Origin of the sequence: Paraburkholderia sp. SIMBA_027 (assembly GCF_046535315.1) — a bacterium.
In the GTDB taxonomy this organism is placed as follows: domain Bacteria; phylum Pseudomonadota; class Gammaproteobacteria; order Burkholderiales; family Burkholderiaceae; genus Paraburkholderia; species Paraburkholderia tropica.
The window spans coordinates 1-115,343 of the sequence record NZ_JAWRWY010000011.1; the positions used below are offsets into that span (position 1 = coordinate 1).

97 protein-coding genes and 2 pseudogenes (1 of these 99 running past the window's edge) are annotated in these 115,343 nt (G+C 64.9%); 50 read left to right on the forward strand and 49 right to left on the reverse strand.

Annotated features, from left to right (window positions below):
- From SB764_RS21005 to SB764_RS21015, 3 genes and pseudogenes are all read right to left on the reverse strand, one after another.
- Positions 1-976, reverse strand: a pseudogene (locus SB764_RS21005) (hypothetical protein); the annotation flags it as partial.
- 186 nt (positions 977-1,162) lie between these two features.
- Positions 1,163-1,360 carry a MerR family DNA-binding transcriptional regulator gene (locus tag SB764_RS21010; RefSeq protein ID WP_321868563.1) on the reverse strand — a complete coding sequence of 66 codons (198 nt, stop codon included), beginning with the start codon at positions 1,358-1,360 and terminating at the stop codon, positions 1,163-1,165.
- Between the two features lie 108 nt (positions 1,361-1,468).
- The gene (locus SB764_RS21015) at positions 1,469-2,356 is read right to left on the reverse strand and encodes a LysR family transcriptional regulator (RefSeq protein ID WP_183040496.1); all 888 of its coding nucleotides are present in this window, start codon (positions 2,354-2,356) and stop codon (positions 1,469-1,471) included.
- Positions 2,357-2,464: 108 nt separating this feature from the next.
- On the opposite strand from SB764_RS21015, the gene SB764_RS21020 reads away from it, so the two are divergent.
- The 3 genes and pseudogenes from SB764_RS21020 (at position 2,465) to SB764_RS21030 (ending at position 4,914) form a co-directional block, all read left to right on the forward strand.
- The gene (locus tag SB764_RS21020; protein ID WP_065059013.1) at positions 2,465-3,064 is read left to right on the forward strand and encodes a short chain dehydrogenase; all 600 of its coding nucleotides are present in this window, start codon (positions 2,465-2,467) and stop codon (positions 3,062-3,064) included.
- A 133-nt stretch (positions 3,065-3,197) separates the two neighbouring features.
- A pseudogene (locus SB764_RS21025) lies at positions 3,198-3,944 on the forward strand (tetratricopeptide repeat protein); the annotation flags it as partial.
- 694 nt (positions 3,945-4,638) lie between these two features.
- Positions 4,639-4,914 carry a glycosyltransferase family 9 protein gene (locus tag SB764_RS21030; protein WP_410864744.1) on the forward strand — a complete coding sequence of 92 codons (276 nt, stop codon included), beginning with the start codon at positions 4,639-4,641 and terminating at the stop codon, positions 4,912-4,914.
- 37 nt (positions 4,915-4,951) lie between these two features.
- Here the strand turns inward: SB764_RS21030 and SB764_RS21035 are convergent, their stop codons facing one another.
- Positions 4,952-6,472, reverse strand: coding sequence for a SulP family inorganic anion transporter (locus SB764_RS21035; RefSeq protein WP_410864746.1), 1,521 nt, complete (start codon positions 6,470-6,472; stop codon positions 4,952-4,954).
- Positions 6,473-6,854: 382 nt separating this feature from the next.
- Between SB764_RS21035 and SB764_RS21040 the strand changes: the two genes are divergently transcribed.
- Together SB764_RS21040 and SB764_RS21045 are read left to right on the forward strand one after the other, a co-directional pair.
- Positions 6,855-7,292 (forward strand): carboxymuconolactone decarboxylase family protein, encoded by a 438-nt coding sequence (locus SB764_RS21040; protein ID WP_065059139.1) that lies wholly within the window; start codon positions 6,855-6,857, stop codon positions 7,290-7,292.
- 10 nt (positions 7,293-7,302) lie between these two features.
- Positions 7,303-7,725, forward strand: a complete 423-nt coding sequence (locus SB764_RS21045; RefSeq protein WP_410864748.1) for a cupin domain-containing protein — start codon at positions 7,303-7,305, stop codon at positions 7,723-7,725.
- Between the two features lie 29 nt (positions 7,726-7,754).
- On the opposite strand, the gene SB764_RS21050 is transcribed toward SB764_RS21045, so the two are convergent.
- Together SB764_RS21050 and sfnG are read right to left on the reverse strand one after the other, a co-directional pair.
- Positions 7,755-9,689, reverse strand: coding sequence for a hypothetical protein (locus SB764_RS21050; RefSeq protein WP_065059008.1), 1,935 nt, complete (start codon positions 9,687-9,689; stop codon positions 7,755-7,757).
- Between the two features lie 719 nt (positions 9,690-10,408).
- The gene (gene sfnG, locus SB764_RS21055; RefSeq protein WP_410864750.1) at positions 10,409-11,512 is read right to left on the reverse strand and encodes a dimethylsulfone monooxygenase SfnG; all 1,104 of its coding nucleotides are present in this window, start codon (positions 11,510-11,512) and stop codon (positions 10,409-10,411) included.
- Positions 11,513-12,355: 843 nt separating this feature from the next.
- Here sfnG and SB764_RS21060 point away from each other — a divergent pair.
- Positions 12,356-13,498, forward strand: coding sequence for a porin (locus tag SB764_RS21060; protein ID WP_065059006.1), 1,143 nt, complete (start codon positions 12,356-12,358; stop codon positions 13,496-13,498).
- A 232-nt stretch (positions 13,499-13,730) separates the two neighbouring features.
- On the opposite strand, the gene SB764_RS21065 is transcribed toward SB764_RS21060, so the two are convergent.
- Entirely contained in the window at positions 13,731-14,348 is a 618-nt protein-coding gene (locus SB764_RS21065) for a histidine phosphatase family protein (RefSeq protein WP_124262742.1), read from the reverse strand.
- 190 nt (positions 14,349-14,538) lie between these two features.
- Between SB764_RS21065 and SB764_RS21070 the strand changes: the two genes are divergently transcribed.
- Positions 14,539-14,910 carry a hypothetical protein gene (locus tag SB764_RS21070; protein ID WP_124262741.1) on the forward strand — a complete coding sequence of 124 codons (372 nt, stop codon included), beginning with the start codon at positions 14,539-14,541 and terminating at the stop codon, positions 14,908-14,910.
- Between the two features lie 391 nt (positions 14,911-15,301).
- On the opposite strand, the gene SB764_RS21075 is transcribed toward SB764_RS21070, so the two are convergent.
- Positions 15,302-16,216, reverse strand: coding sequence for an AraC family transcriptional regulator (locus SB764_RS21075; protein ID WP_343665784.1), 915 nt, complete (start codon positions 16,214-16,216; stop codon positions 15,302-15,304).
- 101 nt (positions 16,217-16,317) lie between these two features.
- Here SB764_RS21075 and SB764_RS21080 point away from each other — a divergent pair, with 101 nt between their 5' ends.
- Positions 16,318-17,070 (forward strand): SDR family oxidoreductase, encoded by a 753-nt coding sequence (locus tag SB764_RS21080; RefSeq protein WP_110326402.1) that lies wholly within the window; start codon positions 16,318-16,320, stop codon positions 17,068-17,070.
- Positions 17,071-17,077: 7 nt separating this feature from the next.
- Here SB764_RS21080 and SB764_RS21085 read toward each other — a convergent pair whose 3' ends face one another.
- The 4 genes from SB764_RS21085 to SB764_RS21100 all read right to left on the reverse strand — a co-directional run bounded on the left by SB764_RS21085 (position 17,078) and on the right by SB764_RS21100 (position 20,694).
- Positions 17,078-17,515, reverse strand: a complete 438-nt coding sequence (locus tag SB764_RS21085; RefSeq protein ID WP_065059001.1) for a MarR family winged helix-turn-helix transcriptional regulator — start codon at positions 17,513-17,515, stop codon at positions 17,078-17,080.
- Positions 17,516-17,532: 17 nt separating this feature from the next.
- Positions 17,533-19,431, reverse strand: coding sequence for an FAD-binding monooxygenase (locus SB764_RS21090; RefSeq protein WP_410864753.1), 1,899 nt, complete (start codon positions 19,429-19,431; stop codon positions 17,533-17,535).
- Positions 19,432-19,698: 267 nt separating this feature from the next.
- Positions 19,699-20,316: a glutathione S-transferase family protein gene (locus tag SB764_RS21095; protein WP_065058999.1), complete on the reverse strand. Its 618-nt coding sequence runs from the start codon at positions 20,314-20,316 to the stop codon at positions 19,699-19,701.
- A gap of 12 nt (positions 20,317-20,328) precedes the next feature.
- Entirely contained in the window at positions 20,329-20,694 is a 366-nt protein-coding gene (locus SB764_RS21100; protein ID WP_410864755.1) for a hypothetical protein, read from the reverse strand.
- Between the two features lie 83 nt (positions 20,695-20,777).
- On the opposite strand from SB764_RS21100, the gene SB764_RS21105 reads away from it, so the two are divergent.
- Both SB764_RS21105 and SB764_RS21110 read left to right on the forward strand, forming a co-directional pair.
- Positions 20,778-21,224 (forward strand): MarR family winged helix-turn-helix transcriptional regulator, encoded by a 447-nt coding sequence (locus SB764_RS21105; RefSeq protein ID WP_074985141.1) that lies wholly within the window; start codon positions 20,778-20,780, stop codon positions 21,222-21,224.
- A gap of 37 nt (positions 21,225-21,261) precedes the next feature.
- Entirely contained in the window at positions 21,262-21,462 is a 201-nt protein-coding gene (locus tag SB764_RS21110; RefSeq protein WP_110326612.1) for a hypothetical protein, read from the forward strand.
- Between the two features lie 242 nt (positions 21,463-21,704).
- Here SB764_RS21110 and SB764_RS21115 read toward each other — a convergent pair whose 3' ends face one another.
- Positions 21,705-21,914, reverse strand: coding sequence for a hypothetical protein (locus tag SB764_RS21115; protein ID WP_183040505.1), 210 nt, complete (start codon positions 21,912-21,914; stop codon positions 21,705-21,707).
- Positions 21,915-22,530: 616 nt separating this feature from the next.
- Complete coding sequence (locus SB764_RS21120) at positions 22,531-23,244, reverse strand: FadR/GntR family transcriptional regulator (RefSeq protein ID WP_065058995.1); 714 nt, start codon at positions 23,242-23,244, stop codon at positions 22,531-22,533.
- Between the two features lie 191 nt (positions 23,245-23,435).
- Between SB764_RS21120 and SB764_RS21125 the strand changes: the two genes are divergently transcribed.
- The 3 genes from SB764_RS21125 (at position 23,436) to SB764_RS21135 (ending at position 26,372) form a co-directional block, all read left to right on the forward strand.
- On the forward strand, positions 23,436-24,962 hold the full coding sequence (locus SB764_RS21125) for a UxaA family hydrolase (RefSeq protein ID WP_074986495.1): 1,527 nt from the start codon (positions 23,436-23,438) through the stop codon (positions 24,960-24,962).
- Between the two features lie 66 nt (positions 24,963-25,028).
- A complete protein-coding gene (locus SB764_RS21130) occupies positions 25,029-26,108 on the forward strand; it encodes a 2-keto-3-deoxygluconate permease (protein ID WP_410864758.1) in 1,080 nt (359 codons plus the stop codon).
- Positions 26,109-26,243: 135 nt separating this feature from the next.
- Positions 26,244-26,372 carry a hypothetical protein gene (locus SB764_RS21135; protein WP_258365468.1) on the forward strand — a complete coding sequence of 43 codons (129 nt, stop codon included), beginning with the start codon at positions 26,244-26,246 and terminating at the stop codon, positions 26,370-26,372.
- A 152-nt stretch (positions 26,373-26,524) separates the two neighbouring features.
- Here SB764_RS21135 and SB764_RS21140 read toward each other — a convergent pair whose 3' ends face one another.
- Together SB764_RS21140 and shc are read right to left on the reverse strand one after the other, a co-directional pair.
- The gene (locus SB764_RS21140) at positions 26,525-27,478 is read right to left on the reverse strand and encodes a chemotaxis protein CheV (RefSeq protein ID WP_065058993.1); all 954 of its coding nucleotides are present in this window, start codon (positions 27,476-27,478) and stop codon (positions 26,525-26,527) included.
- Between the two features lie 244 nt (positions 27,479-27,722).
- Complete coding sequence (gene shc, locus SB764_RS21145; RefSeq protein WP_321870368.1) at positions 27,723-29,747, reverse strand: squalene--hopene cyclase; 2,025 nt, start codon at positions 29,745-29,747, stop codon at positions 27,723-27,725.
- Between the two features lie 64 nt (positions 29,748-29,811).
- Here shc and SB764_RS21150 point away from each other — a divergent pair, with 64 nt between their 5' ends.
- Positions 29,812-30,591, forward strand: coding sequence for a TetR/AcrR family transcriptional regulator (locus SB764_RS21150; RefSeq protein WP_183716438.1), 780 nt, complete (start codon positions 29,812-29,814; stop codon positions 30,589-30,591).
- On the opposite strand, the gene SB764_RS21155 is transcribed toward SB764_RS21150, so the two are convergent.
- The gene (locus SB764_RS21155; protein ID WP_124261638.1) at positions 30,581-31,630 is read right to left on the reverse strand and encodes a LacI family DNA-binding transcriptional regulator; all 1,050 of its coding nucleotides are present in this window, start codon (positions 31,628-31,630) and stop codon (positions 30,581-30,583) included. The genes SB764_RS21150 and SB764_RS21155 overlap by 11 nt on opposite strands.
- Positions 31,631-31,821: 191 nt before the next feature.
- Here SB764_RS21155 and SB764_RS21160 point away from each other — a divergent pair, with 191 nt between their 5' ends.
- The 5 genes from SB764_RS21160 to SB764_RS21180 all read left to right on the forward strand — a co-directional run bounded on the left by SB764_RS21160 (position 31,822) and on the right by SB764_RS21180 (position 38,340).
- Entirely contained in the window at positions 31,822-32,979 is a 1,158-nt protein-coding gene (locus tag SB764_RS21160) for a sn-glycerol-3-phosphate ABC transporter ATP-binding protein UgpC (protein WP_343666418.1), read from the forward strand.
- 83 nt (positions 32,980-33,062) lie between these two features.
- A complete protein-coding gene (locus SB764_RS21165; RefSeq protein WP_410864761.1) occupies positions 33,063-35,060 on the forward strand; it encodes a beta-galactosidase in 1,998 nt (665 codons plus the stop codon).
- A gap of 82 nt (positions 35,061-35,142) precedes the next feature.
- Complete coding sequence (locus SB764_RS21170) at positions 35,143-36,396, forward strand: ABC transporter substrate-binding protein (RefSeq protein WP_110326434.1); 1,254 nt, start codon at positions 35,143-35,145, stop codon at positions 36,394-36,396.
- A 93-nt stretch (positions 36,397-36,489) separates the two neighbouring features.
- The gene (locus SB764_RS21175) at positions 36,490-37,464 is read left to right on the forward strand and encodes a carbohydrate ABC transporter permease (RefSeq protein ID WP_410864763.1); all 975 of its coding nucleotides are present in this window, start codon (positions 36,490-36,492) and stop codon (positions 37,462-37,464) included.
- Between the two features lie 24 nt (positions 37,465-37,488).
- Positions 37,489-38,340: a carbohydrate ABC transporter permease gene (locus SB764_RS21180; protein WP_065057895.1), complete on the forward strand. Its 852-nt coding sequence runs from the start codon at positions 37,489-37,491 to the stop codon at positions 38,338-38,340.
- A gap of 60 nt (positions 38,341-38,400) precedes the next feature.
- On the opposite strand, the gene SB764_RS21185 is transcribed toward SB764_RS21180, so the two are convergent.
- Both SB764_RS21185 and SB764_RS21190 read right to left on the reverse strand, forming a co-directional pair.
- The gene (locus SB764_RS21185) at positions 38,401-38,778 is read right to left on the reverse strand and encodes a type II toxin-antitoxin system VapC family toxin (RefSeq protein WP_321891125.1); all 378 of its coding nucleotides are present in this window, start codon (positions 38,776-38,778) and stop codon (positions 38,401-38,403) included.
- Positions 38,778-39,014, reverse strand: coding sequence for a type II toxin-antitoxin system Phd/YefM family antitoxin (locus SB764_RS21190; RefSeq protein ID WP_065057893.1), 237 nt, complete (start codon positions 39,012-39,014; stop codon positions 38,778-38,780). The genes SB764_RS21185 and SB764_RS21190 overlap by 1 nt, the downstream gene beginning before the upstream one ends.
- Positions 39,015-39,282: 268 nt before the next feature.
- On the opposite strand from SB764_RS21190, the gene SB764_RS21195 reads away from it, so the two are divergent.
- From SB764_RS21195 to SB764_RS21215, 5 genes are all read left to right on the forward strand, one after another.
- Positions 39,283-40,164 (forward strand): DUF3348 domain-containing protein, encoded by an 882-nt coding sequence (locus tag SB764_RS21195; protein ID WP_065057892.1) that lies wholly within the window; start codon positions 39,283-39,285, stop codon positions 40,162-40,164.
- 10 nt (positions 40,165-40,174) lie between these two features.
- Positions 40,175-43,333 (forward strand): DUF802 domain-containing protein, encoded by a 3,159-nt coding sequence (locus SB764_RS21200; protein WP_410864766.1) that lies wholly within the window; start codon positions 40,175-40,177, stop codon positions 43,331-43,333.
- Entirely contained in the window at positions 43,330-43,983 is a 654-nt protein-coding gene (locus SB764_RS21205; protein WP_183040511.1) for an OmpA family protein, read from the forward strand. Before SB764_RS21200 ends, SB764_RS21205 begins: the two co-directional genes overlap by 4 nt.
- Positions 43,976-44,605, forward strand: a complete 630-nt coding sequence (locus tag SB764_RS21210; protein WP_410864768.1) for a DUF2894 domain-containing protein — start codon at positions 43,976-43,978, stop codon at positions 44,603-44,605. The genes SB764_RS21205 and SB764_RS21210 overlap by 8 nt, the downstream gene beginning before the upstream one ends.
- A gap of 197 nt (positions 44,606-44,802) precedes the next feature.
- Positions 44,803-45,972: a linear amide C-N hydrolase gene (locus SB764_RS21215; RefSeq protein ID WP_080180341.1), complete on the forward strand. Its 1,170-nt coding sequence runs from the start codon at positions 44,803-44,805 to the stop codon at positions 45,970-45,972.
- Positions 45,973-46,035: 63 nt separating this feature from the next.
- On the opposite strand, the gene SB764_RS21220 is transcribed toward SB764_RS21215, so the two are convergent.
- From SB764_RS21220 to galU, 4 genes are all read right to left on the reverse strand, one after another.
- Positions 46,036-47,013, reverse strand: coding sequence for an AraC family transcriptional regulator (locus SB764_RS21220; protein WP_410864770.1), 978 nt, complete (start codon positions 47,011-47,013; stop codon positions 46,036-46,038).
- A 77-nt stretch (positions 47,014-47,090) separates the two neighbouring features.
- A complete protein-coding gene (locus SB764_RS21225; RefSeq protein ID WP_410864772.1) occupies positions 47,091-48,164 on the reverse strand; it encodes a porin in 1,074 nt (357 codons plus the stop codon).
- 661 nt (positions 48,165-48,825) lie between these two features.
- Positions 48,826-49,974, reverse strand: a complete 1,149-nt coding sequence (locus SB764_RS21230; RefSeq protein ID WP_410864774.1) for a hypothetical protein — start codon at positions 49,972-49,974, stop codon at positions 48,826-48,828.
- A gap of 8 nt (positions 49,975-49,982) precedes the next feature.
- Positions 49,983-50,867 carry a UTP--glucose-1-phosphate uridylyltransferase GalU gene (gene galU / locus SB764_RS21235; RefSeq protein ID WP_065057886.1) on the reverse strand — a complete coding sequence of 295 codons (885 nt, stop codon included), beginning with the start codon at positions 50,865-50,867 and terminating at the stop codon, positions 49,983-49,985.
- A gap of 354 nt (positions 50,868-51,221) precedes the next feature.
- On the opposite strand from galU, the gene SB764_RS21240 reads away from it, so the two are divergent.
- Positions 51,222-52,592 carry a UDP-glucose dehydrogenase family protein gene (locus SB764_RS21240; protein ID WP_065057885.1) on the forward strand — a complete coding sequence of 457 codons (1,371 nt, stop codon included), beginning with the start codon at positions 51,222-51,224 and terminating at the stop codon, positions 52,590-52,592.
- Between the two features lie 149 nt (positions 52,593-52,741).
- Here the strand turns inward: SB764_RS21240 and SB764_RS21245 are convergent, their stop codons facing one another.
- The 8 genes from SB764_RS21245 to rfbB all read right to left on the reverse strand — a co-directional run bounded on the left by SB764_RS21245 (position 52,742) and on the right by rfbB (position 60,935).
- Complete coding sequence (locus tag SB764_RS21245) at positions 52,742-53,308, reverse strand: hypothetical protein (protein WP_410864776.1); 567 nt, start codon at positions 53,306-53,308, stop codon at positions 52,742-52,744.
- Positions 53,305-54,270: a helix-turn-helix domain-containing protein gene (locus SB764_RS21250; RefSeq protein ID WP_321870352.1), complete on the reverse strand. Its 966-nt coding sequence runs from the start codon at positions 54,268-54,270 to the stop codon at positions 53,305-53,307. Before SB764_RS21250 ends, SB764_RS21245 begins: the two co-directional genes overlap by 4 nt.
- 51 nt (positions 54,271-54,321) lie before the next feature.
- The gene (locus SB764_RS21255; protein ID WP_074986519.1) at positions 54,322-56,580 is read right to left on the reverse strand and encodes a polysaccharide biosynthesis tyrosine autokinase; all 2,259 of its coding nucleotides are present in this window, start codon (positions 56,578-56,580) and stop codon (positions 54,322-54,324) included.
- A 14-nt stretch (positions 56,581-56,594) separates the two neighbouring features.
- Positions 56,595-57,059 (reverse strand): hypothetical protein, encoded by a 465-nt coding sequence (locus SB764_RS21260; RefSeq protein WP_065057881.1) that lies wholly within the window; start codon positions 57,057-57,059, stop codon positions 56,595-56,597.
- Positions 57,056-58,231, reverse strand: coding sequence for a polysaccharide biosynthesis/export family protein (locus SB764_RS21265; protein WP_410864779.1), 1,176 nt, complete (start codon positions 58,229-58,231; stop codon positions 57,056-57,058). Before SB764_RS21265 ends, SB764_RS21260 begins: the two co-directional genes overlap by 4 nt.
- Before the next feature lie 206 nt (positions 58,232-58,437).
- Positions 58,438-58,986: a dTDP-4-dehydrorhamnose 3,5-epimerase gene (gene rfbC, locus SB764_RS21270; RefSeq protein ID WP_322006958.1), complete on the reverse strand. Its 549-nt coding sequence runs from the start codon at positions 58,984-58,986 to the stop codon at positions 58,438-58,440.
- Entirely contained in the window at positions 58,983-59,870 is an 888-nt protein-coding gene (gene rfbA / locus SB764_RS21275; protein WP_065057879.1) for a glucose-1-phosphate thymidylyltransferase RfbA, read from the reverse strand. The genes rfbC and rfbA overlap by 4 nt, the downstream gene beginning before the upstream one ends.
- Positions 59,871-59,873: 3 nt before the next feature.
- Entirely contained in the window at positions 59,874-60,935 is a 1,062-nt protein-coding gene (rfbB, locus tag SB764_RS21280; RefSeq protein WP_410864781.1) for a dTDP-glucose 4,6-dehydratase, read from the reverse strand.
- A gap of 385 nt (positions 60,936-61,320) precedes the next feature.
- Here rfbB and SB764_RS21285 point away from each other — a divergent pair, with 385 nt between their 5' ends.
- The 3 genes from SB764_RS21285 (at position 61,321) to SB764_RS21295 (ending at position 66,373) form a co-directional block, all read left to right on the forward strand.
- Entirely contained in the window at positions 61,321-62,577 is a 1,257-nt protein-coding gene (locus SB764_RS21285) for a DUF1972 domain-containing protein (protein WP_074986523.1), read from the forward strand.
- A gap of 159 nt (positions 62,578-62,736) precedes the next feature.
- Positions 62,737-64,953 carry a hypothetical protein gene (locus tag SB764_RS21290; RefSeq protein ID WP_410864783.1) on the forward strand — a complete coding sequence of 739 codons (2,217 nt, stop codon included), beginning with the start codon at positions 62,737-62,739 and terminating at the stop codon, positions 64,951-64,953.
- Positions 64,954-64,999: 46 nt separating this feature from the next.
- Positions 65,000-66,373, forward strand: coding sequence for an O-antigen ligase family protein (locus tag SB764_RS21295; RefSeq protein WP_074986526.1), 1,374 nt, complete (start codon positions 65,000-65,002; stop codon positions 66,371-66,373).
- Positions 66,374-66,464: 91 nt separating this feature from the next.
- On the opposite strand, the gene SB764_RS21300 is transcribed toward SB764_RS21295, so the two are convergent.
- The 7 genes from SB764_RS21300 to SB764_RS21330 form a co-directional block, all read right to left on the reverse strand.
- Positions 66,465-67,943, reverse strand: coding sequence for a lipopolysaccharide biosynthesis protein (locus tag SB764_RS21300; protein WP_410864785.1), 1,479 nt, complete (start codon positions 67,941-67,943; stop codon positions 66,465-66,467).
- Positions 67,940-69,049, reverse strand: a complete 1,110-nt coding sequence (locus SB764_RS21305; RefSeq protein ID WP_260183656.1) for a glycosyltransferase family 4 protein — start codon at positions 69,047-69,049, stop codon at positions 67,940-67,942. Before SB764_RS21305 ends, SB764_RS21300 begins: the two co-directional genes overlap by 4 nt.
- 10 nt (positions 69,050-69,059) lie before the next feature.
- Positions 69,060-70,214 (reverse strand): glycosyltransferase, encoded by a 1,155-nt coding sequence (locus SB764_RS21310; RefSeq protein ID WP_146229941.1) that lies wholly within the window; start codon positions 70,212-70,214, stop codon positions 69,060-69,062.
- Positions 70,211-71,041 (reverse strand): glycosyltransferase family 2 protein, encoded by an 831-nt coding sequence (locus tag SB764_RS21315; protein WP_410864787.1) that lies wholly within the window; start codon positions 71,039-71,041, stop codon positions 70,211-70,213. The genes SB764_RS21310 and SB764_RS21315 overlap by 4 nt, the downstream gene beginning before the upstream one ends.
- The gene (locus SB764_RS21320; protein WP_410864789.1) at positions 71,028-71,735 is read right to left on the reverse strand and encodes an acyltransferase; all 708 of its coding nucleotides are present in this window, start codon (positions 71,733-71,735) and stop codon (positions 71,028-71,030) included. Before SB764_RS21320 ends, SB764_RS21315 begins: the two co-directional genes overlap by 14 nt.
- 76 nt (positions 71,736-71,811) lie before the next feature.
- Positions 71,812-72,753, reverse strand: a complete 942-nt coding sequence (rfbD, locus tag SB764_RS21325) for a dTDP-4-dehydrorhamnose reductase (protein WP_183716467.1) — start codon at positions 72,751-72,753, stop codon at positions 71,812-71,814.
- 46 nt (positions 72,754-72,799) lie between these two features.
- On the reverse strand, positions 72,800-74,170 hold the full coding sequence (locus SB764_RS21330) for an undecaprenyl-phosphate glucose phosphotransferase (protein WP_124261622.1): 1,371 nt from the start codon (positions 74,168-74,170) through the stop codon (positions 72,800-72,802).
- An 85-nt stretch (positions 74,171-74,255) separates the two neighbouring features.
- Between SB764_RS21330 and SB764_RS21335 the strand changes: the two genes are divergently transcribed.
- Positions 74,256-74,609 (forward strand): hypothetical protein, encoded by a 354-nt coding sequence (locus SB764_RS21335; RefSeq protein ID WP_124263295.1) that lies wholly within the window; start codon positions 74,256-74,258, stop codon positions 74,607-74,609.
- A 181-nt stretch (positions 74,610-74,790) separates the two neighbouring features.
- On the opposite strand, the gene SB764_RS21340 is transcribed toward SB764_RS21335, so the two are convergent.
- Entirely contained in the window at positions 74,791-75,189 is a 399-nt protein-coding gene (locus SB764_RS21340; protein WP_065057868.1) for a response regulator, read from the reverse strand.
- Positions 75,190-75,826: 637 nt separating this feature from the next.
- Here SB764_RS21340 and SB764_RS21345 point away from each other — a divergent pair.
- Positions 75,827-76,804, forward strand: coding sequence for a helix-turn-helix domain-containing protein (locus SB764_RS21345; RefSeq protein WP_082991680.1), 978 nt, complete (start codon positions 75,827-75,829; stop codon positions 76,802-76,804).
- A gap of 138 nt (positions 76,805-76,942) precedes the next feature.
- Here SB764_RS21345 and SB764_RS21350 read toward each other — a convergent pair whose 3' ends face one another.
- Both SB764_RS21350 and SB764_RS21355 read right to left on the reverse strand, forming a co-directional pair.
- Complete coding sequence (locus SB764_RS21350; protein WP_231957419.1) at positions 76,943-77,770, reverse strand: helix-turn-helix domain-containing protein; 828 nt, start codon at positions 77,768-77,770, stop codon at positions 76,943-76,945.
- Positions 77,771-78,427: 657 nt separating this feature from the next.
- Positions 78,428-79,420 carry a helix-turn-helix domain-containing protein gene (locus tag SB764_RS21355; protein ID WP_065057865.1) on the reverse strand — a complete coding sequence of 331 codons (993 nt, stop codon included), beginning with the start codon at positions 79,418-79,420 and terminating at the stop codon, positions 78,428-78,430.
- Positions 79,421-79,688: 268 nt separating this feature from the next.
- Between SB764_RS21355 and SB764_RS21360 the strand changes: the two genes are divergently transcribed.
- The 4 genes from SB764_RS21360 to SB764_RS21375 all read left to right on the forward strand — a co-directional run bounded on the left by SB764_RS21360 (position 79,689) and on the right by SB764_RS21375 (position 83,134).
- On the forward strand, positions 79,689-80,696 hold the full coding sequence (locus tag SB764_RS21360) for a GlxA family transcriptional regulator (RefSeq protein ID WP_321891142.1): 1,008 nt from the start codon (positions 79,689-79,691) through the stop codon (positions 80,694-80,696).
- A 49-nt stretch (positions 80,697-80,745) separates the two neighbouring features.
- Entirely contained in the window at positions 80,746-81,267 is a 522-nt protein-coding gene (locus tag SB764_RS21365) for a hypothetical protein (protein WP_321901011.1), read from the forward strand.
- A 220-nt stretch (positions 81,268-81,487) separates the two neighbouring features.
- Positions 81,488-81,988, forward strand: a complete 501-nt coding sequence (locus SB764_RS21370) for a hypothetical protein (RefSeq protein ID WP_321942031.1) — start codon at positions 81,488-81,490, stop codon at positions 81,986-81,988.
- Between the two features lie 138 nt (positions 81,989-82,126).
- Entirely contained in the window at positions 82,127-83,134 is a 1,008-nt protein-coding gene (locus SB764_RS21375; protein WP_110326481.1) for a helix-turn-helix domain-containing protein, read from the forward strand.
- Positions 83,135-83,161: 27 nt separating this feature from the next.
- On the opposite strand, the gene SB764_RS21380 is transcribed toward SB764_RS21375, so the two are convergent.
- Positions 83,162-83,893, reverse strand: a complete 732-nt coding sequence (locus SB764_RS21380) for a GntR family transcriptional regulator (RefSeq protein WP_080180332.1) — start codon at positions 83,891-83,893, stop codon at positions 83,162-83,164.
- A gap of 235 nt (positions 83,894-84,128) precedes the next feature.
- Here SB764_RS21380 and SB764_RS21385 point away from each other — a divergent pair, with 235 nt between their 5' ends.
- From SB764_RS21385 to SB764_RS21395, 3 genes are read left to right on the forward strand one after another with little or no spacing between them, the layout of a single operon-like run.
- Entirely contained in the window at positions 84,129-85,490 is a 1,362-nt protein-coding gene (locus tag SB764_RS21385) for an MFS transporter (protein WP_410864793.1), read from the forward strand.
- Between the two features lie 30 nt (positions 85,491-85,520).
- Entirely contained in the window at positions 85,521-87,101 is a 1,581-nt protein-coding gene (locus SB764_RS21390) for a UxaA family hydrolase (RefSeq protein ID WP_373681582.1), read from the forward strand.
- Positions 87,102-87,144: 43 nt separating this feature from the next.
- Complete coding sequence (locus SB764_RS21395) at positions 87,145-88,074, forward strand: dihydrodipicolinate synthase family protein (RefSeq protein ID WP_410864795.1); 930 nt, start codon at positions 87,145-87,147, stop codon at positions 88,072-88,074.
- A gap of 113 nt (positions 88,075-88,187) precedes the next feature.
- Here the strand turns inward: SB764_RS21395 and SB764_RS21400 are convergent, their stop codons facing one another.
- The 6 genes from SB764_RS21400 to SB764_RS21425 form a co-directional block, all read right to left on the reverse strand.
- Complete coding sequence (locus SB764_RS21400) at positions 88,188-89,216, reverse strand: ABC transporter substrate-binding protein (RefSeq protein ID WP_321905241.1); 1,029 nt, start codon at positions 89,214-89,216, stop codon at positions 88,188-88,190.
- 54 nt (positions 89,217-89,270) lie between these two features.
- On the reverse strand, positions 89,271-90,173 hold the full coding sequence (locus SB764_RS21405) for an SMP-30/gluconolactonase/LRE family protein (RefSeq protein ID WP_065057857.1): 903 nt from the start codon (positions 90,171-90,173) through the stop codon (positions 89,271-89,273).
- 124 nt (positions 90,174-90,297) lie between these two features.
- Positions 90,298-91,308, reverse strand: coding sequence for an ABC transporter permease (locus SB764_RS21410; RefSeq protein ID WP_410864798.1), 1,011 nt, complete (start codon positions 91,306-91,308; stop codon positions 90,298-90,300).
- Entirely contained in the window at positions 91,305-92,243 is a 939-nt protein-coding gene (locus SB764_RS21415) for an ABC transporter permease (RefSeq protein WP_065057855.1), read from the reverse strand. Before SB764_RS21415 ends, SB764_RS21410 begins: the two co-directional genes overlap by 4 nt.
- Positions 92,240-93,766: a sugar ABC transporter ATP-binding protein gene (locus SB764_RS21420; protein ID WP_234774861.1), complete on the reverse strand. Its 1,527-nt coding sequence runs from the start codon at positions 93,764-93,766 to the stop codon at positions 92,240-92,242. Before SB764_RS21420 ends, SB764_RS21415 begins: the two co-directional genes overlap by 4 nt.
- Before the next feature lie 444 nt (positions 93,767-94,210).
- Complete coding sequence (locus SB764_RS21425; RefSeq protein ID WP_065057854.1) at positions 94,211-95,173, reverse strand: 2-hydroxyacid dehydrogenase; 963 nt, start codon at positions 95,171-95,173, stop codon at positions 94,211-94,213.
- A gap of 325 nt (positions 95,174-95,498) precedes the next feature.
- On the opposite strand from SB764_RS21425, the gene SB764_RS21430 reads away from it, so the two are divergent.
- The 4 genes from SB764_RS21430 (at position 95,499) to SB764_RS21445 (ending at position 99,517) form a co-directional block, all read left to right on the forward strand.
- On the forward strand, positions 95,499-96,281 hold the full coding sequence (locus SB764_RS21430) for an SDR family oxidoreductase (protein ID WP_124261614.1): 783 nt from the start codon (positions 95,499-95,501) through the stop codon (positions 96,279-96,281).
- Positions 96,282-96,350: 69 nt separating this feature from the next.
- Positions 96,351-97,673, forward strand: coding sequence for an MFS transporter (locus SB764_RS21435; RefSeq protein ID WP_074986552.1), 1,323 nt, complete (start codon positions 96,351-96,353; stop codon positions 97,671-97,673).
- Positions 97,674-97,718: 45 nt separating this feature from the next.
- On the forward strand, positions 97,719-98,129 hold the full coding sequence (locus SB764_RS21440; RefSeq protein ID WP_065057915.1) for a VOC family protein: 411 nt from the start codon (positions 97,719-97,721) through the stop codon (positions 98,127-98,129).
- Positions 98,130-98,233: 104 nt separating this feature from the next.
- Entirely contained in the window at positions 98,234-99,517 is a 1,284-nt protein-coding gene (locus SB764_RS21445; protein ID WP_065057914.1) for a citrate synthase, read from the forward strand.
- A 45-nt stretch (positions 99,518-99,562) separates the two neighbouring features.
- Here SB764_RS21445 and metE read toward each other — a convergent pair whose 3' ends face one another.
- Positions 99,563-101,857 carry a 5-methyltetrahydropteroyltriglutamate--homocysteine S-methyltransferase gene (metE, locus tag SB764_RS21450; RefSeq protein ID WP_074986554.1) on the reverse strand — a complete coding sequence of 765 codons (2,295 nt, stop codon included), beginning with the start codon at positions 101,855-101,857 and terminating at the stop codon, positions 99,563-99,565.
- 153 nt (positions 101,858-102,010) lie between these two features.
- Here metE and SB764_RS21455 point away from each other — a divergent pair, with 153 nt between their 5' ends.
- The 9 genes from SB764_RS21455 to SB764_RS21495 all read left to right on the forward strand — a co-directional run.
- The gene (locus tag SB764_RS21455; RefSeq protein WP_065057851.1) at positions 102,011-102,919 is read left to right on the forward strand and encodes a LysR family transcriptional regulator; all 909 of its coding nucleotides are present in this window, start codon (positions 102,011-102,013) and stop codon (positions 102,917-102,919) included.
- Between the two features lie 414 nt (positions 102,920-103,333).
- Positions 103,334-104,740: a class I SAM-dependent methyltransferase gene (locus SB764_RS21460; protein WP_065057850.1), complete on the forward strand. Its 1,407-nt coding sequence runs from the start codon at positions 103,334-103,336 to the stop codon at positions 104,738-104,740.
- 1 nt (position 104,741) lies between these two features.
- On the forward strand, positions 104,742-106,079 hold the full coding sequence (locus SB764_RS21465; protein WP_065057849.1) for a sensor histidine kinase: 1,338 nt from the start codon (positions 104,742-104,744) through the stop codon (positions 106,077-106,079).
- Between the two features lie 7 nt (positions 106,080-106,086).
- Positions 106,087-106,491, forward strand: a complete 405-nt coding sequence (locus tag SB764_RS21470) for a response regulator (protein WP_065057848.1) — start codon at positions 106,087-106,089, stop codon at positions 106,489-106,491.
- A 25-nt stretch (positions 106,492-106,516) separates the two neighbouring features.
- Entirely contained in the window at positions 106,517-107,578 is a 1,062-nt protein-coding gene (locus SB764_RS21475; RefSeq protein WP_410864802.1) for a response regulator, read from the forward strand.
- Positions 107,579-108,073: 495 nt separating this feature from the next.
- Positions 108,074-111,334, forward strand: a complete 3,261-nt coding sequence (locus SB764_RS21480) for an autotransporter domain-containing protein (RefSeq protein WP_082991676.1) — start codon at positions 108,074-108,076, stop codon at positions 111,332-111,334.
- Between the two features lie 126 nt (positions 111,335-111,460).
- Positions 111,461-113,584 (forward strand): sulfotransferase, encoded by a 2,124-nt coding sequence (locus SB764_RS21485; protein WP_410864804.1) that lies wholly within the window; start codon positions 111,461-111,463, stop codon positions 113,582-113,584.
- Positions 113,581-114,774, forward strand: a complete 1,194-nt coding sequence (locus SB764_RS21490; RefSeq protein ID WP_065057846.1) for a glycosyltransferase family 9 protein — start codon at positions 113,581-113,583, stop codon at positions 114,772-114,774. Before SB764_RS21485 ends, SB764_RS21490 begins: the two co-directional genes overlap by 4 nt.
- A protein-coding gene (locus tag SB764_RS21495) for an alpha/beta hydrolase (RefSeq protein WP_410864806.1) crosses the window boundary here: on the forward strand, positions 114,771-115,343 show its 5' portion. The gene runs 324 nt beyond the window's last position; 573 of the gene's 897 nt are visible here — the first part of the coding sequence; it begins with the start codon at positions 114,771-114,773; its stop codon lies off the right edge, out of view. Before SB764_RS21490 ends, SB764_RS21495 begins: the two co-directional genes overlap by 4 nt.

Here is a 115,343-nt window from a genome sequence, read left to right on the forward strand (position 1 = left end):
AATCCCCCCCCCGAATCGGAGCAGAAACTCTTGGGAAAGCTACCGTCACGCCACGAGGGGGATACTTCAACAGCCTGTTAGACAGTGAAATCGTTCGCGGCCCCGTTTTTCCGTCAAGGAACAAGCGCCCCCGTTTCTGATCGAAGTCGGAAATATTCGCGTTCGCAATCTCTCCAGGACGCGCACCAATCAACAGCAATGCAGTTGCTAGGGCGCGCAAATCGGCTTGCATGGCCCCCAACAATACGGCGCGTTGGTCGGCATTAAGATACCCCTCACGGCGGGCGTCCACGCCCTTATAGTATTTGATCGACTTCCATCCTTTGTCAGTCGATACGAGGTTCAGAATATCCTTCGCGTAGTTGCAGGCCGCTTTCAGTGTGCTCAGATTCCTGTTGATCGAATCCTTGGCGCGTTTATATGCCTCGATATCGTCGGGATCGTCATTATCGAGTTGTGCGTCACGCCAGCGCTCCACGTCCAGCGGCTGGAGTTTGGCGAACAGGATCGAACCAATGGGATTCCGGTATATGAAGGCATCGATGCGCTTCCTCCTACCGTTCGGCATCTTTGCCCCCCGTTCAATGGTGCAAGTCTCCGGGTAAAGATATCTTACAAAACGGTTGTGTGCATCGCTGGCGCATTTAGCGCCTTTCTCTTTCATGCGATTGGATACGTACAGCTTGCAGACATCGGCAACCGTCAAATCTGTATTTTTAACACCCGCAGACAATTCCCGGTTCCACGCGTGAGCAGCCGCAACGACTTCGTCATAGTCAAGCGTCGAATCGTCGCCAATCGGATGATAGTCGTATCGCTTGGCGTCATTCGCACGACGCGCGGACCAAGCCCCGCCAACATCGGCAAACTTTTTGTATCCCACAAACAGACCACTCGCGAGGCGCTCCCAGTAGGGTTCTTTGCGGGGGGCGAGCTTGCCCCGCGCAGTCTTGGATTTAAGGTTGACAGCAGGCATAGCGCCCCCGTTCGTGACAGTGGCCACAAGTATAAACGCGGGTCCGGAAAAAGTCCGGAAAGCCGTTTCCGCAATCGAGAGCTATGCCAAACCCATGAAAAATTGAAAAGGTCTGAAAAATTCTTTAAATTCAGCACGTTGCGTTACCGCATGCAATGCTGTTGTGATACTTGAATGTCCGGGAAGTCATAACGAAATGCCCTGAATCGGCATGCCGGTGGTCTTCAGACGGCCCAGAAAAGCGAGCCAGTCGAGAATCGAGCGGTCGTACGCGCGCTGCCCGGAACCGTCGCGCAACGCGAACGGAATCAGGCCGATGCGCTCGTAGTAGCGGATCGTATGCACCGACAAGCCCGTCAGGCCGGCCACATCGCCAATTTTCATGTGCTTCCCCTCAACGACAACCACGATGGTGAGACTTCGAGCGCGCTCCAGGTCAAGCGCGATTTTGCGCCCACGCCGGAGCGTTCCGTTCGAACCGGTTCGAGCGGCTCAGCCTAGCTGCGCCGCTGCGTGCTCCGCCAGGAAATCGACGAAACTGCGGATCTTCGGCAGCGGCTGCCGGTCCTGCCGATACAGCGCGTACACCGGCCGTCCCTCGGGCGCGAACGCGTCGAGCACGCTGACGAGACGGCCCGACGCCAGATCGTCGGCGACGAGAATGGCCGGTTGCAGCAGCAGCCCCGCGCCGTGCAGCGCCGCCTGGCGCAGGCCGTGGCCGTCGTTGCAGACGAAGTCCGTCTGCTCGGGCCAGCGGTTGTCGCCGAGCAGCCGCCAGCCGTTGCGGCGATCCCAGACCGCGTGGCTCAGACAGCGATGATCGGCGAGGTCGGCGAGCGTGCGCGGCGTGCCGTGCCGCGCCAGATACGCGGGCGCGGCGCAGATCGTCATGCGGTACTGGCCGAGCGGGCGGGCGATCAGATCGAGGTCCGGATCGAGCGCGCCGATGCGCACCGCGACGTCGAAGCCTTCATCGACGAGATCGACCACGCCGTTGCTCAGATCGAGGTCGATACGCACCTGAGGATGCGCGTTCTGATAGGCCGCCGCCAGCGGCGCGACCACGCACGCGCCCAGCGTGGTCGCCGCGCTGATGCGCAGCGTGCCGCGCGGCTCGGCGCGCAGGCGCTCCACCGACGCCTCCGCCAGCGCCAGTTGCTCCAGCACCTTGCGGCTTTCCTCGTAGAAGCGGCGGCCCGCGTCGGTGAGGCTTTGCGCGCGTGTGTTGCGCTGGAGCAGCTGCGCGCCCAGATGCGTTTCCAGTTGCCGCACGTGCTTGCCCACCATCACCGGGCTCAGGTCCAGCGCGCGCGCCGCCGCACTGAAACTGCCGCTGTCCACGGCGCTCACGAACACTTCGATACTGCGCAGCCGGTCCATGATTACTAACTCCTGGTTTCAGGTGAACGAAATTATCGTCCATTTATTCTTTACGGTGTCAGGCGGATAGTGTGGGCATCCCGTTATCTTTTCGATGGAGCGATGCACATGAAAATCCTTCTGGTCGGCGCGAGCGGCGCCGTGGGCCGCGCGATCGCGCAGACGCTCGGCGAAACGCACACGATCGTGCCCGTGGGCCGCACGAGCGGCGCCTACCGCGCCGATCTCACCGACGACGCCAGCGTCACCGCGCTATTCCGCGAAGTCGGGACGGTGGATGCGATCGTCTCGGCGACCGGTCACGTCCATTTCGGGCCGCTTGCGCAGATGAACGCGGCGCAGTTCGACATCGGCTTGCAGGACAAACTGCTCGGCCAGGTGCGGCTCGCGCTGATCGGCCAGCACTATCTGAGCGACGGCGGCTCGATCACGCTGACGAGCGGCATCGTCGCCGAAGAACCCATCGCCCAGGGCGCGAACGCGACCGCCGTGAACTGCGCGATCGAAGGCTTCGTGCGCGCCGCCGCCACGGAATTGCGCGGCAACCGGCGCATCAACGCGGTGAGCCCGACCGTGCTGACCGAGTCGCTGGAACGCTTCGCGGGCTTCTTCCCCGGCTTCGAAAGCGTGCCTGCGCAGCGCGCGGCGCTTGCGTACCAGCGCAGCGTGGAAGGCGTGCAGACGGGGCGGGTTTATCGCGTCTGGTGAAGGTCCGGCGCGGGCGCGGTGAGCGCGTGCCGCCGCCTTCTCATCGGCTATCGGAAAATTCGGATTTAGCCGATGGATAGTGAGATGGCGCGCGCCTACGCTGGGACAGATCCAACGTCCGCCCCGCCCCGCCATGAATACGCCCACGATCGATCCCCTCACCTCTGTCGCGCTTTATGGCGCAGGCCGCCACGCCGAGGCGCTCGCGCTGCTCGAAGCCCTGCTCGAACACGATCCGGCCAATCGCGCGGCGCTGCATCTCGCGGCGCGCTGCCTGCACGCGCTCGAACGCGCCGACGCAGAGCATCCCGCCGGTTCCGCTGATATCGCAGACACCGCTCACGCACCGCCCGACGCCTCGCCCGCGCTTGCCACCGCGCTCCTCGCGCTCGGCAACCGCTTTTACGCGCGCAAGCAGGCCGCGCAGGCCGAACACGCCTGGCGCGCGGCGCTCGCCATCGAGCCGGACTGGCCTTCGGCGCTCGGCAATCTCGGGCTCGCCTTGCGCGACCAGGACCGCGCAGCCGAAGCCGAAACCGTGCTGCGCCAGGCGCTCGCCATCGCCCCCGATCACGCAGGAGCCCGAAGCAATCTCGCGCTGCTGCTCTGGCACACGCAGCGTCTGGACGCGGCGCACGCCGAATATCGGCACATACTCGAACGCGAGCCCGACAATCTGCACGCCAACAACAATCTCGGCTTGCTGCTGCTCGACCTGAACCGCCAGCCCGAGGCCGAGGCGGCGTTCCGGCGCGCGCTCGCGGCCGACCCGAGCGTGCCCGAGGCGCACAACAATCTCGGCAACGCGCTCAACCAGCAGGCGCGCACCGATGAAGCGATCGCCGCCTATCGCCAGGCGCTCGCGCTGCGGCCCGACTACACCGTCGTCAAGGGCAATCTGGCGATGCTGCTGCTGCGCAACGGCCGCTATGCCGAAGGCTGGCCGCTCTACGAGGCGCGTCACGACGAAACCGTCGGCGAGCACGCGGTGAAACTGCCGCCGGTGCCGTGGCCGCGCTGGTGCGGCGAACCGCTCGACGGCAAGTCGATCATCGTCTGGCCCGAGCAAGGCTATGGCGACGACCTGCAATTCTGCCGCTACGTCACGCTGCTGAAAGCCCGCGGCGCGGCGCGCGTGAGCGTCGCGTGCGGCCCCGCGCTCGGGCGGCTGTTCAAAAGCCTCGAACATGTGGACGCCGTCTACGTGCTCGACGGTCAGGGCACGATCCCGCGCCACGACTACTGGTGTTTCATGATGAGCCTGCCGCTGCGCTTCGGCACCACGGTCGAGACGATTCCGGCGCCCATGCCCTATCTGCGCGCGGACGCCGCGCTCGCGCAAAGCTGGCGCGAGCGGCTGCCGGCGCGCGGGTTCAAGGTTGGCGTCGTCTGGGCGGGCGCGCCGCGTCCGCAGGATCCGCGCGCGAACGCAATCGACCAGCGCCGCTCCACGCACGCACGCGACTGGCTGCCGATCCTGCGCGTGCCCGGCGTGCGCTTCGTGAGCCTGCAAAAAGGGGAAGCGACGCAGCCGCAGATCCACGCTGCCGGCGGAACTGCGTCCGCTCGATCCGATGGACGCGGCGCAGGATTTCGCCGATACGGCCGCCATCGTCGATGCACTCGATCTCGTGATTACCGTCGATACGTCGATGGCGCACCTCGCGGGCGCGCTCGGCAAGCCGGTGTGGATTCTGTCGCGCTACGACGCGTGCTGGCGCTGGCTGCGCGAGCGCGACGATTCGCCGTGGTATCCGCGCGCGCGGCTGTTCCAGCAGCGCGCGCCAGGCGATTGGGATGAGGTGATCGAGCGCGTGGCGCGCGCGCTCGATGCGTTAGCGAAAGCTTAAGCGCCGCGAGATCGACGCGCGCCGCTCATTGCATCAATCAGGACGCGCGTTCCGCCGCCAGCCGCACGTCCGCATCGGCGCGCGCGAGCAGACCGCTGCAACGCGGCGAGAGATGGGCGAACGTCAGGTGCTTGCCCGCACGCTCGTAGCGCGCCTGCACCGCTTCGAGCGCGGCGATGGCCGAGTGATCGGCCACCTGCAGATGCGCGCAGTCGAGGCGCACCTGCGCCGGATCGCGCGCCGGATCGAACAGCGTCTGAAACTGCGCCGCCGAGGCGAAGAACAGCGTGCCGCGCAGCGTATAGACGCGCTCGCCCGACGGCTCGTCGCGCATCTCGCAGCGGAATTCGCGCGCGTGCTGCCACGCGAAATTCAGTGAAGCGATCACGATCCCGCACATCACGGCGGTCGCCAGATCGGTGCAGACGGTGATGACCGTCACCGCGACGATCACCACGGCGTCGTTGCGCGGCACCTTGTGCAGCACGCGCAGCGAGCCCCACGCGAACGTCTGTCCCGCCACGATGAACATCACGCCCACCAGCGCGGCGAGCGGAATGCGCTCGATCAGCGGCGACAGGAACAGGATGAAAAGCAGGATCATCACGCCGCTCGTCACGCCGGACAGACGGCGGCGACCGCCCGAGCCGAGGTTGATGACGGTCTGGCCGATCATCGCGCAGCCGCCCATCGCGCCGAACAGGCCCGACACCACGTTGGCCGCGCCGAGCGCCACGCATTCGCGGTTGGGCTGGCCGCGCGAGGCGGTCACGTCGTCGGTGAGATTGAGCGTGAGCAGCGTTTCGAGCAGGCCGACGAGCGACATCAGCACCGCATAGGGCAACACGATGCGCAGCGTCTCCAGATTCAGCGGCACGCCCGGAATCGCGAACACGGGCAGGCCGCCCGCGATGTGCGCCATGTCGCCGAGCGTGCGCGCGGGCAGATGCAGCAACGCCGCCGCCGCGCCCACGCCGACGATCGCCACCAGCGCGGGCGGCACGGCCTTCGTCAGACGCGGCATCACGAAAACGATCGCCATCGTCAGCGCGACGAGACCGCACATCAGCCAGAGCGCCTGGCCGTGCATCCATTCCATGCCGTGCGCGCCCGGCATCTTGAAGTGCTCGAACTGCGCACGCGCGATGATGATCGCGAGGCCGTTCACGAAGCCGAGCATGACCGGGTGCGGCACCATGCGGATGAGCTTGCCGAGCTTGAGCGCGCCGAACAGCATCATCAGCAGGCCGCCGAGCACGACGGTCGCGAACAGATACTGCGGGCCGTGCTGCACCACCAGCGCGACGATCACCACGGCCATCGAGCCCGCCGCGCCGCTGATCATGCCGGGGCGGCCGCCGAACAGCGCCGTGATCGTGCAGATGAAGAACGCGCCGTAGAGCCCCATCAGCGGATTCAGGTGCGCGACGAGCGCGAACGCGATGCACTCGGGCACCAGCGCGAACGAAGACGTGATGCCGGCGAGCAATTCGCTGCGCAGCGCGGAGAACGAAAACGGCGCCGTGGAACGGCTCGGAGTGGAACGGGCGGATTCCATGGTGCGGGCGGTAGACCGGAAAAAGACGGGGAAACGGGCTGAAAGCGCGCTGCAAAACAACGCGACGAGGCGCGCCCGGTCCGGATGCACCTGCACGGTGCGTCGGCGGGCCTGCGTACGAGGCCCGATAGGGCGCATCACCGTAAAACATGTAGGCGCACGCGCCGGAGTCCGGACGAGCGGCAGCGCGCATGTTAACAGAATCGGCGTTGACGCGCAGGCGACGATGGCCTCGTCGAGCGCACGGGAAGCATTAAAGGAGGCGGAAAAGTGGCTACCTGAAATAGCCGAAAACTGGCTATTTTGAATAGCCGCTATCGCGACTACGATGACGTTCATCGCGCCACCCTTCCCCGGCGCGGCCCACTTCGAAGGAACGATCATGCAACAGCGTCTCGACTTCTACCGCGCCAATCCGAACGCCATCAAGGCCCTGCTCGGACTCGAAGAACGCGTCGAAAAGAGCGGCATCGACAAGCCGCTCGCCGAACTCGTGCGCCTGCGCGCCTCGCAGATCAACGGTTGCGCCTACTGCGTCGACATGCACGTGAGCGACGCGCGCAAGGGCGGCGAAACCGAACGACGTCTGGCCACCGTCGTGGTGTGGCGCGAGACGCCCTTCTTCACGGAACGCGAGCGCGCCGCGCTCGAATGGACCGAGGCGCTCACGCTGGTCTCGCACGAGCACGTGCCCGACGCGGTCTGGGAAGCCGTCAAGCCGCATTTCAGCGACGCCGAAATCGTCGACCTGACCCTGCTGATCAACGCGATCAATAGCTGGAATCGCCTGGCAATCGCGTTCCGCAAAATGCCCGCCTGAGAGGCGCGCCATGAAGACGATTCTGCAAACCGCGCTGGCGTCGCTTGCGTCGCTGATGATCGCGCTCGCGTCGATGAACACCGCGCAGGCGCACGACGCCGCAAGCGAAACCATCGCCCCGGTCATGAAGCAGACGATTCCGGAAGCGCCCGGCAAGAACGTGCTGATCGCCACCGTGACGTTCGCGCCGGGGCAGGCGTCCGAGCCGCACATGCACAAGGGATCGGTGTTCGCCTACGTCACGCAGGGCCATATCGAATCGCAGATCGAAGGCTCGCCCGCGCTGACCTATGGCCCCGGCGAGGCGTGGTACGAGCCGCCCGGCTCGCGTCACCTCCTCGCGCGCAACGTCAGCGCGACGGAGCCGGCGCAGATCCTCGTGTTCGCCGTCGCCGGCGAGCACGATGCGATCAAGCAGCCGATTCCGCACTAAGCCCAGGCGCGAAGTTCGCGCGCAGTGCCTCAGTTCGGCACGTAACCCGTCGGCAGCGTCGTGTTGGCCTTGGCCACCGTCGCATTGTTCGACACCACGTAGACCGGCGACTCCGTGAGGTTCAGCGTGACCGAGCCGTTGCTGTAGGCCACCGTCGACGGATTGCCCATCATGTCGAGCACCGTGACCGTGCCGTTCGTACCCGGCGCGTCCACCGCGAGGCTGTACACCGTGCTGTACGTCGAGCTATAGCCCGCGCTGGCGTTCCACACGGTGTTGTTGTGGGTCCAGAGCGCCGTGATCACCGAGCCGTTGTTCAACTGCTGGAACGCGTAGGCGTAGACGCCGGACGGCACGCCGTTGACGGGACCGAGCGTGTTGGTGCCGTCGATGATGCGCGTCATCGCCGCCACGGCCATCGCCGCCGGTTTCGGGCTGATGTTGGTTGCGCCGTACTGGCCCTGCGCATCGGCGAGATCGAAGAACGTGCCGTAGCCCACGAGGCCCGGGAAGTCCGCACCGTAGAACACCCACGTCTGGTCCGCGCCTTCGCCGAGCGCGATCAGGTGTGCGCGCGCGGCCACCGCGCCCTGCGCGTACAGCACGTTGGCCGTCGGGTAGTTCGCGCCGTACGACGAGCCGTTGTCGTAGCTGATGCCCACTTCGGTCTGGAACAGCTTCATGCCGGGCTTGTAGTCGGCGGCCATTTCACTGCGCAGCGTGCGCATCTGGCCGATCAGCGACCCCGACGCCGTCGACGGATCGGTCGCCAGCCGCTCAGGCGGATACGACGGCGACGTGCCGTTGATGTCGTAATAGCCGTGCGTGGTCACGCCATCGAGATACTGAGCGAAGCCGAGCGACGCGAGCGTGCGCAACTGCTCGGCAGTGCCCGAAGGCGCGGTATCGGCCGGGCCCATCAGCACGGCGTGCGGATCGGTCGAATGCAGCCCTTGATAGACGGTCTGATAAAGCTGCACGAATTGAGCGTTCGTGCCCGCCCACTGCGCGTCCGGCTCCCACGTGAGCTGATAGTAGTTGGCCGACTGATTCTTGAAATACGTAGTCCGAATTAAATTCGATTCGGTGCCCACGCGGCTCATGTAATCCTGATAGTACGAGAGATCGGTGGGCGGCAGTGTCTCGTCCTCGAAGGCATTCGTCGGGCTGGCCCACGCGGGAATGCCGTCGAGACGGATCAGTCGCATCACGTTGCCCGAGGTGAAGAACGGATCGAGATTATTGGCGTTCGGATTGAAGGTGTTGGGGCCGTTCGGCTCCATGTTGTAGAGCTCGCGATGATCGAGCTGCCACGAAATGCCGAGCGCCGAGAGCACCGCGGCGTTGCCGTCCTCGCCTTGCATGCCGAAGCGGTGCAGGTCCTGATGCGCATACGTCACCGCGGGAATCACGCTACCCAGAGCGGGCAGCACGCCGAAGGTCGCGTTGCCCGCGGGCCGCGTGCCGGCCGAGGGAATCTGGCCGCCCGCGCTGGCGAGCGAGGCGGAGATCGCGAAGTAACCCGCGAGCGTCGACGAGCAGTTCACCGTCGTGGTCACCGCGCCCGCCGTGACCGGCGTGGTGCCGCTCGCGGCCACGTTGCCGAATTGATCGGCGATCGACCAGTTCAGCGTGTCGGGCGACGCGGCGTTGGTCACGATCGTCACCGGAAAGCTCGCGCCCGAGGCGAAGATGCGGCCGCTTTGCGCGCTCGGCGTGTCGGCGGACACGAGCGTGCCGCTGGCCGTCGCGCTCGAGGCCGAAGGCGCGCCGCAGGTCATCGCGCCCTTCGCCACGACGGGCGAATCGGTGCCGCCGCTGGCGTTGACGGCGTTCGAGCCCGCGTTTTGCGCGCCGCCGGACGCGTTGGCGTTCGTGGTGTCCGAACCGGTCCCCCCGGACCCGCCTCCCCCGCAAGCCGCCAGTAGCAGCGATGAGGAGAGCAAAATAAGAATGGGCTTCATCGTTTGTAATAGGCAAAGCGACGCCCAGCCGGCAGCGGCGCTCGCGCGCCCGGCTGCAGGCCGAAGGTCTGGTATGAGAGGTCGGCGGACGCCGCGCATCGGTCGAATGCGCACTTCGTCCGTCAAAACGAGGGCGCGGCTGGCGCACCCGGTCGAACCGGCGTATCTGTCCTTTTCGCCTGGGCGCGGGCGCGCCGGGAGCGCGCCGTTGCGGCGATTGCGTCGTCGGGACTTGCGGCCTTGCGCGGGTTCCCAAGGGAATTTGGGGGACATGCGCCTTCGGTGAGCCGAAGCGGCAAATTCACTGCTTAAAATCAGATCATTCGCGGCGGCAGATCTTACCTGGCATTTCTCCTGATATATACCAATTCGACGTAAGAAAGTGTTACATAAGGCAATACAAAACCGAATTGCCGATAATTAAATTCGTTACCGTCGAAATCGCGTCCATATCGGGAAATTTTTGCTTCGGTGCGCGCACGCTGTCGTGCGATGACCGCGAATGAGGACCACTTGAGGCCTATAACGGCGGACTTGAGAGGAACTGAAGACGTGCGCGAAATTATGTCCGGTGGATACCGGCCCTGTTTTAATTCTAATTTTTATTGCAATGACGGGCCGGGTTCGCTTTTCGACGCAATATGATTACATTTTCATCGGATGAATAAAACATCCGATGAAAATGTAATTGAAATCATGACATCGTGAATACCCGCTGATTACGCCGGCTGGGATTCGCGCGCGCGTTCCAGTTCGCGCACGAGCGGCAGCACCTTCGCGCCGAAGTACTCCACTTCTTCGATGTAGTGCAGAAAACCCGCGAGCACGAGGTCGACGCCAATCGCCTTGAGCGCGACGATGCGCTCCGCAATCTGGCGCGGCGTGCCGATCAGATTGGTGCGGAAGCCATCGTTGTACTGCACGAGGTCCTCGAAGGTCGATTTCGCCCAGTTGCCCTCGCCTTCGGGCGACGCCTTGCCCGCCTCTTTCACCGCGCTGCCGAAGGCCTCCACGGCCTCCACGTGGGCATGGCGCACGATGTCGTCGAGCACCGCGCGGGCTTCCTCTTCCGTGTCGCGCGCGATCACGAACGCATTCACGCCAATCTTCACGCTGTGCTGGTTCTTCTGCGCTTTCGCGCGAATGTCGTCGATCTGCGCCTTGAGATTCTCCACCGTGTTGCCGTTCGTGAAGTACCAGTCGGAGACGCTCGCCGCGTTGTCGCGCGCTGCGCGCGAACTGCCGCCCTGAAACACCTCCGGATGCGGCTTCTGCACCGGCTTCGGACTCAACGTGTAGTTGTTGAAGCGATAGAAGTCGCCCTTGAACGTGAAGTTGTCCTGCGTCCAGATGCCCTTCACCGCCTGAATGAATTCGTTCGAGCGCCGGTAGCGTTCGTCGTGCTCGAGCCACGCCTCGCCAATCGACGTGAATTCATCCTTGAACCAGCCGCTCACGATGTTGATGGCGATGCGCCCGTTCGAAATATGGTCGATGGTCGCGATCTGTTTGGCGACCACGGCCGGATGCCACGGACCGGGCAGGATCGCGGCGATCACCTTGAGCTTCGTGGTGGCATGCAGCAAGGCCTGACTGAACGACACCGATTCGTGCTGATACTGCGCGCCGTAACCGGCCGTGAAGCGGATCTGGCTGAGCGCGTAGTCGAAACCGGCTTTTTCGGCGGTCTGCGCGAGCTTCTGGTTGTATTCGAGGCTCCAGTCGGTGCGTTGCTCGATCTTGCTCACGACGAGACCGCCGCTCACGTTCGGCACCCAGTAGGCGAATTTGATGGCGTCGTCGGCGGGAGTGCGCTGGCTCATAGTCGGCTTCCTGAAAGATGAGTGGAGTGAGCGGTCCCTCATCTTTGAGGATTTGCGCACGCGGCTGAACGATTTTCTCGTGCTATGAAAAGTCGCCTGACTGCTATGCGCGAACGGCATTGCGAAGCGATTGCGCCGGTTCGATCGTCGTAGCGGACAGCGCTTCAATCTGCCAGCGGCTTTTCCACCGTTATCGTGACAGCCATTTGGAACCGCTGTAACGGACACGATCATTCCCTCTAATCCGGCAATATCGTCTTTAAACTGTGGCGTAATGACGCACTATTCGCCTGACTGGTAACGCACGACGAACCGCCATACAGAGATCGCGAAAATTCCGCAATGCGGCGTCATCGCCCTGAATCGCTGCAATTTGAATGGAGCGACGCGGGTCTCTGACGATTTCCGCACAATGCATTCCCCATACGGATCGCCATGGCTCAAACGCCCGTCATTGAACTCATTAGCGCGCCAGCTTTAGCGCCGTGATCCGTTCCCGGCCTTGAACCGCGCCTTTCCCGACGACAGGTTTGTCCTTTCGTATCGTTTTATCCGGAAAACCGGGATGACGCGCGATGACGTCGAATTCCCTCGAAGCATGCCAATAATGCGACCTGCAGCGCATAAAGACTATCGAGATCGCAACATGAGGGGGACATTTCATTCTGTAAAAGATTATTTGCGTTATCTCAAATCATGACGGTAAAGGCGCGATCTGTTGGATGAGTGCAACGGCATTGGAGTGCGACAGCGATATATTTCGTCCGTCCCAACCCGGCAGATTTACACCGCTCATATTCAGCTTGTCTATGAGTAATTGCCTCAGAAACAGGAACGTGCAGAATGAACGTGAAATTCAATAAGAAATTGGTCGTGGCAGCGGCGCTCAGCGCTTTCGGCATTGCCGCTCACGCACAAAGCAGCGTCACGCTGTATGGCTCGCTCGACGCAGGCATCGCGTATGTCAACAACGCGGGCGGCCATAGCGACTGGCTTCAGTCGAGCAGCCTGCTCTCGAATACCTATTTCGGTTTGAAGGGCGCTGAAGACCTCGGCGGCGGCCTGAAGGCAATCTTCAAGTTGGAATCGGGCTTCAGCCTGTCGAACGGCGGCTTCAGCAACGGCTCGATGTTCAATCGTCAGGCGTACGTCGGTATTCAAAGCGCCCAGTACGGCACGGTCACGCTCGGCAAGCAGTACGACTCGGTCGTCGACTATCTGTCGCCGCTGTCGCTGGCCGGCCAGGCAGGCGTGGTCAATCTCGCCGCCCACCCGTACAACAACGACAACATCGGTGCGCAATACTCGATCAACAACGCGATCAAGTATGAAAGCGCCAACTACGCCGGCTTCCACTTCGGCGGCCTGTACGGCTTCAGCAACGATCCGGGCCAGTTCTCGAACGGCCGCGCATGGAGCGTGGGCGCCGGCTACTCGGCAGGCCCGCTCACGGTGGCCGCCGCGTATGACCAGACGAACACCGACATCAACGGCACCACCAACTCCAACGCCGCGGCCACGACGCTGCTGGGCGGCGACGTGAAGCGCACCTACGGCGTCGGCGCGACCTACGCGTTCGGCCCGGGCACGGCTGGCGTGCTGTACACGCACACGCGCATTCAAGGCGCTTCGTTCGGCGTCACCGGCCTGAACGCACGCTTCGACAATATCGAAGTCAACGGCACGTACAGCCTCACGCCGGCACTCGCGATCGTGGGCAACTACACGTTCACGTACGGCAAGACGACCGGCGCGGGCACGAACTCGAGCGATCCGAAGTGGCATTCGGCCACCCTCGCGCTCGACTACTCGCTGAGCAAGCGCACCGACGTCTACGTGGCCGGCGCCTACCAGCACGCTTCGGGCAATGTCTACGACAACGGCACGGACGTGATCGGCAATACGGCCAACATTGCCGGTCTGATCGGCAACTCGACGACGCAAAACCAGGTGGCGGCAACGGTCGGCATGCGCCACCGCTTCTAAGCCCCCCCGCGCAATCGGGCCGGTTGATCCGGCCTGAATTGCGGACAACAAAAAAGGCGTCTCCGCCGTGACGGAGGCGCCTTTTTTACCGCGGTTTGATGGCGTTTAATCGCGGATCGCTGCACCGGAAAGTCCAGGGAATTTGCTGATTCCCGCTTTTTTCATGCTTGTTCACTTCGACTTGATGCCGCCTGCTTTCCGGGCGGCTTTTTTTTGGCCGCCGACGCGAGGCCTACCGGCAGCCTTCGGGAATCGCATTCCAGCGACGCACGGCGCGGCTTTCGCGGTCGAAACCCAGCACGCTGATCGACGCCGTATCGAGGTAGAAGTGCGCGCCCAGCGCCGCCGAGTCGCCGACCCAGCAGCCCGCCAGCGTACGCAGAAAATGGGCATGAGAAAACACGGCCACGCGGCCGCCGTTTCCGACCATCGAGAGCAGACTTTCGACCACGCCACGCGCGCGCGTCTCGATCTGCGCGAGGCTTTCGCCTTGTGCGATCGACGAGCGCCATACACTCCAGTCCGGTTCGGTCTCGCGGATCTCCGGCGTGGTGCGGCCTTCGTAGACGCCGTAATCCCATTCGAGCAGATCGGCGGACACGACCATGCGATCGCCGAGCCCCGCGAGCTTGCAGGTCTCGATCGCACGCGACATGGGGCTCGCGAGCACGGCGTCGAACTGCACGTCGGCGAGCGGTTTCGCGAGTGCGCGCGCCTGTTCGCGACCATGCCCGGTCAAAGCGATATCGGTACGGCCCGTGTGCTGGCCGGTGCGGCTCCACTCGGTTTCACCATGACGGATCAGCCAGACTTCGCGGGGCTTGGCAGGGGATTTCGCAACGGCGGGCATCGGGTAGCTCCAGAATGAACGGCGTGGTCATTCTATGCCGCGTGGACGATCCGCTTCAACCCGATGCGCAAGATGCGCCAGACCGCTGGGCCGCGCGCCGGTTTTCAGGACAGACAATTTCGCGACGATGCGACCATGACGGCCCAGTTTTCGCCGACCTTTCGCCTTCCTTGCCGCCATGAGAATCCCAATGCTCCTGAAGTCGTTGTTCGACCCTGAACCGGCCGCCGTGCCGGTCGCGCCCGCTACGCCGGTCACCACGCCTACTCACGCCACGCCGGCCACTGCGGTCATGTCGCCCGAAGCCGGGACGGCCAGCGCGCCCGCGGCGGCCGACGGCGCGCTGCCCCGAAACGAAGCGCACGACAACCCGAACGACGATCCCAACGACACCGCAACCACGCCGCTTCACGCGACCGACCCGCTGCTCGACGGCATCGACGCGCTCGGCGAAATCGTCCTCACGCTCGACGCGCAATTGCGCGCGCAAAACGCCTCGCACACGGCGCTCTGCCAGCGTCTGCACGGCGAGCTTGGCGCGCTGCGCCGCGCACTGCGCTGAAACCCAACCACGCGCCACGCCGTGAAGGCCGCGAGCCGCCAGATCGAGCGATCGGCGGCGAATGACAATGCGGCGCAAACGCTCGATGCCCTCTCGCTCCACGCGAGCGCGCCATTCCGCGCGCACTTCATGATGCACGCGCGCACGGCCGAAGCGCGCGCACCGTTGCTCGCCCGGCATCGCCACGCGTCGCTGCATGGAAACGCATGGCGCACTCGACGGCATCGACTATTTGCGCTCACAGGATTTGCGGCTGCTGATTGAAACCGCGATTGCGCATTGATGTGACACGCAGCATGGAAAAAACAGCGTGCAGCAAGCGCTGATTCCCATCGAAAATCGGATAATTAATTCGCTCGACTAATTACTTTACCCAGTCACGCGCAAGGCGTTAAACCATGTCCAGATTCGCCTGTTGCTCACGCGCATACTGCGCGGGCGGCCGCCCGACATGCCGCGTAAACGCCACGCTAAACGTACTCGCGGAGCTATAGCCCACGCGCTCCGCAATCTCGGCGAGACGGCCCGCGTTGCGGCGCAGCAGATCCTTCGCGAGCGCCATGCGCCAGTTAAGCAGATATTCCATCGGCGCCACGCCCACCGCGCGGCTGAAGCGCTCGAAGAACGTCGAGCGTGACAGCGCCGCCGCTTTCGCGAGTTCGGCGACAGTCCATGCGTGCGTGGGCTGCTCGTGCATGCCGCGAATCGCGGCGGCCAGGCGCGTGTCGGCGAGCCCGCGCACGAGTCCCGGCGACGCCTGCGTGCCCGCCGCCGAACGCAGCGCCTCGATCAGCAGCACTTCCATCAAGCGCGACAGCACGATCTCGCGCGCGGGCCGCTGCTCGCGCGTCTCCTCGCGCACGAGCCCGACCAGCGTGGCAAGGCGCTGCTCGCCGCGCACATGCACGTAGCGCGGCAGCAACGACACCAACAAGGCCGCGTCGGGCGAAGCGAACGAGCAATGCCCCGCCATCATGCGCGCGTCCACCGGGCGGTCCGGATCGCCGATTCTGTACTCGTTGTCGCCGAGCGCGACCGGATCGCGCGATTCGACGTCCGGCGGCGCATCGAGACTCATCATCGCGACGCCGTACACCGCCGGAATCAGCACGAAATCGCCCGCATGCAGCATGATCGGCGCGTGTCCGTCGATGGCCATTTCGCAGCCGCCTTCGAGAATCACGCAATAGAACGGCTGCCCTGAATCCGAGCGGCTGATGCGCCACGGACTCGCGCCATGCACGAGTTTCGAGAAGCGCGCTCCCGGTTGCAACAGCATGACCACCTCGGCCAGCGGATCGATCATCGCCGGACTCCTGCGAAAGATTTTCGGATTTTTGATTGTAGCAAGTACGGCTTGCGCGCTCTATCGTAAGTGCACTCACCGACCACTTGACTGGAGTGCACATGAAAACCGTGCTGATTACCGGCTGTTCCTCGGGCTTCGGCCTCGAAATCGCGCGCGAATTTCTCGCCCGCGACTGGCGCGTTGTCGCCACGATGCGCACGCCGCGCACCGACTTGCTGCCGCCTTCGGACCACCTGCGCGTGCTGCCGCTCGACGTCACCGATGCGCGGAGTATTCAACGCGCCGTCGAAGCCGCCGGTCCGATCGACGTGCTCGTCAACAACGCGGGTTTCGGCATGGCGTCGCCCGCCGAACTCGCGCCGATCGACGCCGTCCGCGAGATCTTCGAAACCAACACGCTGGGCACGATCGCGCTCACGCAGGCGGTGCTGCCGCAATTCCGGCAACGCAAGGCGGGCGTGGTGGTGAACGTCACGTCGAGCGTGACCATGAAGGTGCTGCCGCTGTTGAGCGCCTACCGCGCGAGCAAGGCGGCGGTGAACGCGTTCAGCGAATCGACGGCGGTGGAAGTGGCGCCCTTCGGCGTGCGCGTGCATCTCGTGCTGCCGGGGCGCTCGCCCGAAACACGTTTCGCCGATAACGCGCGCGGCCATATCTTCGGCTTCGAGCACGAGGCTTACGCCGATCTCGTCAAGCGCGTGTTCGCCGAATTCGCGGATACCGAAGCGCCCGTGACCTATTCGAAGGATGTGGCCGCCGCCGTCTGGCGCGCGGCCACCGATCCCGCCGCGCCGCTGCGCATTCCGGCGGGCGTGGATGCCGAAGCGTGGGCGGCCGAAGCGGCGCGTTAATCCACCACTATTCTCGCGGCACCATCAACGCCAGCAGCAGGCGGCGCAGTTCCATGCATTCGCGCGGCGAGAGCCGCGCCGTGAGCACGCGCTCGACTTCCTCCACGCGCGGACGCAAGCTCGCCAACTGCTTCTTGCCCGCCGCCGTGAGAAACAGCACGTAGCTGCGCTTGTCGGCGGGGTCGTCGGAACGCTCGATCAGATCGTTGCGCACCATGCGGGCCACGAGGTCCGCGATGGTCGAGCGATCCACGTCCAGCTCGTCGCCGAGTTGCCGTTGATTGAGGCCGGGCGTCTGCTGGAGAATTTCGAGCGCCGCATACTGCACGCTCGTAATCTCCGCCGACACTTCGCTCAGCCACACTGCCGCGTGGCGCTGCTGCGCGCGGCGCACGAGGCTGCCCGTGAATTTGGAAAGCGCGGGATCGTCGGGTTGTTTCGGCAATTTCGCTGTCGATGTGTTTAGCGCGTGCGGAAGATCGGGGCGAAAAAGGCGTCGAGTTCCGCGTACGCGTCCAGTGGAAGAACATGGGCGACGTATTGATCCGGACGGACCACGACGAGCGCGCCGCGTGCACGGTCGATGCCGCGCTCGTCGAAGATATCAGTCGCGGCGTCGCTCGTAAATGCCTTCTCGTAGTCGATCAGGCCGTGACGGCCCTTGCGCGGCAACAGCAGGGCCGGCAAATCGTCGACGCGCACTTCGCGATGCGGCTGCTGGAGGACCGCGCGCAGATCGAGCACGCTGTCGATGTCGGCTTGCGCGGCGGTCGCGCGGCGCAGCACCGACTCGGGCGAGTTGACCAGATGCTCGCAGAGCGCGCGCAGAGCGTGGCCGTCGGCGTCGGCGAACGCATAGAGACGCCAGCGGCCGTCGGCGCGCGCGGCGTGACCGAGATGCACGGGCTTCGCATCGGCGAGCCGCACGACCGGCGACGAATGGAAGCGCGCGCCAATCGGAAAGCCCGTGGCCAGCGCCTGGTGCGTGGACTCGCCCGTGAGCGCGCCCGGCCGGTAACGCGTGGCGACGCCCGCCGTGTAGCGGCCCGCGCGCACGAAATACGCCTGCAATTCCGCGGGATCGACGCCGCCCGCGTCGGGCCGCTGCGGGTCCTTGGGCGGCGCGGCCATCATCGCGGACCACTCCTTGTCGAAGTCGATCAGTTCCTGCGCGACCGGCTGGCGTTCGTCGGAATAGCTGCGCAGCAGGCTCGCGTCGCTGCGGCCTTCGAGCACCGCGCCGAGCTTCCAGCCCAGATTGAAGCCGTCCTGCATCGACACGTTCATGCCCTGCCCCGCCTTCGCGCTATGCGTGTGGCAGGCGTCGCCCGCGATGAACACGCGCGGTTCGCGCGCGCTGCCGTCGGCGGCGATGGCGTCGTCGAAACGCTCGGTCAGACGCTGGCCCACTTCGTACACCGAGAACCACGCGACCTCTTTCACGTCGAGCGTGTAAGGATGCAGAATGCCGCGCGCCGTGTCGATCAGACGCTCGACCGTGGTCTGCTTGATGCTGTCGCGATTCTCCGGCGTGACGTCGCCGAGATCGACATAAAAGCGCACCAGATAACCGCCCTCGCGCGGAATCAGCAGCAGATTGCCCTTGCTCGCCGATTGAATCGCCGCCTTCAGGCGGATGTCCGGAAAGTTGGTGACCGCGAGCGCATCCATCACGCCCCACGCGTGATTGGCGGCGTCGCCGCGCAGCGTCTGGCCGATCGACGCCCGCACGCGGCTGCGCGCGCCGTCGCAACCCACCACATAGCGCGCCCGCGCGGTGACGGTTTCGCCTTCACGCGCGGCGTCGGTGCGGCGCAGCGTGACGAGCACCGGATAGTCGGCGTCGGCGCCATCGCGCTGCACGTCGACCACTTCGAGGCCGTAATCCGGCTCGGCACGCTGCGCGGAACGACGCATCACGTCGAGCAGATAATCCTGCACGCGCGCCTGATTGACGATCACATGCGGAAACTCGGACAAACCTGTTTCGGTATCCTGAACACGTCCGGTACGCCGAATCGCGCCGCGATCCTGCGCGTCCGGACGCCAGAACACGGTTTCGTTGACCCAATACGCTTCGCGCAGCAGGCGGTCGCTGAGCCCGAACTCCTCGAACATCTCGACGGTGCGGCAGGCCACGCCGTCCGCCTGCCCCATCTGTAACGGTCCCTCGCGTCGCTCGACGACGCAGGTCTTGATCGACGGAAACTGCGAGAGTTGCGCCGCCAGCACGAGACCCGCCGGGCCACTGCCCGCGATCAGCACGTCGACTTTCTCGGGCAAACCGGCGCGCGGCGCGCCGGCGGCTGCGGGTTCGATGGTGGGGTCGCCAACGCGAAAACCGTTGAGATGAAACTGCATGGTGTCTGTCTCCGTGGGTATCGGTATCGTGATGGAGACAAATATACTCCGTACACCAACTATTTAAAAGCACTTCCGGCACGCCTGATGTTTACCCTGGGATGAGGAGATGGCACGCGCCAGCGGTCGAAAAAAACGAGCGGACCCGCCGTGCCGGTCGCGGCAAACGCGATTCGTCTGCCGATTCAGCGGGTCTGTCGCTCAACAATGGTTTTCTAACAAATAATCAGCATACCGAAGTAAATACCTCATCAAACACGCGCCGCGCTACGCCGCCTTGCGCGCATCGGCAATACGCTGCGGCGCTTCCGGACGCGCGTACAGCCTTTCCAGATAATCGCGCAAACGCGGAAAGCCATCGAGCAATTGCACCTCGCCTGCCCAGTCGATCAGATAGGCCGTCACGCAATCGGCCACCGTCAATCGATTGCCGACGATAAACTCGCGCCCGTCCAGATGCTTCTCCAGAATCGCCGCCATCGTCTTGAAGTCGCTCCGCGCGAGTTCGATATCGGCGGGCGAGCGCTGGTCCGGCGGATAAATAAAGCTGTGCCGCGTGATACGCCAGAGGGGCTGTTCGAGTTCGGTCACCGCGAACATCGTCCAGCGATACACCTGGGCGCGTTCGTCGAGATCGTCCGGAAGCAAACCTTTCTCGGGATATTTATCGGCCAGATACAGCACGATGGCGGCGGACTCGGGAATCACGCGGTCGCCATCGACGAGCACGGGCACCTTGCCCGCCGGATTCAGGCGCAGATAATCGGGCCGTTTATGCTCGCCTTCGAGCAGATTGACCGAAATGAATTCAAAATCGGCGTCGACTTCCTTGAGACCCCATAGCGCACGCTGCGAACGGGTCCCGGCAAATCCATAGAGTTTCATGACGCCCCCCGCTCAGCCGGCTGGAATGGGCAGCACCGGCATCACGTCGATGGTCTCGCCCGGAAAGATCGTGAAATGCGGATGGCCTTCGAATATTTTTGCCGCGTCCGCGTGCGAGGCGCTGCGCACCACCGTGAAGCCCGTCAGCCGATTCGTGGTGTCCGTCACGCCATCCACGCCGATGGTCAGCGTCTTGCCGAGCGGCCCGCCAATCTCGACGATCGACGCCTTGTGTTGCTCGACCCACGCCTTCCACGCCGCAATACCTTCATGCTCTTTGGCGCGCCGCTCGTCTTCGGGCATCGCCATCCAGGCTTTCATGCGCGGCGTGTCCTTGCCGCCGAGAAAAACCGCGAGAAACAGTTGATGATCGCTCATGCTTCCTCCAGCTATCGAAAGGAACAACGGGAGACTGCCCGACCGGCCTTGACAATATAGGTTGATATCAACACAATTGCAACATGGCCTACCCGAAAAAACTTCCCTTCGACGCCACGCTCATGGTGCGCGATTGCTGTCTGTGCCTGCACATGCAGCGCGCGGCGCGCAATCTCGCTCGCATTTTCGACGAGGCGCTGCGTCCGCTCGATCTCACCAACGGGCAATTTTCGCTGCTGATGTCGCTGAATCGCCCGCATCCGCCGACGATGAAAGAAGTGTCGTCGCTGCTGGCCATGGATCGCACCACGCTCACGGCCGCGCTCAAGCCGCTCGAACGGCGCGAACTGGTGCGTATCGAACCGGACGAAGACGACAAGCGCAGCCGCCGCCTGAGCCTCACGCCCGCCGGCGACCGCCTGCTCGCGCAAGCCTTTCCGATCTGGCAGCGCACGCACGAGGAAATCGAAGCACCGTTCCCCGCGGGCGAGATCGACCGCTTACGCACCCATTTGCGCGCGCTTTCGTAGACAATGTGGCGATGCAACGTTGCAGGAGTTCATCGCCATGAGGCGTCTTTATTTCGCTGCCGTATTCGCCGCCTGTTTTAACGCGCTCGCTAGCGGCTGTGCGTCCACTTCGACGCCTGATGGCGCACCGTCCGCCTCGCAACAACCGAGGCTCACGGTCGGCACGAGCTATCCGGATACGCAATTGATCCTGCCGTGGTTTCTCAACGACGTGATCAATCTCGTGAATTATCGCTAGCCTGAGAGCCATCGAACAGTCGTTCGGGTGAGGAGATCACCTTCAGGGTTCTGTCGCTGGTCAAAATATTCTCGTAGGCGAGAAGGCATGCGTTTTAGCAGTAAAGCTGCGGGCCCGATCCCACAGTTACAGTCAGATCGGGCCCAAGGGACATTGAGGTAAGGGGCTATATTCGACCCTGAGCGGTCTCTCACGTTGATCGATAACGGCCATTTGATGTACGTTCTAAGTGGCCGCGCTAGTCAGCAAAAATAGAACGCGATTTCACGAATAACCTTGCCGTCTGCTTCCGAAACCATGCCAGACATGAAGGGGGTCAATTGCACAAGGATCCCCTTCGCGGGGACGTTGGGCCGATTCACCAAGCACACCAGTTCATCGCGGACACTTGAATCCGTCACGTAGGTGCCAATCAACCGCAGCAAGTTCTTGCGTACTTCTTCGACCGTCATTTTCGAAGTGGCAAATGGATGAGCCAATTGGTCATGTTACGCTCGGAAGCCCACAAGACGAATCTGTACGAGATACCGATGACTAGAGCGAATGACTGACAGCGCGTCCAAATTGGCACGATTGGCTGAGGCTTTTTTCGGTGGCCTAGCGAAAGGAGTGATGGTATTTGTGGGCATAGCCATACTGATAGTGGCCGTACTCTCAGGAGGGGGAGCAGATGTCATTGGTGGCACCTTGCCGACTACATGAAAAGAATGGGGCTACGTTCTTCTCATCATTCTGATATCCGTCACAGGCTTCATCACCTTCCTTTGGTTGCGACGCTCCTGGAAGTTCTGATAAGGCTACGGCGAACCTCCCACGTTTCTGACGAGGCCATGAGTGGCCGCCTCTGGCCGAACTGAGTCAGATGATCTAACGTTATCGCGACACGAAAGGACGCGTGCCGCTGCGGATGGCAAAATGCGCCCCCCCAAAAAAGCAGCCGAAAACCCTACGGATCAAAGGCTTGAGCCACCTCGCCGCAGTTGCTAATAGAGAACCTTCGTGGCTCCCCAACGACGTGATCAATCTCGTGAATTACCGGTAACTGCCAGCATCCCGCTTCAGCGCCGCTCAGACGTTGAACTGTTTGCCCACGTAATCGATGTGCACGAACATCGCCTGCTGCGCCGCGTCGGGATTGCGGTCGCGAATGGCGTGATAAATCGATTCGTGCTGATCGAGACGATTGCGTGCCTGCATCGCCGCGTTGGCGTTATTGACCGTCGCGTCGTAGGTATTGCTCGCAATATGATCGCGCAGCATCGCAATGACGCTCGCGTAAAACTGATCGAGCAGACGATTGTGCGAGGCCGCCGTGAGCGCCGTGTGGAATTCGCCGTCGGTGGCCGCTTCGGCGTCCACGTCGGCATGAGTCACTGCATCGCGCATACGTTCGAGTATGGTCTCGAAGCGTTCGAGTTCATGCGCGGACGAGCGCAGCGCCGCGAAGCGCGCCGCCGCGCATTCGAATACCAGGCGGAATTCGAGCGTTTCGGAGCGCAACGGCGGCGTATCCGCGATCAATTGCAACCACGGCGCCGCGAGCCCCGTGGGTTTCGCACGCAGCAGATAGACGCCGCTGCCGCGCCGCGTTTCGAGCACGCCCTTGCTCGCGAGCCGGCCAATTGCCTCACGCACCGTCGCCCGCGAGACGCCATACGACTCCGCGAGCGCGCGCTCGGAAGGCAGGCGCTCATCGGCCTGCCAGCGTCCTTCCTGAATGCCTGTCTCGATGCGCCGGACCGTCTGGGCCAGCGCGCCTGTGTTTTTCGAACGACTTTCCACCTTCGACTCTCTGTTCGCTATGCCTGAATGGCGCGGAAAAATGCCGCGTGACGCCGTGGTCCCCGAATTGGCCTGACCAATTTGCGCCTGTCTCCCGCCCGCCCGATCATGTGCTCACGCCGGTCGCCAACGCTCGCGAGCCACTACGACGAGCCACGCCCGGCACCCCGACCCCACAATCAGGAGGCACCATGAGCCAGGCTACGCTCGCCATCAAACTGCACGACCTCGACGACGTGCTGATCGCACGCGGCGCACTCGCCGCCGGTACGATTCTCGCCGATTTCGACGATATTGTTTGCGCCGCCGACATTCCCGCCGCCCACAAGGTCGCCTGCCGCGACGTCGCGCAAGGCGCGCCGGTGCGCCGCTACGGCCAGATCATCGGCTTCGCCACGCAGCCGATTCGCGTCGGCGACCACGTGCATGTCCACAATCTCTCGATCGGTGAATTCGACCGCGATTACGCTTTCGGCGAAGACCTCAAGACCGTCGAGCCCGCGAGCGCGCCGCTGACTTTCAACGGTTTTCGCCGCGCCGACGGCCGCGTGGCCACGCGCAACTATATCGGCGTGATCAGCACGGTCAACTGCTCGGCCACCGTCACGAAGCTGGTTTCGCAGCACTTCAGCACGCCGGGCGCGCTCGATGCGTACCCGAACGTCGACGGCATCGTGCCGATCACGCACAGCTTCGGCTGCTGCATCGACCATCATGGCGAAGGCATCGCGCAACTGCGCCGCACGATCGGCGGCTACGTGAAGCATCCGAATTTCGCGGGCGTGGTCATCATCGGTCTCGGTTGCGAGGCGAACCAGATGGGCGCGATGTTTATCGCCGAGGGCGTCGAGCCCGGCCCGCTGCTCGTGCCGCTCGTGATGCAGGAAGAAGGCGGCACGCAAAAGACCGTGGACGCAGCGATCGCCGCCGTGAAAACCATGCTGCCGATCGCGAATCAATCGGTGCGCGAGCCGCTGCCGGTTTCGCACATCAATATCGCGCTGCAATGCGGCGGCTCCGACGGCTATTCGGGCATCACGGCGAACCCGGCGCTGGGCGCGGCCGTCGATCTGCTCGTGCGTCACGGCGGCACCGCGATTCTCTCCGAAACGCCCGAGATTTACGGTGCGGAACATCTGTTGACGCGACGCGCGATCAGCCAGGAAGTCGGCGAAAAGATCGTCGAGCGCATTCACTGGTGGGAAGCCTACGCGGAACGCGAGAAAGGCAGCATCGACAATAATCCGACGCCTGGCAACAAGGCCGGCGGCCTCACGACGATCCTCGAAAAGTCGCTGGGCGCGGTGGCGAAAAGTGGTTCCTCGCCGCTGATGGGCGTGTATCGCTATGCCGAACCGGTCGACACGCACGGCCTCGTCTTCATGGATGCGCCGGGTTACGACCCGATGGGCGCGACCGGCCAGATCGCCAGCGGCGCGAATCTCGTGGTCTTCACGACGGGACGCGGTTCGTGCTTCGGCGCCAAGCCCGCGCCCTCGATCAAGCTCGCGACCAATTCGCCGATGTATCGCCGCATGGCCGACGACATGGACATCAATTGCGGCGACATCATGGACGGCACCGCAAGCGTCGAGCAAAAGGGCGAGGAGATTTTCCGCATGATCGTCGAGGTGGCGTCGGGCGGCAAGAGCAAGAGCGAAGCGCTCGGCATCGGCAACGAGGAATTCGTGCCGTGGATGATCGGCGCGCAGATGTAACGCCGCGCGCGGCATGCCGTGTGTTTCGCTGCATGCCGCGCCATCGCCTCGCATGACCTTTGAAGAATGAAAACCGGCCGCACGCCCGCATGCGTGCGCGCCAGAATAAGCAGGAGACTCAAGGTGAAAATCAAACAGGCCATCGAACGCTTTCCTGGAGGGATGATGGTCATCCCTCTGCTCTGGGGCAGCGTACTCAATACGTTCGCGCCGCGCGTGCTCGGCATCGGCAGTTTCTCGACGCAACTCGCGCATGGCGCGCTGCCGATTCTCGCGGTGTTCTTCGTCTGCATGGGCGCCGAAATTCAGTTTCGCACGGCGCCGCGTGCGCTGCGAAACGGCGCGGCGATCACGATCGCGAAACTCGTCAGCGGTGTGCTGATCGGGCTCGTGGTCAGCAAATTCTTCGGCGCGCAAGGGTTTCTCGGTTTATCCGGCATGGCGATCATCGCGGCCGTCACCAATGCAAACATGGGTCTCTACGCCGCACTGACGCGGCAATTCGGCGATGAAATGGATCGCGGCGCGCTCGCGGTGCTGTCGATCCTCGAAGGCCCGTTCATCACGATGGTCGCGCTCGGGCTGTCCGGCCTCGCGAAGATTCCCGTGCTCGATCTCGTGGCGACGATCCTGCCGATCGTCATCGGCATGGTGCTCGGCAATCTCGACGCCGACATGCGCAAATTCCTCAAGTCGGGCGGCGATCTGCTGATTCCGTTTTTTGCGTTCGGGCTCGGCGCGCAGATCAATCTGCATGCGATTCTCGGCGCGGGTCTGTCCGGCATCGTGCTCGGCCTGATCACGCTCGCGGCAGGCGCCGTGTTCAACGTGCTGGCGTCGCGCCTGATGGGCGGCTCGGGCGTCGGCGGCATGGCGGCCTCGACCACGGCCGGCAACGCGGTTGCGACGCCGACCGCGATCGCCGCCGTCGATCCGCGCCTCGGCGCGCTCGTGTCGGTGGCGACGCCGCAAATCGCGGCCTCGACCATCGTCACGTCGCTGCTCGCGCCGTTGATGACGGCGGCTTACGCGCGCTGGCGCGCGAAGCGCACCGCGAGCACCGGGCGCACACACTCGACTTCGCGCGACGATGCGCATGCAGTGCCGGTTATCGACGTCAACGCCCACGCGGATCGCGTGCATTGATTCAGACCTCGCGCGCGCGACCCGCAAGTTAATGTAAGGTGCGCGCGCATCGAGTGCTGATAAACTCCCGTTCACGCCGGTTCACAGAACGCAATAAAGCGCACAGCCGGCGTTCGATTACCACGCGGGGTTTATATGTACATTCGCATTCTGGCGATTCTTCTGGTCGCCGCCACGACGCTCGGCCTTTCGGCCTGCAATACGATCGCTGGCTTCGGCCAGGACATCACCGACTCGGCGCGCACCGTGCAGCACGCGCTGTAACGCAAAACCGCCCCGCTCCGCACAACGCAAAAAAAAGCCGACCCGAAGGTCGGCACGGAGCGGTTCCGGGGCTTTGTCGTCGGCGCCCGGAACCAGAGAGAAGCGTTGTTATGTGTTACAGGGGGTTCGTTGCAGCGGCGACTGTTCCGCGTTCATGCGGCGAGCGCCTTGCGGATCGCCGCGGACAATTCGGCCGGGGCGAACTTCGTGATGTAGCCGTTCGCGCCCGCGTTGCGCGCGTGCGCTTCGTTTGCCGCGCCCGTGAGCGACGAGTGAATGATCACGGGAATATGCTTGAGCCGATCGTCGGCCTTGATCTTGCGTGTGAGCATGAAGCCGTCCATCTCGGGCATTTCCAGATCGGTAATCACGAGCGACACTTTCTCGCGCACCGGCACCTTTTCCTGCGCAGCTTCCTCCGCGATCTTCAGCAGCATTTGCCACGCCATTTCGCCGTTCGACGCAATCACATGCGGCGCTTCGAGCGCCGTGAGCGCCTGACCGATCAACGCACGCGCGAAGCCCGAATCGTCGGCGGCGAGAATGCGGCCGCCCGCCGTGCGCAGCGCGTCGCCCACCGCTTCGGGCTTCACGTCTTCGTGCTGCTCCGGGAACACGTCGCGCATCACCTGCTCGACGTCGAGCACCTGCGCGAGACGCGTCTGTCCATTGCCCGCGTCGATGCGCGCGATCCCCGTCACGTAGCCCGACGTGCCGCTCGATTCGGCGCTCAGCACTTCCTTCCATTCGAGGCGGATGATGTCCTCGACCTCCTCCACCGCGAACGCCTGGGTGCCGCGCGAGAATTCGGTGATGAGCAGGATCGCGGGCGGCTTGTCCGACGCCGAACCGATCAGCGAAGCAATGTCGATCACCGGAATGATCTGGCCGCGAATATCGACCGCGCCCACCAGATGCGCGGGCGAACCGGCGATCGGCGTGACTTCCGGCATCGTCACGATTTCGCGGATCTTGAACACGTTGATGCCGTAAAGCCCGCGCCCGGCGCCCGGACGCGCCTCGCCGAGGCGAAACAGCAGGAGTTCTAAGCGGTTGTTGCTGGTGAGCGTGGTGCGTTCGTCGACGCCTGGCTGGATCGTCTTCATGGAATTTGTCTAAGGAATTGCGTCGTTTCTGCGTCGTTTTGGCTGGCGCTCGCCGGGATGTCCTGCGCATCTGTCCCCGCTCTGCACGACCCTCTACCCGGGATATCGGCAGCGCCCGGCGAAGCTTGAACGCGATCGGCCACCCTTTCCTCGCACCCGCCCAAGCTTTCAAAATGCAAACGCCACTCGTTCGAGTGGCGTCTGGATGTCATGCGGCGATCATCACGCCGCGCTCAGGCAGAAATCACGCGATTTTCGCGCGCCCCGCTTCCACGAGACGGCGATAGCGCGCCAGCGCCCAGAGCGGGAAATACGCGGTATAGCCGTGATACTTCAGGTAGTAAATGCGCGGGAAACCCGGTGCGTTATGCGAGCGATGCCACCAGAAACCGTCGCTGTCCTGCACCGAGAGCAGATACGCAATCCCGCGCTGCACCGACTCCGATTCGTAGTCGCCGAATGCCATTTGCGCGAGCAACGCCCACGCCGTGAAATTCGACGCGCTCTCGCCGCCATTGGTGCCCGCGAGTTTCGCGTCGATATAGCTGTCGTTGGTTTCGCCCCAGCCGCCGTCCGCGTGCTGGCGCGCCTTGAGCCAGGCAAGCGCGCGCGCGATATACGGCTGGCGCGGATCTTCGCCCGCGAGCGCGAGTCCCGCCAGCACGCTCCACGTTCCGTAAATATAGTTGGTGCCCCAGCGGCCCCACCAGCTGCCGTCCTCGCGCTGCGTCGTCTTGATGTAGTCGATGCAGCGCGCGAGCGAGGCGCGCTCCTCTTCGCGGCCCGTCACGCCGAAACACAGCAACACGCGGCCCGACACGTCTTCGGTCGGCGGATCGAGCAGCGCGCCGTGATCGGCGAACGGAATCGCGTTCAGATACAGGCGGTCGCAATCGGCGTCGAAGGCCGCGAAACCGCCGTTGCGCGATTGCAGACCGCGCATCCAGTCGAGCGCGAGCGACACGCGCGCCGCGTACGGATCGCGGCCCGTCCTGCGCGCCTCCGCGCGACCGCGACGATGCAGCATGGCCGCCACCACCGCGCTGTCGTCGATATCCGGATAGTACGGATTCTCGTACTGGAACGCCCAGCCGCCCGGCGGCACGTCGGGCTGCACATTCTCGATCCAGTCGCCCTTGAGGTCGTCGACCTGACGCTCGGCGAGCCAGTCGTAAGCGCGCGCGATCTGCTGGTCGAGTTGCGCGACCGGCGTGGAGGCCGCGCGCGTTTCGCCCGTTGATCCCGACGCTTCGACGGCTTCTTCCGCAGGCACCGCGAGCGCCTGCTCCAGCGCCATCGTGCTCCACGCAGTATCCCAGACCGGCGAGAGGCACGGCTGGCAATACACGCTGCCGTCCGGGCGCTCGATCAGCAGTTTTTCGAGCGCGTTTTCGCAGTCGCGGCGCAGCGCGTGGTCCTCGGGATAGCCAAGCACGTCCATCATCTGGTAGCTGTAGACGATCGGCGGAAAGATGCCGCCCATGCCGTCTTCGCCGTTCATGCGTTCGGCGCACCACGCTTCGGCGTGACGAATCGCGCGCTTGCGCAGCGCGCCCGGAATCAGCGGTTCGATATGGCGTATCGTGCGGTCGAGCGCGAGAAACAGCTTGCGCACGCCCTTGCCGGGCGGAAAGTAGTCGCGCTCCTCGTCCGGCGGCGTGACGAACAGTTCGGCGATCGACACCGCGTGCGGATTGCGCGCGCGCGCCTTGAGCGAGCAGAGCACGAGCAGCGGCACCATGGTCGTGCGCGCCCAGTACGCGACCTTGTACATCGAGATCGGCACCCACTTCGGGAACAGCACGAACTCGATCGGCATGAACGGCGTGGCGCGCCACGGCACCTGGCCGAAGGTGGCGAGCAGGATGCGCGTGAAAACGTTCGACTTCGCCGCGCCGCCGAGCTTGAGAATGGCGTCGCGCGCGCGCTGCATGTGCGGCGCGTCGGGCGCGTCGCCGGCGGCTTTCAGCGCGAAATAGGCCTTCACGCTGGCCGAGACGTCGGGCGCGCCGTCGACGTAGAGGTCCCACGCGCCGTGCGTTTCGAGACGCTGGATCGCACGCAGATAGCGCGCCATTTTCTCCTGGCGCACGGTGTCGATCTTGCCCATGAAATGCATCATGAGGATGTATTCGGCCGTGATCGTGGCGTCGGATTCCAGCTCGAAGCACCAGCTTCCGTCGGGCGCCTGGCGGCGCGCGAGCGCGTCGCGTCCGCGCACGATGGCGGCGTCGAGCAGCGCCGCGAATGGCAGGTCGGATTTTTTCATGGCGCGAATAATACCATCCGTACGGAATGTTTTGCGCCGCCGCCGGCAATGGTAAGATCGAACCATGAAGAATCTCAACGTCAACGCACCGGCGCGCGCTGCCGGACGCGCCGAAGGCGCTACGAAGCCGCGCGCCACCCGCAAGACGCCGGCGCCCAAAACTCCCGCACAGAGCGCCGCGAAATCCTCGGCGGAATCCACCCGGAAAACCACTCCGAAGCCCGCATCAAAGCCCGCGACGCAATCCGCAGTCCCCGCTTCCGAGGCCCCCGCTTCCGGCACGCGTCGCAAGAAAGCCCCGGCGCAGGTGCGTGCGCAATTGCTGCAGGCCGCGTCCGATATCGCCACCGATCACGGCGTGCAGGCCGTCACGCTCGAAGCCGTCGCGGAGCGCGCCGGTGTGACCAAGGGCGCGTTGCAATATCACTTCGTCAACAAACAAGGACTCCTTGACGCCCTGTTCGAGCAGACGCTCGAACGTTTCGAGGACCAGATGGAAACGCGCCTCGCCGCCGACCGCAAGGACGCGCGCGGCGCAGCTTCGCGCGCCTATCTGCACACCACCATCGACGAAACGAGTCCGGCCGCCAGCACCAACGTGCTGCGCGTGCTGGTCGCCGCGATGATGACGGACCCCGAGATTCGCGAGCGCTATTCCACGCCGATGCGCAAGTGGACGCGCCCCGATCCGCTGCCGCTCGATCAGGCCGCGCGTCTCATGATCTGCCGTCTCGCGGCAGACGGCCTGTGGATCTCCGACCTGCTCGGCTATCAGGACATGTCGTCCGAACTGCGCGACGAAGTCGTGCGCCAGATCGAGCGCATGACGCTCCTCAAGCCGTAGGCGCGCGCGCCGTCGAGGCCCGCACCACGAGCCGCGGCGCCGAGGTCACGCACACCGTCGCCTCGCGCGGCGCCTTGCGCTCTTTCGCCGCTCGCCCCGTCTGCGCGATCAGCTCGCGCAGCAGCTTCACCGCCAGCCCCGCCGCTTCCGCCGTCGGCACCGCGACCGTGCTCAGCGCGGGCCGCGATTCGCTCGCCAGCTGAATGTCGGTGATGCCGACCACCGACAACTGACGCGGCACGTCGAAGCCCAGATCGGCGGCGGCCTGCATCGCGCCCAGCGCGGGCAGATCGTTGGTCGTGAACAGCGCGGTGAGATCGGGGTGGCGGCCGAGCAGTTCGCGCGCCGCCGCGTAGCCGCCCTGCGTGGTATCGGGCGTGAAGATGGTCGGCGCGGCCGCGCCGTCGAGCCCCGCCACGCGCATCGCATCGAGAAAACCTTCGTAGCGCGCCGCATGAATGCCCGTCGCCTTGCTGCCGACGATCGCGCCCACGCGCCGATGTCCCAGCTCGATCAGATGACGCGCCGCGAGTTCGCCCGCGAGCCGGAAATCCACGGCCACGCACGGCAGGCCCGGCGGTTCGAGCGGACGTTCCCACATGCACAGCACGACCGGCGCGCCACGCGATTCGGTGCGGCGCAGATCGTCGAAATCGAGGTTCGCATTGGTCACGAGCACGCCTTCGGACAGCGTGCCGGCAATCTGCTCCAGATACGCGCGGCCCGTCACCGGATCGCCGTCGGTATTGCAGATGATGAGGAATTGCCCGGTATTGCGCAGCGCGTTTTCGACTGCGAGCGCGAACTCCGGATAAAACGGATTGGCGATACTCGGCACCATCAGCGCCATCGTGGGCGCGCGGCCCTCCGCGAGCGCACGCGCGGGCAGATGCGGACGGTAGCCGAGCGCCGCGATCGCCGCCAGCACGCGTTCGCGCGTGGCCTCGCCCACGCGACCGCGTCCGCGCAGCACGTTGGACACGGTCGCGGGCGTGACGCCGGCATGGCGCGCGACTTCGGCAAGAGTGGGCGTGGGCATGAAAGCTCAATATATGGGAATGCGTTTCAACATTTGCCTGATCGCATGCGGCGACGGCACCATAGACCTCGCATTCAAAACGAATCCGGAGACAAGCAACCTGCGATCGCGCCCACGATCGATTTTTTTCGGTTGCCTGATTAAGCGCTTAATCTCCGCTTCGTGCCGATTAAAACATGGAGACGGGACGCATGGCGAGCATTTCCTTGAGAGGCGTGCAGAAGGCCTACGGCGACAACGCGCCGGTGATCCGCGATGTCGATCTGGAGATCGGCAAAAACGAATTCTGCGTGTTTCTTGGACCTTCGGGCTGCGGTAAATCTACCTTGCTGCGCATGATCGCGGGACTCGAAGACGTCACCGACGGCGACGTGTCGATCGGCGGCAAACTCGTGAACGACGTGCCCGCCGCGCAGCGCGGCGTGGCGATGGTGTTCCAGAGCTACGCCCTCTTTCCGCACATGACGGTCTACGAGAACATGGCCTTCGGCCTGAAGCTCGCGAAAACCCCGAAAGCCGATATCGACCGCAAGGTGCGCGAAGCCGCGCGTATTCTGCAGCTCGAAGCGCTGCTCGAACGCCATCCGAAAGCGCTCTCGGGCGGCCAGCGCCAGCGCGTGGCCATCGGCCGCGCGATCGTGCGCGAACCGGGCGTGTTTCTCTTCGACGAACCGCTGTCGAATCTCGACGCCACCTTGCGCGGCCAGACCCGCATCGAAATCGCGCGCCTGCACAAGCAGTTCGCCGAAGCGAGCGTGGTCTACGTCACGCACGACCAGATCGAGGCGATGACGCTCGCCGACAAGATCGTGCTGCTGCACAGCGGTCAGGATACCGAACGATATGGCAGCATCGCCCAGGTGGGCGCGCCGCTCGATCTGTATCACCGGCCCGCGAGCCGTTTCGTGGCGGGCTTCATCGGTTCGCCGCGCATGAATTTTCTGGCCGCGACGGTAACCGCCATCGACACGAACGGCGTGAGCGTCACGCTCGACGGCAGCGGCGAAACGCTCACGCTGCCGCGCCAGGGCGGCACGCTCGCAGTGGGCGCGCCGGTCACGCTCGGCGTGCGGCCCGAGCATCTCGAACCCGTGCACGAAGCCGCCGCGCCGCAAGCCGACACGCTCGCGCTCACGCGCAAGGTCACGCTCGTGGAAGCGCTCGGCGAGCACAGCTACGTGCATCTGGACCAGCCCGGCGGCGCGGTGCTGATCGCGAAGGCGCCCGGCGACGCGCGCCTCGATTCCGGCGACACCGCGCATTTCCGCGCGAGCGCCGCGCTCTGCCATCTGTTCGCGGAAAACGGTTTCGCCGTCGCGCCGCTCGACATCGTCGAGACTCACGCCTGAATCCACGCGCACGCGTTCGATCGATCAGGAATCCGTATCGATTCGGAACGCGCGCACGAACCCAACGAAAAGAGGACACCGCAATGCGTCTTGGAGTTTGCTACTACCCCGAGCACTGGCAGGAAGCGATGTGGAAGGACGACGCCGCGCGCATGAAGGCGCTCGGCATCGAGCAGGTGCGCATCGCCGAATTCGCATGGAGCCGCATGGAACCGTCGCCCGGCGAATATGACTGGGGCTGGCTCGACCGCACCGTCGACACGCTCGGCAACGCGGGCCTGAAAGTGGTCATGTGCACGCCCACGGCCACGCCGCCGAAGTGGCTGATCGACCGCCATCCGGAGATTCTGCCCGTGGGCGCGGACGGCCGCGTGCGCGCGTTCGGCTCGCGTCGTCACTATGATTTTTCGTCGCCCGAGTATTACGAGGCGTCGAAGCGCATCTGCGAAGCGGTCGCGCAGCGCTACGGCCAGCATTCCGCCGTCGCTTACTGGCAGACCGATAACGAATATGGCTGCCACAACACCGTCGTCAGCTATTCGCCGGCCGCCGTGAAGCGTTTTCGCGAGTGGCTCAAGGCGCGCTACGGCAGCATCGGCGCGCTCAATACGGCGTGGGGCGCGGTGTTCTGGAGCATGGAGTACCGCAGTTTCGACGAGATCGACGCGCCCATCGGCACCGTCACGGAAGCGCATCCTTCGCATCGGCTCGACTATCGCCGCTTTGCGTCCGACGAGGTGCAGCGCTACAACCGCATGCAGGTGGACATCATCCGCGCGCATTCGCCGGGCCGTCCCATCGCGCACAACTTCATGCAGCTGTTCACGGAGTTCGATCACTACAAGGTGGCCGCCGATCTCGACGTGGCATCGTGGGACAGCTATCCGCTCGGCGCGCTCGAGGAGCAGTGGTATGCGCCGGACGTGAAGGCGCGTTATCTGCGCACGGGCCATCCCGACTTCGCGTCGTTCAATCACGATGTGTATCGCGGCATGTCGAAGCTGCCGTTCTGGGTGATGGAGCAGCAGCCCGGCCCCGTCAACTGGGCGCAGTGGAATCCCGCACCGCTGCCAGGCATGGTGCGCCTGTGGAGCTGGGAAGCGTTCGCGCACGGCGCGGGCTGCGTGTCGTATTTCCGCTGGCGTCAGGCGCCGTTCGCGCAGGAGCAGATGCATGCCGGGCTGAACACGCCCGACAACCGGCTCGATATCGGCGGCAGCGAAGCCGCGCGCGTGGCCGAGGAAATCCGCACCGTGCTCGCCGACGCGCAAGCCGATGCGAACGCGCAGGTAAAAACGCCCGTCGCGCTGGTGTTCGATTACGAGGCCAAGTGGCTGTTCGAAGTGCATCCGCAAGGCGCGGATTTTCACTATCCGCGCTTTGCCGTGGAGTATTACTCGGCGCTGCGCTCGCTTGGTTTCGACGTCGACATCGTGTCCGCGCATGCGCCGCTCGACGGCTACAAGCTCGTGGTCGTGCCGCCGCTGCCCGTGCTGCCCGACGACTTCGCGCAGCGTCTCGCGCAGTCGGGCGCGCAGGTAATCGTCGGTCCGCGCACCGGTTCGAAGACCGTCGATCTGCAGATTCCCGCGAATCTGCCGCCGGGTCCGCTCGCGTCGCTCCTGCCGGTGCGCGTGTGGCGCGTGGAATCGCTGCGTCCCAACGTGACCGAGCCGGTTGAATTCGGCGCGCAGACGGGTCACGCGCGTCACTGGCGCGATCTGATCGAATTGAGCGAATCGAGCGATGCGCAGCAAGACGGCGCGAGCGAAGTCCGCGCGCGTTTCGGCGACGGCCATCCCGCTTACGTGAAGCACGGCGCGGTGCACTATCTCGCGAGTCTGTTCGACGACGACGCCACCCAGGCGCTGTTCGCGCGCATCGCCACCGAGGCGGGACTCGAACCCGCACCGCTCGGCGACGCCGTGCGCGTGAGCCGTCGCGGCGGCCTCACGTGGGTCTTCAACTACGGCCCCGGCACGCACACGATCGACGCCACGATCGCCGATAGCGATTTCGTGATCGGCACGCGTGCGATCGAGCCGCAGGGCGTCTCGGCGTATCGCTCGTCAGCGGCATAAAACGCAGGGCATTCAGCATTCTTCGACACTTTTCGACACAAACGGCAGCACTGACAACGACGTAAAACCAAGGAGACAGGCCATGACCATGCAACCCCGCACCCTGCTCGTCGCCGTCGCGCTCGCGACCGCCGCGTTCACGGGCGCGCTCGCGACCCCGGCACAAGCCGGCACGCTCGAAGTGAATATCGCGTTCAAGGGCGCGAGCCAGCGCGCCGTATGGACCCAGGTGATCGACGAGTTCAAGAAGACGCACCCCGGCACGGACGTGAAGGTGTCGTTCGTCGATGAGGAAGCGTACAAGGTGCAGTTGCCGAACTGGCTCACGACCGCGCCGCCCGACATCGTGAACTGGCACAACGGCGAGCGCATGGCGTTCTACGCGAAGCGCGGCCTGTTCGAAGACCTGAGCGGCGACTGGCAGAAGAACGGCTGGGACACGATGTATGCGTCGACGAAGGAATCGTCCACGTACAACGGCAAGCAGTACGCCGCGCCCACGGTCTATTATTCGTGGGGCATGTTCTATCGTAAGGACCTGTTCCAGAAGGTCGGCATCGCGAACGAGCCGAAAACCTGGAACGAGTTTCTCGACGACTGCAAGAAGCTCAAGGCCGCCGGCATCACGCCGATCGCCGTGGGCGGACGCGACGCGTGGACGCTCGCGGGCTGGTTCGATTATCTCGATCTGCGCCTGAACGGCAACAAGTTCCACCAGCAGCTCATGGCGGGCGAAGTGCCGTACACCGACCCGCGCGTGAAGAAGGTCTACACGACGTGGAAGCAGCTGCTCGACGCGGGCTATTTCATCGACAACTCGCTGTCCTACGACCTCGACGCCGCGCAGCCGTTCCTGTTCCAGGGCAAGGCCGCGATGATGCTGATGGGTACCTTCATCACGGGCGGTTTCAGCCCCACGGTGAAGCAGCAGATGGGCTACTTCCAGTTCCCGATCATCGACTCGAATGTGCCGACGGCCGAAGACGGTCCGGTCGAATCGCTGCATATTCCGGCGAAAGCGAAGAACAAGGCCGACGCGCACGCGTTCCTCGCCTTCGCCGAAACGCCTGAAGTGGGCGCGCAGCTCGCGAAGGGTCTGGGCTCGCTGTCGGCCAACAGCAAGTCGCCGGAACCGGAAGACGCGATCTCGAAGATCGGCTTCCAGATTCTCGCGAACACGAAGGGCGGCATCGCGCAGTTCTACGATCGCGACATGACCAAGGAAATGGCCGACGAAGGCATGAAGGGCATGCAGCAATTCATGGCCGATCCGACGAAGATCGATTCGATCCTCGCGCAGCTCGAAGACGCGCGCAAGCGTATCTACAAGAAGTAAGCCGATGGCGGCGGCGCGCGCGTTGCCCACGCGATGGCTGTATGCCGCGCGCCGCCTCATGATTCGCACTGGAGGTTTGTGGTGGTTCGCCCCGTGACTTCAACGATCCGTGCCTCGCACGACACGCCCAACGCGTCCGGCCCTTCGGGTGCGTCGGGTTCCGGCAACGGCCACTCGAACGCGCCGGCCGCCGGCCGCCCGAACCGGCGCATCTCGCCCACCGCGCGCCGCCAGCGCCGCGCCGCCTGCCTCTTTCTCGCGCCCGCCTGCATCATGGTCGCGATCTACGTGGTCTGGCCGATTCTCTCGACCATCCGCCTCTCGTTCTACAACTGGGACGGCATGAGCGACGCGAGTTTCGTCGGCCTCGCCAATTACATCGAACTCTTTCACGCGCCCACCTTCTACACCGCGCTGAAAAACAACGTCATCTGGCTCGCGCTCTTTCTGCTCGCGCCGCCGATGGGGCTCGCCATTGCGCTCTATCTGAACCAGGCGGTGCCGGGCATCCGCATCGTCAAGTCGCTGTTCTTCGCGCCCTTCGTGCTCTCGGGCGTGGTGGTCGGGCTCGTGTATTCGTGGTTCTACGATCCCACCTTCGGCCTGCTCGCGCTGCTGCTCGGCCACGGCATTCCGGTGCTGGGCGACCCGCACTACGCCACGCCCGGCATCATCTTCGCGGCGCTCTGGCCGCAGACGGCGTACTGCATGATCCTCTACCTCACCGGCCTCACGACGCTCAACAGCGAGCAGATCGAAGCCGCGCGCATGGAAGGCGCGAAGGGCTGGTCGCTGCTGTGGCACGTGATCCTGCCGCAACTGCGGCCGACGACCTTCATGGCCGTGGTGGTGACGATCATCGGCGCGCTGCGCAGCTTCGACCTGATCTCCGTGATGACGGGCGGCGGCCCGTTCGAAAGCTCCACGGTGCTCGCGTACTACATGTACGACCAGGCCATCAAGTATTACCGGCTCGGCTATTCCGCCGCGATCGCCGTCGTGCTGTTCGCGATCATGCTGCTCTACATCGTCTATCACCTGCGCCGTCTGCTGAAGAACGAGCACTGATCGAGCCAAACCGAGGACACGCTCATGTTTCCGATTCCCGTCGACAAATGGAAGCCCGCGCCGCGCCGGCTCTACAAGCTCTCGCTGCCGATCGCGCTCGTGATCTGGCTGCTGCCGATGCTCGCCGTGCTGATGACGTCCGTGCGCTCCACCGACGAACTCAACGAAGGCAATTACTGGGGCTGGCCGCGCCACTTCGCGATGTTCGACAACTATCGCGAAGCGCTCACCGCCTCGCCGATGCTCCATTACTTCTGGAACAGCGTGCTGATCACCGTGCCTTCGGTGGTCTGCGCGATCGCGCTCGCGGCGATGGCCGGTTTCGCGCTCGCGATCTATCGCTTTCCGGGCAATTCAGCGTTGTTCGCGACCTTCGTCGCGGGCAATTTCGTGCCAATCCAGGTGCTGATGATTCCGGTGCGCGACCTCACGCTCAAGCTCGGCCTCTATAACAGCGTGGGCGGCCTGATTCTGTTTCACCTGTCGTTTCAGACCGGCTTTTGCGCGCTGTTCCTGCGCAATTTCATCAAGCAGTTGCCGTTCGAACTGGTGGAAGCGGCGCGCATCGAAGGCGCGAACGAATGGACCGTGTTCTTCCGCATCATCCTGCCGCTGATCCGCCCGGCGCTCGCGGCGCTCGGCATTCTGGTGTTCACGTTCGTGTGGAACGACTACTTCTGGGCGCTGTGTCTCACGCAAGGCGACGACGCCGCGCCGATCACCGTGGGCGTGGCCGCGCTCAAGGGTCAATGGACGACGGCGTGGAATCTGGTGTCGGCGGGCTCGATCCTCGCGGCGCTGCCTTCGGTGGCGATGTTCTTCGCGATGCAGAAGCACTTCGTCGCGGGGCTGACGTTCGGGGCGACGAAGGGGTGAATGCGGGGTGAGTGTGGAGGGGAGCGGGCGGCGCGCGTACACAGCGCCGCCTGGTCGTACCTAAACGGACAACACCAGTTCGGTGTATTTCGACAGATGCGCGTCGGCGGTCATGAGCCGCAGCGGTTCGGTCAGCGCCTGCGCAACCAGCATGCGGTCGAATGGATCGCGATGAATGTCGGGCAGGCTGCGCACGCGGGCCGCATGCAGCGCGCGCACCGGCAACTCCCGGAAACCGCTTGCCTCGATCTGCTCGACGAGCTGTTCGATATCCACGTCGAGCTTTCCGAGGCTGGATTTAATCGACGCTTCCCAGATGCTCGCGCTGCTGACGTAGACCTCATCGGCGTCGAGGATCAGCTTGCGCGCCGCCTTGCTCAGCTTCCGGTCGTCCATCAGCGCCCACAGATAGACATGCGTATCGAGCAGCAAACGCATTAGCGGCCCTCGAAATCGGCGATGACGTGGTCGGGCAGCGGGGCGTCGAAGTCGTCCGCAATCCGGATCTCGCCCTTCATGCCGCCGAACCGGCGTCTGGCCTTCAGCGGCTCGATGGGCACGAGCCGCGCGGCGGGCTTGCCGGCCTTGGCAATCACGATCTCCTCGCCGTTCGCGGCGGCATCGACGAGCCGCGAGAAATGCGTTTTCGCTTCGTGAATGTTGACCGTGGACATGGCGGCGCTCGTCTGAAATCCGTGGAAGTTAGTCCATCTTAGTCCACTCCTGGCCGCCGAACAACCTGGCCGAATGGGTAACCTTACCGGCCCCCATTTACCGCACTCCCTAACCGCGCTCCGGACTTTACGGACTTGACAGCGCCGAAAGCCTACAAAAACAGCAGCTTAGCGCGCACCGGCGAGATGCTCGCCGCGCGCCCACGCGCAAAACCGCGAAGCCCGGTGCGCCGCCGTGTAAACTGCTGCCTTTTTTGCCTGTTGTGGTATGGTCCCTCCCCCGCAAGGTCCGGCTAAGCGCACGTCGCTAAGCGGTCCGGCCCTCGTTCGCATTCTGGCGCGCTTCGGTGAAACCGAGGTGCTCGCGTCGGAGCAGCCGCTCGCGGACCGGCTGAGCCAATGGCTCGGCTGGACCGACGCGATCGCGCTCTCGACGGTGCTGTCCGCGCCTGCCGCGAGCATGGCGGCGGCAGCGGGCGCGCGCACGAATGGCGCCGACGAGGCGCAACGCGGTCTCGAACTGCGTTCCGCGCTCTCGAAGGCGATTGCCTGCGACGCCCTGCTCGCGCCCGCCAAACGCGCGCTGCGCGGCGCGGCGCTCGCGCAGGCGCGCGCACAAGTGCCGGAAACGCCCGAGATGGACGCCGATTTCGCGCTCTATCGCCAGTGCTACCTCGCGCTGCAGCAGAAGATGGAGAGCGACATCGGCGACCTGCGCACGCGTCTGCGCAGCCGCCTCGCCGTGCAATCGGCGCCGATGGCGAAGCTCGCGACGCTCGACGCCGCCATGGAGCGCTCGCTCGCTGCGCGTGAACGCAGCCTGCTCGGTACGGTGCCGGGCCTGCTGGGCGCGCATTTCGAGCGTCTGCGCAAGGCCGCGAAAGCGGCGCAGGCTGAGTTAGAGGCGCAAGCCGACGCCACAAAGCAGGCGGAAGCACCGACCCAAGCGCCAACCGCAGCACCCGCAGCCACGCCAGCCGCCGACACCCCGGCAGGCGCCGCCGCCCAATCGCCCGCCGACCGTGGCGCGCCCGGCCCGCAGGCCTGGCTCGACACGTTCCGCAAGGATATGCAGAGCGTATTGCTCGCCGAACTGGATGTTCGGTTTCAACCGGTCGAAGGGCTCATCGCCGCCCTTCGCGCCCGCTAGCCCAAGCACTATGTCCAGACTTCGAATCGATCTCGTTGTGTTCTTCGCCGGTCTCGTCGCCGTGTGCTGGATCGCCGCCGGCTACGCCGGCACGAACACGCCCGCGCTCGCCGTCACCGTGCTGATCGGCGCCTTCTACGTGGGCGGCGCGCTCGAACTGCATCGCTACCGCAAGGCCACGGCGACGCTCGCTCAGGCCGTCAGCGGCCTCGCGAAACCGCCGGCCACCCTCGGCGGCTGGCTCGACACGCTGCATCCGAGTCTGCGCAGCGCCGTGCGCGCACGCGTCGAAGGCGAGCGCGCCGCGCTGCCGGGCCCGTCGCTCACGCCCTATCTGGTCGGCATGCTGGTGCTGCTCGGCATGCTCGGCACGCTGCTCGGCATGGTGAACACGCTGCGCGGCACCGGCGCGGCGCTCGACGGCGCCACCGATCTCGACGCCATCCGCGCCGCGCTGTCCGCGCCGATCCGCGGCCTCGGCTTCGCATTTGGCACCTCGATCGCGGGCGTGGCCAGCTCGGCCATGCTCGGCCTGCTTTCCGCGCTGTGCCGCCGCGAGCGCATCGAAGCCGCCCAGCGCCTCGACGCGCAGGTCGCGACCGCGCTGCGCCCGTTCTCGCACGCGCATCAGCGCGAAGCCAACTTCGCGCTGATGCAGCGCCAGGCCGAAGCGATGCCCGCGCTCGTCGAGCGTCTCGAATCGATGATGCAGGCCATCGAACGCCAGGGCGCCGCACAAGGCGAGCGTCAGCTCGCTAGCCAGCAGGCGTTCCTCGGCAGCGCCGAAGCCACTTACACGCGTCTCGCGGCCTCGGTTGGCGAAGCGCTCAAGTCGAGCGCGGCGGAAAGCGCGCGCGCCGCGGGCCAGGCGTTCGCGCCGGTCGTCGAAGCGACGATGGCCGGCCTCGCGCGCGAAAGCGCCGCGCTGCACGGCACGCTCACGCAGGCGGTCGAGCGCCAGCTCGACGGGCTCACGGCGGGCTTCGAAGCCAACACCGCGCGCGTCGCCGGCATCTGGACCGACGCGCTCGCCGAACAACGCCGCTCGGGCGAAGCGCTCGCGCGCGATCTGCACGACGCGCTCGAACGCTTCAACGCGAGCTTCGAAGCGCGTTCCGCGAGCCTGCTGCAAGACGTGACGACGCGCCACGCCAGCGCGAACGCCGAAGTCTCGCAGGCGTGGCACGATGCGCTTGCGCGTCAGGAGCGTGCGGGCGAAAAGCTCGCGGGCGACAACCAGCAGGCGCTCACGCAGGCGGCGGCGACCTTCGAGCAGCACGCGTCGGCGTTGCTGCGCGCGGTCAACGAAGCGCACGCCGACCTGCAAACGCAACTGGTCGCGCACGACGAAACGCGTCTCGCGGCGTGGACCGACACGCTCGGCGCGATGGGCGCGACGCTGCGCGACGAATGGCAAACGGCCAGCGCGCAGGCGACGCAGCATCAGCAGGCGATCTGCTCGACGCTCGAACAGACCGCGAATGCGATCGCCGCGCAAACGGGCACGCACGCGAGCGGCGCGATCGCCGAAATCGCGCGCGCGGCCGAGTCGGCTTCCGCTGCGTGGCAGGCCGCGAGCACGCAGGCGGCGGAAAAACAGCAAGCCGTGTACGACGCGCTCGCGAAGACCGCGGGCGATATCGCCGCGCACGCCGAAGCGCATACGAACAGCACGATCGCCGAAATCACGCGTACGGCGCAGGCCGCGTCGCAAGCGTGGCAAACGGCAAGCACGCAAGCGGCTGAGCGTCAGCAATTCATTTGCGATGCGCTCGCGAAAACCGCCAACGATATCGCCACGCAAACCGAATCGCATGCGAGCGGCACGATTGCGGAAATCGCGCGTGCTGCCGAAGCGAATGCAAACGCATGGCAAGCCGCGAGCACGCAAGCGGCTGAACGTCAGCAATTCATTTGCGATGCGCTTGCTAAAACGGCAAACGATATCGCCACGCAAACCGAATCGCACGCAAGCGGCACGATTGCGGAGATCGCACGCGCTGCCGAAGCGAATGCGAATGCATGGCAAGCTGCGAGCACGCAAGCGGCTGAACGTCAGCAATTTATTTGCGACGCGCTCGCGAAAACCGCCAACGATATCGCCACGCAAACCGAATCGCACGCAAGCGGCACGATTGCGGAAATCGCGCGCGCTGCCGAAGCGAATGCAAACGCATGGCAAGCCGCGAGCATGCAAGCGGCTGAACGTCAGCAATTCATTTGCGATGCGCTTGCTAAAACGGCAAACGATATCGCCACGCAAACCGAATCGCACGCAAGCGGCACGATTGCCGAAATCGCGCGCGCTGCCGAAGCGAATGCAAACGCATGGCAAGCCGCGAGCACGCAAGCGGCTGAACGTCAGCAATTCATTTGCGATGCGCTTGCTAAAACGGCAAACGATATCGCCACGCAAACCGAATCGCACGCAAGCGGCACACTCGCCGAAATCGCGCGCCTCGTCGATGCGAACGCCGCCGCCTGGGAGCGCGCCAGCACGCACGCCACGGAACGCCAGCAGGCAATCTGCGACGCGCTCGCGCAAACCGCGACCGATATCGCCACGCAAACCGAAGCGCACGCCAACGGCACCATCGCCGAAATCTCGCGCCTCGTCGAAGCCGCCTCGGAAGCGCCGCGCGTGGCCGCCGAAGTCGTCGCCGAACTGCGCCAGAAGCTCTCCGAGAGCATGGTTCAGGACACCGCGATGCTCGAAGAGCGCGGCCGTCTGCTCGCCACCGTCACCACGCTGCTCGACGCCGTGAATCACGCGAGCACCGAGCAGCGCACGGCGATCGACGCGCTCGTGCAGACCTCGTCGGGTCTCATGGAACGCGTGGGCGCGCGCTTCGATCAGCAGGTCGAGACCGGCGCGCAGACGCTCGAAGGCGCGGCCGCCCAGGTGACGGGCAGCGCCGTCGAAATGGCGAGCCTCGGCGATGCATTCGGCCAGGCCGTGCAGCACTTCGGCGAGTCGAACGACAAGCTGATGACGCAGTTGCAGCGTATTGAAACCGCGCTCGACAAGTCGCTCGCGCGCAGCGACGACCAGCTCGCCTACTACGTCGCGCAGGCGAAGGAAGTGATCGATCTGAGCCTGCTGTCGCAGAAGCAGATCGTCGAGAACCTGCAACGCCTGAGCATTCAGGCGGGAGCTGAAGCCGCATGAACGACGAGATCGACGGCGGCGCGGAGCCGACCGCGCCGGTCTGGGCCGCATTCGGCGACCTGATGGCGGCGCTGCTGGGCGCGTTCGTGCTGATCCTCGTCGGCGTGATCGGCATGCAGCTCGAAGCGTCGTCGAAGCTCGCGAGCGAGGTCAAGCAGCGGCAGATCGAAACGCAGCGCCGCAAGACGCTCGAACAGGCGCTCGCCGGGCCGCTCGCGGCCGGACGCGTGACGCTCGTGAACGGGCGCATCGGCATCAGCGGCAATGTGCTGTTCGCGCTGAACTCCGATCAATTGCAGCCCGAGGGCCGCGAGTTGCTCAAGAGTCTCGCGGGGCCGCTCGCCGCGTATCTGCACGACCGCGACCAGATCCTGATGGTCAGCGGTTTCGCCGACGACCAGCAGGTGCACGCGGGCAATCGCCGTTTCGCGGACAACTGGGAGCTGTCCGCCGAGCGCGCCTTGACGGTGACGCGCGCGTTCATCGACGCGGGCGTGCCTGCGCGTTCGGTGTTCGCGGCGGCGTTCGGTTCCGAGCAGCCCGTCAGTTCGAACGCCGACGAAAGCGGCCGCGCGAAGAACCGTCGTGTGGAAATCGCGGCCGTGCCGCGTCCGGCCTCGGCTGCGCCCGCGGCGAATGCTCATGAATGACGATACGCCGGTTGCGGCATCAACCTCGGTGTCCGCGCGCGCGACGCTCGATGCGTGGCGCGAGCAAGGCGCGGATCGGCTCGACACCGTGCGCTATGCGCTGATCGACGCGCTGGAGCAACGCGCGAGCGCGCATGACGGCGCGGCGCGTCACGTGCTCGACACGCGCATCGATACGCTGATCGCCGATTACGCGGCCAGAATCGAGCAAGCGGCAGCGACGCATGCCGCGTGCGCTGAGGATGAGGCGCCCGCCAAAGACGATCCGCAGCGCGCATTCGCGACGCTCGCGGCGGACGCCTCGCGCGACGCCCGCAACGGACCGCCCGCCGATCTGCTCGACTACTTCCGCGACGTCTGGTCGAAACTCAGCGCCGACCAGCAGGTTCAGCAGTCGCTCGATCAGGTGCCGAAAAACGCCGGCCCGCTGAATTCGAGCAGCCTCGTGCACCGCGCGCTGCTGCTGATGCGCGAACTCTCGCCGGGCTATCTGCGCCAGTTCCTCGCGTATGCCGACGCGCTGTCGTGGATCGAGGATCTCAACGGCGGCAACGCGCCGCTAGCGAAGGAAGCGCCGCGCGCGAGCGCCGCGAAGAAAACCACGCGCAGCCGCGCGAAGTAAAAGCGAAGCGGGCGGGCGACGCACGGCCCGCTTCGTCGGCGAACACGCTATCCGCGCATTTCTGCGCCTTTCTGTGCATTCCCCCCGCTCCCAAGTGTCCGGCCACGCACGACGCGTGGCATCGCGTTCCCGTGGCATGATCCAGGCGTTCTCCCAGTTTCCGTCCCGGGTACGTCACGCTTCTGGAGCGCGCCACCATGTCCCGTTTCACGCCGAGCACTCCCGCCTCGTCTGCGTCGCCGCTTTCCGCTGAATCCCGCCTCACACGCCGCGCCCTGAGCCCCGTCGCCGCGCTCGCTGCCGCCGCCGCGCTCGCCTGCACGGCCTTCGCGCTCTCGCCGCTCGCCGAAGCCTGCACGCGCGCGCTCTACGTCGGTGACAGCGGCCTCGTCATCACGGGGCGCACGATGGACTGGTCCGAAGACATGCGCTCGAATCTCTGGGTGTTCCCGGCGGGCATCGAACGCACCGGCGAAGCGGGCCCGAAATCGCCGCGCTGGCGCTCGAAATACGGTAGCGTGGTCGTCTCGGGTTACGACATCGGCAGCGTGGACGGCATGAACGAGCGCGGCCTCGTGGCCAACGCGCTGTACCTCGCGGAGACAGATTACGGCAAGCCGGACTCGGGCCGCCCGCCGATGGCGATCAGCCTGTGGGCGCAATACGTGCTCGACCGCTACGCCACCGTGAGCGAGGCCGTCGACGCGCTCGGCAAGGAGCCGTTCCAGATCATCGCGCCGCCGCTGCCCGGCGGCAAACCGGTTTCGATCCACCTCTCGCTCTCCGACGCAAGCGGCGACTCGGCGATCCTCGAATATCTCGACGGCAAGCTCGTAATTCATCACGGCAAACCCTACAAGATCATGACGAACTCGCCGATCTACAGCGAACAGCTCGCGCTCGACACTTACTGGAAGAGCGTCGGCGGCCTGAGCTTCCTGCCCGGCACGAACCGCGCCGCCGACCGTTTCGTGCGCGCCTCGTTCCTGCTCGACGCGATTCCCAAGAGCCCCGATCCGAATTACATGGCGGGCGTGCCGCAGCAGAACGGCGCGTTTCAGCAGGTGGCGAGCGTGATGAGCGTGATGCGTTCGGTGAGCGTGCCGCTCGGCATCCGCACGCCCGAGACGCCCAATCTTTCCTCGACGATCTGGCGCACGGTGGCCGATCAGACCGATCTCGTCTATTACTTCGATTCGGCCACGCGCCCCGACACGTTCTGGGTCTCGCTGCGCAAACTCGATCTCAAGCCCGGCGCGCCGGTCCTGAAACTGACGATCGATTCGGGCCAGATGTTCTCGGGCGAGACCGCCGACAAATTCGTCGCTACGCCTTCATTCACGTTCATGCCGGCGCCGCCGCCCTGATTCGACTCGATCACGGCGACGCCAAATAATTCGGCATCCGTACTATTTATTTGACATGCCGCGTCAATGCGGCGACGCGGCCGCCGGATGCGGCACGTAAGTCACATCGCGCAGGCTGCGCGCGTACTGTTTGGGCGCTATGCCCGACCAGCGCCGGAACGCGCGAATAAAGGCTTTTTCCGACGCATAGCCCACGCTGGTCGCGATCTCGATGAGCCGTCGCCGCGAGTCTCGCAGCGCGCCGCTCGCCACATACATGCGATACGCGGTCAGATGGCCGATGGGCGTTTCCTCGACCAGTTCGACGAAGCGCGCGCTGAAGCGCGATCGCGACATGCCCGCCGTGGCCGCCAGCGATTCGACCGTCCAGTCGCGCTCCGGATGCCGATGCAGTTGCGCGATCGCGCGGCCGATCTGCGGGTCCATCAGACCGCGCAGCCAGCCGGTATGGCTGATCGCCGACGCCAGATGCGCGCGCAGCAACTGCACGAGCAGCACATCCGCGAGACGCGCGGCCGCGACGGCCCACCCCGGCTGGCAAGCCATCGATTCGCGGATGAACGACATCAGCGTGTCGGCGAGCCAGGAACCGACCGCCGCATCGTGCTTGCGCACGTGAATGAGCGGCGGCAGCACCGAAAAGAGCGGATTGCGCACGGCCTCGCGATAAAACACGATGCCCGTGTAGAGATCGCAGACCGCGCCGCCGCCGCCCGCGTTCAGGCGCAGCGGCGTGTCGAAACTCGGCCGGATACCGGCACGCGCGACGAGGTCGTCGAACCGCTCGGGCGCGACGCCCGCCGCCGAGGCCAGCACGTGCGCGTGGCCATGCGGCAGCAGCACGAAGTCACCCGGCTCCACGCGCAGCGGCGCCATGCCCTCCACGCTGATGATGTAGGGCTCGCCGAAGCCGGTGCGAAACACGGCGCCCTCCACCGCGGGTTTGTCGAACGCCCACGGCGCAGTGAGCGAGAAATGGCCGGTTACCACCGCGTCGGCGCGCAGGTCGGCCAGCGCGCCGCTCAACAGGTCAGTCGCCATTTGTCTCTCCGAAAAACTTGTTTTTGCGCGGCGCGGCCGTTGCGCCGCGCCGCGTGTTTGCTTCGGCGTGCACCGCGTCAGAAGCGCTGCTGAATGCCCATCATCGCGCCGAACTGGTTCGCGCCCGTCGTGACCGTGCCGGCGGCCGCCACCGCATTCGCCGCGAGCGCGCTGTTCAGCATGTACCCGAGCGAAGCATAAAGCGTCGTGCGCTTGGAGATGAAATAATTCGCGCGCGCGACCAGCAACGTCGAGCTCGACTGCTCGCGCAGAATGTAACGCAGCGCCTGGGCGTCGAACGCGACGGTCGGCGTCAGGTAGTAGTTTGCGCCCAGAAAAAAGAGGTCGGATTGCGCGTGCGTCGTCGCCGCCGTGTTGCGACGGATCCAGCCGCCGCCGATCTTGCCGGAGCCGAATTTTACATAGCCGTCGACGATCACGCGCTTGTCGGTATCCGCGCTGCTCACGAGCGGCGCCGACGCGCCGGGTCCGCCGTACATCACGTCGTACGATGCCGCCGCGCCGCCCCACGCGCTGTCGTAGGCGAGCATCATCGTGTACTGGCGGCAGGCGACGGCGTCGCCGGCCAGCTGGCCTCCGCAGTTGGTCGCCGAGGGACCGGCCGGGCCCGCCGCGTCGCGCCCGAAGCTGTAGGTGCCACCAACCGTCACGCCGTGGAATTTGCCGAGATAGCCCACGGCGTTGTCGCTGCGCGCGTTCGGCAGATAGCTGTCGAAGCTCGCCATCGAATGGATCGACGGGCCGATCACGTCGGCGTTGAGCAGCACGTACATCGACATGTTCATCTGGCGGCCGAGCGTCAGCGTGCCGTAGTCGCTGCTGATGCCGAGGTTCGCCTGCCGTCCGAACAGGCGGCCGCCGTAGTTGAGCGCACCGCTATTGGCCGCGAAACCGTTCTCGAGCACGAAGAACGCCTTGTAGCCACCGCCGAGATCTTCCTGGCCGCGCAGACCGAAGCGCGACGGCACCTCGCCCGTGAGCGTCGGCATGCCGACGAACGAGCCGCCTTTCGCCGCGTTGTTATAGAACTCGATGCCCGTATCGACGATACCGTAGAGCGAAACGCTGCTTTGCCCCCATGCGAGCGCCGACGCGCTCGCCAGGCACGCTGCTGCAACCCTTTTCTTCATGCCGATCTCCGAACCGATTAATTAGTGATACTTATGTATTGTGGAAATGCCGGACCGTGGAGCGTTCCCGGCTTGCTACGTGCGAGAGAATCAGTTTGTGTTGCTATTGTTGTTGCCCGGTGCCGGAAACCGTTGCGCTTTGCGCGGCGTACCGCACGTGCACGTATTCCCTCCCCAGAAGCCGACTTGAATCGCGCTTCAAAAGCCTGCGGCGATGTGTGAAATTCTTGGGGTGGACAAAATCACCGGCAATGGCGTGAAGGCTCAAAAAAGTTGCCGATCGTCTCTTTTAATTGAGCGCGATGGAATGGGATGTCGGTTTACAGGTTTTCCCTTAAACCCTTTTATGGTGCGGATTCCAGACTTTTAGCGCAGACGAATGCACCGTAATAGTGATTCATCCGCGATTGACCGTTTCATATATGGAATAGAAACGGGATTGTAGACGCCATAGCACAGTTAGCGGCGAATCAATCGACAATCAAGTGAATGCACAAAAAGCGATGCGCAAAAAAAATCCCGCCGGTTCCTTGCGGAAACGGCGGGTAAAGCGGAAAGGCGGGGGACCTTCCCGGGACCAATCGTGCTGAACGCACGCTTCAGCTCAAACGTTCATCACGAAACTCAACATGAGGCTCGTCACAAGCGTCATCGCGCAGTTTCAGTGCGCGCGGCGTAGCGCCGTACGCAATTGCAGACCAAAGGCGCGCGTCAGTCGCTCGTGTGCGATGCGATCGAGTTCACTACGCATCACCGCCATGCCCACGCCGGCTATCGACAACAGATCGTCCACACTGTCGACCAGCCAGCGCATCACATCGCGGTCGAACGCTGCACCGAGCGACTCGGCACGCACCCGCCGCGCGACGCTCGTGCGAGCCGGCCGTCTCGAACCGTGCCGCTCCGGCCGACGGCTCAGCAGCAGATCGGTGGCCGCAATGAGCTTGCTGTTCTGCTCCGCGTCGCGCACCATGCCCGCATAGACGAGCCGTTCACCGAGACTCGCGATCAACTCACGCAGCGGCGAATTGCGCAGCGCCCACACGTTGCCCTGCAACGCGAAGCGCACACCCGGCAACTCGAGCAGCCGCGCAATCAGCGGCGTCCATGACAGATCGCCCGCGTCGAGCAGCAGATCGACATCGGCCGTCACCAGCAGGCCGTCTTCGCCGATCTTGAACGCTTCGCGTGCGAGCTTGCGCTGCGGCGGCGCGAACTGTCCGTGCCACGGATCGGGCAATACCCTCACCGCGCGCTCGCCGATGCATTCCCCACGCAGACGCTCGTTGAACGAGAGCAGCGTCGCGTCCATCGCTTCGATCGCCTCGATCGCGTTCTGGCCGAGATGCGGCGACGCGCTACCATTCAGTTCGCCCGCCACGAAGTCGTCGCTGTTGTAGAGAAACACGAAGCGACGCGTGCGCGCGAAACGCTCGCCGCGTTCGTCGAGGCGAATGGCGAGCGCATCGAGATAATCGTCGGCGCCCAGCAGCACGAGATCGGCCGGCTGATTCGAGCGCGCATCGGGCAACACATCTTCGGCGGCGTCGAGCAAGGCTTGCGCCGCGTCGTCGCCGAGCACACGGGTATTCGCGCCGTCGAAATTCAGACGCGACGCCACGAACCGCACATCGGTCCACGTCGGCGCAATGCGGCGCGCGAGTTCGCTGCACGCGAAGTCCTCGCGCGTCACGATGAAAACAGGCCGACGCGATCGCTCGCGCACCGCGGAAATCGCACTGGCGAGCACATTGAGGCGAAAGCCTCGCGCAACGGGTTCGACAAAAATGACAGGCGCGGTGTCGGCCATGCGGGAACTCAAGCCGCCTGCGCGATGCCGGGCAGCGTCGCGAGATACTCGCCGAATTCGCCGGCCACTTCCGGATGCCGCAACGCGAATTCCACCGTCGCCTTGAGATAGCCGATCTTGCTGCCGCAATCGAAACGCGTGCCGCGATACTTGTAGGCCAGCACCTGTTCGTCCGCGAGCAGCGCCTCGATCGCGTCGGTGAGCTGCAACTCACCGCCCGCGCCGGGCTTGAGCGCACGCAGATGCGAGAACACGCGCGGCTTGAGCACATAGCGGCCCACCACGCCGAGATTCGTCGGCGCGACTTCCGGCGCGGGCTTTTCGACGATGCCCGAAATCTTGATGATCGACTCGCCCCATTCGCGGCCATCGACAATGCCGTATGACTTCGTATCCTGCGGGGGGATTTCCTCCACGCCGATCACCGAGCTGTGATAGTGATCGAACACGTCGATCATCTGCCTCATCACGGGCGGCTGCCCGTAAAGCAGATCGTCGGCGAGCATGACGGCGAACGGATTGTCGCCCACGAGTTTTTCCGCGCACAGCACTGCATGACCCAGACCCAGCGCTTCGGGCTGGCGCACGTAAAAGCAGTCCACGTGACTCGGTTTGATGCTGCGAACGAGTTCGAGCAGTTTCGCCTTGCCGCGCGCTTCGAGTTCCGCCTCGACTTCATACGACTTGTCGAAGTGATCCTCGATCGCGCGCTTGCTGCGCCCCGTCACGAAGATCATCTCCGTGATGCCCGCGGCCATCGCTTCTTCCACGGCGTACTGGATCAGCGGCTTGTCGACGACCGGCAGCATCTCCTTGGGGCTGGCCTTCGTCGCGGGAAGAAAGCGGGTTCCGAGACCTGCAACTGGAAACACTGCCTTGGTGACCTTCAGCATGGGTAAGTTCGCGTTCGTAAGGTGGTTCGGCGCGAGCACGTCACTCGCGTTTCTGGCGGCTGTGCGAACAGACTAGGCGAGCGAACTTCCCTGCAACGGCACGCGGCGGAAAACGCCCCGGTTTTGGCTACTCACTCCACAAACGTCGCACTTTTTACGCATTCAAGACACGTTCTTCGCGATTCAATACGTGGTCCCTATGCGATGTCGAAAACGGAAAACATCCTGGCCGATCACGCCAGCTTGCTCCGGCGACACGCTCGCGCGCCAAAGATGCAGCAGGCCCGTGGCGATTGCGTCAACACATCGCCATCGATTCCCGAACCACATCGCTTGAATCATCCATCCAGAGCCATGAAAGTCACTATCGTTGGAACCGGGTACGTCGGGCTCGTGACCGGCGCCTGCCTTGCCGAACTCGGCAATCAGGTGCTCTGCCTCGACGTCGACGCCGGCAAGATCGACCTGCTGAACGGCGGCGCCGTTCCCATCTACGAACCGGGTCTCGCGGAGATCATCGCGCGCAATCGCGAGGCGGGACGTCTGCGTTTCTCGACCGATATCGCCGCCTCCGTGGCGCACGGCGACATCCAGTTCATCGCCGTGGGCACGCCGCCGGACGAAGACGGTTCCGCCGATCTGCAATACGTGCTCGAAGCCGCGCGCAACATCGGCCGCCATATGACGGCGTTCAAGGTCATCATCGACAAATCGACCGTGCCCGTCGGCACCGCCGACAAGGTGCGCGCCGTCGTGGCCGAAGAACTCGCGCTGCGCGGCGCACAAGCCGAATTCGCGGTGATTTCGAACCCGGAGTTCCTCAAGGAAGGCGCGGCCGTGGAGGACTTCATGCGTCCCGACCGCATCGTGATCGGCTATGAGCCCGACGTGGCGGGTCTGCGTGCGAAGAGTCTCGTCGAGCAGCTTTACGCGCCGTTCAACCGCAACCATCAACGCACGCTGCACATGGACGTGCGCTCGGCAGAATTCACCAAGTACGCCGCCAACGCCATGCTGGCCACGCGCATTTCGTTCGTCAACGAACTCGCGAATCTCGCCGATCGCGTCGGCGCCGATATCGAACAGGTGCGTCGCGGCATCGGCTCGGACCCGCGCATCGGCTACAGCTTTTTGTACGCCGGTTGCGGCTACGGCGGTTCGTGCTTTCCGAAAGACGTGCACGCGCTGATGCGGACCGCCAACGAATACGACATGCAGCTCGATGTGCTCGCCGCCGTCGAACGCGTGAACGAGCGCCAGAAAAGCGTGCTGTTCGACAAGATTCATCGTCACTTCGACGGCCAGCTCGCGCAGCGCCGTTTCGCGATCTGGGGCCTCGCCTTCAAGCCGAATACCGACGACATGCGCGCCGCGACGAGCCGCGTGCTGATCGCCGATCTGATTCGCGCGGGCGCCTCGGTGAACGTCTACGATCCGGTCGCACTCGACGAAGCGCGCCGCACGCTCGCCGAGGATCTCACGCCCGATGAATTCGAGCACGTGCGCTTCTGCCGCGAACGCGACGCCGCGCTTCAACACGCCGAGGCGCTCGTGATCCTGACCGAGTGGAAGGAATTCCGCAGCCCCGATTTCGAGCAGATGAACGCGGCGCTGAGTCAGCCGGTGGTCTTCGACGGCCGCAATCTCTACGAGCCGACGGTGATGCGCGCACACGGCTGGACCTACTACACGATCGGACGCGATACGGCCAGCACCGCTGCTTGAACGGGCGGCTTTAAGGCGGGACGACCGGCTGGTCGTCCCGCCTCTTTTTTTGTCCGCTGGATTGCCGGGTGAGGATGCCTGAAGCGACGCCTAATGTGACGCTTCAAGTGACGCCTAATGTGACGCCTCAAGCGACGTTGCAAGCGCGATCAGCGGCAAGCGCCGCCGCTACCGCTCGACGTGCCGATGGTCGCGAGCGACGGCAAGCAGCCATAAGCGCCCGCGCCGCGCGCCATGCCCAGCGACGTGCCCGGCATGCCCGCACCGCCCGAAAACGCGCCACCTGAGCGCGCCGCGCCCGCCATCGACGGCAACGTTGCCGCGCCGATTCCCGAAGCGCCAGGCAATCCGCTCATGGCCGAAGCGCCCGCCACGCCCGATACGCCCAGCGCGCCCGCAATCGCGCCCGTGCGCACCGAACTCGCGAGACGCGCCTGCGAAGCCACCGAAAGCGGATCCTGGCTCGCGGCAATGTCGCGCAAATAGCTGTCCGGCGAACTCTGCTCGATCATCGCCATATACGGATCGCTCGAATGATGCGCGCGCCGCTGGGCGCGCTGCGTAGTCGTTTGCAGACGCGACTTCGTGAGCGGCGAAGCAAAAGTATCGCCGATCATTTGCGCGTGCGCGCTCGGTGCGCCGGACAGCGTCAGTGCAGTCGTGATCGCGATCGTCGATACAAGAAGAAGGCTCCGGCCGGAATCAATGGAAGTCATGTCGTACCCGAAAAATCCGGCTGTCCGCGCTCGGACGCATCGGCCGGTCGATGATGAGTGTGCAGCGTGCGAAAAGTGCTCGGCGTCTCGCCGAAGTGCCTGCGGAACAGCTTGGCCAGCGCGCCGCCGCTGCCGACGCCACAACGCCGTGCGATCGTGTCGATGGGCAGCACGGTATCGGCAAGCAATCGGCACGCCATATGCAGGCGCACGTAAAGCAGGTAATCGGAAGGGGTCAGGCCGAATTCGGCCTTGAAACGGCGCAGGAAATTACGCTCGCTCATCGTCACGAATTGCGCGGCCTCGTCGATGCTCACCGGTCGATGGCAGTTCTCCTTGAACCAGCGCGCCGACGCGCGCATCTTCGCGCTCGTGCTGATCGTGCCGATCGTAGAGAATGCGCCGCCCGCACCGCGCGCCGCATCGGCAGCCACGGCGTCGAACGAGTGTGCGGCCTCCGCGCCCAGCGCCTGCTCGACGATCTCATGCAAGGCGTCCGGCAGCGGCGCGGCGATGTCCTGAAAGCTCGGCAACGTCCCGCTCGCCGACAAACCGTGCGCCGCGGCCCGCCGATGACCGGCCGCATCGAGCAGCCGTTGTCCGTCGCCTGGCGCGATCACGTGTTCCGCGAGCGCCGCGGCCCGGCGCAACCAGCCGATCAGCGTCTCGTCGCGCAGGGCATCGTCCACGCCGGGACCATCGGCCACGAACAGCGCGTGAAAGCGCGCCTGCGCACGCGTGGTCAGCATGCTCTCGGTCCACACATAGACCGACGACGACGCCGCGATGCGCCCGCCCAGCGTCGACAGCAGCGCAACGTTAAAGCGCGTGGGCTCGGACACCTGCGCTCCGGCGAGCTCGTTCGCACGCTGGAGCGCCTCCACGATGCGCGCGACGCGCGGCAGCGCGAAACCGTCGAACAAGGCAATACCGATGGTTTTCACGGTGTCGTCCTGGCGCATGCGCGCGTCCGCGTCCGTGTGGCGCGTGCGGCGCGTGCGGCGCGTGCGGCGTCAGCCTTGCGCCTGATAACGATAGCCGTAACCGTAGCCATAGCGCGTGGCGCGGAAGCCGTTGAACACCTGCCCCGTCACGCGGATGCCCGACTGATTGAGGCGCTTCATGGTCTCGGCGAGCTGATGGCGGCTGGTCGTATCCGCGCGCGAGACGACGAAGGTCGCGTCGCAGACCTGGGCGAGCGTTACCGCGTCGCTGACCGGCAGCACCGGCGGCGAGTCGACGATCACGTAGTCGTAGCGCGTGGCCGCTTCCTTGAGCATGGCCGCGAATGCCGGGCGCTCGAGCAGTTCGCCCGGATTCGGCGGCAACGCGCTGCCAGCGGGCAGCAGATCGAGGCCGTCGAAACCGGTCTGCACGAGCGCATCTTCGAGTTGTGCGTCGCCGGCGAGCACGTTCGCGAGCCCCTTGTACGACGTATTGGCGCTGAAGTAACGCCGCGCCCCGGCACGCCGCAAGTCGGCATCGACGATCAGCACGCGCAGGCCCTTGAGCGCGAGCACATAAGCGAAATTGAGCGCCACGAAGGTCTTGCCGACGCCTTCGGTCGGCCCCGTGAACAGGATCGAACCACCTTCCTTGCCAAGCAGCGAGAAGCGCAGTGTCGTGCGCAGCGAACGCAACGCCTCGACGCTGGGGTCGCCCGGGCTGCTGCTCGCGAGCAGCGCGACGGGCTGAGCGGACTGGCGTTTGTTGCCGCGTCGTTGGCCTCTGGCCGCCTGCGATTCGGCCGTGCTGGCAGGCACCACGGCGAAGATCGGCGCCTGGCCCACGCGCTCGACATCGAGCGGATCGCGCAAGGTGTCGCGCAACGCAGCCAGCGCCTGAACCACGAGGAAGGCCAGAAATACGCCGCCGAACACGCCGCCCGCGAGCACGATGGGCGTCTTCGGCCACGCCGCCGAATCCGGCCGCGCCGCGAAGTCGATCACCGAAACATTGCCGGTGGTGCCCGCCTCGGCCACTTCAAGCTGCTGCGCGTTCGCCACAAGCGCCGTATAAAGCTGCGTGTCCACCGCCACGTCGCGCGCGAGACGCAGATAATCCTGCTGCGTCGAAGGCAGCGCCTGCACCTGTTTTTCGACATCGCGCAGCGCGCCGTCAAGGACCGAGTCCTGCGCTTCGAGCGTTTTCACGGCCGGATGACCGGGGCGGAACTGTTCGCGCGTGGCCTGCAGATTCAGGTCGATCAGCGTCTTCTGCTTGGTCAGGTCGACTGCGCGCGTGAGCAGCGCCTCGGTCTGTTCCTCGATGTCGATCGTCTTGGTGCGGATGCGATAAGCGTTGAGCCGGTCCTCCGACTGCGCCAGTTCCTCGCGAAACGCGGGCAGCTTGCGGTTGAGAAACTCGAGGCTCAGACGCGACTGCTCCGCGCGATGCTTGATGTTGAGCGCCACGTAAGCGCGCGCGACCGCGTTCGCAAACGCCGCGGCAAGACCCGGTTCGCTGTTCTTCACCGAAAGCGCGATCATCGACGAACCCTTGGTCGTCTCCTGCACCGTCATGCGCTTGCGCATCACGTCGATGGTGTCGTCGAGCGACGACTCGACGAGCGTGAACGACGCGCCGGGCCGGCCGTGCAATTCGCGGATCTCGATGAAACCGGGCGCAGGACCGAAATCAGTGGGCGCCTCGAAGGCCACGCGCTGATTCAGCGCGCCGCGCGCGAGCAGGTTGCCGTCGCGATCTTCGAGCGTCCAGCGCCCGCCGCCCTGCGCACGCACGCGAAATTTCTTGCCGTACAGCACGCGCGGCGCATCGAACGCACTCAGCACGAGACGTTCGCCGCCCCACGCGAAGCCGGTGAGACCGAGCGGCGCGTCGGCGATGCCGTCGGGCGGCGTGTAATAGCGGCCATACAGACGACCGAGCAGCGGCACGCGATTCGCGACCTTCACGGTCGTCCGCGCCTGCGTCGCATCGATCGCCGGTTCGAGCACGGCGCGCGAGGTGAGAATATCCAGTTCGCCGTCGATCGGTTTGTTCAGGCTCAGCGCGCTGGCCACGTCGGAGAGCGCGCCGAGCGCGGAGCCCTGCTGCTCGTCGACCTGAATCAGCGCGTCGGCCTTATAGACCGGCGCGGCCACCAGCAGATACAGCACGGCAAGCGCAACAACGCCTGCGGTAATGCCGTAAAACAAACGGCGGTGGCTGAGCACGTTTTGCCAGAGCATCAACAGGCTGACGTCATCGTCGGACCGGTCTTGCGCCGCGGCATTGGCCAGCATGTTGGGCAGTGTCGATTCGGACTTCATGTGGGGTTCCCGCGTCAAAGGGAAAGTTGCTGATTCAGCGCGGGCAGCCAGCTCCACGCGCTGAGTTCGATGAGGTCGAGCGTCGCGTCGAAGCGCGCCGCATCGCCGCCAACCGGATCGTCGATTTCGCGGTCGAGCCAGTGCCCGAGCGTCCAGAGCTTGCGCGCCGCCACCGGGTACCGGCGGATGATCTCCAGCCGCTGCGAACGCTCCATCGCGAAGGCCAGATCGGCCCATTCGAGCATCGGCTGGGACAAGCGCAGCGCGTTGGCTTCGTCTGGCAAACCGTAGCCGCGCGACGAGAGCGCCGCGCGCGCGAGCGGATGCGCGGGCGCGCCGCTCATCGCCTCCACGCCCGCCGAATGAATCTGCGCGTCATACACGTCGGCCAGCACGTGACGAAACACACTCTCGGCCATCGGGCTGCGGCAGACATTCGCGTGACAGATCAGCAGTAGCTTGAGCGGCGGCTTCGTCATTTGAACGCCTCGGTGCCCAGATAGAGCGAGCTGGCGAACGGCAGGATCTGCGAGACCACGCGATAAAAACGCGTCACGTGCGCGGCGTCGACGAACACCACGTCGCGCGGCTGGAGTTCGAAGCGGTCGCCGAGCACGAGCATGCCGGGCGACGCCGCGTCGAGTTGAAAGACGTCGACGGTCCGTCCCGGCCCCTGGCGGAACACATAGACCTGCGAGGCATTCGCCGAGATGCCGTTCAGACCGCCCGCATCGGAAAGCGCCTCGGACAGCGAAAACGGCCCCACCGGCATGATCTGCGAAACAGGCTTGTTCACTTCGCCGAGCACGAAGACTTTCTTCAGGCGGCGTTCCGGCAGATTGATGACGTCGCCGTCTTCAAGCATGACGTTCTGTGAAACGTCGCCGTCGTAGAAGAACGCGTAGAGATCGAGCGGATACACCTTGCCGCCGCGATTGAGCGTGGCCGCCGACAGATCGGCGCCCTGGCTGTAACCGCCCGCGCCCGAGATCGCATCCGAGACGCTTTCGGGAACGTCCGTAAGCGAGATCGTGCCCGGCGTATGCACCGCGCCCGACACATAGATCTTCTGGCTGCGATACGACGCGATCGACACATCCACCTGCGGATTCGACACCGCCTTGTCGAGACGTTTGAAAATGTCCTGGCGAATCTGATCGACCGTCAAACCCGCCACCTTCACACGACCGATATATGGGTAATAAATCGTGCCGTCGGTTTGCACGACGCGGCCATTCGGATCGAGATTGCCGCCTGACGTCGCGGCGGGCATGCCCGTGCTCTGCGTTGCGCCCACGGAGACGATCGACGTCGTGAGCGCCGAAAAACCCGGGTTATTCAGCTCGGGATGATCCCAGACGATCACGCGCAACACGTCGCCGCTGCGCACGCGATACGCCGAGGGCACCACGCGCGGCAGTGCGGATGGCGCAAACGGTGCGGCCGCAGCCGCCGCCAGTTGCGCGATCATTTCCCCATTCAACGCGTGCAGCCGGAACGTGATGCCGTTCTGCACGATCTCCGCGGGCGCGGACTGACCGTCCGCCTGTGTTGTTGTGTCTTCGCGCGGCGCCACGCCCATATACGGACCGGGCGCGAGCACGCAGCCGCCGAGCGCCAGCGTGGCCGCCCAGGCGACGCCGTTTCGCAACAGGCCCGCTTTGAATGTTTCATTCAGACGCGCCGATATTTGATTCGGAATACCAGGAATCATGCTTTGCTTACTCGTTTGAGCATCCATCTCTTCGCGCTCCGATGCAGCCGCGAGCGCCCCCATTTAGTCCTGCATTGGTCCAGCCACGATCATGAGCGGCGAACCGGTGGACACGGCGTTCCGCCGGCCGCCGCCTTCCTTCTTCAGTACACGTCTGCGTGCGCGAGGCGCGCGGCTGCTGCGTCTTTCGGCGCGATCACCGGTTCGCCCTGGAAACCCCACGCGATGTCGAGTTCGGGATCGTTCCAGAGCAACGTGCGTTCGTGCTCGGGATACCAGTAATCGGTGGTCTTGTAGAGAAACTCGGCGCGCTCGGAGAGCACGACGAACCCATGCGCGAAACCCGGCGGCACCCAGAATTGCAGCCGGTTCGCGGCAGACAGATGCACGCCGGTCCAGCGCCCGAACGTGGGCGACGCGCGGCGCAGATCGACCGCCACGTCGAACACCTCTCCCACCACCACGCGCACGAGCTTGCCCTGCGGACGCACCACCTGATAATGCAAACCGCGCAGCACGTTGCGCGACGACACCGAATGGTTGTCCTGCACGAAGCGCAGACCGCCCGCCACCTGCACCTCGAATTCGCGCTGATTGAAGCTCTCGAAGAACAGGCCGCGCGCGTCGCCGAACGCGGCGGGCTCGATGATCTTCACGTCTGCGATCGCCGCGGATCTCACGTTGATCGTCATGACGTGACCGCTCCCACGAGCGACTTCAGATACACGCCGTACGCAGTCTTGCGCAGCGGCTCGGCGAGCCGTTCGAGTTGTTCCGCGTCGATCCAGCCCTGCCGGTAAGCGATTTCCTCGGGGCTCGACACGAGCAGCGCCTGACGCTGCTGCACGGTGGCGATGAACATGCCCGCATCGATCAGCGACTGATGCGTGCCCGTATCGAACCATGCAAAACCACGGCTCAACGTTTCGAGTTGCAGATCGCCGCGCTCCAGATAATGACGATTGACGTCCGTGATTTCGAGTTCGCCGCGTGCCGAAGGCGCGATGCCCGCGGCGATTTCGCAGACATCGCGATCGTAGAAATACAAACCCGTCACCGCATAATTCGAGCGCGGCACTTCGGGCTTTTCTTCGATCGATACGACCTTGCCCGACGCGTCGAATTCGACCACGCCATAGCGCTGCGGGTCATGAACGTGATAGCCGAATACCGTTGCGCCGCTTTCGCGTGCATCCGCCGCGCGCAGATGTGCGGTGAGATCCGCGCCGTAGAAAATGTTGTCGCCGAGAATCAGCGCCGAGGGGTGATCGTCGATGAACTCGCGGCCAATCACGAAGGCCTGCGCGAGACCGTCCGGCGAAGGCTGCACCGCATAACGGATGCTCACGCCCCACTGGCTGCCGTCGCCGAGCATCGCGCGAAAACGCGGCGTGTCGTCGGGCGTGGAGATCAGCAGAATGTCGTCGATGCCCGCCATCATCAGCGTCGAGAGCGAGTAGTAGATCATCGGCTTGTCGTACACGGGCAGCATCTGCTTGGAGACGACACGCGTGATCGGATAAAGCCGCGTGCCGGAACCACCGGCGAGGACGATGCCTTTACGCTTCGTTTTCATCGCTTATGCCCGTTCGAGTTCGTTGCTGAAATACGCCTGCCGATAGGCGCCGGAGAGAATCGCGTCGACCCACGCTTCGTTGTCCACGTACCACTTCACCGTGCGCGCGAGACCGGTGTCGAAGGTCTCCTTCGGCTGCCAGCCGAGTTCGCGTTCGAGCTTCGTTGCGTCGACCGCATAGCGGCGGTCGTGGCCTTTACGGTCGGTCACGTAGGCAATCTGCTCGCGATAGCTGCCGCTCGCGCGCGGACGCAGCGTGTCGAGCAACGCGCAGATGCGATTCACCACGTCGACGTTCGTGTGCTCGTTGCGCCCGCCCACGTTGTAGGTCTCGCCCGGCGTGCCGCGTTCGAGCACCGTGCGAATCGCATCGCAATGGTCGCCCACGTAGAGCCAGTCGCGCACGTTGAGGCCGTCGCCGTACACCGGCAGCGCCTCGCCGTGCAACGCGCGCTGGATCATCAGCGGAATCAGCTTCTCGGGAAACTGGTGCGGACCGTAATTGTTCGAGCAATTCGTGGTGAGCGTCGGCAGACCGAAGGTGTGATGCCATGCGCGCACCAGATGATCCGAGCCCGCTTTCGAAGCCGCATAAGGACTGTTCGGCGCGTGCGGCGTGGTCTCGGTGAAGGCGGGATCGTGCGGTGCGAGCGTGCCGTAGACCTCGTCGGTCGAGACGTGCAGGAAACGGAATGCGTCGCGCTGTGCGACGGGCAGCGCGATCCAGTACGCGCGCACCGCTTCGAGCAGCGTGGCCGTGCCGACCACATTGGTCGCCACGAAATCGTCGGGGCGATCGATCGAGCGATCCACATGACTTTCGGCCGCGAAATGCAGCACCGCGCGCGGACGATGCTGTTGCAGCACGGCGTCGAGCGTGGCGCGGTCGCCGATATCGGCCTGCACGAAATGGTGACGCGGATCGCCATCGAGCGGACGCAGCGTCACGTAATTGCCCGCGTAAGTGAGCTTGTCGAGATTGACGACGGGCTCGTCGTTGCGCGCCAGCCAGTCGATGACGAAATTGGCTCCGATGAAGCCGGCGCCGCCGGTCACAAGGATCATGTTGAGCACTCGTTGAGTTAGGAAAGAGGCCGCGAAGATGGCCCGAAGCGCCACGCTCGCGCAAGCCGGTCGGCCATGACGCAGTGCACGAAAAGCTAAGCCAGCGGATCGCTATGTTAGGTGCACTGATCGCGCCGATTCGGTCATATCGTTGGCGCGTTCCGACAACGTCCGGCGTTGTACGCCATTGAAAGAATGCACACGTTTGTCGCCGCCCATCGCGGATCGAACGTGCAATTTCCGCATGCACGCGTGCCGCATCGACTTTGTCCGAATCGATGAATACGGTGGCCGAATCCGCCATACCCGATGGCATACGCTATCGGCATGGCGGCGCTTGTCCGCCGCAGCATCACAACATGGACCAACGACGGGATTCGATCACATGGCAGTCAGACAGCTCTTCATCCTCGGCACGCGCGGCATTCCCGCGCGCCACGGCGGCTTCGAGACGTTCGCCGAACGCCTCGCGCTCTACCTCACGCAACGCGGCTGGGAAGTAACGGTCTACTGCCAGAGCGACACGCCCGGCAGCGAAATCAGCGAGGACAGCTGGCAAGGCGTGCGCCGCATAATCGTGCCGGTCACGCGCGCGGGCGCGCTGGGCACGATGGAATTCGACTGGAAATCGATTCGCGACGTCACCACGCGCGACCCCGCGCTCGTGCTCACGCTCGGCTACAACACGGCGCTGTTCTGCACGTATCTGCGCTGGCACGGCATCACGAACATCATCAACATGGATGGCCTCGAATGGCGTCGCGAGAAGTGGAAATTTCACGAGCGCGTCTGGCTGTGGCTCAACGAGCGCGTGGGATGCTGGACCGGCAATCATCTGATCGCCGATCATCCTGCGATTGCGGCGCATCTGGCCACGCGCGTAAAGCGCAAAAAGATCACGACGATTCCGTATGGCGCCGACGCCGTGGATGTCGTGAGCACGATGCCGATTCGCGCGCTCGGTCTCGACGAAGTGCGTTACGGTCTCGTAATCGCGCGGCCCGAGCCGGAGAATTCGGTGCTCGAAATCGTGACGGCGTTTTCGCGGCGGCCGCGCGGCGCGCGGCTAGTTGTGCTCGGCACGTATCATCGCGATCATCCTTATCATCGCGCGGTGCTCGATGCGGCCAGCGAGGAAGTGTTTTTCCCGGGCGCGATTTACGATCAGCAGGTCGTGCGCTCGCTGCGTTATCACGCGAATTTTTATGTGCACGGACATCGCGTTGGCGGAACGAACCCGTCGCTCGTCGAAGCGATGGGCGCGGGCAGCGCGGTGATCGCGCACGACAATGTATTCAACCGCTGGGTCGCGGGACCGGAGGCGCGCTTCTTCGCGACCGAGGCCGATTGCGATATGCACATCTCCGCGCTGATCGGCGATCCGGCGACGGCGACAGCCATGGGTATTGCGAGCGCGCAGCGGTTTAGAAGCACATTCCGCTGGGATAACGTGCTCGCGCAGTATGAGGCGTTGCTGGATCGGCATGGGCGCACCGAGACCGGATACGCGCCCGCTGCGCACGCACCGCGCGCCGCCACGCGCCCCGCTGCCGCACTCGATCTCGGCGTGCGCACCGAGCGTAAGCAAGCCGACATCGCGACGGCGATGAGCGGCGAACGCGCGGGCAGCCAGATCGACTGAAGGTCGCCACACGTGGCTGCGCCCGCCCGGGCGCGCCCTGCTTGCCCACCCGTGCGTGCAGGGCTTCACGCCTCGCACGCGAGAACGCCAGACTGAGCGACGTTCCCCATGTCATCTTCAAGCCCTGCCTCCCCACGTTCGCGCGCGCAACGCGCGAGCGTGTTCGCCGCCGTCCTCGCGTTGACGGGCGCACTGGTCTTTGCCTGTACGCCTGTCGCGGCAGCAGCGTCGTTTTATCGCTTCGACATTCCGAAGATCGCACCGCACTCGATTGCCGATTTCAGCGCGCTCAATGCGCCGCTCGAGGCCGCCGATCGCCTCACGACCTGCGGTAACACGCTCTGCACGATCGGCACGAAACATCTCGTGCGTTTGTTCGGCGTGAACCTGTTGTTCGGCGCCGCGCTGCCCAACGCCGCCGAGGGCGCGCAACTCGCGCAGCGCTTACGCGCACTGGGCGTGAATTTCGTGAGACTGCACGGGCTCGATTCAATTGCTTCGTCGAACGCCGGCGGGCCAACGGGATTGCTCACTGCCGGCCCGTTCCCGACGCTGAACGACGAAGCGCTCACCCGTCTGCGCGCATTTCTCGAACAGCTGCGCTCGAACGGCATCTATACCGATCTCAATCTGCACGTCGCGTACACGTTTCGGCCGGACATCGACCATACCCAGGCGTTGCCCGACGGCCGCGCGTGGCCGACGCAGTCAAAGCCGCTGCAGATGATCGACGAAACCGCGATCCGTCTTCAAGCGCTCTATGCGCAACGACTACTCGAAGCGCTACGCGGCGCGGGCGAGCCGTCTCTCGCCGTGGTCGAAATCAACAACGAGAGTTCGCTCGTCTATCACTGGATGGACGGCACGCTCGCGCGTCTCGTGACCGGCCCGCTGCGCGACACCCTGCGGGCGCAATGGCTCGCTTACTGCGCCGCGCACCGGATCGCGCCGAACGGCAGCAATGAAGACAACGGCATCGTACCGCTAGAGACGCGCGATTCCACGCGCGCGGCGGCTTACCTCGATTTTCTCGTCGGCAAAGACCGCCAGTATCTCGACACCGTCTCACACGCGATCCGGCAGGCGAACGACCACGTGCTCGTGATCGGCACGCAGATGAATTTCGGCACCATCGCGAACTTCCGCTCGCTCGCCAGTATGGACGTCGTCGACGCTCACTTTTATGTCGATCAGTATACGTTTCCGGGCGGCATGTGGCGGTGGAACAACTGGCAGATCACCGACCGCTCGAATATTGGCACCGGTTTGATTCCTTTGCTTGGCGCAGCGTTTTACCGGTCGCTGGACAAACCATTTCTGATCACCGAATTCAATCAGCCCTGGCCGAACCGGCAGGCGTCGGAAATCTTGCCGGAAACCGTTGCATTCGCGAGCCTGCAGGACTGGAGCGGCCTGACTTTTCACGACTATGCGCAAACGCGCGAGGGCTACGACACCAAGGCGCCACTGGAATTCAGCCTGGCCGGCGACGCGACGAAGCTCGTCCAGTTCGGACAGGCGGCGTGGGCGTTCAGGACCCGCGCTATCGCCCCGCTCAATGCGGTCACGCCCTATCGTTTCGACAACAGCGTGATGCTCGATGCGGTGACGAAACGAACCATGGACGGTATCGCCGCATTGCTCGAACAGCGCGGCGTGACGAAGGCGTCCGCGCCCTTCACCGCGCGCGTAGGGTTTTCTGCGATCGGCGCGCCGCTGCCCGCCGCGCAGACGGGCAGTACCAACCCCACCGTGAACGCGACGACACAACCCGACGCGCAATTCGACATGAAAGCGCGCATGACCGTGATCGACGCACCCGCCATAGAAGGCGTCACGGGTTATCTCGAACCGGGCCGCGCGTACCGCCTCGGCAACGGCGGACGCTTTCAGCTCGAGCTCGATCGCAGCGCGCGCGGCTTCGTCTCACTCGTGCTCTCCGCGCGCGACGGCCGCACGATCGAACACTCGCATTCGATGCTGCTCACCTTACCGGGCTACGCGGTGGGATCCGCCGCTTCCGCGCATGGCCCCGCGCCGCTCGACCTGACACCAACTTCACCGCCCTTGCGCGAGGCGTTCAAGAACCCGCTCGCTATCACGTCGCCGCGATGGCGCATGGCCGATCCGGCCACGCAGGCAACCGTCAATCTGCGCGCGATCGAAGCGCCGGTCTGGATGGAGCGTATTGCTTGTACCTTCTCGTTTTCGTCCGACGCAAAGTCGCTGCGCGTATTCGCGCTCGATGCAAGCGGCCAGCGCCGAAGCGAGATCGCGGCGCGTTTCATCAGAAAGACCGCAACGGGCTTCGACATCGATTTGCAAGTCTCCGGACAAACGCCCGCGCCGTGGTTCGAAATCGCGGCTTCGGATTGAATCGCATCGCGCGCCTCACTCATTCACCCACGCATTCCATTTGCCCATGAACTATCTTCTCGCTCTCTGGTGCCTGTCGCTCGCGATGTTGCGCCAGAGAAAAATGGCGCTGCTATTTCCCATTCTGTGCTTCTTCACGCCAAAAGGATTCGGGCTGATCGACGTCGCCGCATTACCCTATTTGTCGTTGAATCGTGCGATTGTCCTGTTCATGATGCTGTCGTTCGTGCTTTACGTGATGGCGGCGGGATTCAGGATCAAGCAGACACATTTTCCGCTGGCTTCCGCGTTCACCATTCTCGGTCTCTCGTTTCTGGCTTCGCTGGTTTCGAATCCAGATACCTGGGCGTCCGACGCGGTCACGACATTCATGTTGTTTTCCGAATTGTTCTTCCCGTGCTTTCTGATCTGGAATTTCTGCCAATCGTCGCGCGATGCGGAACGCGCGCTGCGATACATCTATATCGCCGGTATCGTCGCGTCGATTTACGGCACGGTGGCGTTCGCGACGCACTTCAACCCGTTTCTCGACTACATGAAAATGACGACGCCCACGGGCCGGGTGCTCGCTGCGGACTATAGCGGCTCGGTGCGCGGCGCGCGTGCGGTGGGCATGATGTCGAACGCCATCACATATGGCGCATTTCAGGCCATGACTTTCCTGATCGGCATTTTCCTGCTGCGCGCGAATCGCTCCGCCTCGCGACTGCTCTGGTACGTGTTGGGTCAGCTCGTTCTGTTTGTCGGCATCTTCGCCACGGGTTCGCGAACGCCACTCGTATTCGCGCTGTTTTCGACGCTCGCCTTCGTCTGCCTCGCGCGCACGCGGCACAAGATTGTCGTGGTGCAGGTGGGCGTCGCCGTTTGTGCGATCGCCAGCGTAATTGGTCTGCAATACATCGAGAAAGTGATGGACTTCGCCCTTTCGGTATTCAGCGCGAATAGCGCCGCCAGCCAGTCTGGCAGTTCGCTCGATATGCGTCTCGGCCAGGCGCTCATCGCCTGGAATTTCTTTACCGACGCGCCGTGGTTCGGCGGCGGCGTATCGAAGACACGCTCGATTCTCAGCTCGGGCGCCTACCCCGACTTCTATGGCGCAGAGAGTGCGATCTTCCAGTGGGCCATCGATATGGGCGCTTTCGGGCTGTTCGCTTTCGTGGCCCTGTTCACCAGGATCTTCGCGCAAGCCCGCAAGCTGCCGAATCAGTCGGGACGCGCAGTCGTGGTGGGTATGACGGCGGGTTATATCGTCTTCGTGATCTCGACCGGCGTCCTGGAAACGATGCAGTTCTTTCTCGCGATTGTCGTGCTGATGTTCATCGCAGAGGGACGCCGCGTGTCCGCTCCCGGCCGTTATCACGCACAGGAGCGCATCGCGCATGACGCGATATCCGCAGAACGCGCTCAACCGCTGGGTTAACGCCTGCAGCAGAAATGAAAATGACCGGCGTACCTCTTGCTATGAGGCGCGCCGGTCGGGAATGCAACGTTGTGCGCAATTGCGCGCGTAATCAGCGTCCTTCGAGCGCCCCGCTGTCCAGTTTGCGCTGAAGCGCGCGCGCGAAAATCAGCAAACCCAGCGCAACTGCGCATAACGCCGCAAACACGCAGCTTGCCGCGAGGAATGCGCAGAGCTTGCCGCTATCGCGCCAAAGCCACGCAAAGTGACGCGTCGCGCCTGCGATCAGCACCGCAACGAGGACCGTCACGCCAAGCACATCGACGCGCAGCTTCCACCGCACAATCTTGCGCCCCACCACCGAACACCCAAAGCAATACGACGCCCCCGCCGCCAACGCCGCGCAGCCCGCGCCCACGCCACCAAAGCGCGGCGTAAGCAGCCAGCTCAGCAGCGCATTCAACGCCAGCACCAGTGCCGCCGCGATGCACATCGTCGCCTTGCGTTCCTTGAATTCCAATGGCTTGTGAAAGAACGGCCCCAGCGAGAAACTGAACGACGACGCCACCAGCAGCGGCAACAGCGTCGCCGCCGCGCCAAACCGGTCACCGAGGAAAAGCCGCGTCGCCGGTTCGGCCACGGCATACACGAGCGCCACGAGCACCGCGCCCGCGCACAGCAGCCACGTAATCAGATCGCCAAGCTGGCGCGCCGCCGCCTGTTCGTTGCGCGAATTCCACGCCGCCATCAATTGCGGCCAGGTCGCCGCGAGAATCGGCGCCATCACGAGATTCACCGACCCCACCACGAGCGTCGACGCCGCGCCATACAGGCCCGCCATTTCCGCACCGGACAGCGCGCGCACGAGGAGGCGATCGCAATACATCGCGAGATTCATGAAGATGAACCAGAGCGTCATCGCGCCGCCGTAAATGCGCAACTTATGAAATACCGTACGCGCGCGCCGGGAAAACAGCTTGTCGCGCACCGAACGCGCGAATAGCCCCGCACGCCACGCGCCAAACATCGCGCCCAGCGCCTGGGCTGACGTTACGGCGAGTAACAAGCCGCTCACGTCGCCCTGCCACAGCTCGCACACGAGCAGCGACAATGCGATCTTCAACCCGCCCGCACTCGCCTGTTGAATTGCATACGGCCACGCACGCTGCTCCGATTGCAGAGCCGTGCCCACCAGCGTAAACAGCGTCTGCGCCGCGATCGCGAGCACGCAGACCGGCCAGAGCGCGCCGTCGTGCGGATCGACCAGGACCGCAATGCGCGCCAGCAAATAGAGGACGGCAAGCACGCCGAGTATCGCGCTAGCGCCGATCAGCACCGCCGCTTTCGCATAACTCGCCGCGCGCGCGCCCGACCCGGCCAGATAGCGGCCCGTGGCCTGCTGCAACCATTGTCCTGCAACCGAACTGGCCAGCACGATCACGGTGATCGCAACGGTATAGCCGCCGTAAATCGATGGCGCAAGGCGGTGAGTCAGCAAAGAGATGAGGACGATGTTGAGTCCCGCGTTGCTGCCGATGCCGAGCGCGTAAGGCACATAAGTCGACCAGATCTTGCGCAAGCGTGTATTCATGACGCGTCCACCGGTCGGCGCTGCGCGAGCGCGTCGAGCAGCTTGTGCACCGACGCTTCCAGCGTAAATTGCTTCGCGAGCCCGATCGAACGCGCCGCGAACGCCGCGCGCCGCGCGTCGTCGCCGAGCAGCGCGACCAGCGCATCGCCCAGCGGTTGCGCCGCTTTCGGCGGCACGACGAAGCCGTTCTCGCCATCCACCACGAAGTCGCGCGTGCCGCCGTTGTCCGCCGTGACCACCGCGCAGCCGCACGCCATCGCTTCGAGTGCGGGCAGTCCCCAACCTTCGCTCCAGCTCGGGCACAGATAGATCGACGAGGCGTTGTAAATCGACTCGCGCAACACGTGGCGCGGCGCATCCTGCACATAGTCGATCCAGTCAGGCAGCAACGCCGGACGCGCCGACGTGCCGAACACCCTCGCGCGTAAATCGGGGAAAACGGCTTTCGCCTGCACCAGCGCCGCCACGCCCTCCGCCGCGCCCTTCCATGTGTGGGGCGAATACAGCATGCTCACGGTGCGCGTGCGCGCGTCGAGCGGCGCGGTCACGAAGAACTCATCGTGATCGACGGGATTCGGCACCTGCCACGCGGCTTCGCCCGACAACTCATGCACCAGATCGCCAAGCCAACCCGATATCACGATCTTGCGCAGCGATGAACGCAGCGTCCGATTCACGCGTTGCTCCGGACCCGACCATGTTTCGTAATGCTGAATAAAATAGAATTGCTCACCCTTGCTCGCGGGAAGCCGTTCGACGTACTCTGCGGTCCGCCACAGCGACGCCACCACTACGTCAGCGTCAGGCATGTAGCGCGAGTAAAGCGCGGGCACCACGCTGATCTTCACATCGGCGTGCATCTTCATCCACGGCACCGTTGCCGGTTCGCGCCCTTGGCCCACGCCTGCGAGCTTCGCGCAATCGGCGGCCAGCGAGCGCAGCTTCGTGCGCGTCGTGGGCCGGAAACGCCAGAGAAACAGCGTACGCGGATGCAGTACTTCGACTTCGTGTCCCGCTTCGGCGAGCGCATTCGCGTATTGGTAGACGATCTTTCCGCCGCCCGTGGGCCGGGGCGTGAGACGCGGCAAAACAAAGGTGATTTTCATGCGGTTGGGATCAGCGGCTTTCTTGCGGAAGCGCAGTGGCATCGCGCGCGGCGCTCGCCGGACGAGCCGACGCGCACACGGTATCGGCGATCGCGCGCATATAGGTGTCGACCGTGAACGCGCCCACGTAGCGCTCACGCGCGGCGGCGGCGAGGCGCGCGTAGTCGGTATCGCTCAACGCCACGGCGCGTTGAACGGCGCGGATGAAATCGTCGGCGTCGCTGGCTTCGAACAGGAAGCCGGTCGTGCCGTCCGTCACGATCTCCTTGAGACCGCCCGTCGCCGCCGCGATGACCGGCCGTCCACAGGCGAAGCTTTCGATCGCAACGCGCCCGAACGGCTCGGGCAACACCGACGGCACGAGCGCGTAGTCGGCCCACGCGTAATGCACGGAAGGGTCGTCGGTGAAGCCATGAATCTCCACGCGCTGCGCGCAGCTCGCCGCCGTTTCGCGCAAGGTGTCGAGCACGGCCTCATAACCCGGAAAGACATCTCCGACGATGCGCAATTCCAGCGGCAGCGCGTGTCCGAGCGTGCGCAGCGCATCGACCACGAACTGCTGACCCTTCCAGGGATTGACGCGGCCGATGATCGCGAGGCGCAGTACGCGTCCCTCTCGCGGCCTCACGGGCGCAACGCTGCCCTCGACGTCGACGCCGTTGTGAATCACCTTGCCCGGCAGCGCGAACGCGGCCGCCGTCGCGTGCGAGTTATAGACGAGCGCGGCGCGCGAGAAGCGCAACAATGCGCGAAACACACTCAGCGCGAGCCGCGACGGTATCTCCCGAACATGCACGTAGGTACCCGCGCGGCGCGTGCGCAACGCCGCGATCGCGGCCACGCACACCACGGTATTTACGTAGCAGATGTCATATTGCCGGAACGCGCGCACGTAGCGCCGCCACGACGACGCCATGCTCGCAAGCGTGCCGAGCGGCCGCGCCTTAAGCTTCTTCTTGCGCAACACCCCATTCTCGTCGTACTGAATCCGGCTCGCATATCGCGCCACCAGGTCGACAAGCGGCCCAGGCTCGGGCAGCACCACATCAATCAACGCGTCCGGATGGCGCTCGCGCAACGCGGCCAGCGCCGAAAGAAAACTCCGGTCGGAACCATACAGTTCCGCACCCTGATGCACCATGACGATGGTTAGCGGCTTGCTCAACGAAACACCTCGGCAACGACGTGGAAGAATCGGCTACGTGCTCGCACGGCGCTCGCAACGCGCCACGCCTTCCACAACACATAGCCACGAATCGCCAGCATTTCCAGCGGATTGCGATCGAACACGCGCAGCCACGATTGCCACAGCCAGATCTGCCGTTGCAGGATCGCGGCGGGATCGGTCGTGCTGCGCAGCGCGGAATCGTGACCGAGTTGTGCGCCGGTGATCCACGCGCGCGCGCCGAGCCGCGAGAGATCGCGGCAAAAGCGCGTATCCACGCCATAAAGGCGCAGACGTTCGTCGAACGGGCGCGGACCGAGGCGCGCGAGCAAGGCGCGGCTCATGCACATGCCGCTCATCATCGCGGTGAAGTTGCGCGGCAGCATCGCCTTGCCCGTTACGCCGGGTAGCGACGCACCCTTGATCCACTTGAGGCAACCGGGGCTGATGGTCTTGTCGCCGTGCATGATGCGCGGCGCGTACACATCGGCCTCGCGTGTTTCGATCGCCTCGATCAGTTCGCGAAAGAAGCGCGCATCCACGCGAGAGTCCTGATCGAAGATCGCCACGTAAGGACGGCTGCTCGCACGCACGAGCGTGTTATAGACCTTCGACAATGGCTCGTTCGCCGCCGACGAACAGTAACGCCACGGCATGCGTAGAAAATCGGCGGGCGGCGGCGCAGGCTGCTCGCGCGCGTTGTCCCAGATGTGCACTTCGGCGTCGATGCCGAGGGCGGCGAAATCGATCTGACTCAGCGTCATCAATGTTTCGGCATCCTGAGGATGGCATCGATACAGCACGACGATCATATCAATCGCCTGCATGATGCTCGCTCTCCAGCCGGCTGCCCACGACGCGCGCGGGCACGCCCGCCACGATCGAATACGGCGGCACGTCGCGCGTCACCACGGCGCCCGCCGCGATCACGCAGCCCCGCCCGATCGTCACGCCGCCCAGCACTGTCACGCGCGCGCCGATCCAGCAATCCTCGCCAATCGCAATCGGCTTGCGCGTGGTGCCCTGCTCGCGGATCGGCCGCGCAAGGTCGGCGAAATTATGATTCTCCGGATGCGCGCTGAAATGCTGGCCGATGATCGTATTGCGCCCGATGCGCACGCCGCCCGAACCGCCCACACTGGAGAATTCGCCGATACCGCAACCGTCGCCGATCTCGATGTACGCGCCAGGCCGCGCGATATCGGTGCCCACGACGAGCCGCACATACGCGCCGATCGTCGCGCGCGCGCCGATACGCAATCCGTCGCGCCCGAGGCCGCTGAGGATCGCGCCGTCGCCGATGGTCGCGTAACGGCCGATGCGAACCTTGCGGCCAAAGCGCAGTCGCACGCCGCGTCCCACGAAGCACGGCGTCGCGCGCGCGCAGCGCAATGTCGTCAGCAGCGTGCCACGCGCGAGATTCACGCTCTGCTCGGAGAGAAACAGCAGCACGTCCAAGCCGCCGATATCGGGCGCCAGCGCTTTTCCGGGGCGAATGCGCCGCAGCGCAGCGTTAACCATGCCCGTCAGCATGCGCGTGCCCGGCGGCGAGCGCCGGTCTCGGTGTGTGTCATGAGTGATCCGTCACGTGGGGCCATCAGGTCGCCGCAGCAAGCGTTTCGGGCAGCGCCACGCCGTCGAGACAGCAGCGCAGCGCGGCGTCCCATTCGGGCGCGCGCAGACCGAAAGTACGCCAGAGCTTGCTGCAATCGAGCGCGGAATTCGCGGGGCGTTGCGCGGCCGTGGGCCATGCGCCGCTGTCGATCGGGCGCACGTCCGCCGTGCTGCCCGCGATCGCGGCGATGGTCGACGCGAAGTCGTGCCACGAGGCGCAGCCGGACGCCGTGAGGTGATAAAGGCCCGAGCACGCATCCCACCACGCGCCGCGATCGTCCGCCGCGAGGCTTTGCGCGACGATATGCGCGGTCTGCGCGGCAATCGTCGCGCTCCACGTCGGCGCGCCGAACTGATCCGCGACGACGTCGAACGTATCGCGCTCCTGGGCGAGCCGCAGCATCGTGCGCAGGAAGTTCTTGCCGCGCATGCCATAGACCCAGCTCGTGCGCAGAATCAGATGGCGGCAGCCGACGTTCGCAATCGCGCGCTCGCCCGCCAGCTTCGAAAAGCCATAGACGCTCAGCGGACGCGCGGTGTCGGTCTCGACATAGGGCGCGGTCTTCGTGCCGTCGAACACGTAGTCGGTCGAATAGTGGATCAGCACCGCGCCCGCGCGCTTCGCTTCGAGCGCCATCACATGCGGCGCTTCGGCGTTGATGCGATACGCGAGTTCGCGCTCGGTCTCGGCGCGCTCGACCGCCGTATAGGCTGCCGCGTTGATTACCAGTTGCGGACGCAGATCGCGCATGACCTGCACGATCGAATCGGGATCGCTGAGATCCAGACCCACGCGCTCCGGCGCGACCACGCGGCCCAGCCCCTGTAGCGAGCGCATCAGTTCGTGGCCGACCTGGCCGTTACGGCCGGTCAGCAAAATCAGCGGAGTCGCGCGCCCGTTTTGCACGCCGATACTGCTGCTCATCTGTTCATCTCCCGATCGGGTTTCGATTCGTCGCGGTGCCATGCATTCAATACGCGTTGCTGTTGACGAGGCCCTTCACCACCGTCGCCATCACGATGCGCATGTCGAGCGCGAACGACCAGTTGCGCAGGTAATAGAGATCGTGCTCCACGCGCTTTTCCATCTTCTCGATGCGATCGGTTTCACCGCGATAGCCATTCACCTGCGCCCAGCCGGTAATGCCGGGCTTGATGCGATAACGGTGGATATAGTCGGTCACGACGTCCTGATAGAACTCGTCGTGTTCGAGCGCGTGCGGACGCGGACCCACCACCGACATTTCGCCGCGCAGCACGTTGATGAATTGCGGCAGTTCGTCGAGACTCGTGCGCCGCAAGAATGCGCCGACGCGCGTGATACGCGAATCGCCGCGCGTCGCCTGCGTGACCACGCCATGCTGTTCGGCATGCACGCGCATGGAGCGGAACTTGTAGATCCGGAACGCGTGGCCGTCAGCGCCCTTGCGGTATTGACGGAAGAACACCGGGCCGCGCGACGAGAGCTTCACCGCCACGGCAATCGCGATCAGCAGCGGCGACAACGCAAGCAACGCGGCCGCGGCAAACAGGCGGTCGAAGATGTCCTTCTTCACCATCGCATGTGGCGGCAGCGGCGACGCGATCAAATTGATGGCGGGTTCGCCGATCAGATCGGTCATACCGCCGTCGAATAGCGCGACGCTCTGCATGTCGGGAATAAAACGGATATTGACCAGCTCGTTGCGGAATTCGCGCACGAAATGCTGGATCGTCTGACTCTCCGAAAGCGCCAGCGCCAGCCAGATCTCGCGCACCTTATTACCGCGCACGCGCGCGACGAAGCGCTCGAATTCGCTCTCGCCATTCGCGTCGCGGCGCTCCATCGCGGCGGGATCGAACATCGCCGTCACGCGAAAGCCGCTTGCGGGCGATGTCTGCACTTTGCGCACGAGTTCGCGGCCGCGCTCGCCGTGTCCGACGATCGCCACATCGCGCAGATTCATGCCCGCATGACGCACGCGGCGCATCACGCCATGCACGACGAGACGCGAAACAATCAGCGCGCCGCCCGAGATCGCCGTCCAATACACGAACCACAGGCGCGAGACCAGATCGGTACGATGCAGCGTAAACATCAACACGAGACCGCAGACCTGCACCACGATCCACGCGAGCGCCGTCTTGCCGACAAGCGCCGGCAAGGAACGGCCGCGCCACGATTCGTAGAGCCCGAACACCGGAAACGCGGCGAGCGCAAAGGCAATTGCAAAGGCGATGAACGCGCTGTTCATCGGATTGACGACAGCGTCCTGATAGCGGATCTGCGAAGCCAGCAGCGCGCCCGACCCGATGAGCGCGGCGTCAAGCAGCCGCGCAAGCAGTCCTTGTATTCCTGGCATTATCCGACTCCCGTGCGTGAGGTCTGCGGCGAGGGCACGCAGCCCATCGATTCGCATTCCTGCCTGAATGGCGAGCGGCGCGCCCGTGTTCTGGCGCATCGCGTCATCGCGGGCTTCGGCTGCTTTGGCTGGCGCCATCGCCTTGTCGACGCCCGGTGCGACCCGGGCCAGCCTCCGCTCGTTGCAATGCATCATAGACAGGCGGCCCGCAGCGGCTTCGCGCCTGACCGATCCGGCCAACATGTTGGCGGGATCGGGTCAGGCGGCCGCGCGCAATCAGCCAGGCAGCGACAAGACGGCGAATCCGCCGCCGCGCGATATCAACGCGAATGCGAAGGCCGATGAAGCGCAGATTGAATTGGCGCTATCGAGAAGGAAATTGGCGCGTACGGAATGGCCGATGCGAATCCACCGTGCGAAAACCGGCAGAAGCGATTGAAAAACAGAATAGAGAGAATGACGCGAAGAATGACGAGAATACAGCGCACGTTCGTGCGGGAATCGCGAAGGGAATATTCAGGCGGAAAAAATCGGTAATTCGAACTCAATCAAGCGGGATAGCAGAATGACGGCGCGGCGATTTTTACCGAAACGCCAAGATGGCCGAAATGACCGAAACGTCACATCATTCTGTTGCTCGGCACGTACGCGTGCGCAAAGCCCTGGCTTTCCCAGGCGTAGAGCGAACCGAGCGATTCGATGCCGCGAAACGGCTTTTCGATGCTGGTGCTCGCGCCGTGTTTCAACCCGGAATCGATCACGTCATGCGAGGTGCCCGGGGCCACGCACAGCACTACGGGCACGGCCGATTCGGACTGCGCGAGCTGATACAACGTCTCGTAGCGGCAGCAGTCCGGGTTGATCCAGTCGATCAGGCAGACGTCGACCGAGACCTCCGCCAGCAGGCTCCGGAACGCTTCGTCGTTCGATGCGGCGAAACAGACGTGCCCCGACAACGCACAGGTTTCGAGGACGCGGTCGAGCTCTGCCAGATCGGGTTCCAGAAGGGCAAATTTCATGTGAGTGGGAGCACCTGCAACGACGCCATTAACCAGGGTTTGGGCACCACTGGATTCAACCGTTCGCATAACCCGCGCGACGAGCAACGTGGTGACGTTCCAAAAAGTCTACGCGAAGTTTTCGGAAAAAGTGTCAGAAAAGGTTAATACCTGGGAGATATCCTGGCATCGCGAAGAATGATTAAACTTTTCTTTGCCTCTGCCGATAATTCAGAGGATGAATCCAGCCCGATTCCAATCGGCGCGTCATCGAATCAGCGGGTCGGTTTTATGCAATTCGCACATTTTCGGGCGTGCCCGCTCAGGGTATTTGAAAGTCCGTGGTGAGCGCTACGAAAACTTTCACTGCGCGTCGTTTCGCCTCGCAGGCGACAGTCGACTTGAATGGCGCACGATGGCCGCGCCCCCGCATCCATCAACAACGCACGAGCCCGCACTCACACTGAGACGCACGGTATAGCGCAAAGCAATGGGCGTTATATCGTTGCGCGGTTCGCGCGCTTCCACGCGACGTCATCGCGCGCGGACACGCACGCGCAAGCACCCGACAGCAGACACGCATCGTCGACGGACGCGCACAGCCTTGCGCATGACCGTGCAGTAAACTGGCTGCCTCATTCTCCCGGGAAACTACATCGTGCCTCTCACCGCGCATCAGCCGAGCCGTGGCGGCAGCGCCGTCGCTTTCGCCGCGCGCAGCGCGGGTAAAGCCATCGGCGTCGTCGTATTCAATGGATTTTCCTTGCCGGAAATGGCGCGGCTCGTGGAAGCGTTCCAGCTGGCCAACACGATGTCCGCACCGCACGCGGACGCCGGCCTGCAAAGCGCGCCGTGGCGCGTCACGCTGCTCTCGCCTTCGGGCGGCCGCATCGCCAGCGACTCGTCGGCCTTCGTGTGGACCGAGGGATTCGACGAGCACGTGCCGTCGTCGCCATTCGACACGCTGTTTCTCGTCGAAGGTTCCGGCTTGTCTGCCGCGTTGCGCGATCGGCGCGTCACGCACTGGTTCACGCGTGCGGAGTCGAACGGCGAGCGGCTGATCGCATCGGCGCGGAGTTTGCGATGGCTACGCGCACCGAGCCGGCGTGCCGCCGCGTTCGAGGACGCGCACACGATTCATCACGACGCAATGCGCCACGCGAGCCGCGTCAGCGAAACACGCTTCGCCGCCGCGCTGCAATTGATCGAAGCCGACCAGGGCGCGGCCATCGCGCAACGCGTGCAAAGGCAAATCGCGCATCGCACCGAATCGCCCTTCCCCGTGAGCGCCGACGCTATCGCGAAGCGCGGTCCGAGCGAGCAGATTCAAGCCGCGATGCACTGGCTCGAAGCGCACTGGAACGAATCCGTGGCGATGCATGAAGCCGCCGACGCGGCCGCGATGAGCGAACGCAATTTTCTGCGCCGCTTCAAGATTGAAACCGGACAAACGCCCAACGCGTTTTTGCAGCGGCTGCGTTTCGACGCGATCTGTCGACTGCTTGTGCAAACCGATCTGCCCGTCGAGCACATCGCGCGCCGCTGCGGCATCGGCAATGGCGTGCGGCTTGCGCGTCTGCTGCGCAGTCGGCTCGGCGTCACGCCTGCTGAATATCGGCGCGCGCCCGTGCTTTGAAACCTGAAATCCGGATTGAAACCTGAATCCTGCGTGCCGCCGCGCGAATCGCGCACGCGGCGTGTGAAGACATCACGCGCACGCCCGCAATTCAAAGAGCGTGATCGATCTGTTCAACGTAATCGGCGTGATTCGCATTCACGCGGTCGTGCGGCGCATGTTGGTGCGATATTCCGTGGGCGTGGTCGAGAGATGCTTGCGGAACAGCTTCGCCAGCCAGCCGCCGCTGCCGAGACCGCATCGCCGCGCAACCTTGTCGACGGGCAGATCGGTGTCGACGAGCAAACGGCAACACATGTCGATCCGTACATAGAGCAGATAGTCCGACGGCGTCACGCCCATTTCGATCTTGAAGCGGCGCAGAAAATTGCGTTCGCTCATCGCGGCAATCTGCGCCGCGTCGTCGATCGTGATGGGGCGGTCGCCATTCGCCTCAAGCCATTTCGCCGACGCCTGAATGCGTTCGCTGACGAAGCCCGACACGTTCTCGCGTATCGTCGCGGTAAATGACGTCTGCTGCTGCGTCATGACGCGGCCCACGGCCTCGCGTGCGAAATCGCCGCCGAAATCCTGCTCGATCAGCGCAAGCGCCTTGCGCACCGGCGCGGTCGCGACCGCCGCAAACCCGCCTTCGGCCGAACGATGCGGCTCGCCTGCGCCGCGCAGGAACGCGTCCCAGCCATGCGTCGAACGCTCGACACCGGCGGCGTCGAGCAAGAGCCGCCCGTCGCCGATCGGCACCACGGCTTCGCTGCGCGAGCCCTCGCGTTGCAGCCAGCGGATCAGCCGCTCGTCGCGCAATGCATGACGCGCACCGGCGCCGCCCGCAACGAAGAGCGTATGGAAGCCGTCCGAGAAGCGGCGGTTTTCGACACTTTCAGTCCACACGAACACGGACGAAGAACTGTCGATGCGTCCGCCTGCGATGGACAGCAGGGTCACGTCGTAGCGGAGCTTGCCGCTCATGGCCGGCTCCGATTGCGATAACGCATTCGCCGACTGGAACATCTCCAGAACCGTTGCCGCTTCGGGCAACGCAAAGCCACTAAAAAGGAGCAGGCCAATGCGTCTCGCCGCATCCAGATGCGGTAAGACGCGCAACTCCGCGACGTTATTTCTTTGACTACGTGTCCCACACTCCATCGGTTACCCCGCTAATCAATTGTCATATCAGCTTGCGTCGAGCTGACTTAATCGACTGATCTGATCGTACAGTATGTGGGTACACGTTTAAACACCGACTGGCGGAAATCGCCAACATGTTGGCGGCAAATGGCATTCGGCAAAAATCGGGAAAACGTTTGCCTCCCTTTTCAATATTGCCGATAAGACCTGGCATAAGAAAACCGGTTGAAATCCGCCAGATTCCGCTGCCGAAGCAGCGCGGATCGCACCATCGAGTCAGCCATGAAATCCTTGTTTTCATTGATGTTTCATGCCCTGCCCGAGGCTTAGCCGAGTGCGTCGCCGCGCGCATTACCCTGCAATTCGGGCTTCTACTTATGCGCGATGAATCGGCAATTCACATTTATGCAATTTTGCACCAAAGTCGCGCGACCTTTGGCGGATCTATATAGAGAGTGAATATCCGATTCGGTGAATTATGTTGATTGCCGAACAGATTCAGTTCGCGCCCTGCACGACAGGAATGCATTCGGTGGCTTTCGGCATGCGCGAGCGCGCGCGCAAGCGATACTCCGCCGGCGTGCACGCAAAACGTTTTACGAATACGCGCGCCATGGTTTCTCCGCCGCGCCAGCCGCAGCGCCTCGCGATACCGTCGAGCGAAAGGTCGGTCGAGACGAGCAGCGTCGAGGTCAATTCAAGCCGCGCGCGCAACAGGAATTTCAGCGGCGTGAGTCCGGTTTCCACCTTGAAGCAGCGCAGGAAATTCCGCTCGCTCATCGCCGCCATGCGCGCGACGTCGGACACCTGCACGGCATGCGTGCAATTCGCCTCGAACCACTGCACGGCCGCGCGCACGCGTTGCGTCGACGAGGCGGCGCTGCCCTTCACGAATACCGAGTTCAGCGCGCTCGCACCCGCCGACGACAATCGGCTCGCCACCTCGTGCGCGACGAGCACGCCAAGATCGCGCTTCACGCGCGCGAGCGCGGTGGTGGTGGGCGTGGCCCAGTCCGACGCGTCGGCAGCCGCGCGCACGGTCGCCTGGCCGCATCCGCCATCGCGCCAGCCGCGTGCGCGCGCGGCGTCGAGCACCTCGCGCCCTTCGGCGAACGCTTCGACCATCGGGCAGCCGGGCAGCGTGGCCGCGAGCCAGCGCAACAGGCGCGGCTGCGCCGCCGCAAGGCGCGCGCCTTCGCCATCGCCGATGAACAGCACGTCAAAGCGCGTCGCGCGATGCATCTCGCACGCATGCGTCCACACATCGAGCGACGACGACGAACGAATCTGCCCACCGTCGAGCGATAAAAAGCGCACGTCGTAAAACGTCGCGCCATTCGAGCGCGCCGCGTGTGCTTCATTGGCGAAGCGGAACAAATCGGAAATCACGCTCATCATCAAGAAGCTGAAGCCTTCGAACAGCACCACGCCGATGGTGCGGCCGGCGGCTTCCACCTCGGCATTCACGGCTCGATCGTCTTTCTGCGTCATTGAACTCTGCATGGATGAATTCGCCTCCCGTCGCGTCGCATCATAGTGTTGTCGCGGCGCGCGCTTGCGGGCCCTGTCGGTTTTCAACATCAGCTCGGCGGATTCGCCCATGTGCGCGAATCCGCCCAGGATGGGTTGCAATCGGCCACGCCCGCGCCCTTTCGATTCGCGCTGACTAAGATGCACCGGCAATGATGTACCGGCAATCGGACTCACGGCCGGACCAACACACAGAGACATCGCGACGATGGCGGGAGGATGGCTGAACATGGCGGATGCGGGGCTGCAACAACTTTCGCCCGATGCAACGCCCCGAGCGAATGCCGGGCGTCATCGCGCGAAAAAAATCGGCATCGTGGTTTGCGACGGTTTTGCGCTGTTGCCGGTCGGCGCGGTCGTCGAGATCCTGCATCTCGCGAACCGGGTGCGGGCCGGCGGCGCCACGGCGGAGTTGCCTTATGACGTGCGCCTGCTTTCCGTGCACGGCGGCGTCGTGCGCAGCGCGTCGTCGATCGGGCTGCAGACCGCGCGCGCGGAACCGCCCGCTCACGCCGAGGCCTTCCATGCCGTGTTCGTCGCGACCGGCGACCCCGCGCGCGAAGACGCCGCGCAGGAACCGGCGAGCGCGGCGCTGAACCGCTTCGTCGGACTGGCCGACAAGGTTTTCGCCATCGCCGACGGTGAAGCACACGACAAAGCACACGACAGAGCGCACGAAGAAGCGGCGCGCCCCGCGTGGCTGCGCGCGCAGGTGGCGCGCACGATGGCGGAACACGACGGCATCGAGCGCAGCGGCGCGGCCATGAGCCCGGTCGAACTCGCGCTCGCGCTGGTCGAAGCCGACCTCGGCGCGGCCATCGCGCAGGACATCGGCCGCCGCGCAAGCCAGCCGCTGCGCTGGCAGTTCTGCTCGCTCGCGGGCAAACGCTCGGTGGCGGCGCTCAGTCAGCAGATCCAGCGTGCGGCGCACTGGCTGGAGACCAACGCCACGCGCGACATCAGCACGGACGACGCGGCAAAATTCGCCTCGATGAGCAACCGCAATTTCCAGCGCCGTTTCAAGGCGGAAACCGGCGTGACGCCGTCCGACTATCTTCAGCAGACACGCATCGAACTGTGCTGCAAAATGCTCGCCGACACGCGCCTGCCCGTCGATAAAATCGCGCGCCGTTGCGGCCTGCGCGGCGGCGCGCAGCTGTCCAAACTGCTGCGACGGCGCTTGAACACCACGCCCACCGATTACCGCGCGCAAATGCAGGCCTCGCACAAGGGCTGATCGCGTCGCCTGCTTTGCGCCCACGTGCGCCCGAGTGCGCGCGATTGTCGTGATCGGCCAAACCGGGTGCGATTTAGCCAATCGGGCGCGTGCGTCATATTGGATTGCTAAATTGATTGCTGATCGCAACGATGCCTGTGAAGCCGGTCAGTACCAGAAAGCGCGGGAAATGTGGGCTGGCGCTCATAACGGCCCATCGGCATCGCGAACTGCACGGCGCACTGTTGCACTGTCGCGCCATCCTGGCGCTGAACCTCAACTGGAACGTGAACCTGCCATGCGTGCATCTGACGTCGATTCGCGATTGCCCGTCCAGGCTTCGAATGCGCTCGACAATATCGAACGTTGTTGCACGCGGCTGTTCGAGCGCTGGTGCGAAAGCCGCCGCGTCGTTCCGCTCGCCTATTTGATGCACGCGTGGCCGATGGCCGATCCGGGCGCGCATCGCGCCAAACGGCTCTCGGGCGCGCTGCGCGATCTGCTGCGCTTTCACGCCGACACGCTCGATTCCGGCGACCGCCGACTGATTCGCTATGCGCTCGCGGCGGCGGATATGGCGACACTGATTTAGGACGCGCGGCAGTTCAGGCAAGGCGTCGGCCAATGGGTATCAGCCGGACAAAGCGTGTCCGGAAGGAGCGCAATTCGCGGCGGCAATTTCGTCATTTCATTTCTGGAATTGTGTGGCAATCCGGACACGCGTTGTCCGATTTGCGCTGCAAACTGCACTCTCCAAGGCAATCGGGACTCACCACATCATGATGAAGCACAGTCAAACCGGCGGACGAAACGTGAATCGTCGCGATGCCGCGCTGCCCGATTCCGCGCGCCCGCTTGCGCATGCGCCGCTGCGCATTTCCATCCGCTTATGGGGCTACGATGCCGCCGTCGCGCAGACGTGGCTCGACGCGCTGCCCACGCTCGACGGCCTGATCGGGTGGAGCATCGCGCTCGCGCCGGACAGCCCCGGTGCGCACATGGTCGTGCATATGATCAAGCCTTCGCAGATGCCCGGCGCCACGTTCTGCTGGAATTGCATGGGCGCGAATCGCGCGATTGCGCGCATGGATCCGGCCGACGGCGCGGCCATCGCGCTGTTCGCCGGTCACGCGAAGGCCTTGCCGCCGACGCGCGACGGCTTGTGGATGACGTCCGGCGCGCTGCCGCCGCGCGCTGCGCTGTTCCGGCTCGCGCATCTGATCGGCGCGGCGGCGATGCCCACGTCGTCGGGTGATTTTGCACTGCGCTACCACGTGCTCGAAATGATCGGCGGCGAACTCGACGCAGCGTGAGCCAGGGGCGCTCGCCCCGCTCGATTGCGCCTTTGGCGCAGCGCTAAAACGCCTGCGCGGACCGCGCGCGTCCGGTCCGCGTGCCGCGCTTCGCTCTCTGCATCACTCACTCGCTTCACTCTTTCGGGAAGTCAGATCGTGTATTGTCCTGCGCATCCGTTCGCCACGCCGCACGCCATCCGGAAAAAGCCGATCGGCATCGTGCTGTTCAATGGCTTTGCGCTGTCCGAGTTGTCGCGACTCGTCGACGCGTTCCAGCCCGCCGATGCGGACAACACGCCTGCCGTTCCCGGCAACGCCGCGCCTTGCGACGTGGTGCTGTTCTCCGCCGCGGGCGGCCGGATTGCGAGCGCGAATTCGGTCTTCGTCTGGACCGAGCGTATCGAAGCGATGCCGTCGCAAGGCGATTTCCACGCGTTCTTCGTGCTGAGCGGCAGCGGGCTTGCGGCCGCGCTCAAAGATACGCGTCTCGTCGCCTGGCTCCGGCGCGCGGAGTCGAGCGGCGAACGCGTGATCGCGACCGCATCGACGCGGCAACACCTGCGCGCGGCGGGCGTGACGACACACGATGCGACTCACGCTGCGCACGATCTGATCGCTGCGGCACGCAGCATGATCGACGACGAACGCAGCGACACGCACACGACGCGCGCCAATGATTCGGATACCTATGCAAACAGACCGCTATCCGATCTGCCTGCTTTCAACTCGTTCGCAAACGACAGGATCAACGCCTCGATCCGCTGGCTCGAAGCGCACGTCGACAAACCGATGAGCATTCGCGACGCCGCGCAGGCCGCCGCCATGAGCGAGCGCAATTATCTGCGCCGCTTCAAGGCCGCGACGGGCTTCACGCCCTCGGAATACGTGCTGAATCTGCGTATCAAGGCGATCTGCCAGTTGCTGGTGGAAACCGATCTGCCCGTCGAGAAAATCGCGCGCCGCTGCGGCATCGGCAGCGGCGCGGGATTGTCCAAACTCTTCCGCCATCACTTTCAGCTGACGCCGACCGACTACCGCCGCCAGTTCGCCGCGGAACGCGAGCGGCGCATGCGCGAAACCGCCCCGACCGACCGCACGCCGCTTCAGCAGATCCGTGTCATGACGCCCGCGCTCGCGCGCAGCGAGCTTCAATTCGCCCTGTAATCGCACGCGTGCGGCGGCGCGCGGCGTTCAACGGCCCTGAAACAGATCGACGTTCGCGTCGTAAGCCGCTTGCTGACGCACGAACGCGTCGTCGAGGTGATCGCGCAGCGCGCGTTCCGCCGCGTCGGGATCGTGGCGCTCAAGCGCTTCGAGAATCGCCTGATGCTGCTGAAGCGTGACATCGGCGACCACGGGATCGCGCACGGTCACGTGACGCACGCGGTCGATCGGCGCGCGCGCGAATTCCACCAGTTGCTGCACGCGCGGCAGCCGCGCGGCCGCGCAAACGGTCGCATGAAACGCGTTGTCGCAACTGATCGCGGCCACCGCGTTATCGCGCGCAATCGCGCGGCGGTGCGCTTCCTGAATGTCGTGCAGCTGTTCAAGCTCGCGCGCCGTGATGATCTCGGCGGCGCGGCGGATGCTCGCTGTCTCCAGCACTTTGCGGATCAGCGCGCTCTCCGCGAACTGCTCGCGCTTCACGGGCGCGACGAAGGTGCCCGACTGCGCCGCGATGCGCACCAGTTCCTCGCGCGACAATTGCAGCAGCGCCTCGCGCACGGGCGTGCGCGAAATGCCGAGCGCGTCGGCCAGCGCGCGCTCGAAGATCACGTCGTCGGGTTGCAGCGTCATCGTCACGATGGCGTCGCGCAGCAACTGGTAAAGCTGCGTGGATAGCGCGTTCGCGCGGTCCAGCTGGAAATCGGCCTGAAGGAGCCGGGCGACGAACGCCTCCGGTTCGTTGCGGTTTTCTGTCATATCTCGGATGGGTTGCGCTGGGCGTTCCGCCATGCGGGCCGGAACCATCCCGTCAGTATATTAGTGTCCCAATTCTTTAGGCTCCGCCCGACGGGCGCTCCAGGGATTTCCCTCGGTCGCGCCCGCTTTCGTTGTGATCGCGGCCAGGTTCTTCTATCATCGAAGAACTAATATATTAATTCACTAGTGCACTGAGCGCGGCCAGGAATCCGCGTCGATCCCCACAGGAGACACCATGCAACTGGAAGACACCGCCACGGCGGGAGGAGACCGCAGCGCGCGCGCCGCGGCCATGGCAGACAGCCGGGCCGCCGCGCCCACCACCGTTCGCTGGCGCATTTTCTGGATCTTGCTGTTGCTGTCGTCGATCAACTACATCGACCGCGCCTCGCTTTCCGTGGCGCTGCCGCTCATTTCGACCGAATTCAACCTCACGCCTGCGCTCGAAGGCGTGCTGCTGAGCGCGTTCTTCTGGACCTACGCGCTGATGCAGATCCCGAGCGGCCTGCTGGTCGACCGCTTCAAGGCGCGCAATCTCGTCGGCATGGCGACGGTCGCGTGGGGCGCGTGCCAGGCGGTCGCCGCCGGCTGCTTCCACTGGATTCCGCTGCTGCTCACGCGGCTCGGCCTCGGCGTGGCGGAATCGCCGATCATGCCCGCGGGCGCCAAGCTGGCCGGTTCGTGGCTCACGCCGTCCGAACGCGGCCGTGGCGCGGCGCTGCTCGACGGCGGCGCGCCGCTCGGCTCCGCGTTCGGCGCGATCATCATCACCGGGCTGATCGCGTGGCTCGGCTCGTGGCGCCTCGCCTTCGTGGTGGCCGGCGTGGGCACGGTGATCGTGGGCGTGATCGCGTGGTGGTACATCCGCAATCATCCGTCCGAGCATCCGGGCGTGAATGCCGCCGAACTCGCGCACGTCGAAGGCGCGCGCCGCCCGTCACAGCGTCACACGGGCGCACGCACGGGCGCACACGCGCCGCGCGAGCGTCTGCCGCTGCGCGCCGTGCTGGCCGACCGTTCGGTGCTCTGCATGTTCGCGAGCTGGGCCTGCTACAACAGCGTGTTCTACGGCCTGATGACGTGGATGCCCAGCTATCTGCACAAGGCGCACGGCTTCGATCTCAAGCAGATGGGCGGCGCGACCTTCGTGATCTTCCTGTGCGGCTTCATCGGCGAACTGTTCGGCGGCTGGCTCGCCGACACGTGGCGCGCCAAGGGCGGCGAGCCGAACCGCGTGATGAAGTCGATGTTCGGCTTCGCGGGCCTCGCCTCGGCCGCCGCGATTCTCGCCGTGAGCTACGCCACCGGCCTCGTCAGCGTGGTCGTGCTGCTCTCCATCGCGCTGTTCTTCATCCGCTGGTGCGGGATGTTCTGGGGCGTGCCGGCCACGCTCGGCGGCCAGTCGCGCGCCGGCCTGCTCGCGGGCGCGATGAACTTCTCCGGCAACATCGTCGGCGTGGTGGTGCCGATCCTGATCGGCATCATCGTGCAGACCACCGGCACCTATTTTCTCGCGCTGATGTTCTTCGTCGCCGCCGCGTTCGGCCTCGCCGTCTGCGCGAGTCTCATCGACTATCGCGACCGCGGCCTCGACTGAGCACGCGGCGCACTCACTCACCTTGCGACCATGTCCACACTCACTTCCGCCATGCCGCCGACGCACGCTTCCCAACCCGCCGCCGCGCGCGTGATCCGCCTGCATCCCGCCGACGATGTCGTCGTCGCGCTCGAACAACTGATCGGCGGCATGCCCGTCGAAGCCGACGGCGTGCGCGTCAGCGGCCTGATTCCGCCGGGCCACAAGGTCGCCACGCGCGCGATCGCGGCCGGCGCGCCCGTGCATCGTTACGGTCAGATCATTGGCTTCGCGCGTCAGGCGATCGCGCCCGGCGAACATGTGCATACGCACAATCTCGACATGGGCGAGTTCGCGCGCGACTACGCGTTCAGCGAAGGCGCGCGCGCGACAGCATTCGTCGCCGATAGCGAACGCGCGAGCTTCGACGGCATCGTGCGCGCCGACGGGCGAGTCGCCACGCGCAACTACATCGGCATTCTGACTTCCGTGAACTGCTCGGCGACGGTCGCGCGCGCCATCGCCGATCATTTCCGCCGCGACATTCATCCGGAAGCGCTCGCCGCTTTCCCGAACGTGGACGGCGTGGTGGCGCTCACGCACGGCGTGGGCTGCGCCGTCGACACCGAAGGCGAAGCGCTCAAGCTGCTGCAACGCACGCTGGGCGGCTACGCGTGCCACCCGAATTTCGCGGGCGTGCTGGTGATCGGCCTTGGCTGCGAGACGAACCAGATTCCGCGTCTGCTCGAAACGCAGGGCCTCAAGGAACACGCGGGCCTGCGCACCTTCACGATTCAGGACAGCGGCGGCACGGCGAAAACCATCGCCAGGGGCATCGAGATCGTCAAGGAAATGCTGGGCGCGGCGAATCACGTGCAGCGTCAGCGCGTGAGCGCGAGCCATCTGACCGTGGGCCTGCAATGCGGCGGCTCGGACGGCTATTCGGGCATCACCGCGAACCCGGTGCTCGGCGCGGCCGTCGACCGGCTGGTGCGCCATGGCGGCACCGCGATCCTCTCCGAAACGCCCGAGATCTACGGCGCGGAACATCTGCTCACGCGCCGCGCGATCACGCGCGAAGTCGGCGACAAACTGGTCGCGCGCATCCGCTGGTGGGAAGACTATTGCGCGCGCCACAACGCGTCGATGAACAACAATCCCTCGGCGGGCAACAAGGCGGGCGGCCTCACGACCGTGCTCGAAAAATCGCTCGGCGGCATCGCCAAAGCGGGCAGCACGAATCTCGTCGACGTCTACGAATACGCGCAGCCGGTGCTCGCGAAAGGCCTCGTCTTCATGGACACGCCCGGCTACGACCCGATCTCGGCGACGGGTCAGGTTGCGGGCGGCGCGAACCTGATCTGCTTCACGACGGGACGCGGTTCGGCCTATGGCTGCGCGCCCTCGCCTTCGCTGAAGCTCGCCACGAATAGCGCGCTCTGGAAGCGTCAATCCGACGACATCGACCTGAATTGCGGCGGCGTGGTGGACGGCCACGACGACATCGACACGCTCGGCGAAACGCTCTTTCGCATGATGCTCGACGCCGCTTCGGGCAAGCGCACGCGCAGCGAACTGCATGGCTACGGTCAGAACGAATTCGTGCCCTGGCAGATCGGTGCGATTACCTGAAACGCCCGCACTCCCAATCCATGCCTGACTGCCTCAATCACCGATGACCATGACATCCCCTACTCCTTATCGCGGCGTTTTCCCGGTCATGCCGACCATCTTCACGGAGAACGGCGATCTCGACCTCGACGGCCAGCGCCGCTGCACCGACTTCATGATCGACGCGGGCTCGAACGGCCTGTGCATCCTCGCGAACTTCTCCGAGCAGTTTTCGCTGACCGACGCCGAACGCGAAACCGTCATGCGCTGCGTGCTCGAACACGTCGCGGGCCGCGTGCCCGTGATCGTCACGACCTCGCATTTCAGCGCGCGCGTGTGCGCCGAACGCAGCCGCACCGCGCAGGATGCGGGCGCCGCGATGGTGATGGTCATGCCGCCGTATCACGGCGCGACGCTGCGCGCGAGCGAGGCCGCGATCTACGGCTTCTTCCGCGCGGTCTCCGAGGCCGTCACGATCCCGGTGATGATCCAGGATGCGCCGATGAGCGGCACCACGCTCTCCGTGCCGTTTCTCGCGCGCCTCGCGCACGAACTGGAGCACGTGAGCTACTTCAAGATCGAAGTGCCGCAGGCGGCGTCGAAACTGCGCGAGCTGATCCGCGTGGGCGGCGACGCAATCGTCGGTCCGTGGGACGGCGAAGAAGCGATCACGCTGATCGCCGACCTCGAAGCGGGCGCGACCGGCGCAATGACGGGCGGCGGCTATCCCGACGGCATCCGCCAGATCGTGGACGCGTGGGCCGCCGGTCAGATCGAGGCCGCCGAGGACGCGTATGAGCGCTGGCTACCGCTCATCAATCACGAGAATCGCCAGGGCGGCATCGCGACCGCGAAGGTGCTGATGAAGGCCGGCGGCGTGATCGCCTCGGACGCCGTGCGCGCGCCGCTGCCGGGCGTGGCCGAGGCCACGCGCGCGAGTCTGCTGCGCGTCGCGAAGCGGCTCGATCCGCTGGTGCTGCGCTGGGGTAAGTAAGTCTGCAACAAGTCCTCGATAAGTCCTCGACAAGTCCGCAACAAGCTCGCATCGACACAATAAAAAAGGCGCCACGTATGTCAACGCGGCGCCTTTTTCACATCGGCTCAAGCTTACTTCTTGTCGACCACCGCCACGGCTTCGTCCACCGTATACAGCTTGTCGCTCACGCCGCCCGGCTTCAGTTTGGCAAGCTCCGCATCGAGCGTCTCGCGCGTCACGCTCACGAGCGGCACCTGAATGTCCTTCGGCATCTTCTTGCCCGCGAGCGCCTGCTGCGCGACCCAGAACGCCGCCGTCACCGCGCCCGGCGGATTCGACACCGAGGTCGTTTCATAGCCCGCACCCGCCTGGTTCTTCCACCAGTTGAGTTCGTCGTAACGATTGCCGAGCACGATGATCGGCGTCGGGCGGCCCGCGGCCTTGAATGCCTGCGCGGTGCCGAAACCATCGTCGCCCTGGGTCGTCACGCCGTCGATCTTCGGCAGCGTCGGCAGCACGCCCGCCACGGCCTTTTGCGCGACCGTCTGCGTCCAGTTGCCGTTGACGCTCGCGACGATCTTCATGCCCGGATACTTCTTCAGTTCGTCGACGATGCCCTGGTGAATCGCTTCGTCGACCGACACGCCCGCCAGACCACGCACTTCGAGCAGCGTGCCCTTGCCGTTCAGACGCTTCGCGAGATAGTCGACCTGATTCGCGCCCCACGCATGGAAGTCGAACGACACGCGATACGCGCACGGCTCGGTCACGATGCCGTCGTACGAGACCACGACGATGCCCGCCGCGCAGGCCTGCTTGATGACGCCGTTGAGCGCCGTGGGCGAGGCCGCATCGACGACGATCGCGCTATAGCCTTGCAGGATCAGGTTCTGGATCTGCTGCGCCTGTTCCGTCACCTGGTTTTCGGCCGTCGTGAAGGTGGGCGCCGCCGCGACGCGCTTTTGCGCGACCGCTTCGTTCGTCACCGTCTGCCAGTCCTTGATCATGGTCTGCCGCCACGCGTTGCCCGCGTAGTTGTTCGACAGCGCGATCTTCTTCGTCGCGGTGCTGGTCTGCGAGACCTGCGCGTGCGCGCCCGTCGTCGCGAACGCGAGGCTCATCAGCGCGACCGCGCTGGCAATGTAGCTCAATTTACGCATCGAATTTCATCTCCTCTTAAGGGTTCTTGTCTTGCGGGATGCAGCGATGTCGATTCAGCGCGCGCCGCGCACGCCAACCGGCAGCGAATAGACCGAGGTCGTCGCCGTGATGAACAGACAGTTGCGATTGAGGCCGCCGAACGTGAGATTCGCGACCGCTTCGGGAATCAGGATCTTGCCGAGCAGCGTGCCGTCCGGCGCATAGCAGTGCACGCCATCGGCGGCGCTGGTCCAGACGTTGCCGTGTTCGTCGACGCGCAGGCCGTCCGGAATGCCCTGCTCCATCGTCACGAAAATGCGGCTGTTCATGAGCCGTCCGTCGCGCACGTCGAACGCGCGAATATGGCGCGGACCGTTCTCGACATGCGACGCGCCCGAGTCGGCGATATAGAGCGTCGATTCGTCGGGCGAGAACGCGAGACCGTTCGGCTTGACGAAGTCGTCGGCGACGCGGCGCGGTTCCGGCGCGCCGCGCACGAACGCATACACGTGGCAGCCGCCGATCTCGCTCTCGGCGCGAAAGCCTTCGTAGTCGCTGAGAATGCCGTAGTCGGGATCGGTGAACCAGATCGTGCCTTGCGAATCGACCACGAGATCGTTCGGCGAATTCAGGCGCTTGCCGTCGTAATGCGAGGCCAGCACGGTTACGCTGCCGTCGTGTTCGGTGCGCGAAATACAGCGCCGTCCGTGTTCGCAGCTCACGAGCCGCCCTTCGCCGTCGCGCGTGTTGCCGTTGCTGAAATTCGCGTTCGCGCGGAACACGCCCACGCCCATGCCGGGCGCCCAGCGCATCATGCGGTTGTTCGGAATGTCGCTCCAGACGAGCATATCGCTCGCGGGAAAATACACCGGCCCTTCGGTCCACAGGCAGTCGCCCGCGATCTTCTGCAACAGCGCGTTAGGCTGGATCAGCCGCCGAAAACGCGGATCGTGGACTTCGTGGTCGTGCGCGTTCATGGTGTCTCCTTGTTATTCGATGAAGATGGCGGGCGCAAGCGCAGCGGCGCAGGCGCATCCTTGCGCCGCGCACATCCGGTTTATTCAGGCATCCTGATGAGTAATCAGGAGTCGTCAGGCGTAGTCAGCGCAGCTTCTGCCCGCCCGCGACCGCCGTGACCGCGATGATGAGCACGCCGTAGACGAGCGAGCGCACGCCCGCATCCGCGCCGACCGCGTTGAGGATCGACGTCATCATGAAGAGGAACATCGACGCGCCCCAGACGCCGAGTATCGACGCCTTGCCGCCCGTCACGAGCGTGCCGCCGATCACGACCACGGCAATCGAGATCAGCATGTATTCGACGCCCATGTCGAGCGCCGCGCCGCCCGCCACCGCTGCGAGACACACGGCCGCGAGCGAGGCGATGATGGCCGAGAGCACGTAGGCCGTGCAGCGCGTGCGATGCACGTTCACGCCCGCGAGCCACGCGGCGCGCGCATTCTGGCCGACCGCCGAGAGCCGCCGCCCGTACACGCTGCGATGCATGAGCAGCGCGATCAGCAGCGAGAGCACCACGGCGAGCAGCGCGAGATACGGAATGTGCAGCAGACGGCCGGTTGCGAAGCTGCCGAGCGCGGCGGGCGGCGCGGGCAGATTGCCGCCCTGCGTGATCGCCACCGACTGGATGATGAAGCTCGACGACAGCGTGGCGATGATCGGCGGAATGCGCAGCAGGCGAATCAGCGCGTAATTCGCGAGCCCGACCGCGAGCCCCACGCCGATCACCGCGACGATGCCGAGCGCGATGCGCGCGTCGCTGCCGTTCATCACGTGCATGCCGATCACGCCCGCGAGCGCGATCGTCGACGGCACCGAGAGGTCGATGTTGCCGGTCCCCGAAGTGATCACGAGCATCTGGCCGAGCCCGACGAGCACCATGAAGATGCCGTAGACCAGCGCGGTTTCGAGCACGTTGGCGGCCACCGGCAAGCCGAAGAAACCGACCGTCGCGGCCCAGACCAGCACCGCGCCCGCGAACAAGAGGGCCCACGGCGCGTCGAGCGCCTTGAGGCGCGCGACGAGGCCGGCTTGCGTCGATTCGGCGGAATCGGCGGACGTGGCGGCGACGCCGCCGGAACGAGGCGTCGTCATTGGCGCTCTCCGTTACGTTGAAGCAGGACGCGCAGCGACAGCACGACGATCAGGATCGCGCCCTGCATGCCGACCTGCCAGTCCGACGAAATGTTGAGAAACGCGAGAAACGAAGCCGCGAGCGTGAGCGTGATCGCGCCGAGCACCGCGCCGACCACCGACACGCGTCCGCCCACGAATTCGCCGCCGCCGAGAATCACGGCCGCGATCGAAAGCAGCGTGTAGCGCAGCGCGATGTTCGCATCGGCAGAGGTCGTGAGGCCGAGCAGCGCGAGACCCGAGAGCACGCCGAACACGCCGGCTACGCCGTACATCAGCGCGCGGCGACCGACGAGCGACCAGCCGAAGCGGCTCACCGCGCGCGGATTGCCGCCCACCGCGCGGCTGCGCACGCCCGCGGAACTGCGCATCAGCAGAAAATGCGCGACCACGGCGATCACCGCCGACCAGACGATGGGCGCGGCCACGAGCGGCGTCTGAAAGCTCATCGCCGAGCCGAGCCAGCCGGGGCTGTTGCCGCCCGGCGAAGGCAGCAGCACGATCGCGAGACCACTCCACACGAACGAGAGCCCGAGCGTGACGACGATCGACGGAATGCGGCGAATCTCGATCAGCGCGCCGATCGCGGCGTAACCGGCGACGCAACCCGCGAGCGCAAGCATGCCGAGCAGCGGATGCTGATCAAGGATCGTCGCGCCGATGCACGCGACGAGACTCACGAACGGCCCGATCGACAGATCGAGATCGTTCACGGTGATGATCGCGAGTTGCGCGAGCGTCGCGAGCACCAGCGGCACGGCGAGATTGAGCAGCAGATTCGAGCCGAAATAGCTGAGCGTGGCCGGTTGCAGAAAGAGGATCGGCACCAGCACCGCGCACAGCGAAACGGCGGGCAGCATCGTGCGCAAACGCGCCTGGGTCAGAACGGTACTCATGCAGCCAGCTCCTCGAAGCTCGCCGCCAGCAGCGCGTCTTCCGTGCATTCGCCTGCGTGCAGCACGCGCGTGACGCGGCGCGAGCGGAACACGAACGTGCGGTCGCAATAGGCGAGTTCGTCGTTTTCGGTCGTATACCAGACGAAGGTGCGGCCCTTCGCGGCTTCGGCGCGCACGAGCGCGTAGATTTCGCGCTTGGTGCCGATATCGACGCCGCGCGTGGGATCGTCCATGAGGATCAGCGTGGCGTTCGAGGCGAGCGCGCGCGCGAACAGCACCTTCTGCTGATTGCCGCCCGAGAGCGAGAGAATGTTCGATTGCATCGACGCGCCGCGAATGCCGATCTTCGCGCGCCACGTATCCACCAGCGCGCGCGCGGCCTTGAAGTCGATCAGCCAGCCGAGGCCTTTCGAATGGCCGCTGCCTGCGCTATCGGCGGTTTCATGCGCCGTCATGCCGCCGCGCCCGAGCCAGCGCACGTCGAGATTCTGCGCAATCGACCAGACCGGAAACACGCCGTCGCGCGCGCGGTCGCCCGCGACGAAGGCCACGCTGTCGCGCGAGGCGCGCTGCGCGATGTCGTAGATGGCGAGCAGCGTTTCGGTCTGCCCTTGCCCCGCGAGTCCGCCGAAGCCGATCACTTCGCCGCGCGACGCGTCGATTTCCGCGCGCCGATGCGGTCCGATCACCCAGCGATAATCGCGCGTGGCCTGCTCGCGCGCCGTGTGCGAGGCGGCATCGTCGCGCGGCGCGTTCGCCACGTCGACGTGCTGTCCCATCGCCTGGATGATGGCGTCGCGCGTGAGGTTTTCGCGCGGCAGAATGCGCACGAGTTTGCCGTCGCGCATCACCATCACGCGATCCGCCACGCGCTCGATTTCGCCGAGCATGTGCGTGACGAGCAGACAGGTCACGCCGCGCGCGTTGGCCTTGCGCACGTAGTCGAGCAGTTGCTCGGCCGTGTGCGCGTCGAGACTCGACGTGGGTTCGTCGAGAATCACGAGGCGCACGGGCGTGTCGGTTTCCGTGAACGCGCGCGCGATCTCCACCATTTGCCGCTGCGTGAGCGTGAGGTCCGAAACCAGTTCCGCGCCGCTCAGGCCGCAGCCGGGAAAGATCTCGGCGAGCTTGTCGCGCATGAGCGTGCTCGCGCGTTTGCGCCAGCCGCGTCCACGCAGTCGCGGATGCACGACGCACATGTTTTCCGCGATGCTCAGGTTCGGGCAGAGCGACAGTTCCTGGAACACGCAGCGCACGCCTGCGAGACGCGCGGCGTCGGCGTCGTAGTGCGGCGCGGGCGTGCCGTGCGTCTCGATGCGGCCGTCGGTCGGCGTATAGACGCCCGCGAGCACCGCCATCAAGGTGGATTTGCCCGCGCCGTTATGCCCGGCGATGCCGACGCACTCGCCCGCGAGAAAATCGAAATCGATATCGGACAAGGCCCTCACATTGCCGAAGGACTTGCCGATGCCGGAAAAACGTATGAGGGGGGACGCGCTTTGTTTCGACTCGATGTTATCGATCACATCCGTGCTCCGAAAATCGCTTCGCGGCGGGCGTCTGCCCGGGTCGCGACCAATTGGTCGATCCCGGCGACGCAGGTCTCCATGCTTGTTCTCCATCTGGGCGATGGAGGCTTTCTAATATACTAATGTTGCGCAAAACACCTGACCCATAGGGATTTGCCCCTGGACGAGGCACCGGCAGCGCGGCGCGCGGGCAGACGAACAGTGAAGAAAGCGATGCGCGGCGGTTAAAAGAAGCCGCCGTCCGAGTCTAAGGACCGGAGCGATATCGATCTAATGAAAATCCGGACGCTTTCGATATCCGTTTCGATATCGCTTTCGCGATCTGTTTAGATAGCAGCCGCCGCGCGAGGGTCGCGGCTCGATCCGACATAGTGGGATCACGCGGCAGTCTTGCCGCCTCGCCGCCGCATTGCACGGCGGCGAGTGTCCTGCCGAGGCTTAAACCGGATTCAGCGCGCTCGCGCCGTCGAGCACGGCCGCGACGTTATCGAGCGCGGTAAAGCCCATCTGGTCGCGCGTTTCCACGGTCGCGCTCGCCATGTGCGGCGTGAGAAACACGTTGTCGAGCGTGGCGAAACGCGGATCGACGTTCGGCTCGCCGCGATAGACATCGAGGCCCGCGCCGCGCAGTTGTCCCGACGTCAGCGCCGCATACAGCGCGTCTTCATCGACGAGACCGCCGCGCGCCGCATTCACGAAGATCGCCCCTTGCGGCAGGCGTCCGAACTCGCGCGCCGTCATCAGCGGCGCGCCGCCGCCGGGCACGTGCAGCGTCAGTACCTGGCTGTGCGGCAGCATGGCGTCGAGACTTTCGTAATACGTCGCGCCGTTTTCGAGCGCAGGCGCCGCGCGCTGGATATCCGTATAGATCACGCGCATGCCGAACCCTTGCGCGCGCCGCGCGACCGCGCGCCCGATCCGTCCGAAGCCGACGATGCCGAGCGTCTTGCCGTTCACGCGCGTGCCGAGCATGTCGGTCATGCCGAACGATTTGCCCCAGCCCGCGCGCATGATGCGCTCGTATTCCGAGGCGCGGCGGCAGGCCGCCAGCACGAGCAGCATCGTGAAATCGGCGGTGCATTCGGTCAACGCATCGGGCGCGTTGGTCACGACGATGCCGCGTGCGTGCGCCGCCGCCACGTCCATATGATCGACGCCCGCACTCGCGTTCGCGACGATCTTCAGCGTCGGCGGCAACGCAGCGATGTGCTCGGCCTGCAAGCCCGACTTCTTGCCGATCAGCACGGCGGGCAACGCGTGCTTCGTGCAGAACTCGACCACGGACCACGCGTCCATGTCGGCGTCGGTCACGTAGGCGTGAAATTCGGTTTCCGCGCGTTTCGCCACGGCCGCGGGGACCTTGCGTGCGATGAGCAATCGGGTGCGTTGAGTGTCCGGCATCGTGCTTTCCTTTGGGTCGAATGACGACGAGAGACTACGAAGCCGCACACCGGCGCGTCAATCTTGATTCGATCAATCAACTTATGCGGCGCGCACGCCGTTGGGCTTCGTGTTGTGCATGCCGTCTCGCTTTGCGCCCTATTTCATGGGGCTTTTAGCGGCCTCATACCGCGCAAGAATTGCGCACGCCGCATCGGGACATTCCCTGATGGGCGCCCCGGCCAGCAGGCTCTCTGATGTTGATTGAGCGAATCAAGATTGCTGGCCGTGTCAGGCGAATGCAATCCTTTTTCCGTGTTCAACCGAATCGACCAGAGGACGGGAAATGTCTGCTTCGCATCCTGCTTCGCCATCCGCTTCAAAGCGCATCGCCGCCGTCACGGGCGCGGGCTCCGGCATCGGCCGCGCCAGCGCCATCGCGCTCGCCCAGGCCGGCTTCAGCGTCGCGCTGATTGGCCGCCGCATCGAACCCTTGCTGGAAACGCGCGAAGCCATCGGCCTCGCAGGCGGCGAGGCTGAACCCTTTTGCGCCGACGTCACGCAAGCCGATTCCGTCGATCGCGCCTTCGCGCAGATCGCGCACCGCTTCGGCCGTCTCGACGTGCTCTTCAACAATGCGGGCCGCAACGCGGGCGCGGTGCCGCTCGAAGACTACGAACCCGATCTCTGGAACGACGTGGTCGCCACCAATCTCACAGGCGTGTTTCTGTGCGCGCGCGCCGCGTATCGGCAGATGAAAGCGCAAACGCCGCAAGGCGGACGCATCATCAATAACGGTTCGATCTCCGCGCATTCGCCGCGTCCGCACACGATCGCGTATTCGGCGACCAAGCATGCCGTGACCGGCATCACGCGCTCGATCGCGCTCGACGGCCGCGCGTACAACATCGCATGCGGGCAGATCGATATCGGCAACGCGGCGACGCCGCTCACGGAGCGCATGAATCAGGGCGTCATGCAGGCCGACGGACGCATGGCGCCGGAAGCGCGCATGGATGTCGCGCATGTGGCGAACGCGGTCGTGCATATGGCGATGCTGCCGCCCGAGGCCAACATTCTCGACATGACGATCATGGCCACCACGATGCCTTTCGTCGGCCGCGGCTAGCCGCAATCGCTGCAGGCCGGTCCATTCACATGGACCTCATAACAAAAGCCGCCTGACATGGAGACACCGATGAAATACGCAGAGGAACAACCGTTACCCGCCGGCACGCCCGCCTGGTCGCAGAGCGAGAAGCGCACGAAAGTCCGCTATGCCGTGCTCTCGATGCTGCTGATCGCGACCATTCTGAATTACGTCGACCGCTCGGCGCTCGGCATCGTCGCGCCTTCGCTCTCGAAGGATCTCGGCCTGAACAAGATGCAGATGGGCGAGTTGTTCGCCGCATTCGGCCTCGCCTATTCGATCGCGCTCGTGCCGGGCGGCGTGCTCACCGACGTGCTCGGCTCGCGTCTCGCCTATGCGCTCTCGCTGGTGGGCTGGTCGTTCGCGACGCTCACTCAGGGCTTCGCGAACGGCTATCACATGCTGCTCGGTTCGCGCCTCGCGATGGGCGCGCTCGAAACGCCCGCGTTTCCGTCGAACACACGCGCCGTCACGCTCTGGTTTCCAGTGCAGGAACGCGGTTTCGCCACCAGCGTCTACGTGATGGGGCAGTACATCGGCACGCCGCTGTTCACGGGGCTGCTGTTGTGGATTTCGTCGATGTACGGCTGGCGCACGGTCTTCTTCGTGACGGGCGGATTCGGCATTCTGTTCAGCGCGCTCTGGTATCGCACCTATCGCGATCCGGCCCGGCATCGCGCCGTGAACGCCGCCGAATTGCAGCACATCAACGGCGGCGTCACGCCCGCTTCGCGCAAACCGCGCGACAAGTTCAACTGGCGCATGGCGCTCAAACTGCTCGGCTATCGCCAGATTCTCGCCATCTGTCTCGGCAAGTTCTGCAACAACACGCTGCTCGTTTTCTTCACGACGTGGTTCATGACCTATCTGGTCGAAGCGCGCCACATGTCGATGATCAAGGTCGGCATTTTCCAGGCGCTGCCGTTTCTGGGCGCGACGGTCGGCATTCTCAGCGCGGGCTTCATTTCGGACTTCTGCATCCGCCGCGGCGTGTCGGTGTCCGCCGCGCGCAAGGCGCCGCTGATCGTCGGCACCTTGCTGGGCGCGTCGATCGTGCTGGTGAATTTCGTCGAGTCGAACGAACTCGTGATCGCCGTGCTGACCGTCGCGTTCTTCGCGCAGGGCGTGGGCTCGATGTCGTGGGCCGCCGTGGCCGAAATCGCGCCGCGTCAGTATGTGGGCCTGACGAGCAGCATCACCAGTCTCGCCGCCAATATCGCGGGCGTCACCACGCCGCTCATGATCGGCTATATCACGCAGCACACGGGGCACTTCTACTGGGCGCTGAATCTGATGGGCGCGATCTGCCTCGTCGGCACGCTTTCGTATTCCGTGCTGCTCGGCAAGCTCTCCCGCATCGAACTCGAATAAATGCACGAACACGTACACGCAAACGCAAACCCACTGGAGTCGCGCATGTCGAACCTGTCATCGCCCGTCGAATGCCGATGGGATCATCTGCAACTCTGTTCCGCCGACGCCGAAGCCACGGCCGCCTGGTTCGCGCGCTGCCTGAACGCCGAAATCGTGCGGCGGCCTGGGCGCGTGGATTTGCGCGTCGGCGGTGTCGATCTGTTCATTACGCCGCTCGCGCCTGCGCAGATTCAATCGAGCGAGCCGCGCACGCGCCGCGAAGGCATCGACCATTTCGGCGTGACCGTGGACGATATCGACGCGGCCTTCGCCCATCTCACGTGCTGCGAGGCGCAGATCGTCGAGCCGGTGCGCCAGATCCGGCCCGGCGTGCGCGCTTGCTTCGTGCGCGCGCCGGGCGAAGTGCTCGTCGAGGTGCTGGAGCGCCGCCCCGCCGAGATGACTTTTCGCTAGAAAGCCTGCAAGATGGGACGATGTCGACGGCGCGCGCTGCGCTTCCTGCATCGCTTATCGCGTCGCTCCCGCATCGTTTTCACTACGTCGTTCCCTGTTTTCACATGCGAAACTGGATCACTCTGGCCGAAGCCGCCCGCCAGCTCGGCGTGCAAGCGCAAACCGTCTACGCCTACGCGAGCCGCGGCAATATCGCCGTGATGCCCGATCCGCACGATCCGCGCAAAAGCCTCTATCGCGCCGACGACGTCGCGCGACTGTGCCGCAAGAAGCAGGTCGGCCGCAAGCGCGAGGCGCTCGCGGCGGGCACGATCTTCGGCGCGGAACCGTGCATCTATAGCGGCATCACCACCTTCGCGAAAGGGCATCCGTACTATCGCGGACGCGACACCATCGCGCTCGCGCAGCACGCCACGCTGGAGGACGTCGCCACGCTGCTCTGGAACGCGCGCGCGCCCGTCTCGTTCCCCTTCGACGACGACGGCCCGGCGCTACAGGGCGAAACGCGCGGTCGCCAATGCGCGTTCACGTCGCTCGCCGCGCTCGCGGCCAACGGCCATTCCACGCTCGGGCGCACGGACGCGGCCCTGCATGCCGAAGCCGGTCAACTGGTCGCGACCGTCGCGCGGGCCTTCGGTGCGTGCGGCGACACGCGTGAAGGAGGCGCAGGCACGCCGATCCACGCACGGCTCGCACAAGGCTGGGGACAAGACGCATCCGGCGCGGAGCTGATCCGCAAGGCGATGGTGCTGGTCGCCGACCACGAGATCACGAGTTCGGCGTTTGCCGCGCGCATCACGGCCTCCACCGGCGCATCGCTGCCCGGCTGCCTGCTCACGGGTCTCGCGACCTTTTCGGGGCCGCTGCACGGCGACGCCTCCGGGCGCGTGCGCGCCGTCTTCGACGACGTGAACCGGCTGGGCGCGGATCAGGTCGTCACGCATCATCTGCGCTCGGCGATTCCGCTGCCGGGCTTCGGCCATCACCTCTATCCGGACGGCGACCCGCGCGCCGAAGCGCTGCTCGACGCGCTCGATCCGCCGCCGGAACTCGCGGCGTTCATCGCCAAGGTGGTGAAGCTCACCGGCCTCAAGCCGACCATCGACGTGGCGCTGGCGACGCTCGCCGCGCAACTCGATCTGCCGCGCGACACCGCGTTCGCGCTGTTCGCCACGGCGCGCTGCGTGGGGCTGCTCGCGCATTGCATCGAGCAACTGCGGGTGGGCAAGGTGATCCGTCCGCGCGGACGCTATACCGGGCCGCCGCTCGAAGAAGCGGGCGTGGCCGATCCTGCCGCGAAAACGCTTGCGCCGCGCCGGAGCAAAAGCACCACGCCCGACGAAAAGACGCTACAGAAGAACCGGCTGTTCAAGGTCGCCGGCAGCTGAGCTGCCGCCGGCTCACTTGCGCATATTGCGTTGCAAGGTATCGCGTTATCGCGCCTCGCTGCGCAGCGTCTTCGCAGCCGCCACCATGTTGGTGAGCGCCGGAATCACCTCGGCCCACTGACGCGTCTTCAGCCCGCAATCCGGATTGACCCACAGACGCTGCGCCGGAATGCGCTCGGCCGCCTTCTGCATCAGTTGCACGATGTGCTCCTGCGTCGGGATGTTCGGCGAGTGAATGTCGTACACGCCCGGGCCGATCTCGTTCGGATACTTGAAATGGTCGAACGCGTCGAGCAGTTCCATATCCGAGCGCGAGGTCTCGATCGTGATCACGTCGGCGTCCATATCGGCGATCGACGCGATGATGTCGTTGAACTCCGAATAGCACATATGGGTGTGGATCTGCGTGTCGTCGCTCACGCCGTTCGCCGTGATGCGGAACGATTCCACCGCCCAGCGCAGATACTCGCCCCACTGCGCGCGCCGCAGCGGCAGACCTTCGCGCAGCGCGGCCTCGTCGATCTGGATCACGCGCACGCCCGCCTTTTCGAGGTCGAGCACTTCTTCGCGGATCGCCAGCGCGAGCTGGTAGCACGACACCGAACGCGGCTGGTCGTCGCGCACGAAGGACCAGTTGAGGATCGTCACCGGGCCCGTGAGCATGCCCTTCATCGGCTTGTTCGTGAGCGATTGCGCGTAGCCGATCCACTCGACCGTCATGGCCTTCGGGCGGCTGATGTCGCCGAACAGAATCGGCGGCTTCACGCAGCGCGAGCCATACGACTGCACCCAGCCGAACTCGCTGAACGCGTAGCCGTCGAGCTGTTCGCCGAAGTATTCGACCATGTCGTTGCGCTCGGCTTCGCCGTGCACGAGTACGTCCAGCCCGAGTTTTTCCTGCTCGCGCACGCTGCGCTCGATCTCGGCGCGCATCGCGGCCTGATAGCCCGCGTGATCGAGCGCGCCGCGCTTGTACTGGCTGCGCGCCTGGCGGATCTCGCCGGTCTGCGGAAACGAGCCGATCGTGGTGGTCGGATACGCGGGCAGGTTCAGCAGCGCGGCCTGCTTCGCGGCGCGCTCGGCGTAAGCGTGCTGACGATGGCCGAGCTTCGCGTCGATACGCGCCAACGCGGCCTGCACCACTGGATTGTTGACGCGCGGCGAGCGGCGACGCGCGCCGATGGCCGCGGCGTTCGCAGCGAGTTCGGCCGCCACGGCGTCGCGCCCCGCGTTGAGCGCCGTCGCCAGCACCTGCACTTCGTCGAGCTTTTGCAGCGCGAACGCGAGCCATGAGCGGATCTCGGCGTCGAGCTTGATCTCGCTCGCGAGATCGACCGGCACATGCAGCAGCGAGCACGAAGGCGCGATCCATAGACGCTCGCCCAGTTCCCGCGCGAGCGGCGCGAGCCAGTCGAGCGTGGCGTTCAGGTCGGTCTTCCAGATGTTGCGGCCGTTGATCGCGCCCACCGAAAGCACGCTCGTCGCAGGCAGTGTCTGCGCGGCCAGCGCCACTTCCTCGCGCGCGTTGATCGCATCGATATGCAGGCCGTCGACGGGCAGCCCGCAGGCGAGATCGAGATTCTCCTTGAGCTCGCCGAAGTACGTCGCCAGCAGCAGCTTCACGCTGCGTTCCTCGAAGCCTTCGTAAGCGCGCACGAAGGCCTCGCGCCACGCCGGCTCCAGTTCGGTCACGAGAATCGGCTCGTCGATCTGCACCCACTCCACGCCCACCGCGTTGAAATGACTGAGCAGCGCGCGATAGACCGCCATCAGGCGCGGCAGCAGCGCGAGCTTGTCCGAGTCGTCCTTCGCCTTGCCGAGCCACAGATACGTGAGTGGCCCGACGATCACCGGCTTGGCCTTCACGCCCTGCGCCTGCGCTTCTTTCAGTTGCGCCGAGAGGCGCGAGAAGTCGAGATTGAACTGCGTCTGCGCCGTGAATTCGGGGACGATGTAGTGGTAGTTCGTATCGAACCACTTCGTCATTTCGCCCGCCGCCACGCCGCCGCAGCAGCCCGCATGGTCTTGCTCGCCCGCCGCCGAACGGCCGCGCGCCACGCGAAAGGCGTTGTCGAGCTTGTCGCCGTGGAAGCCCTGCACGCGTTCCGGCAGATTGCCGAGCGTAAAGCTCATGTCGAGCACGTGGTCGTAGAACGCAAAGTCGCCGACCGGCGCGAAGTCGAGCGCGCGCTGGCTGGCCCAATGACGCGCGCGCAGTTCGGCGCCCAGCGCCGTCAGTTCGTCGCGCGAACTCTCGCCTTTCCAGTAGCGCTCGAGGCCGAATTTCAGTTCGCGTTTCGCGCCGATGCGCGGGAAGCCGAGGTTGTGTGTCGTGACCATATGCGCTGCCGTCCGATAAAAAAGTGCCGAAGTGGCAGCGATCATAGGGCTTTCTGATGATGAAGAAAAATGGCATTATTTCATCCATCCATTAGAAATTTTCATCTGAACCGGAGTCGCTTTGCGGCTCTCTCCGCCGGACTCCCTATTTCCATGCTCGAACGCGTTCATCTCGTCATCGTCCGCGAAGTGGCCCGCCAGGGCTCGCTCACCGCCGCCGCGCAAGCGCTGTTTCTCACGCAATCGGCGCTGAGCCATACGGTCAAGAAGATCGAGCAGCAACTCGGCACGCCGATCTGGGACCGCGAGGGCCGCAGCCTGCGGCTGACCCAGGCCGGGCAATATCTGCTATCGCTCGCGGAACGTCTGCTGCCGCAATTCGAAACCGCCGAGGCGCGCATGAAGCAGTTCGCGGCGGGCGAGCGCGGCACGCTGCGCATCGGCATGGAATGCGCGCCGTGCTATCAGTGGCTGCTCAAGGTGGTGTCGCCGTATCTCGCGCGCTGGCCCGACGTGGATGTGGACGTGAAGCAGCGCTTCCAGTTCGGCGGCATTGGCGCGCTGATCGGTTTCGATATCGACGTGCTGGTCACGCCCGATCCGCTGAACCGCCCCGGCCTGCGCTTCGAACCGGTGTTCGATTACGAGCAGGTGCTGGTGGTCGCCGAAAGCCATCGTCTGGCGGCCGAGCGCTACATCAAGCCCGAACAGCTCGTCGACGAAACGCTCATCACCTACCCCGTGGAAACCGACCGGCTCGACATCTACAACCAGTTCCTGCGCCCGGCCGGCATCATGCCGCGCCGTCACAAGACCATCGAAACCACCGACATCATGTTGCAGATGGTCGCGAGCCGGCGCGGCGTGGCGGCGCTGCCGAAGTGGCTCGCGGAGGAATACGCCGATCGCATGCCGCTCGCCATCGTGAAGCTCGGCAAACAGGGCATCGCCAAGCAGATTTTTCTGGGCACGCGCGAAGGCGACGCGGCGCTCGATTACCTGAACTCATTCGTCGAATTCGCGCGCGAGTCGAACTGGCAGGCGTCGCGACTGATGCGTTGATGAATGCGTTGACGAACGCGTTGACGAACGCGTTGATCGCACCGGCATCCGGACGCGTTCGCGCGGGCCTTCCATCGCGCTCGCGCGAGACGACAGCAATCCTTTTTTATCAGTAGAATGCTGCAAACGCGCCGGTTCGTTTTCGTTTCGAAACGGCTTGCGAAGTGCATATCGGGTGAGCATGCCGGCCCGCTTTCGGGGCGTCATGCATGAGCCCATTCAGGACCAGGAAGCGAGCGGAGTCGGGCCATGCCCGCGGGGGCCGTCGCGATGTGCCGCGGATAAGTCAAAGGCATAGCCGTCGCGCCAATCCGGTGCGGCGGGCCGGCTGGCCGCATTGGCGCCTCGGTGCATCCCGGGTTTCGCGCGCGCGCCCAGATCCATTTCTTGTGGTACTTACCTAGCCGCAATACCGTGTATTCCAAAACACAAATCGATCCGGTAGTGAGCTTCCGCAACTCGCAGGGCGAGCTGGTGCGGGGCACGATCATCAATCTCCAGCGCAAGTCCCTGGTGATGGAGGTCTATAACCCGTACTCGATTGTTCAGGTCAGCGAGGTGCTGAGCGAGCTGTCGGTCAAGATGGGTACGGAGCACGCTTATTCGGGCAAGGCGGTCGTCATCAGCATGGTCAATACCGGGCTGACCGCGATCGTCTCGGTCACGCTGATCGACGAGTGGCGCGAACTGAGCGGCGGCGTGCTCGAAGCGCGCGCGGTGGGCGAGGAAGCGCGCCGCTTCGCGCACGAATGGGCCGAGCGTTTCCAGATCCGCCGCGACTATCAGATCGCCGTCAACCAGTTGCGCGCGTTCCTCACCGACATGTCGCGCTGGGTCGAGCAGGCCGATCTCGCCGACACGCTGCCCAAAGAAGGCAAGAGCCTGCGCGAGGACTTCTTCCTCGAACTCGCCTCGCCGCTGATGCAGCGTACCAAGGTCTATTTCGACGAATTCGAAGGCGAAGCGCGCCTCGTGGACGAAGAACTCGCGCCCGCGCATCGCGCCTTCGCCCAGGCCGCGCTCCATCCGCTGCTGCTGCGCTCGCCCTTCGTGTTCCGCACCTTCACGAAGCCGCTCGGTTACGCGGGCGACTATCAGATGGTCAACCAGATGCTCGACGATCCGCGCCAGGGTCCGAGCACGTATTTCCAGATCGTCAACGCGGCCTTCCTGCAAACGGCCGTGGCGCGCGCGCATCGCAACCGCATCGACCTGCTGGTCGATTACCTCACGCGTCTCGCCAACGCGGCGCGCGCCGCGCAGCGGCCGTTCCGCGTGCTGAACGTGGGCTGCGGCCCCGCGCAGGAAATCCAGCGCTTCATTCAGGAATACGACGAGCCGCAATGGCTGACTTTCGAGCTGCTCGACTTCAGCCAGGAAACGCTCGACTGGACGCGCAACCGCCTCGGCGCGCTCGCGCAATCGTCGGGCAAGCCCATGATGATCAGCTACACGCACGACTCGGTGCATCATCTGCTCAAGCGCCGCATGGACGAGCACGCGCCCGACGCGCGCATTTTCGACGCGGTCTATTGCGCCGGGCTGTTCGACTATCTCTCGGACAAGGTCTGCGCGCGCCTGAATCAGTATTTCGCGAGCCGCACGCGTGCGGGCGGCCGTCTGCTCGTCACCAACGTGCACGCCGACAACCCCGAGCGCCTGAGCATGGAGCACGTGCTCGAGTGGTATCTGATCTACCGGAACGAAGCCCAGATGCGCGCCATCATGCCGGAGCACAGCCACGAGCCGCGCCTTTACACCGACCCGACCGGCGTGAACGTGTTCGCCGAAGTCGTGATCGGCTTGCCGCCCGCCGCCTGACATGACGTCCTCTCTGGTGGGGCTGCGATCGACCTATCGTGAAGAGCTGCGCGACTACCGGCTGCTGTGCAGCAAGGCGGGCGGCCTGACGGTGATCGCGCTCGTGCTGATGGGCATGGCGCTGGACTACGTCGTGTATCCGGATCAGCAGAAGACCTTCGCGCTCGTGCGCATGGCGACCAGCGCGGCGATCGGCGTCGCCCTGCTCTCGCTCTACACGCAGACGGGGCGGCGGCACGTGCAGATCATCACCTTCTGCTGGCTGCTGCTGCCGCAGGTCATGATTTCGTGGATGATCTACGCCACGCTCGGCGAAGGCTCGCTGTTCTACGCCGGACTCATGCTGACCATCTTCGCGGTGGGCATCCTGTTTCCCTCGGGCGCGTGGCAGACGCTCGCGTTCGGGTTCGCCACGGTCACGCTCTATTTCATCGCCTGCGCCGCGCATCCGGGCGGCATTCAGGACGCGAGCAAGTTCGAGTTCCAGCTCATCATCATTTTCTTCTGCGCGCTCGCCAGCTCCATCTACACGTACTTCAACGAGAAGGGCCGCTTCCAGCTCTTTCGCCTCAAGGACGAAATCGCGCACAAGAACGACCAGCTCGCGCGCACCAACGAGAATCTCGCGCAGATCAAGGGCCAGTTGTTGCAGCAGGAGAAGATGGCCGCGATCGGCACCTTGTCGGCGGGGCTGCTTCACGAAGTCAACAACCCCGTGAACTTCTGCCTGATGGCGATCGAGATCGCCATGGAGGAGCCGGAGGTCAAGCACAGCGCATCGCTGCAGGAATGCCTGACGGACGTGAAGCAGGGCATGCACCGCATCCAGCACATCGTCTCCGATCTCAAGACCTTCGCGTACCGCAAGCCCGGCGCCGCGGCCGACGACGTGCCCTTCCTGTTCGAGAAGGCGCTCGATTCGTCGATCCGGCTCAGCGCGCACGAACTGCGCGGCGTGACGCTCACGCGCGAGTTGCCCGCCGACACGCTCGTGCTCGGCGACGAAGCCGCCATCATCGGCGTGCTCATCAATCTCTTTTCCAACGCGGCGCTGGCCATGCACAAGGCCGGCACCGCTTCCCCGCAGATCCACGTGAGCGCGCACTGGCGCGAGGAGCGGCTGCACGTGAACGTGCGCGACAACGGCCCGGGCATCGCCGCCGAGCATCTCGCGCGCGTGTTCGAACCGTTCTTCACGACGCGCGAAGTCGGCCAGGGTCTCGGCCTTGGCCTGTCGATCAGCTATGCCGTGATCGAGCGCCACGGCGGCACGCTGTTCGCGGAGAGCCAGCTGGGCGAGTGGACCGCGTTCAATTTCGATTTGCCCCGTGTGGAGTGAGGCCGACATGAGCGACACCCAGCAAGTCCGGCCAACCGTCGTCTATGTCGACGACGAAGAACTGGCCCGCAAATATTTCGCGCGCTCGGCGGGCAACGCCTACGAGGTGCTGCTCGCCGAAAGCGCCGACGAGGCTCTCGCGCTCCTGAGCCGCGAAGGCGCGCGCGTCTCGGTGCTCGTCACCGACTTCCGCATGCCGGGCCGTCACGGCGACGCGCTGCTGCGGCAGATTGCGCAGGCCTATCCGCAGATCGTGCGGATACTCGTGACCGCCTTTGCCGACAAGGACGCGCTGCTCGACGCGCTCGCGTCCGGCGACGTGTTCCGCATTCTCGAGAAGCCGCTCAGCGTGAGCATGGTCCGCGAGGTGCTGGCTGCCGCCACGGCGCGCCCGCCGTCGGCCCCCAATTAAAGAATCGAATGCACAGGAGTAACTCATGAGCGACACGATGGCCAGCCCGATGACGCCAACGCCAACGCCGCCACCGCCGGCAATTCTGTTCGTCGACGACGAAGCGACCGCGGTCAAATATTTCGAGCGCGCGATCGGTGCGATCGCGCCGGTGGCGACGGCCGGCTCGGTGCAGGAAGGCAAGGCGCGGCTCGACGCGCACGCCGCCAGCCTCGCCGTGCTGGTCTCCGATCAGCGCATGCCGGGCGAACAGGGCAATGAATTGCTGCGCTATGCGCGCGAGCGTCATCCGCACATCGTGCGCATCCTGACGACGGCGTATTCGGAACTCGACCAGACCGTCGAGGCCGTCAATCAAGGGCAGATTCATCGCTACATCAAGAAGCCGTGGGACATCGCCGCGCTGCGCATGGAGATGAAACAGGCGCTCGAACTCGCGGGGCTGCGCAAGGAGCGCGACCAGCTCGTGCGCGAAAAGCTCGGCGTGATGCAGACGCAGACCGTGGCCACGCGGCTCGGCATCGTGCAGACGCTGTGCGCGAGCCTGATCGGCCCGGGGCGCTTTCAGCCGGTGGAAACCTATCTGGCAGGCGCCGATCTCGCGGGCACGCACAACGTCGAGCCGGATTGGCAGCGCATGGATTACGCCGATCTCGTGCGCGCCGAAAGCGAGGACAGCGGCCGCTTCGGTCACGCGGTCGCCACGCGCCTCGCGGCGCTGCGCGCGCAACACGCTCAACATCCGGGACGCGGCGCGGCCGACGCGCTGACGGTGTTCGCCGACGCACTCGGCGACGCCGTGCGCGGCAGCGGCGACGCGCTGGTCTGGACCGCGCCGCAGACGTTGAGCGAATTTCTTACGCGACCGGTTGGGCAGGCTGTCTCGGCGCCCCATGCTGCGTGGCTCGCCTGCCTGCTGTGGCTCGAGGAAGCGGGCGGCGCGCTGCAGTTCGGCCGCGACGCGGACACGATTCTCTGCCGCGCCGCCGCGCGCAACGAAGGTTTTGCCGCCGATCGCCTGGCGGTGTGGATCGAGCGGTTTTCGGAACGCGCCTTCGAGCAGATGAGGGAAACGGCGCGGGTTTAAGCGCATGTCGAGCATGGCGAGCACGCGCTGCAATGGCGCTGTGCTTGCCTTCATCGCCCCTCGTTTGATTTCCCCGACCGATACCCGTTTTTTTAAAAACCCTCATTTTTCGCCGATATTCGCCGAATTAACCGCGAGGTAAATCGGTAACAATTCCTCTCTCAGAAAATCGCGCAAACGTTTAACCAGCGGATTTCTATCCGCGATTTTCTTCTGCCTTACCTCGCGCCCATCAAATCGCGCTCACGCCCGCCACACCAGGCTCAGAGCGCCTCATCCACCAAAATCATCCCGCCCCTTTTTAAAGTAACGCGCGCAAACCTTTGCGTAAGATTACGAAATGAAAACCGCAGTATTTCGACTAAGTTAATACTTAATTTCTGATTCTTAACGCCGATAAACCCGCTGGCGGATCGGAGACCAGTTCCGCCTCGCTTCGGTCGTTTTCGTCACGCCCGGAACGAGCGCAATGGAAAAAGACGGGGAAATCGAACAATGAATCAGGCATACAACGTAGTCTGGAATGCGAGCCAGGGGACGTGGCAAGCGGTATCGGAACTCGCAAAACGGCAGGGGCCGCGCTCCGTGTCGGTCGGCACGACGACGCGTGCGGCAGCCAGCGTGTGGCGTCCGGCGCTCAGCGCGCTGTCGCTCGCGGTCTCGGCGCTGACCATCATGACGCCGACTGGCGCGTACGCGGTCACGCCCGTGGGCGAGACCTATACCACGGGCGACGCGACGGTCGACTCGAACACGACGGTAAGCGGCACCTCCACCGGCATCGAAACCAACGGCAGCATTGGCGCGCTCACCAACAACGGCACGATCACCGGCGCGTTGTACGCGATCAAAAACGATGCGGGCAGCTCGATCGCCTCGCTCGTCAACGCCGGTACGCTCTCGGGCAACTATGGGGTGTACAGCTCCGGCACCATCGGCGCGATCGACAATCAGTCGATCATCACCGCCAACAACAACTCGGGCATTTACAACGTGCTCGGCTCGATCACCACGATCGAGAACGAGGCCGGCGCGCAGATCAACGCGCACAACACCGGCATCCGCAATACCGGCACGATCGATACGATCACCAACGCCGGCACGATTAACGGCACGACCTTCGCCGCCATCGACAACACCCCCGGCACCATCGGCTGGATCAACAACACGGGGCTGATGGAAGGCGCGCTGTACGGCATCTACAATGGCACGGTCACGAGCACGATCGGCACCATCGAGAACAGCGGCACCATTGCCGGCACGACCACCGGCGTCAACACCATCTACGGCATCTACAATGCCGGCTCGATCGGCACCATCGAGAACAACGGCACGGTCTCCGGCTATTCGGCAATCGGCAATCTGAGCGGCGCCACGATCGATTCGATCACCAACACCGCGCTGATCAGCGGCAGCGAGTACGGCGTCAACAACCTCGGCACGATCGGCACGATCACCAATAGCGGCACGATCTCCGGCAGCGTCGCCGTCATCAACGGCACCGGCGCCACGCTCGACTCGATCAGCAATACGGCGCTGATCAGCGGCACCACATTCGGCGTCGACAATCAAGGCACGCTCGACACGCTCGATAACGACGGCACGATCTCCGCCGGCCTATACGGCGTCTACAACATCGGCACCATCGGCTCGCTCGACAACGCCGGCACGATCTCCGGCACCAGCAGCGGCATCGACAACATGCCGAACGGCTCGATCACGGCGCTGGTGAACAGCGGCACGATCACGGGCACCAACAACGCCCTCATCAACTACGGCACGATTGGCTCGATCGACAATACGGGCCTCGTGAGCGCGCCCGCCGCCTTCTACAACGACGGCACGATCGGCACGCTCTCCAACAGCGGCACGATCACGGGCAGCATCTACGCGATCTCGAACGCCGCCTCGATCGGTTCGATCGTGAACTCGGGCGTCATCGCCGGCAACATCAACAACGGGTCGAGCACCGCGCTCACGATCAGCGGCGGCACCGGCACGATCTTCGGCACGCTGACGGGCTACAACGGCGCGGTCGGCACGATCACGAGCACCGCGTCGGATCTCGTGTTCGACTCGGGCAACCTGCTGCTCAACGACACGGTCAACGTCGGCACCAACACGGTGTACAACAACAGCGCGACGCTCGAAGTCGACAGCGTCACGACCATCACCGGCAACTACTCGCAAGGTCAGGCGGCCACGCTGCTGATCGGCGTGACGAGCGGCGCGACCGCCACCGGCAGCCTCACCGACACCGGCTATGGCCGTCTCGTCGTCTCGGGCAACGCCACCATCGCCTCGGGTTCGTCGGTCGAGCTCAAGAGCACGACGGGCGGCTACAGCTTCGTCGCGGGCCAGCGCTTCGTGGTGGTCGACGCCACCGGCACCGGCACCTATAACGAAGGCACGCTGACCTACTCGATCGCGGGCGTCACCGCCACGCTGACCGGCACCTCGGTGACCACCACCAACGGCCACACCGACCTCGTCGTGACGGTCGACAGCGTGGGCACTACCACGTCGAGCGGCGACGGTTCGTCAAGCGGCGGCAGTTCGTCAAGCGGCAGCGGTTCATCGAGCGGCAGCGGCTCGTCCAGCACGTCGACCACCGACTACACGAAGGTCGCGACGCAGCCCAACGCCTCGCACGCAATCTCGGGCCTGCTCGGCTATACCGGCGTGAGCAACGCCGCGCTGCTGAATCTGTACGACGCGACGCTCGCTTCGCTCGCCTCCGGTTCGAGCGGCGCGGCCAATCAGATCGGCAAGCAGCTCGGACCGCTGCAGACGCAGTACGCGGGTTCGGCAGCCACGCTCGACGCGGTCGGCGTGGTGGGCGCGCACATCGACGCGCTGCGTATCGCGCACTCGTCGGGCGCAACCGGCCTTTCGACCGGCGACAGCCCCACGCACTGGACCGCCTGGGGCCAGGCATTCGGCGGCCACGCGAGCCAGGGCGAGCGCGACAACACCGACGGCTACAGCGCGAACTACGGCGGCCTGCTGCTCGGCGCCGACCGCAACTTCGGCGACAACTGGCGCGTGGGCGGCGCGTTCGACTACTCGCACACGGCGATCAACTTCACCGGCAGCGAGTCGGGCGACAGCGCCGATGTCAACGCCTACGGCCTGATCGGCTATGCGAGCTACACCGGTTCGCCGTGGTACGTGAACCTTTCCGGCGCGGCCACGCTCCAGCACTTCGACACCACGCGCGCCGTGACGATGACGGGCTACAGCGGCGTCGCCAACGGCAGCTTCAGCGGCCAGCAGTACGTGGCGCGCGCGGAAACCGGCTGGCCGCTCGCGGTCGCGGGCATGACGCTCACGCCGCTCGCGAGCCTCACGTACAGCTACCTGAACGAAGCGGGCTACACTGAAACAGGCGGCAACGGTGCGGCGCTGACGATCGGCGGCGAGCATTCGAGCTCCGTGCGCAGCGCGCTGGGCGCGAAGCTCGAGAAGTCGTTCGGCACGTCGTACGGCGAACTCGTGCCCGAACTGCGCGTGCAGTGGGTTCACGACTACAATCGCACGCGTCAGACGACCAGCGCGAGCTTCGCCGCCGACCCGACGGGCGCCACCGCGTTCACGACGCTCGCCGCCACGCCGCTGTCGAATCTCGCCGATGTGTCGATCGGCGTGACCCTCGTGCGCGCGAACAACATGAGCGTGTCGGCGCGTTACGAGTTGCAGGCGGGTTCCGGGTTCGTGTCGAACACCGGCATCCTGCGTCTGCAACAGCGTTTCTGATGTCGCCTCATGAGCTTCTGATGTAACGGAAGCCGCACGGTCCGCCTGCCGCGCCGCCCACACGGGGCGCGGCAGGCGGAGCGCAAGTTTCAACCCGGCCCGCTGGGCCACGAATTCGAACACCGCATGCCGGATTCCAACGCTTCTCCGACCCTGACTTTCGCCGAAGCGCTCACGCGCGCCTACGCCCACTGGAACGCGGGGCAAGCCGCTCAGGCCGAACAGCTCTGCCAGCGCGTGCTGGCCGTGTCGCCGGGGCAATCCGATGCGTTGCATCTGCTGGGCCTCATGGCGCACGCCTACGGCAATCTCGACCTCGCGATCGAACATCTGCAAGGCGCCTGCCGCGCGCCGCAGGCGAACGCGGTCTGCCACGCGAATCTCGCGGAAATGTGCCGCCAGCGCGGCCGGCTCGTCGAAGCCGAAGCAGCCGCGCGCCGCGCCGTCGCGCTCGACGGCGAACTGGTCGCGGCCTGGAACAATCTCGGCATCGTGTTGCAGGAAACGGGCCAGTTCGACGAGAGCCGGCGCTGTCTCGAGCGCGTGGTCGCGCTCCAGCCCGACTCGGCCGACGCCCACAACAATCTCGGCAACACCTGGCGCAGGCTGGCCCGCTTCGATCTCGCCGAAGCCTGCTACCGCGAAGCGCTCGTCTGCAAGCCGTCGTTCGCGTCGGCACACAGCAATCTCGCGTTCCTGCTCTCGACCCAGGGACGTCTCGACGAGGCGGCCAGCGAAGCCCGTCTCGCGATCGATCTCGACCCGCGTCTGATCGACGCCTACCTCAATCTCGCCGATGTCGAAAGCGCGCGCCTCGACGCCGCCGCCGCGCTGCGCGCGCTCGACATGCTGGCCGCGTTCGCGCCGCGCCATCCGGGCGCGCTAATCGCGCGCGCCAAGGTGCTGCGCCAGTTCGAGCGGCACGACGAAGCGCTCGTGGTCGCGCGCGAGGCGCTTGCGCTGGCGCCGCAACACGCGGACGCGCATTACACGCTCGCGCTCGTGCTGCAGTCGCTCGGCCAGACCGCGCCCGCGCTCGACGCCTACGCACGCGCGGCGGCGCTGCCCGGCGCGCAGCGCGAGCAGGCGCTGCTCGGCCGCGCCGCGCTGCTGAACGAAGCGGGCCGCACCGACGACGCACTCGCGGCCTGGGAGCAGACGCTCGCCGCGTTTCCCGACTCGGTGCATGCGCGCGCAAGCCGCATGGAGGCGCGCCGCACCACCCGCGCCGACGACCCGGACATCGCCCGGCTCGAAGCCTTCATCGCCGACGGCGCGCAACGCGCGCGCCCCGAGCGGATCCTCGCGCGTTTCGCACTCGGCAAAGCCTGGCTCGAACTCGGCGAAAACGCGCGCGCCTTCGCGCATTTCGACGCGGGCAACCGCCTCAAGCGCGCGAGCCTCGTCTACGATCCGGCGGCCACCCATGCGTGGATGACGCGGATCGGCGAAGCCTGCGCCAATGCGCGCTTCGATGGCACGCACTCGCCCGTGTCGGAACTGCCCGTCTTCGTGATCGGCATGCCGCGCTCCGGCACCACGCTGATCGAGCAGATTCTGTCCTCGCATCCGCAGGTCGCGGGTGCGGGCGAACTGTCCGCGCTGCGGCGCGCCGTCGAAGCGCGCGGCGCCTGGCCCGCGAGCGCCGCCATACTCGACGCCGCGCAACTCGCGCGCATCGGCAACGACTATCTGGCGCGCGTCGAACCGCTCGTGCAAGCCGGTTCGGCCCACGCAGCCATCACGCGCCTCGTCGACAAGATGCCCGCGAACTTTTTCTACGCCGCCCTCATTCCGCACATCCTGCCGCGCGCACGCATCGTGCACGTGCGGCGCGATCCCGTCGACACCTGCCTGTCGTGCTACACGCAACTGTTCGCGGGCGATCAGCGTTTCGCCTACGATCAGGGCGAACTCGGCGCGTTCTACGGCGACTACGCGCGCCTCATGGCGCAGTGGCGCGAAACGCTGCCCGCCGACCGCTTCATCGAAGTCGATTACGAAGACGTGATCGACAATCTCGAAGCTCAGGCTCGCCGCCTGATCGACTTCCTCGGTCTGGCGTGGGACGACGCCTGCCTCGACTTCCACGCGAATCCGCGCGTGGTACGCACCGCGAGCGTCAACCAGGTGCGCCGGCCGCTCTACGCCACGTCGAAAGGCCGCGGGCGCGCTTACGCCGCGCATCTGCAACCCCTGCTTGCCGCGCTGGCCGCCGCCGGCGTCACGACGCACGGAGACGCAGCATGAGCGCAGGCCAAATCGATCCCGCCGCGCTCGCGGCCCTCGAACGCTCGGCGCAAAACCTGCTCAACGCGGGGCGTTTCGACGAAGCGGAAGCGCTGCTCGCACCCTCGCTCGCGTCGGGCACAGGACCGCTGCGCCTGTGGCGCCTGATGGCCGCCGCGCTGCGTCCGCAAGGCAAACTCGCGGGCACGCGCGCGATCCAGGAAATGCTGGTCGCGAATCTGCCCGGCGATTACCCGATACGTTTCGATCTCGCGGAAACGCTGCTGCTGCTCGGCGAATTCGAACGCGGCTGGCGCGAATATCGCTATCGCTACAGCCTCGCGCACACGACGCAATACGAGCGCAAGGTGCAGATGCCGCGCTGGGAAGGCCAGCGACTCACCGGCAAAACGCTGCTGATTCACGATGAACAGGGCTACGGCGACACCTTCCAGTTCATGCGCATGGTGCCGTGGGCGAAGGCGCGCAGCGGCGCGCGCGTGGTGCTCGAAGTGAACGCCGAAGCGCTGCCGCTCGCACGCCGCCTCGGCGGCTACGACGAACTCGTCGTGCGCGGCGAACTGCCGCCCGCCTTCGATCAGCATTGCGAAATGATGAGCCTGCCGATGGCGATGCAGCTCAAGCTGAGCGACCTGCCCGGCCAGGTGCCCTATCTGAGTGCCGATCCGCAACGCGTCGAGCACTGGCGCGCGCGCCTCGCCCATCTGCCGCGCCCGCTTGTCGCACTTGTCTGGGCCGGGCGCCCGACGCACGGCAACGACGCGAACCGTTCGATGGCGCTCGCGCGCCTCGCGCCGTTCGCGGCCACGGGCGCGAGCTTCGTCTCGATCCAGAAAGGCCCCGCCGAAGCGCAGGCGAACGAGCCGCCCGCGGGCATGTCGCTTTTATCGCTGAGCGACGAGATTCGCGATTTCGAGGACACGGCCGCGATTCTCGAAGTCGCCGACCTGCTGATTTCCGTCGATTCGTCGCCGGTGCATCTGGCGGGCGCGCTCGGGCGGCCGGTCTGGGTAATGCTGCCGTTCGTGCCCGACTGGCGCTGGCTGCTCGGCCGCGACGACAGCCCGTGGTATCCGTCGATGAAGCTCTATCGCCAGCCGCAGCGCGGCGACTGGGACAGCGTCACGCGCGCGCTCGCCAGCGACCTCAAGCGCCTTGTGGCGAAGACGCCGAGGCGCGCCACACCATGAACTTCACGAGCAACATGCGGCGCATCCCACTTCTGAACCTGTCGCGCGCATTCGGCAGTTTCGGCCTGATCGTCGGCGCGGCCTTGCAGTTGAGCGGTTGCGCGGCGCTCGACCGCGACGCGCACGCCGACGCACTCGCCGCGCACGCCGCCCCCGCTCCGCTCATGCGCGAGCAGATCGCCACGCCGCAATTCGTGCTCACGGCATGGACACGCATCACGCAGCCGGGCCAGCCGATCGACGTGTATATCGAAGGCGACGGCCTCGCGTGGCTCTCGCGCAGCGAACCCTCGCTCGATCCCACGCCGCGCGAAGCGACCGGCCTCGCGCTCGCCGCCGCCGATCCCGACCCGAACGTGGCCTATCTCGCGCGCCCTTGCCAGTTCACGCCGATGGCGCTCAATCCGCGCTGCTCGGTGCCCTGGTGGACCGGCAAACGTTTTGCGCCTGAGGTAGTCGCGTCGATGAACGACGCCGTGGGCCAGATCGCCGCGCGCGCGCCGGGCCAGCGTCTGAATCTGATCGGCTTTTCCGGCGGCGGCGCGATTGCCGTGCTGGTCGCCGCGCGC

What these genes read in the sequence shown, in the direction of transcription:
- SB764_RS21030 (WP_410864744.1), top strand. Translation starts at nt 4,639, where the DNA reads ATGGACGCGGCGCAGGATTTCGCCGATACGGCCGCCATCGTCGATGCA.
- SB764_RS21390 (WP_373681582.1), top strand. Translation starts at nt 85,521, where the DNA reads ATGTCCACACTCACTTCCGCCATGCCGCCGACGCACGCTTCCCAACCC.
- SB764_RS21155 (WP_124261638.1), bottom strand. Translation starts at nt 31,630, where the DNA reads ATGCCCACGCCCACTCTTGCCGAAGTCGCGCGCCATGCCGGCGTCACG.
- SB764_RS21035 (WP_410864746.1), bottom strand. Translation starts at nt 6,472, where the DNA reads ATGGAATCCGCCCGTTCCACTCCGAGCCGTTCCACGGCGCCGTTTTCG.
- SB764_RS21125 (WP_074986495.1), top strand. Translation starts at nt 23,436, where the DNA reads ATGAGCCAGGCTACGCTCGCCATCAAACTGCACGACCTCGACGACGTG.
- SB764_RS21105 (WP_074985141.1), top strand. Translation starts at nt 20,778, where the DNA reads ATGGCCTACCCGAAAAAACTTCCCTTCGACGCCACGCTCATGGTGCGC.
- SB764_RS21245 (WP_410864776.1), bottom strand. Translation starts at nt 53,308, where the DNA reads ATGACTTCCATTGATTCCGGCCGGAGCCTTCTTCTTGTATCGACGATC.
- SB764_RS21455 (WP_065057851.1), top strand. Translation starts at nt 102,011, where the DNA reads ATGCTCGAACGCGTTCATCTCGTCATCGTCCGCGAAGTGGCCCGCCAG.
- SB764_RS21205 (WP_183040511.1), top strand. Translation starts at nt 43,330, where the DNA reads ATGAACGACGAGATCGACGGCGGCGCGGAGCCGACCGCGCCGGTCTGG.
- SB764_RS21305 (WP_260183656.1), bottom strand. Translation starts at nt 69,049, where the DNA reads ATGAAAATCACCTTTGTTTTGCCGCGTCTCACGCCCCGGCCCACGGGC.
- SB764_RS21225 (WP_410864772.1), bottom strand. Translation starts at nt 48,164, where the DNA reads ATGAAGAAAAGGGTTGCAGCAGCGTGCCTGGCGAGCGCGTCGGCGCTC.
- sfnG (WP_410864750.1), bottom strand. Translation starts at nt 11,512, where the DNA reads ATGAGCCAGCGCACTCCCGCCGACGACGCCATCAAATTCGCCTACTGG.
- SB764_RS21115 (WP_183040505.1), bottom strand. Translation starts at nt 21,914, where the DNA reads ATGACGGTCGAAGAAGTACGCAAGAACTTGCTGCGGTTGATTGGCACC.
- rfbD (WP_183716467.1), bottom strand. Translation starts at nt 72,753, where the DNA reads ATGAGCAGCAGTATCGGCGTGCAAAACGGGCGCGCGACTCCGCTGATT.
- SB764_RS21360 (WP_321891142.1), top strand. Translation starts at nt 79,689, where the DNA reads ATGGCGGATGCGGGGCTGCAACAACTTTCGCCCGATGCAACGCCCCGA.
- metE (WP_074986554.1), bottom strand. Translation starts at nt 101,857, where the DNA reads ATGGTCACGACACACAACCTCGGCTTCCCGCGCATCGGCGCGAAACGC.
- SB764_RS21285 (WP_074986523.1), top strand. Translation starts at nt 61,321, where the DNA reads ATGGCAGTCAGACAGCTCTTCATCCTCGGCACGCGCGGCATTCCCGCG.
- SB764_RS21045 (WP_410864748.1), top strand. Translation starts at nt 7,303, where the DNA reads ATGAAGACGATTCTGCAAACCGCGCTGGCGTCGCTTGCGTCGCTGATG.
- SB764_RS21315 (WP_410864787.1), bottom strand. Translation starts at nt 71,041, where the DNA reads ATGCAGGCGATTGATATGATCGTCGTGCTGTATCGATGCCATCCTCAG.
- SB764_RS21475 (WP_410864802.1), top strand. Translation starts at nt 106,517, where the DNA reads ATGAGCGACACGATGGCCAGCCCGATGACGCCAACGCCAACGCCGCCA.
- SB764_RS21395 (WP_410864795.1), top strand. Translation starts at nt 87,145, where the DNA reads ATGACCATGACATCCCCTACTCCTTATCGCGGCGTTTTCCCGGTCATG.
- SB764_RS21295 (WP_074986526.1), top strand. Translation starts at nt 65,000, where the DNA reads ATGAACTATCTTCTCGCTCTCTGGTGCCTGTCGCTCGCGATGTTGCGC.
- rfbA (WP_065057879.1), bottom strand. Translation starts at nt 59,870, where the DNA reads ATGAAAACGAAGCGTAAAGGCATCGTCCTCGCCGGTGGTTCCGGCACG.
- rfbB (WP_410864781.1), bottom strand. Translation starts at nt 60,935, where the DNA reads ATGATCCTTGTGACCGGCGGCGCCGGCTTCATCGGAGCCAATTTCGTC.
- SB764_RS21040 (WP_065059139.1), top strand. Translation starts at nt 6,855, where the DNA reads ATGCAACAGCGTCTCGACTTCTACCGCGCCAATCCGAACGCCATCAAG.
- SB764_RS21425 (WP_065057854.1), bottom strand. Translation starts at nt 95,173, where the DNA reads ATGCCGGACACTCAACGCACCCGATTGCTCATCGCACGCAAGGTCCCC.
- SB764_RS21240 (WP_065057885.1), top strand. Translation starts at nt 51,222, where the DNA reads ATGAAAGTCACTATCGTTGGAACCGGGTACGTCGGGCTCGTGACCGGC.
- SB764_RS21095 (WP_065058999.1), bottom strand. Translation starts at nt 20,316, where the DNA reads ATGAAACTCTATGGATTTGCCGGGACCCGTTCGCAGCGTGCGCTATGG.
- SB764_RS21400 (WP_321905241.1), bottom strand. Translation starts at nt 89,216, where the DNA reads ATGCGTAAATTGAGCTACATTGCCAGCGCGGTCGCGCTGATGAGCCTC.
- rfbC (WP_322006958.1), bottom strand. Translation starts at nt 58,986, where the DNA reads ATGACGATCAACGTGAGATCCGCGGCGATCGCAGACGTGAAGATCATC.
- SB764_RS21320 (WP_410864789.1), bottom strand. Translation starts at nt 71,735, where the DNA reads ATGGTTAACGCTGCGCTGCGGCGCATTCGCCCCGGAAAAGCGCTGGCG.
- SB764_RS21050 (WP_065059008.1), bottom strand. Translation starts at nt 9,689, where the DNA reads ATGAAGCCCATTCTTATTTTGCTCTCCTCATCGCTGCTACTGGCGGCT.
- SB764_RS21190 (WP_065057893.1), bottom strand. Translation starts at nt 39,014, where the DNA reads ATGTCCACGGTCAACATTCACGAAGCGAAAACGCATTTCTCGCGGCTC.
- SB764_RS21200 (WP_410864766.1), top strand. Translation starts at nt 40,175, where the DNA reads ATGTCCAGACTTCGAATCGATCTCGTTGTGTTCTTCGCCGGTCTCGTC.
- SB764_RS21490 (WP_065057846.1), top strand. Translation starts at nt 113,581, where the DNA reads ATGAGCGCAGGCCAAATCGATCCCGCCGCGCTCGCGGCCCTCGAACGC.
- SB764_RS21110 (WP_110326612.1), top strand. Translation starts at nt 21,262, where the DNA reads ATGAGGCGTCTTTATTTCGCTGCCGTATTCGCCGCCTGTTTTAACGCG.
- SB764_RS21480 (WP_082991676.1), top strand. Translation starts at nt 108,074, where the DNA reads ATGAATCAGGCATACAACGTAGTCTGGAATGCGAGCCAGGGGACGTGG.
- SB764_RS21100 (WP_410864755.1), bottom strand. Translation starts at nt 20,694, where the DNA reads ATGAGCGATCATCAACTGTTTCTCGCGGTTTTTCTCGGCGGCAAGGAC.
- SB764_RS21405 (WP_065057857.1), bottom strand. Translation starts at nt 90,173, where the DNA reads ATGAACGCGCACGACCACGAAGTCCACGATCCGCGTTTTCGGCGGCTG.
- SB764_RS21220 (WP_410864770.1), bottom strand. Translation starts at nt 47,013, where the DNA reads ATGGCGACTGACCTGTTGAGCGGCGCGCTGGCCGACCTGCGCGCCGAC.
- SB764_RS21165 (WP_410864761.1), top strand. Translation starts at nt 33,063, where the DNA reads ATGCGTCTTGGAGTTTGCTACTACCCCGAGCACTGGCAGGAAGCGATG.
- SB764_RS21300 (WP_410864785.1), bottom strand. Translation starts at nt 67,943, where the DNA reads ATGAATACACGCTTGCGCAAGATCTGGTCGACTTATGTGCCTTACGCG.
- SB764_RS21250 (WP_321870352.1), bottom strand. Translation starts at nt 54,270, where the DNA reads ATGCGCCAGGACGACACCGTGAAAACCATCGGTATTGCCTTGTTCGAC.
- SB764_RS21410 (WP_410864798.1), bottom strand. Translation starts at nt 91,308, where the DNA reads ATGACGACGCCTCGTTCCGGCGGCGTCGCCGCCACGTCCGCCGATTCC.
- SB764_RS21160 (WP_343666418.1), top strand. Translation starts at nt 31,822, where the DNA reads ATGGCGAGCATTTCCTTGAGAGGCGTGCAGAAGGCCTACGGCGACAAC.
- SB764_RS21015 (WP_183040496.1), bottom strand. Translation starts at nt 2,356, where the DNA reads ATGGACCGGCTGCGCAGTATCGAAGTGTTCGTGAGCGCCGTGGACAGC.
- SB764_RS21140 (WP_065058993.1), bottom strand. Translation starts at nt 27,478, where the DNA reads ATGAAGACGATCCAGCCAGGCGTCGACGAACGCACCACGCTCACCAGC.
- SB764_RS21070 (WP_124262741.1), top strand. Translation starts at nt 14,539, where the DNA reads ATGCTCCTGAAGTCGTTGTTCGACCCTGAACCGGCCGCCGTGCCGGTC.
- SB764_RS21355 (WP_065057865.1), bottom strand. Translation starts at nt 79,420, where the DNA reads ATGACGCAGAAAGACGATCGAGCCGTGAATGCCGAGGTGGAAGCCGCC.
- galU (WP_065057886.1), bottom strand. Translation starts at nt 50,867, where the DNA reads ATGCTGAAGGTCACCAAGGCAGTGTTTCCAGTTGCAGGTCTCGGAACC.
- SB764_RS21435 (WP_074986552.1), top strand. Translation starts at nt 96,351, where the DNA reads ATGAAATACGCAGAGGAACAACCGTTACCCGCCGGCACGCCCGCCTGG.
- SB764_RS21075 (WP_343665784.1), bottom strand. Translation starts at nt 16,216, where the DNA reads ATGATCGATCCGCTGGCCGAGGTGGTCATGCTGTTGCAACCGGGAGCG.
- SB764_RS21380 (WP_080180332.1), bottom strand. Translation starts at nt 83,893, where the DNA reads ATGACAGAAAACCGCAACGAACCGGAGGCGTTCGTCGCCCGGCTCCTT.
- SB764_RS21065 (WP_124262742.1), bottom strand. Translation starts at nt 14,348, where the DNA reads ATGCCCGCCGTTGCGAAATCCCCTGCCAAGCCCCGCGAAGTCTGGCTG.
- SB764_RS21180 (WP_065057895.1), top strand. Translation starts at nt 37,489, where the DNA reads ATGTTTCCGATTCCCGTCGACAAATGGAAGCCCGCGCCGCGCCGGCTC.
- SB764_RS21465 (WP_065057849.1), top strand. Translation starts at nt 104,742, where the DNA reads ATGACGTCCTCTCTGGTGGGGCTGCGATCGACCTATCGTGAAGAGCTG.
- SB764_RS21195 (WP_065057892.1), top strand. Translation starts at nt 39,283, where the DNA reads ATGGTCCCTCCCCCGCAAGGTCCGGCTAAGCGCACGTCGCTAAGCGGT.
- SB764_RS21230 (WP_410864774.1), bottom strand. Translation starts at nt 49,974, where the DNA reads ATGGCCGACACCGCGCCTGTCATTTTTGTCGAACCCGTTGCGCGAGGC.
- SB764_RS21445 (WP_065057914.1), top strand. Translation starts at nt 98,234, where the DNA reads ATGCGAAACTGGATCACTCTGGCCGAAGCCGCCCGCCAGCTCGGCGTG.
- SB764_RS21350 (WP_231957419.1), bottom strand. Translation starts at nt 77,770, where the DNA reads ATGAGCGGCAAGCTCCGCTACGACGTGACCCTGCTGTCCATCGCAGGC.
- SB764_RS21130 (WP_410864758.1), top strand. Translation starts at nt 25,029, where the DNA reads ATGAAAACCGGCCGCACGCCCGCATGCGTGCGCGCCAGAATAAGCAGG.
- SB764_RS21185 (WP_321891125.1), bottom strand. Translation starts at nt 38,778, where the DNA reads ATGCGTTTGCTGCTCGATACGCATGTCTATCTGTGGGCGCTGATGGAC.
- SB764_RS21330 (WP_124261622.1), bottom strand. Translation starts at nt 74,170, where the DNA reads ATGCCAGGAATACAAGGACTGCTTGCGCGGCTGCTTGACGCCGCGCTC.
- SB764_RS21385 (WP_410864793.1), top strand. Translation starts at nt 84,129, where the DNA reads ATGCAACTGGAAGACACCGCCACGGCGGGAGGAGACCGCAGCGCGCGC.
- SB764_RS21215 (WP_080180341.1), top strand. Translation starts at nt 44,803, where the DNA reads ATGTCCCGTTTCACGCCGAGCACTCCCGCCTCGTCTGCGTCGCCGCTT.
- SB764_RS21135 (WP_258365468.1), top strand. Translation starts at nt 26,244, where the DNA reads ATGTACATTCGCATTCTGGCGATTCTTCTGGTCGCCGCCACGACGCTC.
- SB764_RS21415 (WP_065057855.1), bottom strand. Translation starts at nt 92,243, where the DNA reads ATGAGTACCGTTCTGACCCAGGCGCGTTTGCGCACGATGCTGCCCGCC.
- SB764_RS21090 (WP_410864753.1), bottom strand. Translation starts at nt 19,431, where the DNA reads ATGCAGTTTCATCTCAACGGTTTTCGCGTTGGCGACCCCACCATCGAA.
- SB764_RS21010 (WP_321868563.1), bottom strand. Translation starts at nt 1,360, where the DNA reads ATGAAAATTGGCGATGTGGCCGGCCTGACGGGCTTGTCGGTGCATACG.
- SB764_RS21440 (WP_065057915.1), top strand. Translation starts at nt 97,719, where the DNA reads ATGTCGAACCTGTCATCGCCCGTCGAATGCCGATGGGATCATCTGCAA.
- SB764_RS21470 (WP_065057848.1), top strand. Translation starts at nt 106,087, where the DNA reads ATGAGCGACACCCAGCAAGTCCGGCCAACCGTCGTCTATGTCGACGAC.
- shc (WP_321870368.1), bottom strand. Translation starts at nt 29,747, where the DNA reads ATGAAAAAATCCGACCTGCCATTCGCGGCGCTGCTCGACGCCGCCATC.
- SB764_RS21255 (WP_074986519.1), bottom strand. Translation starts at nt 56,580, where the DNA reads ATGAAGTCCGAATCGACACTGCCCAACATGCTGGCCAATGCCGCGGCG.
- SB764_RS21485 (WP_410864804.1), top strand. Translation starts at nt 111,461, where the DNA reads ATGCCGGATTCCAACGCTTCTCCGACCCTGACTTTCGCCGAAGCGCTC.
- SB764_RS21170 (WP_110326434.1), top strand. Translation starts at nt 35,143, where the DNA reads ATGACCATGCAACCCCGCACCCTGCTCGTCGCCGTCGCGCTCGCGACC.
- SB764_RS21080 (WP_110326402.1), top strand. Translation starts at nt 16,318, where the DNA reads ATGAAAACCGTGCTGATTACCGGCTGTTCCTCGGGCTTCGGCCTCGAA.
- SB764_RS21060 (WP_065059006.1), top strand. Translation starts at nt 12,356, where the DNA reads ATGAACGTGAAATTCAATAAGAAATTGGTCGTGGCAGCGGCGCTCAGC.
- SB764_RS21020 (WP_065059013.1), top strand. Translation starts at nt 2,465, where the DNA reads ATGAAAATCCTTCTGGTCGGCGCGAGCGGCGCCGTGGGCCGCGCGATC.
- SB764_RS21340 (WP_065057868.1), bottom strand. Translation starts at nt 75,189, where the DNA reads ATGAAATTTGCCCTTCTGGAACCCGATCTGGCAGAGCTCGACCGCGTC.
- SB764_RS21430 (WP_124261614.1), top strand. Translation starts at nt 95,499, where the DNA reads ATGTCTGCTTCGCATCCTGCTTCGCCATCCGCTTCAAAGCGCATCGCC.
- SB764_RS21210 (WP_410864768.1), top strand. Translation starts at nt 43,976, where the DNA reads ATGAATGACGATACGCCGGTTGCGGCATCAACCTCGGTGTCCGCGCGC.
- SB764_RS21260 (WP_065057881.1), bottom strand. Translation starts at nt 57,059, where the DNA reads ATGACGAAGCCGCCGCTCAAGCTACTGCTGATCTGTCACGCGAATGTC.
- SB764_RS21150 (WP_183716438.1), top strand. Translation starts at nt 29,812, where the DNA reads ATGAAGAATCTCAACGTCAACGCACCGGCGCGCGCTGCCGGACGCGCC.